Here is a 105,113-nt window from a genome sequence, read left to right as displayed (position 1 = left end):
GCTGTCACGGCGGCCATGGCGAGAGGGAAACGCCCGGACCCATTCCGAACCCGGAAGCTAAGCCTCTCAGCGCCGATGGTACTGCCCCGGCAACGGGGTGGGAGAGTAGGACACCGCCGGACACCCCGTGCGAACGGGGGTCAGAGCCATCCGCTCTGACCCCCGTTCCGCCATTTCCAGCACACCGGTGCAGCGCCCGCGAACACTGCCCGGCAGCGAGGTACGAGACAGTCATGACATCTCCGCGGCGAGGTGCCGCTGGTTCCGGCGGACGCGGTCCCCGGGGGGGTCGAGGCGGCGTAGGCCACGGCCGGCCTCGAGGGGACGGCAACCCCATTGGCGGCACGTCGTCCCACGGATCCTGGGAGGGGCGCCGATCGACCGGCGACCGTCCCGGTGCCTCCCGCAGCGGCTCCTGGCAGGGGCCCCGACCTGACCGTGACCAGCCGCACCGGCGGCAGCCGGGGCAGGAGGGGCCGCCCGGGTCGGGTGCTCCTCGTGGCGACCGGCGGGAGCACCGGCCGCCCAGGGACCGGGCACGGGAGGACCGGTCGCAGGGCGGTGGGCACCCGCGCGGCGACCGCGCCGAACCCCCGACCGCTGACCGCGGCGGGTGGCAGCAGCGCCGTCCCCGCGTTGAGCGGGACCAGTGGCACGACCGTCCGCGCGGCGAGCCTCGAGAGCGCCCGGTCGGCGCGCGCGGGGACTGGCAGGAGGGCCGTCCCCGAGGTGGGCAACCGGGCTCCTCGGGAGGGAACTGGCAGGAGCGCCGCCCCCGCGCTGACCGGGAGGGCGACCGGCCGCCGTGGCAGGACCGGCCCCGCAGCGAGCCTCCACGGCGGTCGGGTGCGCCGCGAGGCGAGTGGCAGGAGCGCCGTCCGCAGCGTGCGGCCACCGAGGGCAGCAGCTGGCGGGACCGGCGGCCGTCCGACGACCGTCGCGGTCGCCCGGACCGCCGCCCGCGCCCTGAGCCGGACACCCGCCGCACCCCTCCCGCCCCCCGAGGACCGCTCGTCCCTGACTGGGCCGACCCGCGCGACCTGGACCCGGGGATCCGCCAGGCGCTGCGCGGCCTCGACCCACGCAACGCCCAGCGCGTCGCCGGTCACCTGGTGGCCGCGGGCACGCTCGTCGATGAGGAGCCCGAGGAGGCGCTGGCGCACGCTCGCGCGGCCCGGGATCGAGCCTCGCGCATCGCCGTCGTCCGGGAGGCGGTCGGGGTCGCTGCCTACCACGCCGGTGACTACGCGGAGGCCGCGCGCGAGCTGCGGGCCTACCGGCGGATGAGCGGTGACCGCGGACACCGGGCGGTGCTCGCCGACTGTGAGCGGGCCCTGGGCAGACCGGAGGTCGCGCTCCGGCTGGTGCGCGAGGCGCTCGCCGAGCACCCCGACCCGGAGGCGACCGCCGAGCTGCGCCTGGTCGAGGCCGGCGCGCGCCAGGACCTCGGTGAGCTCCCGGCGGCCCGGCTGGTCCTGGAGAGCGCCCTCGGCGGCCGTCCGCGTCCGGAGAGCGTCGACCTCACCGATCCCAGGACCCAGCGGCTGGCCACCGCTTACGCCGACCTCCTCGCCGCGATCGGCGAGCACCCCCGCGCCGAGGAGTGGCACGCCGCCGTCGCAGAGCACACCTCAGACGAACTGGACGTCGAGTTCTCCGAGGAGGAGCCACCCGCCGGGACGAGCGGCGTGGACACCGCTCAGTCCGCGCCCTCCCCTGGTCCGGAGGAGCGTGACTCCGCGGCCGCGGAGCCCGACGGCATCGAGGTCGACGACATCGAGGCCGATGACATCGAGGCCGAGGTCGCCGAGCTCCTGGGTGAGACCGACCTCCCGGAGGACGACACACAGCACTGACCGCCGACACCGACCCCGGCCTTCGTCCACACTCCCGCCCGTCATCCACAGACGGGGTCCGGGCCTGGTCCGCCCACCGCGTGGCGGCGAGGCTGCTGTCATGAGCGTGGCTGTCATCGACCGGAACGACGTGGTGCTCCGCGGGCGGGTGTCCGCCCCCGCCGAGCTGCGGGACCTCCCCAGCGGGGACACGCTGGTCACCTTCCGTCTGGTGGTGCGCCGGCCCGAACCGCGAGCCCGCGGGCAGTCCGTCGACGTCCTCACCTGCATCACCTACGACCGCGGCCTGCAGCGACGCATCGCCGCATGGGAGCCCGGTGACGTGGTGGAGGTGGAGGGAGCTCTGCAGCGCCGCTTCTGGCGGACACCGACCGGCACGGCGTCGGTGTGCGAGGTCAACTGCCGTCGCGGCCGCAAGGTGCCCCGCTCGTCCGGCGGGACCACGGTCCGGACGGCGTGACCTGCCGTCAGTCCGCGTGCGGTCGCAGCACCAGGCCGGTGCGCGGCTTCGGGACGAACAGCGTCGACTTGCGGGGCATCCGCGCCCCGTCGCGGGCCACGGCCGCGACGTCGGCCGGCGACGGGGCACGCAGCAGGACGGCCAGCCCGTGACGCGCGACCGCGCCGGCCAGCGCCTCCTCGAGGCTGTGCGCCACCAGGACGCCGCCAGCGTCGTCACTGCGGCCCCAGAGCTGCTGGAACAGGCCGTGGTGAGCCAGCACGACGTCCAGCCCGCGCCACGCCGCCGGCGCCTCGGCGGGCACGGACGCGCGCACCTCCGCCGAGGGCTCGCCGAGCCGGATCAACCGGCGACCGTCGCTGACCAGGATCCCGGTCGCGGCCTCGTCGGCCAGCCACTCCCGGACGGCGGCGGCGAGGCCGCCTGCCGCTCCCGCGTCGACGGGCACGTCGGTCACTCGGAAGCCGGCGGTCGCCGCGGCCAGCGCGTCGTCGAGGAGCAGGTCGGGGACGACCCGGTGGATCGGCAGCACCCGCAGCCCACCCGGCCCCATGGGGGTCAGGAGGGCCAGGACGGCGTGCCCGCCGGGGGTTCCGGAGCGGGTGCGGGCATGGGCCTGCGCCGCGGCGAAGCGGTGGTGACCGTCGGCGATGACCGCTCCGGTCCGGGCCAGGGCAGCGGTGAGCCGCTCGACGAGCCCCGGGTCGGTCACCCGCCACAGTTCGTGCCGGATCCCGTCGGCGTCGGTCACCGCCAGCGTCGGCGCGCCCCGCCGCGCGGCCGCGGTGAGGCCCGGGACCTCCGGCTGCGGATCGTGGGCCAGCACGATCGGCTCCAGGTCGGTGTCGGTCGCGTCCAGCAACGCCCGCCGGCCCTCCACGGCCGCAGGATGGGTGTCCTCGTGGGGGAGCACCGCCCGGGAACCGGCCGGTGGCAGGGCGACGGCGCCCAGCCAGCCGACCGTGGCCGGTGTCCCCTCCGGCGGGCGCATCTCGTAGACCCACAGCGCCGGCTCCGGGTCCCGTTCCAGCACGCCGTCCACCTCCCACCGTCGCAGGGTCTGCGCGGCCAGCCCGACCGACCGGCGCAGCGCGTCGGGAGCCGAGGTGCCCGGCGGGGGGGCGACATGGGGGAGGATGAGGCGGACGACGTTGTGCGGGTCGGCCGCGGCCAGGCGCTCGCGCCCCTCCGGGGTCACCAGGTCGTAGGCTGGCGAGCTCACCCGGGCCAGGTGGCCGGGGTCTCGTCGCCGGTAGGTCAAGGCGCGGAACGGCCGGACCTCGAGCTCTGTCGTTGCAGGGTGTGGGGAGTCCGCCGACGACGAGGGCACGACGTGGATCGTAGGAGTGGTGCGCTCCGGTCCGCCGTCGCGGCCGGTCCCGCAGGCGGACCGGAGGTGCGCGGGCCGAGCGGCGGCACCCGGACGGAGGGGGCGGCTGTGTCCGACGCCGGGATGCCCGACGGCGACGTCTACGACTGGTATCAGCGGGGTCTGCAGCTGCTCGCCAACCGCGACCCCGCGGCCGCGGCGACGCTCCTGGCTCGGGCCGCGCAGGCGGAGCCGGGCTCGCGCAGCCTGCTGGAGGCCCTGGCCCGAGCGCAGTACGACGCAGGCCGCTACCAGGAGGCGATCAGCACCTTCCGCGAGCTGATCACCCGCAATCCGAGTGACGACTACGCCCAGTTCGGCCTCGGACTCGCCGCCAGCCGGGCCGGCGACCTCCAGCTCGCCGCTGAGCACCTGGCCCTCGCCGTCGCGATGCGCCCCGACCTCGGGCACTACTCGCGGGCGTTACGCGGGGTCCGCAACCGGCGTAGCGGGGAGACGGCATGACCGCACCGGAGCCCTCGCTCGCCACCGGCACCGCCCGGCCACCCACCGCGGTGTTCGACGTCGCGCTCCTGGACCTCGACGGGGTGGTGTACGTCGGACCGGACGCGGTGCCCGGCGTGCCCGAGGCGCTGGCCGCCGCCCGGACCGCGGGCATGCGACTGGGTTTCGTCACGAACAACGCGTCCCGGACACCGGAGGAGGTGGCTGGGCACCTGACCGCCCTCGGCGTCCCCGCGGGCCCGACAGATGTGATCACCAGCTCGCAGGCGGCCGCCACGGTGGTCGCCGAACGGCTCGGTGCCGGGGCGCGCGTGCTGCCGGTCGGGGGGCCGGGCGTGGCGGCCGCCCTGCGGGCCGCAGGCCTGACCCCGGTCACCCGGGCCGAGGACGAGCCGGCCGCGGTCGTGCAGGGCTACGGCCGTGAGGTGGGCTGGGTGCAGCTGGCCGAGGCCGTGGTCGCCGTCCGCAACGGTGCCGAGCACGTGGCCACCAACGCCGACGCCACCATCCCCTCACCACGGGGACCGCTGCCCGGCAACGGCGCGATGGTCGGGGTGGTCAGCGCCGTCACCGGTCGGCGGCCCCTGGTGACCGGCAAACCCGACCCGGCCATGCACGCCGAGTGCGTCCGGCGCACCGCGGCACGCCGCCCCCTCGTCGTGGGTGACCGTCTCGACACCGACATCGAGGGCGGCCAGCGGGCCGGGGCCGCCAGCCTGCTCGTCCTCTCCGGCGTCACCCAACCCCCGGCCCTGCTCGCCGCGGGCCCGCACCAGCGTCCCGACCTGCTGTCGGCGGACGCCGCCGGGCTGCTGCGCGCCCATCCGGCCGTCCTGCGGAACGCGGGAGCGTGGCGGTGCGGGCGTTGGTGGGCCCGGCCGGTGGGCGAGGGCGGCCCGCTCCAGCTGGGGTGCGACCCCCCCGGCGCGGACACCGGTGATGGGTTGGACGGTCTGCGCGCGGTGTGCGTCGCCCACTGGGTCCAGCACCCCGGCACCGCGGCCCCGGCGCGGGTGCGCGCGGTCGACCGGGCCGCGGCCGCCGCGGTGCGGTCCTGGGCGCTCCCCGGCTGAGGTGACCGGGGACGAGCCGGAGCGCCGGACCCGGGTCCGGTGGGTGGCCGACCCGCGCCGCGCGCGTCCTGTCCGTCTTCGAGTCCCGCCGCCCGGGCGACGCGCGACCCCGAGCGGCGGTCGCCGCGGGCCTCGCCGCCGGCTCGTCGGGCGCCGCGGCGGCCGGCGAGGCCGAGCGGGGGTGAGCGGGAGTGGCCAGCGGCGGCTGTCCGGCGGCGGGCCTGTCGACCGGGACCGGCGCAGGCCGGTGCCGGGCAGCCATGAGGCGTCAGCTGGTCGAGGAGCAGTTGGTCAGAGCATCATGCGCAGCCGCAGCAGGTCGCGCAGCCCGGCCTCCAGCTTGACCCGGCCGGAGGCCCAGGCCGGGCCGAAGGAGAGCCGGCCCTCGGTCAGGTCGACCAGGTCGTCGCTGCTCATGGTGAGCCGGATGTCGGCCTTCTCCAGCGACTGGCCCTCGGGCTCGGCCCGCAGGTCGTGCACCGAGCCCCGGGCCAGCCGGCCGCGGACGACCTGCCCCAGGTCGGGCAGCCGGCAGGACAGGCTGCGGTCCAGGCCCCGGGCCGCCGGGCTGGCCGCGAGGTCCCCGAGGATGCTCTCCAGGGCATTCATGCACTGCTCCATCGTCGCCACGCGGGCACGCCTCCAACGCGAGAAGGGACCGGCCGGCCCAGCGCCAGCGCCGGTCGTCAGCCCGTGCCCGTCGTCCTCGGCCGGTAACCTCGCGGGCCAGGGGGTGAGCTCCGGACCGCACCGGCGCCACCGGTCCCCGATCCTCCGCCGCCGCGGCGACGCGGCCGACGACCCGAGAGGCGAGCGATGACCGAGCCGAGCCGACCGCGACCGGTCCCGGGCCCGCCCCGGCCCGGTCCGGGCCCGACGGGCGGTCCGGCGCCGGTCCCCGACCCGACGGCACCGCTGCCCGTCGCACCGCGCCCGGCGGACGACGGCGCCCGCTTCGCCGACCTGCAGCAGCGGCCGGTGGCCGAACACGTCGCCGTCTTCGCGGCCGAGCACGCCCGGCTGCAGCGTGAACTCGCCACGATCGACCAGCTCTGATGGCCCGCCGCAGCAGGCTCGACGCGGAGCTCGTGCGGCGGGGCCTGGCCCGGTCCCGGGAGCACGCCGTCACCTTGATCGCCGAGGGCCGGGTCGCCGTCTCCGGGCGGGCCGCCACGAAGCCCGCCACGGGGGTGGGCGCCGACACCCCCGTCGTCGTCCGCGCCGACCCCGACCGGCCGAGCTGGGTCTCTCGGGGCGCGCACAAGCTGCTCGGCGCCCTCGACGCTCTCCCCGTCGCCGTCGACGGCCGCCGCGCCCTGGACGCCGGCGCCTCCACCGGCGGCTTCACCGAGGTGCTGCTGCGCCGGGGGGCGCGGGAGGTCGTCGCCGTCGACGTCGGCTACGGCGAGCTGGCCTGGTCGCTGCGCACCGACGAGCGGGTGCGGGTGCGCGAGCGCACCAACGTCCGGACGCTGACCCCCGAGCAGATCGACGGGCCGGTCGACCTGGTCGTGGCCGACCTGTCGTTCATCTCGCTGCGGCTGGTGCTGCCCGCGCTGAGCGCCTGCGCCACCGAGACGGCCGACCTGCTGCCCATGGTGAAGCCGCAGTTCGAGGTCGGCCGCGAACGGCTCGGTGCCGGGGGTGTGGTGCGGGATCCCGCGCACCGGCAGGACGCGGTGCTGCAGGTCGCCCGCGGGGCCGCCGAGCTGGGCTGGGGAACCGCCGGGGTGGTCGCCAGCCCGCTGCCGGGCCCGGCGGGCAACGTGGAGTTCTTCCTGTGGCTGCGCCGGGACGCCGGCCCGCCGCGGGAGCAGGACGTGCGCCGCGCCGTCGAGGAAGGACCATCGTGACGCAGGGACCGAGCACCGCAGCCGGCGCTCCCGAGGAGGACACGTGACAGAGGTCAATCCCACCTCGTGGCCGCCGAGCGGGACCCGTCACGTCCTGCTGGCCGTGCACACCGGCCGCCAGGACATCGTCGAGCTCGCCCGCAGGTCGGCCGCCCGGTTGGCGAGGGCGGGCATCACCGTGCGGCTGCTGGAGGACGAGGCCGAGGCCCTGGGCATCGAGGGGGCCCAGGTCGTGCCCGCCGACGCCGAGGCGGCCCGTGGCGCCGAGATCGTCATGGTGTTCGGTGGGGACGGCACCTTCCTGCGCGCCGCCGAGCTGGCCCGCTACAGCAACGCCGCGCTCATGGGCGTCAACCTGGGGCGGGTCGGCTTCCTCGCCGAGACCGAGCCCGAGGCGGTCGAGGAGGCGCTCACCGCCATCGAGCGCTGCGAGTACTCGGTGGAGAAGCGGCTGGCCATCGAGGTCGACGTCCTCGACGCCGCCGGCGCGGTCGTCGGCGGCACGTGGGCGCTCAACGAGGCGTCGGTGGAGAAGACCGTGCGCTCGCGGGTGCTCGACGTCGTCCTCGCCATCGACGGTCGCCCGCTGACCAGCTTCGGTTGCGACGGGATCCTGTTCTCCACGCCGACCGGGTCCACGGCCTATGCCTTCTCCGCCGGCGGTCCGGTGGTGTGGCCCGACGTCGAGGCGATGCTGGTGGTGCCCTCCAACGCCCACGCCCTCTTCGGTCGGCCGCTGGTCACCTCACCGGACTCGGTGCTCACCGTCGCGCTCCCCATCGACGGCAACCGGGCCCGGGTCTCCGCCGACGGCCGGCGGGCGCTGGAGGTGCCCGAGGGCGGCCGGGTCGACGTGCACCGCGCCGCACGGCCGGTGCGGATCGCGCGGGTGCACGCGACCACCTTCGGCGACCGGCTGGTCGCCAAGTTCGGGCTGCCCGTGCGCGGGTTCCGCGACGCCCGCACCCACGACCCGGGCCACGAGCTGCGCCCGCCGCGCAACGTGCTGACCCGCGACTTCGTCCGCGGGGACACGGGGAAGGAGGGCCGCGGTGGCGGCACGGACGACGACGCGTGAGGCACAGCGGCGGCCGCGGGCGGCCGGGCGGGGAGAGCCGGCCCGGTCCGGGGAGGACGCGCAGCAGCCGGAGCCGGCGCGGCAGGCCGGGCAGGTCCGGCCGGGTGAGCCGCCGGCGGCACGGGACCCGGACGCCGCCGGGCCGGGCAGCGCGGCGCGGCCGGGCCGGCTGACCGAGCTGCGCATCCGCGGGCTCGGGGCCATCGATGACGTCACCCTCGAGCTCGGCGACGGCCTCACGGTCGTGACCGGCGAGACCGGCGCCGGCAAGACGATGGTGGTCACCGGCCTGACCCTGCTGTTCGGCGGCCGCGCCGACCCCGGCCGGGTGCGCGCGGGCGGGCGGGCCGGCGTCGAGGGCCGGCTCGCCCTGTCACCCGACTCGCCGGTCTGGGAGCGGGCGGCCGACGCCGGCGCCGAACCCGACGACGACGGCACCCTCATCCTCGCCCGCACGGTGAGCGCCGAAGGCCGGTCGCGGGCCCACCTGGGCGGCCGCAGCGTCCCCGTCGGCGTGATCGCCGAGCTGGCCGAGGGGCTGCTGGCCGTGCACGGGCAGAGCGACCAGCTGCGGCTGTCCCGCCCCGCCGAGCAGCGCCGGGCGCTGGACCGCTACGCGGGACCTGCCCACCTCGCGCTGCTGGAGCGCTACCGGCAGGCCCACGTCCGCTGGCGACAGCTGGCCGGCGACCTCGAGCGCCGCCGCGGGCAGGCCCGCGAACTGGCGCAGGCCGCCGACGTGCTGCGGCACGGGCTGCAGGAGATCGAGGCGGTCGCTCCCCAGCCCGGCGAGGACGAGGAGCTCGACACGCAGGCGCGGCGGCTGTCCGACGCCGACGCGCTGCGCGCCGCAGCCGACGAGGCCCGCGTGGCCCTGGTCGGCGACGTCATCGGCGACCTCGGCGAGGACCTGCCGCAGGACGCCACCGCGGCGCTGGCGATCGCCCAGCGAGCGCTGGCCGGTTCCGACGACCCCACGCTCCTCCTGTTGGCGCAGGACCTCGGCGACGCCGTCGCGGTGGTGTCCGACGTCGCCGGCCAGCTGGCCACCTACGTCGCCGACCTCGACGCCGATCCCGCGCGACTGGCCGAGGTGATGGACCGCCGGGCGGCGATCACCGCGCTGGTGCGCAAGTACGCCGACCCGGGGGACGGCGCCGCCGGCGTCCTGGCCTGGGCCGAGGACGCCCGCCGGCGCCTGGACGAGCTCGACGTCTCCGACGAGGCCCTGCAGGCCCTGGAGGCCGCCCGGGACGCCGCCCGCGCCGAGGTCGCCGACCTCGGCGCGCAGGTCTCGGCCGGTCGGCGTGCGGCCGCGGACGGGTTCGCCGCCGAGGTCGGCCGGGAGCTGGCCGGGCTGGCGATGAGGAGCGCCCGCGTCTCCTTCGCGATCGACAGCGACCTCGACCACCCGGGGCCCGAGGGCCTCGACGAGGTGGCCCTGCTCATGGCCGCCCACCCCGGCGCCCCGCCCCGGCCGGTGCACCGGGGGGCCTCCGGCGGCGAGCTGTCCCGGGTCATGCTCGCCATCGAGGTGGTCTTCGCCGGTGCCGATCCGGTGCCGGTCATGGTGTTCGACGAGGTCGACGCGGGCGTCGGCGGCCAGGCGGCCGGCGAGATCGGCCGGCGGCTGGCCCGGCTGGCCCGCGACCACCAGGTCGTCGTCGTCACCCACCTGGCCCAGGTCGCGGCGTTCGCCGACACCCACCTGGTGGTCGACAAGTCCCCGGACACCGGCGCCGGTGTGACGGCCACCGACATCCGCGCCGTCGACGGCGAGGACCGGGTGCGGGAGCTGGCCCGCATGCTCTCCGGGCTCGCCGACAGCGGCACCGGCCAGGCGCACGCCCGCGAACTGCTGGAGGTGGCGGCGACGGCCAGGACGGCCGCCTGACCGCGCCGCGCCCCGTCGGGGGCGCAGGCATGGCCGCGCGCCGAGCGGGGTAGCCGCCGGTCGTGCGCAACCGATCCCCGATCAGCATCGACGGCCGCGAGGCCGCCCATCAGAGCTGGGGTGCTGCCCGGTGAGCTGGTTCTCCTCCGCCGACGAATCGGCCCACTACGGCTCCTCGGTCTGCATCCTGCTCCAGCACTACTGCCGGGAACTGGGATGGGAGCAGGCCGGTGTCCTGGAGCTGGGCAGCGGTGATGCGTCCGCCATCGCCGACGCGGTCCGCGTACTGCCGCGGCTGCGCGTGCACAGCTACGACATCAGCGCCTCCTCCGTCGACCAGGCGAGGGAGAACATCGCCGTCCGCGGCGTGGCCGACCGGTACACCGTCGAGGTCGGTGACTTCTTCGAACGGGCGCACGCCGCCGGCGGCGCCTCGCCGCCCACGGTGATCGCCAACCCCGGCTACCTCCCTGCCCCCGACTGCGACATCCGCATGCCGGAGCTCTGGGGTGGCCCGTCCGGCCACGACCAGGTCCTGGAGCTGCTCAAGGCCGGGTTCGAGCACGTCGTCACCACCGTGCCCAGCTACTCCGACCCCGTCGCGACCCTGGAGACGGCGCGGGACCTGGGGTACCGGGTGGTCAACTTCGTGGCCATGGGCCTGGACTTCGGGCCCTACAGCAGCGAGCCCAAGGTGCACGCGCAGATACGCCGGCTGTGCGCCGAGGGCCGGGGGTGGGCCGGCGAGGACGAGTACATGGTCGCCGTCGCCCTGTTCACCCGGGATCCGGAGTTCCCCGGGGACCGGGCCACCCACCTGCTGCGCGTCCTGCAGCTCCAGGTCTGACCCCGCCTCCTCGCGGGGCGGCTCCCGAGCGGGGTCGCCTTGCGGAGCGGTCCGACGAGTGGGGCCGGAGGGCTCCCCGACGAGCGGCCGGGCCGGCTCCGCGCAGGTCGGGGACGGCACGTGGTCGCGGTGCCGTCCGGTAGGACGGCGGTGTCATCGCGTCATCGCCGCTTGGCGTAGCCCGCCAGACCGAACTGCAGCAGGGCCAGGCCCCGCCCGCCGCGGGCGAGCAGCTCGGCGGAGAGCTCCGGCCCGGTCATCCCCGCCAGCACGCGGTCACGGGCCAGCTCGAGCAGCCCCGCGTACAGGCTGAGCACGGCGTGGGCGGCCAGCCACGGCGCCAGCTCGCCCGGCTCCGCGCGGGTCTCCTCGGCGATGAGCTCGGCGAGCGCGGTGGTCAGCTCACCCAGGATCTCGCGCTCGCGCACCTGCAACGTGCGGCTGCCGCGGATGACCCGCGCCATCTCCGCCACGCCGGCGGCGGCCTCCGGAGCTCCCAGCCCGCCCATCGCCCGGACGACGAAGGTGCCCGCCGCCGCGGTCACCGACTCCCCGGCCGGGCGGGTGCGGACGGCGTCGAGCAGGGCGGCCCGCATCGGAGGATCGGCCTCGAAGACCAGCCCCTCCTTGACCGGGAAGTGGTTGAACACGGTCTTCTCGACCACGCCGGCGCGCTGGGCGATCTCCACCACGCTGACCGCGTCGAACCCGCGCTCGGCGAACAGCTCCGCGGCGGCGTCGACGATCGTGGCACGGGTCTGCTGACGGCGCCGCTCGCGCAGGCCCGGGCCGCGCCGCCGCCGCCCGCGCCGTCCGCGGGCGGCCGGCTCGGCCTGCGGCGCGCCACCCGGCGGGGGAGTCGCCGGCGTGGTGGCACCCGGCAGCGGGGGTGGCGCCTCGTCGGACGGCGGGTCGTCCTGCGCCGGGCCGGGCGGCACAGGAGCGGCCGGCACCGCTCGGACGGCGGCTTCAGGGGCGGCCGGCCGGACGTCGTCCTCGTCCGTGCGGCCGACTGCGTGCGCCCCGCCTGTCACCCGGGCAACGCTAGACAGCTCTGGTGAGGGTCTCACCAGAGTCTGCGCGGCAGGTGTACTCGGCGTGTCGCCTCTCCCGTGGTGTCGGTCACTGTGGGTGAGAGGACCATCGACGCTGCGCGTCGGACGACGGTGGGCCGGAGCCCGCGTGGGAGAGTGCAGGCCATGCGCATCGGCTCCCTCCGCCGTGGCCGGCCCCCCGAAGCGGCACCCGGAGTGACCGGCACCGTGCGTCTGGACCGACGCACCAAGAACCTCACCAAGCGGCTGCGCCCCGGCGACGTCGCGGTCATCGACCACGTCGACATCGACCGGGTCAGCGCCGACTCGCTGGTCGCCTGCCGGGTCGCCGCGGTCGTCAACGCCGCGCCCAGCACCTCCGGCCGCTATCCGAACCTCGGCCCGCAGATCCTCGTCGAGGCCGGCATCCCGCTGGTCGACTCCGTGGGCCGGGAGGTCGTGTCCGCGGTCAAGGAGGGGACGACGGTCCGCGTCGACGGCAACCGGCTGCTGCTCGAGGACGGCACCGTCGTCGCCGAGGGCACCGCGCAGACCGCGGAGACGGTCGCCGAGTCGATGGCCGAGGCCAGGGCCGGGCTGTCGGTCCAGCTCGAGGCGTTCGCCGCCAACACGATGGAGTACATGAAGCGCGAGCGCGCGCTGCTGCTCGACGGCGTCGGCGTCCCCGACGTGACCACGCCGATCGAGGGCCGGCACGTCCTCGTCGTCGTCCGCGGGTACGACTACAAGGAGGACCTGCAGGCGCTGCGGTCCTACATCCGCGACTACCGGCCGGTGCTCATCGGCGTCGACGGCGGCGCCGACGCGCTCACGGAGGCCGGCTACCAGCCGGACATGATCATCGGCGACATGGACTCGGTGAGCGACGAGGTCCTCAGGAGCGGCGCCGAGGTGGTCGTGCACGCCTACGCCGACGGGCGCGCGCCCGGCCTGGCCCGGGTCCAGGACCTCGGCGTCGACGCGATCACCTTCCCGGCCGCGGCCACCAGCGAGGACATCGCGATGCTGCTCGCCGACGAGAAGGGCGCCACGCTCATCGTCGCCGTCGGCACGCACGCCACGCTGGTCGAGTTCCTCGACAAGGGCCGCGGCGGCATGGCCTCGACCTTCCTCACCCGGCTGCGGCTGGGCGGCAAGCTCGTCGACGCCAAGGGGGTCAGCCGGCTCTACCGCAGCCGCATCTCGACCACCGCGCTGGTCGTGCTGGTGCTGGCCGCCTTCGTGGCGATCGGCTCGGCGCTCGCGGTGTCGGCGGCCGGCCGGGTCTACTTCGACCTGCTGGTCGACCAATGGAACAGCTTCGTGTTCTGGCTGGAGAACCTCTTCTCGTGATCGACTTCCGCTACCACCTGGTCTCGCTGATCGCGGTGTTCCTGGCCGTGGCGCTCGGCATCGTCATCGGCACCACCGCGCTCAACCAGCCGATCCTCTCCGACCTCGAGAACCAGGTGAGCGCGCTGACCCAGGACAAGCGCGACCTGGAGGACACCAACCGTCAGCTGCAGGGCCAGGTGGCCACCGGCGAGGCCTTCGAGGAGGCCGTCGCCCCGGCCCTGGTCACCGGCAGCCTCACCGGCCGCGGCGTGCTGCTGCTCGCCGTCGGCGACGAGGTCGCCGCGGAGACGGTGGACGACGTCGCCACCCTGGTCGGCCAGGCCGGTGGCACGGTCACCGGCACCCTCCGGCTGCAGCCGGAGTACAACGACCCGGCGACCGCCGCCGGCCTGCAGAGCTACGTCACCGGCCCGGGCCTGCCCACCGGGCTCACCCTGCCCGAGACCGACGACACCGGGCAGCTGGTCGGGTCGCTGCTCGCGCAGGTGCTCATGCGCCCGGCCGGCTCCGGCGCGGCGCCGGGCACCGCCGCGCTCTCCTCCGTGCTGGCGGGCCTGCGGGCCCTCGGTGTGCTCGAGCAGGAGTCGCCCGCGGTCGCGCCGGCGGACTACGCGGTGGTGCTCACCGCCGGCGGCTTGCCCGACGAGCAGGCCCAGGCGCGCACCGGCACGCTGGTCGATCTGGTGCAGGCCCTGGACGCCGCCGGCTCCGGTGTCGTCGTCGCCGGCGACGCCGCCTCGGCCGGTGACACGGGTCTGATCGGCGTCATCCGGGCCGACCCGGAGCTGTCCGCCGCGGTGTCGACCGTCGACAACGTCGGGTCGGCGTCCGGCCGGATCAGCACGGTGCTCGCCCTCGGGCGGGAGAGCCAGGGCACCTCGGGCGCCTACGGCACGGGTGAGGACACCCAGCCGGTGCCGCCGGTCCCCGGCACCACCCCGTGACCGGCTCCCTTCCGACCGGCAGGGCGGACGGCGCCCGCCGCCGGGTGCTGCTGGCGGCCGGCGGCGCGGTCGCGGCCCGGGTCGGCCTGGCCGGCGCCGCCGGGCTGGCCGCGCACCGGGCCGGTGCGCCGTGGCGGCGGACCAACTACGCCGGCCGGCCGGTGACCCTGCTCGGCGGCCCGGCTCTGGCGGCCGCCGCGACGGCGAGCGCGGTGGCCGGCGCCCCATCCGGCACGCGCGCGGCCGCGGCGGTGGTCGGCACGGTCTCCGGGCTGGTGGGGGCCTACGACGACCTCGCCGGCGCCCGCCCCGAGCAGGCCCGCGACAAGGGGCTGGCCGGGCACCTGCGGGCGCTGCGCGCCGGCCGGGTCTCCGCGGGAGCGGTCAAGGTCGCCGGCATCGGCGCGGCCGCCGCCGCGGCGGCCCTGCTCGTGGAGGACCCCGCCGCCCCCCACCGGCCCCGTCCCGGGCACCGCCCCGAGCCTCGATCGGCTCCCCTGCAAGGTCCCCGGCCCCGTCCCGGGCACCGCCCCGAGCCTGCGAGGGGTGGAACAAGGGCCCCCTTGCCCCCCACCGGAGAAGGACCCCCTGCCCCCCACCGCTCGCAGGCTCGCGGCGGGACCCTGCAGGGGGCCGCAGCGGGACCCTGCAACGGGGCCGGGGTCCTTCCACCTGCAGCGGGGCCGTTGCACCGCCTCACCGTGGTCGACGCGGTGCTGACCACCGGGCTGGTGGCCGGCACGGCGAACCTGGTCAACCTGCTCGACCTGCGCCCCGGCCGCGCGGCCAAGGCGGCCACCCTCCTCGCCGCGGCCGGGTTGCGCGGCCCCGCCGGCACCCTGGTCGCCGGCCCGCTCGGCGCCGGCCTGGCCGTGCTGCCGGCCGACCTGGGGGAGCGGGTCATGCTCGGTGACTGCGGCGCCAACGCGGTCGGGGCGCTGCTGGGCCTGCGGCTGGCCGCGCTGCCCGGTCGCCGGGCCCGCGCCGGGTTGCTCGCCGGCGTCGTCGCGCTCACCCTGGCCAGCGAGCGGGTGAGCTTCACGCGGGTCATCGAGGCCACCCCGGGGCTGCGCGGACTGGACCGGCTCGGCCGCCGCAGGGCATGAGCCGCCGGCAGCTGGCCTCCGGCGTCGCCGGCGCGGCCGCGCTGATCGCCGTCCTCACCGTGCTGGCGCGGCTGGCCGGGTTCGGCCGGACGGTGGTCTTCACCAACACCGTCGGCGCCGACAGCACCGGGGACACCTACCTGGCGGCCAACAACGTCCCGAACATCGTCTTCGAGGTCGTCGCCGGCGGCGCCCTGGCCAGCCTGGTGGTGCCGATGCTCGCCGGCGGCATCGCCACCGGCGACCGCGAGCAGGTGCGCCGCACCGCCTCGGCGCTGCTCGGGTGGAGCCTGCTGGTGCTCACCCCGCTCGCGGTGCTGGTCGCGCTGCTGGCCGAGCCGATCGCCCGGCTGCTGCTCGGTCCCGCCGACCCGGTCCAGGTCGAGCTGGCCGCCCGGTTCCTTCTGGTGTTCGCCCCGCAGGTGGTGCTCTACGGCATCGGCGTCGTGCTCACCGGCGTGCTGCAGGCGCACCGCCGCTTCGCCGGGCCGGCGCTGGCGCCGCTGCTGTCCAGCGTCGTGGTCGCCGCCGCCTACCTGGTCTTCGCCGGGGTGGGTGGCAGCCGGGACGTCGACGACCTGTCCACCCCGGCCGAGCTGGTCCTCTCCGTCGGGACGACGCTCGGCGTGGCCGCGCTGTCCCTCGGCCTGCTGGTGCCGGTGCGGCGGCTGCACCTGGGCCTGCGGCCGTCGCTGCGCTTCCCGACCGGTGTGGCTCCGCGGGCGCGCCAGCTGGCCCTGGCCGGCGTCCTCACCCTGGCCGGGCAGCAGCTGGTCGCCGCCGTGGCGATCCGGCTGGCCAACGCCGGTGCCCCGGACGGCACCCAGGTCGTCTACACCGCCGGCCTGACCCTGTTCCTCGTGCCCTGGGCGGCGCTGGCCGTGCCGCTGGCCACCTCGGCCTACCCCGGGCTGGCCGAGCGCGCCGAGACCGGGGACGAGCCGGGGTTCCGCCGAGCGCTGGCCCCGGTCGCCGTGCTCGTCGGTGTCGCCACGCTGCTCGCCGCGGCGCTGCTGGTCGCGGTGTCCGGGCCGATGGCGCGGGTGTTCCTCGCCGGGGAGCCGCCGGGCACGGTCACCGCGCTGCGGGACACGATCGTCGCCTTCGCCCCCGGCCTGCCCGGGTACGGGCTGGTGGCGCTGCTGACCCGCGCGCTCTACGCCCGCGGGCTGTGGCGGGCGCCGACGGTCTGCGTGCTCGGCGGCTGGCTGCTGGCGGTCGCCGCCGACGTCGTCCTGTCCGCGGTGCTGCCCGCCGCCGACCGCGGGGTGGCCCTGGCGGCCGGGCACACCACCGGCGTCACCGTCGCCGGGGGGACCCTGCTGGTCGTCGTGGCGCGGGTGGTGGGCCCGGCGGGGCTGGCCGGGGTGGCGCGCGCCGGCCTGCCCGGCCTGCTCGCCGCCGCGCTGGGGGCCACCGCCGGGCTGGAGGTGGCCGCCGCCCTGGGCGCGGACCCGGTGCCGCGGGGCGGCCTGCTCGCCGTCGGAGGGGTCGGCGTCCTCGCCGCGGCGGCCGCCCTGGGAGCCGCCGCGGCGGTCATGATGGGGACGGCGCGCGGCCCGCTGCTGGAGGCGGTGCGCCGGCTGCGGCGCAGCGATCGGCTGGAGGTGCACGGTGGCTGAGCGGCTCCCGCTGGCGGGCCGGCGGGTGGTCGAGGTCCTGGCCACCAGCACCGGTGGGGTGGGCACCCACGTGCGCGCGGTGCTGCCGGCGCTGCGCGCGGCCGGCGCGGCGGTCCGGGTGTGCGGTCCGGCGGCGACCGAGGAGCTGTTCGGGTTCACCGGCGCGGGAGCGCGGTTCGCCGCCGTGGAGATCTCCGCGGGCGTGCAGCCGCTGGCCGACGCCCGCGCGGTGGCCGCCCTGCGCCGGGCCACCGCCGACGCCGACCTGGTGCACGCGCACGGGCTGCGCGCCGGCCTGGTCGCCGCGGCCGCCCGCCGGCTGGGTCGCGACCGCACCCGGCCCCTGGTGCTCACGCTGCACAACGCGCTGCCCGAGGGCGGCGGCGCCCGGCGCGGGGTGCTGCGGCTGGCCGAGCGCGCCACCGTCCGGGGCGCCGACGTCGTGCTGGCCGCGTCGGCCGACCTGGCCGCGAACGCCTGGCGCCAAGGCGCCCGCGACGTGCGGGTCGCGCCGGTCTCCGCGCCGCCGCTGCCCGCCCCGAGCCGCCCGCCCGCCGCGGTGCGCGCCGAGCTCGGCCTGGCCGACGGCCGGCCGCTGGTGGTCGCGGTGGGCCGGCTGCACCCGCAGAAGGGCTACGACGTCCTCCTCGACGCCGCCGGCCGGTGGGCCGCCGACCCGCGGCTGCCGCAGCCGCCGCTGGTCGCCGTCGCCGGCGACGGCCCGCTGCACGACGCGCTGGCCCGCCGGATCGCCGCCGAGCGGCTGCCGGTGGTGCTGCTCGGCCGCCGCGCGGACGTCGCCGACCTGCTCGGCGCCGCCGACCTCGCCGTGCTGCCGTCGGTCTGGGAGGCCCGGTCGCTGACCGCCCAGGAGGCGCTGCGCTCGGGCACCCCGCTGGTCGCCACCCGCACCGGTGGCCTGCCCGAGCTGCTCGGCGGCGGCGCCGAGCTGGTCCCGGTGGGGGACGCCGCGGCGCTGGCCGACGCAGTCGCCGAGCTGCTCGCCGACCCTGCCCGCGCCCGCCGCCTGGCCGCGGCCGGCACCCGGCGGGCAGCGACCTGGCCGGACGAGGCCGCCACGGCCCGCCAACTCGTCGCCCTCTACCGCGAGCTGCTCGGCCCGCCCGGCGACGGCGTCCGGTGAGCCGGGTCGCCCGGAGCGCGGCGCTGCTGCTCGCCGTCCTCGCCGTGCTGCTCACCCTCGCCGGCCCGGCCGGCGCGGCCCCGGCCGGGGACGCGACGGCCGACCGGGTGCTCGTCGTCGGCGTACCCGGCCTGGTGTGGGACGATGTCGACCCGCAGGCCACCCCGCACCTGGCGGCGCTGGCCGACCGGTCCCCGATCGGCGCCGTCTCGGTGCGGGCGGCCCGCTCCACCACCTGCCTGCTCGACGGGTGGGCGACCCTGGGCGCGGGCAACCGGGCCCGCTTCCCGGCGCCGGACGAGGCGATCGGCCCGGTGCCGCAGCCGGCCGTGCCGCTGCCCGGACAGGCGCCCGGCGCCGACGGTGCCGCGCCGGACGACGCCGTCCCGGCGGAGCCGGCCGACCCGGCGCCCTCCTGCGACCCGCAGGAGCAGCTGGCCGCCGACGGTCTGGGCGATCCGCAGTCGGCCGTCGCCGCCGTCGCCGCCGACCCGGACTCGGCCCGCTTCGGCGCCGAGCCGGCCGCGCTGGGCCAGGCGGTCGGCTGCGCCACCGTCGTCGGCCGGGCACCGGCGCTGGCCGTCGCCGCACCCGGGGTGGCCCTGACCCGGCTCGACCGGCTCCCGGACGACCCCGCCGGGCTGCTCACCGGGTGCCCGCTGACCCTCGTCTCCCTGGACGACCTGGTCGACGCCGGCGAGCCGACCCCCGAAGGCGGCGACACCGGCACCCCGCCCCGGGCCGCCGCCCTGGCCGCCGTCGACGCCGCCGTCGGCCGGCTGGTCGACGCGGTCGCGGCGGCACCGGGCCGGACCCTGCTGGTGCTGCAGGGGGTCTCCGAGGTGGGCGACGGCCGCCCGCAGCTGCACGTCGGCATCGCCTCGGGCCCCGGCTTCGACCGCCCCGGCTGGCTGACCTCGGCCAGCACCGGGCGGGCCCCCTACACCCAGCTCATCGACGTCGCCCCGACCGCGCTGGCCGCTCTCGGGCTGGCGGTGCCGGCCTCGATGAACGGCCAGCCGGTGCAGGTGGGCGGGTCGCGGCCGCCGCTGGGCGAGGCGGTCGCCGTCCTGGAGCGGGCGAACACCGTCGCCGTCGTGCACTACCAGAGCGCCGGCGCCTTCTTCGGGGCGCTGGTGGGGCTCGACGCCGCCGTCGTCGGCCTGGGCCTGCTGGTGCTGGGCGGCCGCGACCGGCCACCCCGGCCGGGCGCGCGGCGGCTGCGCGGCGCGCTGCGGCCGCTCGCCCTCGGCGCGGCCGCGGTGCCGGTGGCCACCTACCTCGCCGGGCTGCTGCCCTGGGAGCGGGCCGGCGGGGACGGCGGGGGACCGGCGCGGCTGGCGCTGGCCGGTTCGGTGCTCGTCGCCGCCCTGCTGGTGCTGGCCGTCGCCGCCCTCGGCCCGTGGCGCACCCACCGGCTGGGGCCGCCGGCCGCCGTCCTGGCCGTCACGCTGGCCACCCTGGTGGGCGACGTGCTCACCGGCTCGCACCTGGAGCTGGGCGGGCTGCTCGGCTACGACGCGATCGTCGCCGGGCGGTTCACCGGCTTCGGCAACCTGACCTTCGGGCTGCTGTCGGTCAGCGCGCTGCTGCTGACCGCCGCGGTCGCGACCGCGGCCGGGCGGCGGGCACCGGCCGGCCGCTCGCGGCCGGTCGTCGCCGCGGTGGTGCTGGGCGCCGGGGCGCTGACCGTGCTGCTCGTCGGCGCCCCGGGGCTGGGCCGTGACTTCGGCGGCGTGCTGGCCGCGCTGCCGGGGTTCGGACTGCTGGCGATGCTGCTCACCCGCACCCGGGTGACGCTGCCCCGGCTGGCGGCCGTGCTGGGGCTGGCCGTGGCCGCCGTCGGCACCCTGGCGGTCCTCGACTGGCTGCGGCCTCCCGCCCAGCGCAGCCACCTCGGCCGGTTCGTCGAGCAGCTGCTCACCGGGCAGGCCGTGACGGTGGTCAGCCGCAAGGCGCAGGCCAACCTGGACGTCCTCGTCGGCAGCCGGCTGTCCTGGCTGCTGCCGGTCGCCCTGGTGGCCGCCGTGTGGCTGGTGCGGCCTGGGCAGCGGCCGGGCGGGTGGCCGTGGCGCCGGCTGCCCGGGCGCCTGCGCGGGCCCGGGCTGCTGCGCGGCCGGGCCGACCTGCTGCCGGCCGGCGACCTCGCCGCGCTGCGCGCCGGGCTGCTGGCCGGCGCGGCCGGCCTGGCCGTGGGGGCGGCGGTCAACGACTCCGGGGTGGCCCTGCCGGCGACCGCGGCGTCCCTGCTCGTGCCGCTGCTGGTGTGGCTGGCGGCCGGCCCGCGCGGCGCCGGCCGCGGAGCCGACCGGGTGGCCGACGGCACTCCCCGCTCGGCCGCGGGGGAGGGGCCGGACCGTGTTACGGTCGTGTCCCGTGGATCGACCGTCTGGCGCACGTGACCTGACCTTCGGACCGGGGGGTCTCCTCCACAACTCCCAGCCGACGAAGTTCGTCTTCGTCACCGGCGGGGTCGTCTCCTCCCTCGGCAAGGGCCTGACGGCCAGCTCGCTGGGCGCGCTGCTGTCCAGCCGGGGCCTGCGGGTCACCATGCAGAAGCTCGACCCCTACCTCAACGTCGACCCCGGCACGATGAACCCCTTCCAGCACGGGGAGGTCTTCGTCACCGAGGACGGCGCGGAGACCGACCTCGACATCGGCCACTACGAGCGGTTCCTCGACACCGACCTGACCGGGCGGTCCAACGTGACCACCGGGCAGGTGTACTCCGACGTGATCGCCAAGGAGCGGCGCGGGGAGTACCTCGGCGACACCGTGCAGGTCATCCCGCACATCACCAACGAGATCAAGGCCCGCATCCTCGCCGCGGTCGGGGGGCGGGCCGGGCCGGGTGGCGGGTGGGCTGGGCCGGGTGGGGATGACGAGCGGGTGGACGTGGTCATCACCGAGATCGGCGGCACCGTCGGCGACATCGAGTCGCTGCCGTTCCTCGAGGCCGCCCGCCAGCTGCGGCACGAGATCGGCCGCGACCACTGCTTCTTCCTGCACATCTCGCTGGTGCCCTACATCGCGCCGTCGGGGGAGCTGAAGACCAAGCCGACCCAGCACTCGGTGGCCGCGCTGCGCAACATCGGCATCCAGCCCGACGCGCTGGTCTGCCGCGCCGACCGGGAGATCGGCACCGCGCTCAAGCGCAAGATCAGCCTGATGTGCGACGTCGACGCCGAGGGGGTCATCTCCTGCCCCGACGCGCCGTCGATCTACGACATCCCCAAGGTGCTGCACCGGGAGGGCCTGGACGCCTACGTCGTCCGCCGGCTGGGGCTGCCGTTCCGGGACGTGGACTGGACCGTGTGGGGCGACCTGCTCGACCGGGTGCACGCGCCTCGGCAGACGGTGGCCATCGCGCTGGTCGGCAAGTACATCGACCTGCCCGACGCCTATCTGTCGGTGACCGAGGCGCTGCGCGCCGGCGGGTTCGCCCACCGGGCCCGGGTGCAGATCCGCTGGGTGCCCTCCGACGAGTGCCGGACCCCCGAGGGCGCGGCGCACGCGCTGGCCGGCGTGGACGGGGTGTGCGTGCCCGGCGGGTTCGGGGTGCGCGGCATCGAGGGCAAGCTGGGCGCGATCCGCTACGCGCGGGTCAACGGCGTCCCGCTGCTGGGGCTGTGCCTGGGGCTGCAGTGCATGGTCATCGAGGCCGCGCGTGACCTGGCCGGGCTGGTGGAGGCCAACTCCACCGAGTTCGACCCCGACACCCCCGACCCGGTCATCGCCACGATGGCCAGCCAGGTCGAGGTGGTCGCCGGTCAGCGCGACATGGGGGGCACCATGCGCCTGGGCAGCTACCCGGCCACCCTCAGCCGGGGCTCGGTCGTGGCGCGGGCCTACGGCGCCACCGAGATCACCGAGCGGCACCGGCACCGCTACGAGGTGGCCAACGCCTACCGCGACCGGCTCGCCGCGGCCGGGCTGGTCTTCTCCGGCACCTCGCCCGACGGGCTGCTGGTCGAGTTCGCCGAGCTGCCGCGCGAGGTCCACCCGTTCTTCGTCGGCACCCAGGCCCACCCGGAGCTCAAGAGCCGGCCGACCCGCCCGCACCCGCTGTTCGCCGCGTTCGTGCAGGCGGCGATCGACTTCTCCGAGTCCGCGCGGCTGCCGGTGCCGGTCGACGAGGACGAGGACGAGGACGAGAAGGTCGGGATCTGATGACCGGTGGGCACCCCGCGCCCCGGGAGGTCGGCGTCTGATGGCGGAGCCGGCGCGCCCGGGTGAGTACGAGGTCCTGGAGACCGAGACGCTGTACCGGGGGCGGGTGATCACCCTGGACCGCGACGTGGTCGCCATGCCCGGGGGCGGCACCAGCGTGCGCGAGGTGGTGCGGCACGTCGGCGCGGTGTGCGTCGCCGCCGTCGACGACGAGGACCGCATCGTGATGGTGCGCCAGTACCGCCACCCGGTCGGCGGGTACCTGTGGGAGCTGCCGGCCGGGCTGCGCGACGCCGACGGCGAGGCGCCGCTGGCCACCGCGCAGCGCGAGCTGGCCGAGGAGGCCGGCCTGGCCGCGCGGCGCTGGTCGCTGCTGGCCAGCAGCTTCTCGACGCCCGGCTTCTGCGACGAGCAGATCCTCGTCTACCTCGCCGAGGAGCTGTCCGCGGCCGACCGGCCGGAGGGGTTCGTCGTCGAGCACGAGGAGCTGGACATGACGGTGGAGCGGGTGCCGCTGGCCGAGGCCGTCGCCCGCGTCTTCGCCGGCGGCATCCGCAACTCCTCGGCGGTCATCGGCGTGCTCGCCGCGGCGCAGGTGCGGGCCACGTCGCCGCGGCTGCGCCCCGCCGACGCGGAGTGACCGGCGACGAGGGGGCGGCTCGGCCGACCGGGGGAGCGTCGTCCGCGCGGCGGTGACCTGCGCGGCCACCTCGCTCGCCGGGCCGGCGAGGGCGACCAGCCCGACCGCCACCGCCGCGGCGGCCGTCCCGGCGCCGGTTCCGCGCCGTGCCGGTCGCCCCGCGTCCCCCCTGCGACTCCTGTCGTCGCAGGGGGCATCGGCAGCTCAACGCGAACCGGGCGCCGACCTCAGGTCCGTCCCGCCCGGCGCGCTCGCCCCGGACCGGTGCGCCGGGGGCTCGGGTACGGGCAGCCCTAGCCGGGCCAGCTGCACCGCGGCGAGCGCGGCGGTCGCGGTCGGGTCACCGGCCCGCCAGGCGGCCGCGGTGCCGGGCGGGAGGGCGGCCAGCCGGGACAGCGGGGCGGTGGCCAGCGCCCGGGCGGCCAGCACGTCGGGATCGACGGTGGCCAGCGCCCCGGCCGCGCCGGCCGCGCGCGCCCAGCCCAGCCGCCACGACAGCCAGCGCAGCAGCAGCCAGCCCACCGGCAGGACGACGAGGACGACGGCGAGCGCCGTGGCCAGCGTGCCCACGGCGTCCTGCGCGGCCTGGCCGGTGCCCCCCACCGAGCTCCCGGCGTCGCCGAGCGCGCGGAAGGGGGCGGCGAGCTCGTCCCCGACCACCGGCACGTCCCCGGCCACCCCCGCCGCCGAGGACATGCTGTCGGCCACCGACGCGCCCAGGTCCTCCACCGCCCGGCCCGGCTCGGCCAGGACCAGCACCGCGCCGTGCACCGCGCGGGCGATGAGCACCCACAGGACCAGCCAGGCCAGCACGCCCAGGTCGGCGCCGAGCTGGCGCGCCCGCAGGGCGGGGGATCGGGCGTACAGGGGCATCGGGTCCTCCGGGTTCGGGCGGCGGGGCCGGCCCCGCTGGCCGGCGGACCGGCCCTACCCGGGCCCGGCCGGGGCTCACCCACCCGGCCCGCGTTCCGCGCGGGCGCGGTCCCCGCGGCCGCCTAGACTCCCGGCGCGAGGCCGGCCCCGACCGGGCGGCCCACGACACGGGAGGGGCTCCCGCCATCCGCGGGACGCCGCCGACCGGGACCAGGAGAGCGGACGATGCGGGTCGGGGTCCCCCGAGAGGTCATGAACCGGGAGTACCGGGTGGCGCTCACCCCCGCCGGGGTGACCGAGCTGGTCCGGGCCGGGCACACGGTGCTCGTCGAGCAGGGCGCGGGGGAGGGCTCGTCCATCCCGGACGCCGACTTCGCCGCCGTCGGCGCGACCATCGTGGCCTCGGCCGACGACGTGTGGGCCGACGCCGACCTGCTGCTCAAGGTCAAGGAGCCGGTCCCCGAGGAGTACGGGCGGCTGCGCGCCGGGCAGACGCTGTTCACCTACCTGCACCTGGCCGCGTCGAAGGAGTGCACCGACGCCCTCGTCGCCTCCGGCACCACCGCCATCGCCTACGAGACGGTGCAGACCGTGGACGGCGCGCTGCCGCTGCTGGCGCCGATGAGCGAGGTGGCCGGCCGGATGGCGCCGCAGGTCGGCGCGCACAGCCTGGAGCGGGCGCACGGCGGCCGCGGAGTGCTGCTCGGCGGCGTCTCCGGGGTCTACGCGGCCAAGGTCGTCGTCATCGGCGCCGGGGTCTCGGGGATGAACGCCGCGGCGATCGCGCTGGGCATGCAGGCCGAGGTCGTCGTCCTGGACCGGGACGTCGACAAGCTGCGCGCCGCCGACCGCATCTACCAGGGCCACCTGCAGACGGTGGCCTCCAACGCCTACGAGGTCGAGCGCGCCGTCCTCGACGCCGACCTGGTCATCGGCGCCGTGCTGGTGCCCGGCGCCAAGGCCCCGACGCTGGTGAGCAACGCGCTGGTCGCGCAGATGAAGCCCGGCTCGGTGCTGGTCGACATCGCCGTGGACCAGGGCGGCTGCTTCGAGGACTCCCGGCCCACCACGCACGACGAGCCGACCTTCCGCGTGCACGAGTCGGTCTTCTACTGCGTGGCCAACATGCCCGGCGCGGTGCCCAACACCTCGACCCACGCGCTGACCAACGTGACGCTGCCCTACGTCACGGCCCTGGCCGACGAGGGCACCGTCGCCGCGGTGCGCGCCGACCCCGCGCTCGCCCGCGGGGTGAACGTCGTGGCCGGGCACGTGGTGCTGGCCGAGGTCGCCGAGGCCCACGGGATGACCGCGGTCCCGCTCGAGGAGGTGCTCTCCTGACGACCTCCGCCGCCACCACCGACGTCCACCGCGTCGTCACCGGCTACCTCGACCACCTCACCGTCGAACGGGGGCTGGCCGCCAACACCATCGCCTCCTACCGGCGCGACCTGCGCCGCTACACCGGTTTCCTCGAGGCCGCCGGCGTGCGCGGGCTGGCCGAGGTCGCCGAGTCCGACGTCGCCGGCTTCCTCGCCGCGCTGCGCGCCGGCGACGACGAGCACCCGCCGCTGTCGGCGACCTCGGCGGCCCGGGCGGTGGTCGCCGTCCGCGGGCTGCACCGCTTCGCGCTGCTCGACGGCCTGGTGCCCGACGACGTCGCGCACGAGGTGCGCCCGCCGGCGCCGGCGCGGCGGTTGCCCAAGGCGGTCCCGGTGGAGTCGGTGGTCGCGCTCATCGAGGCCGCCGGCGCGTTGGAGGGCCCGCGCGGGCTGCGCGACCGGGCGCTGCTCGAGCTGCTCTACGGCACCGGCGCGCGCATCTCCGAGGCCGTCGGGCTGGCCGTCGACGACCTCGACCGGCAGCAGGCGGTGGTGCGGCTGGCCGGCAAGGGCGGCAAGCAGCGGATCGTGCCGGTCGGCTCCTACGCGTCGAGGGCGGTGGAGGACTACCTGGTGCGCGCCCGCCCGGCGCTGGCCGCGGCCGGCCGGTCCGGCGCCCGCGGCGGTGCGCTGTTCCTCAACGCCCGCGGCGGGTCGCTGTCCCGGCAGAGCGCGTGGGCCATCCTGCGGACGGCGGCCGAGCGGGCCGGCGGGGCGGGCGGGGAGCTGGCGAACACGGTCTCCCCGCACACCCTGCGGCACTCCTTCGCCACCCACCTGCTCGACGGCGGCGCCGACGTCCGCGTCGTGCAGGAGCTCCTCGGCCACGCGTCGGTGACCACCACCCAGGTCTACACGCTGGTGACCGTCGACCGGCTGCGCGAGGTCTACGCCAGCAGCCATCCGCGGGCGCTGGTCTGACAGTCTCCGGGCGGACGACTCGGCGCATCCTGCCGGTCCGGACCGGGGCGGACGCCGCTGTGCTTGTCACTGGTCGCCAAGTCGACACGGGACACGGCGTGCCTCCTCGGTGGGCGCTGTCGATCTCCCTACCGTCGGGTCGTCCCGCACGGGCAGAACGGCTGCCCGCACCCGGCGTCCGCCGGGCGGGGTACGAGGGGGAGGCGACGACAGCGATGGCGATGCGAGGGGACGCGGCCGGCCCGGCCGTCGCGCTCCCGACCGACCCCGGACCCGAGATGGGCGCCGCCGCCTCGCGGCTGGACCCCGCCCGCGCGCGCGTGCGCCGCCTGCCCGACCCCAAGCCGCTCACCCGGCACGGCCCCGCCCGCATCACCGCGATGTGCAACCAGAAGGGCGGCGTCGGCAAGACGACGTCCACCATCAACCTGGGCGCCGCCCTCGTCGAGTACGGCCGCCGGGTGCTGCTCATCGACCTCGACCCGCAGGGTGCGCTGTCGGTCGGTCTCGGCGTGCCCGCGCAGGCGCTCGAGCGCACCGTCTACAACGCGCTGATGGAGCGGCACACCACGCTGGCCGACGTCCGGGTGCCCACCGACGTCCCCGGCCTGGACCTGGTGCCCAGCAACATCGACCTGTCCGCCGCCGAGGTGCAGCTGGTCAGCGAGGTGGCCCGGGAGCAGACGCTGCTGCGGGCGATCGCCGACGTGCGGCACGACTACGACCACGTCCTCATCGACTGCCAGCCCTCGCTGGGCCTGCTGACGGTCAACGCGCTGACCGCCGCCCAGGGCGTGATCATCCCGCTGGAGTGCGAGTTCTTCTCGCTGCGCGGTGTGGCGCTGCTCGTCGACACCATCGAGAAGGTCAAGGAGCGGCTCAACCCCGACCTGGAGATCTCCGGGATCCTCGCCACGATGTACGACGCGCGGACGGTGCACTGCCGCGAGGTGTTCAGCCGGGTGGTCGAGGCCTTCGGCGACACCGTGTTCCAGACCGTCATCGGGCGCACCGTGCGGTTCCCGGAGACCACCGTCGCCGGCCAGCCGATCACCACCTGGGCGCCGACGTCCTCGGGCGCGGCCGCCTACCGCGACCTGGCCAAGGAGGTCCTGGCACTGTGACCGAGCGGGCGAGGGAACACGCGAGCACCGCACACGCGAGCACCGGCGAGGGGGGAGCATGACCCGCCGACCCGTCCTGCCCGGCGCGGCCGAGCTGTTCCGCCGCACCGACACCGAAGCGGCGGCGCCGGAGGTCACCGAGCTGCCCAGCATCAGCGCCACGGTCAGCTCCCCGGCCCTGCGCGGGAGCGCCCGGCGGGGCGAGGCGCCGGCCGGGCAGGGCCCGGGCGAGCCGACGGCGTCGCTCACCCTCGTCCCCGGCGGCGCCGACGACGCCGACCCGCTGGGCGCCTACCGGACCCCGGCCCCCGCACCCGCGCCGGCCCGCCCCGCCCGCGGCCGGGCGCAGCGCACCGAGCGCACCCGGCACGACGAGAAGATCACCGTCTACCTCTCCGCCGAGGAGCTGCTCGCGCTGGAGAGCGCCCGGCTCTCGCTGCGCGCCGAGCACGGCGTGGCCGCCGACCGCGGCCGCATCGTGCGCGAGGCCGTCGCGGTGCTGCTGGCCGACCTGACCGAGCGCGGCGCGGACGCGGTGCTGGTGCAGCGGCTGCGCAAGCGCTGACCCGCTCACCGCTCGTCGACCACCGGCGAGCGGTCGACGTCGCCGGCGGGTCGGACGACCGTTCGCCGATGATCGACCGGCGTCAGCCCCGCGGCTCCCGTCGATGACCGCTCCTAGGCTGGCGACGTGACCGGAGCGCAGGCGGACTCGCGGTTCACCGTCCGGCTGACCAACTTCGAGGGCCCCTTCGACCTGCTGCTGCAGCTGATCGGCAGGCACCAGCTCGACGTCACCGAGATCGCCCTCTCCCGGGTCACCGACGAGTTCATCGCCCACCTGCACGCCCTCGGCGACGAGCTCGACCTCGACCAGGCCAGCGAGTTCCTCGTCGTCGCCGCCACGCTGCTCGACCTCAAGGCCGCCCGCCTGCTGCCGGCCGCCGAGGTCGAGGACGCCGAGGACCTCGAGCTGCTCGAGGCCCGCGACCTGCTCTTCGCCCGGCTGCTGCAGTACCGCGCCTACAAGCAGGCGGCGGCGTTCCTGCGCGAGCGGGAGGCCGACGCCGTCCGCCGCCACCCCCGCGACGTCGCGCTCGAGCCCCGCTTCGCCGACCTGCTGCCCGAGGTGCTGCTCGGGGTGACCCCACAGCAGTTCGCCGCGCTGGCGATCCGGGCGCTCACCCCCGCGGCGCCGCCGGTGGTGAGCGTCGCCCACCTGCACGCGCCGCCGGTCAGCGTCGCCGAACAGCTGCTGGTGGTGCGCAACCGGCTGCTCGGCGCCGGCACGGCCACCTTCCGCGCGCTGACCGCCGACTGCGCGCACACCCTCGAGGTGGTCGCCCGGTTCCTCGCCCTGCTCGAGCTCTACCGTCAGCAGCGGGTGACCTTCGAGCAGCTCACCCCGTTCGGGGAGCTGCACGTGCGGTGGACCGGCGGCGTCGCGCTGCGGCCCGCCGGGGACGACGACGCGGACGGGGAGCACACGTGAGCGAGGAGCGGCCGCCGATCTCCTGGGAGACGCTGGCCGCGGAGCTGGCCGCCACCCGGGAGCAGGCCGAGGAGCGGGCCGGCCCGGACGGCGCGCCCCGGGACCCGGCCACCTGGGACGCCGTCGCCGCCGAGCTGGCCGCCCGGGTCGCCGAGCGCCCTCCGCCGACCGCCGAGCCGGCGCCGGTCGAGGAGCCGGCGCCGCTGCCCCCGCCGGTCGCCGCCGTCCCCGCACCGGACCCGGCACCCGGTCCGGAGCCCGAGACCGACCCGGTCGCGCTGCGCGGCGGGCTCGAGGCGCTGCTGTTCGTCGCGGACGACCCGGTCGACGAGGCCACCCTGGCCGCGGCGCTGCGCTGCCCGGTGCCCCGGGTGCGGGCCCTGCTCGCCGAGCTCGCCGACGACTACGACCGCCGCCGGGCCGGCATCACGCTGCGCCGGGTGGGGGAGGGGTGGCGGCTCTACACCCGGGAGGAGCACGCCGCCGTCGTCGAGCGCCACCTGGTCGACGGGCAGCGCAGCCGGCTGACCCAGGCCGCGCTGGAGACCCTCGCCGTCATCGCCTACCGGCAGCCGGTCACCCGCGCCCGGATCTCGGCGATCCGCGGCGTCGGGGTGGACGGCGTCATGCGCACCCTGCTCGCCCGCGGACTGGTGCGCGAGGTGGGCAGCGACCCCGACACCGGCGGCGGGCTCTACGCGACCACCGCGCTGTTCCTCGAGCGGCTCGGGCTGGCCGGCCTCGAGGAGCTGCCCGAGCTGGGCCCGCTGCTGCCGGAGACGGCGGCGGTCCTCGACGAGCACCCCGACGCCCGGTGACGCCCGCCCTTGACCGGGGATGTTGCTACGCCATACGTTACATCGCATGGCGATACAAGGGCGCGGAGGCGGCGGGCTGGCCCGGTTCGGGGAGCCGGGGCTGCTCGTCCTGCTGTCGCTCAGCGACGGCCCGAAGCACGGGTACGCGATCACCGCGGACGTCGAGGAGCAGACCGGCATCCGGCTCGGGCCGGGTACCCTCTACGGGTCGCTGACCAAGCTGGTCGACCGCGGGTTGATCACGGCCGTCGACAGCGAGGACCGGCGTCGTCCCTACGAGATCACCGAGGCCGGCCGTGCCGCGCTGGCCGAGCACCTGGCGACCTGGTCGCGGATCACCCGCGTCGGGGCGCTGCGGCTGGGGACGGCGTGAGCCCCCGGGCGCGCGCCGTCCTGGTGCGCCTGTACCCACGGCGTTGGCGGGAGCGCTACGGCGCGGAGTTCGCCGAGCTGCTCGCCGTCACGCGGCTGACCCCGGTGGTGGTCCTCGACGTCGTGCGGGCCGCCGCCCGGGAACGGTGGCGCAGCGGATCGGGAGGGCTGCGTGCGCTGGTCGCCGTGCTGCTGTTCGCCCTCTGCGAGGTGCAGGCCGCGCGGCTCGGCGTGACCGAGAACGTCCTGTGGGCGCCGACGACGCCGCTGCGGGGCGCCGCCCTGGCGGTCACCGTCGCCCCGCTCGCCGCGCTGGCCGCGTGGCTGCTGCGCCGGCGGGTCGGCCACCGCGGGGAGGGTTGAGGTGGCCGGGCGGCTGCGCCGCAGGGTGGTGGCCGTCCCGGCCCTGCTGCTGCAGGGGCTCGGCGTGCTCGCGGTCGTCCTCGCCGCCGTCCGGGCGGTGTGGTTCGCGATCTGGGCGGCCGGCGCCGAGTCGGCGGACCTGGCGACCTCCTGGGGTGGTCCGACGGCGATCGGGGCCACGCTCGTGCACGGGGCCGTGGCCGCGCTGCTCGCCGCGGCCGGCGCCGGGCTGGTGCTGCTGGGGCGCCGCCTGCGTCGTCCCTGACGGCCGCCGTCGCGGGGTCCTCCTCGCGGGTCGCCGGCGCGGCCGACCCGGCGACCCGCGCTGGCACCCCGACCCGGACGGCGGCGCCGACGCCGGGTGGGAGACTGCAGCGGATGGACACCGCCCCGCACGACGAGACGACCACCGACGCCGGCGAGGGCTGGTCGGAGGAGATGGAGCTCGCCCCCCTCCACCCCGGCGACCGGGACCACGCCGGCGCCGGCCAGGAGCGGCCGGGCGAGCGGTTGCAGAAGGTGCTCGCCCGGGCCGGGGTCGGCTCCCGCCGGGTGGTCGAGCAGATGGTCGACCAGGGCCGGATCAGCGTGAACGGCCGCACGGTCACCGCGCAGGGCACGCGGGTCGACCCGCAGCGCGACCGCATCGCCGTCGACGGCGTCCGCATCGAGCTGCGCGACGACCGGGTCACCTACGCGCTCAACAAGCCCGCCGGCGTCATCACCGCGATGAGCGACGACCGCAACCGGCCGACCGTCGGCGACCTGGTCGGCGACCTGGTCCCCGGCCTGGTGCACGTCGGCCGCCTCGACCAGGACACCGAGGGCCTGCTGCTGCTCACCACCGACGGCGAGCTGGCCCACCGCCTGGCCCACCCCTCCTACGAGGTGCGCAAGACCTACCTGGCCCAGGTCTCGGGCAGCGTGCCGCGCGACCTGGCCCGCCGGCTGCGCGCCGGCGTGGAGCTGGAGGACGGCCCGGTGGCGGTCGACTCCTTCCGCGTGGTCGACACGCACGCCGGCCAGGCGGTCGTCGAGGTGGTGCTGCACGAGGGCCGCAAGCACGTCGTGCGGCGGCTGCTGGCCCAGGCCGGACTGCCGGTGTCCCGGCTGACCCGCACGGCGGTGGGTCCGGTACGGCTCGAGCGCATGCGGGTCGGCTCGATCCGCCGGCTCACCCGCGCCGAGGTCGGCGCGCTGCAGGAGGCCGTCGGCCTCTGAGCCGGTGCGGTAGGCAGTCGGCATGACACTCGTGGCCGGGATCGACTCCTCGACGCAGGCGTGCAAGGTGGTGGTGCGCGACGCCGGCAGCGGTCGGCTGGTCCGCGAGGGCCGGGCTGCGCACCCCGACGGCACCGAGGTCGACCCGGCCGCCTGGGACGCCGCCCTGCGGCAGGCGCTCGCCGAGGCCGGCGGTCTGGACGACGTCGCCGCGGCCGCCGTCGGCGGGCAGCAGCACGGCATGGTCTGCCTGGACGCCGACGGCGCGGTGGTCCGCCCGGCGCTGCTGTGGAACGACACCCGTTCCGCCGGCGCGGCGCGCGACCTGGTCGCCGAGCTCGGCGGGGGAGAGGCCGGCCGCCGCGCGTGGGCCGAGGCGGTGGGGCTGGTGCCGGTCGCGTCGTTCACCGTCACCAAGCTGCGCTGGCTGGCCGAGCACGAGCCGGGGAACGCCGCCCGCACGCAGGCGGTGTGCCTGCCGCACGACTGGCTCACCTGGCGGCTGGCCGGGGGGCTGGGGAGCGGGTCGGCGGGTAGGGGACTCGGGGGCGGGTCGGCGGGTAGGGGGCTCGGCATCGACGCGCTGGTCACCGACCGCGGCGACGCCAGCGGCACCGGCTACTGGTCGCCGTCGACCGGCGAGTACCGGCCGGACCTGCTGGAGCGGGCGCTGGGCCGCACCGTCGCCGTCCCCCGGGTGCTCGGCCCGGCCGAGCCCGGACCGACCACCCCCGGCGGCGCGGTCCTGGGCCCGGGCACCGGTGACAACGCCGCCGCCGCGCTCGGTCTGGCCGCCGAGCCGGGCGACGTCGTCTGCTCGATCGGCACCTCCGGCGTCGTGTCGATCGTCTCGCGCACCCCGGCGGTCGACCCGACCGGCACCGTCGCCGGGTTCGCCGACGCCACCGGCCGCTTCCTGCCGCTGGTCGCCACCCTCAACGCCGCCCGCGTCCTCGACGCCACCGCCCGGCTGCTGGGCGTGGACCACGCCGGGCTCTCACAGCTGGCGCTGTCGGCGCCGCCCGGGGCCGGCGGCCTGGTGCTGGTGCCCTACCTGGAGGGTGAGCGGACCCCGGACCGGCCCACCTCCACCGGCGCCGTCCACGGGCTCACCCAGGCCACCGCCGACGCCGCGCACCTGGCCCGCGCCGCCGTCGAGGGGCTGCTGTGCGGGCTGGCCGACGGCCTGGACGCGCTCGCCGCGACCGGCACGCCGGTGCGGCGGGTGCTGCTGGTCGGCGGCGGTGCCCGCGCCGAGGCGGTGCGGCGGATCGCCCCCGCGGTCCTGGGCGTCCCGGTCCTGGCCCCGCCGCCCGGCGAGTACGTCGCCGACGGCGCGGCCCGCCAGGCCGCCTGGGTGCTCGCCGGCGGCGAGGACCCGCCGGAGTGGCCCCGGCCCGGCACCGAGCGGCACGAGGCCGACCCGACCCCGCACGTGCGGCAGCGCTACGCCGAGGTCCGCGACCTCACCGCGCAGCGGCCGCGGTGAGCCGGCCGGGCTCTGCCATGGCGGGCGGCGGCCGGGAGGCCGACGGCGCGGCCGGAGGGCGGTGGCGGCGGCTCCCTAGACTCGGACGGTGGAGCACGGCGGCGGCGCGCGTCGCAGCGATCGAGGAGAGTGGTAGTGGCCGTCCGAGCCATCCGGGGCGCGACACAGGTGGACGCCGACAAGCGGGAGCTGGTCCTCGACGCGACCCGCGAGCTGGTCACCGCGGTCATGCAGCGCAACCAGCTGGAGCACGACGACGTCATCAGCATCCTGTTCACCGCCACCCCCGACCTGGTCTCGGAGTTCCCGGCGCTGGCCGCCCGGGAGCTGGGGTTCGGCGACGTTCCGCTGATGTGCGCCACCGAGATCGACGTCCCGCACGCGCTGCCGCGGGTGCTGCGGCTCATGGCGCACGTGGAGACCGACCGGCCGCGCGCGGAGATCGCGCACGTGTACCTGCGGGGTGCGGTGGCGCTGCGACGGGACATCGCCCAGTGAGCGAGGGACGAGCGGACACCACCGTGCGGGGCGATCGCCCGGTGAGCGAGGGACGAGCGGACACCACCGTGCGGGGCGATCGCCCGGTGAGCGGCTTCGTGGGCCAGGTCGCGCTGGACGGGCCGTCGGGGACGGGGAAGTCCAGCGTCGCCCGGGCGGTGGCCACCCGGCTGGGCGCGGCCTACCTCGACACCGGCGCCATGTACCGGGCGGCGACGGTGGCCGTCCTGGACGCCGGGGCCGACCCGGAGGACGTCGAGGCGGTGGCCGCCGTCGTCGCCGGCGCGCGGATCGAGGTCGGGACGGCGGCCGAGACCGAGCTGGTGCGGGTCGACGGCGTGGACGTCGCCATCCGCATCCGGGGCCCGGAGGTGACCCGCGCGGTCTCGGCGGTGTCGGCGGTGCCCGCGGTGCGCCGCCGGCTGGTCGAGCGGCAGCGGGCTCTGGTGGTTGCGGCCGACGCGGTCGTCGTCGAGGGCCGCGACATCGGCACCGTCGTCCTGCCCGACGCCACGCTCAAGGTCTACCTGACCGCCGCGCCGGAGGCCCGCGCCCAGCGGCGGGCCGCGCAGTTGGGCATCACCGACCCGGCCGAGGTCGCCGCGCTCGCCGCCGACCTGCGCCGCCGTGACGAGTACGACAGCAGCCGCGCCGACAGCCCGCTGCGCCCGGCCGAGGACGCCGTGGTCGTCGACAGCACCCACCTCGACCGCGAGGGCGTGGTCGGCCGGGTGGTCGAGCTGGCCCTCGCGACGGTGGGGGCCGGGGCGTGAGCGAGCAGAGCGGGCCGCTGCCGGTCGTGGCGGTCGTGGGCCGGCCCAACGTGGGCAAGTCCACGCTGGTCAACCGGTTCCTGGGCCGGCGCGCCGCCGTCGTCCAGGACACCCCGGGGGTCACCCGCGACCGCATCTCCTACGAGGCGCTGTGGAACGGCCGGCGCTTCACCGTCGTCGACACCGGTGGCTGGGACCCCCGGGCGGAGGGCCTGGGCGCGTCGATCACCCGGCAGGCCGAGTACGCGATGCGGACGGCCGACGTCGTCGTCCTCGTCGTCGACAACACGGTCGGGGCCACCGACACCGACCTGGCCGCCGCGCGCATCCTGCGCCGCAGCGACCGGCCGGTCATCGTGGTGGCCAACAAGGTCGACGACGAGCGCAGCGAGGCCGGTGCCGCCGAGCTGTGGTCGCTGGGGCTGGGGGAGCCGCAGCCGGTCAGCGCGCTGCACGGGCGGGGCAGCGGCGACCTGCTGGACCTGGTCCTGGACGCGCTGCCCGAGGCGCCGCGCGAGCAGGGCGAGCAGGGCGGCCCGCGGCGGGTGGCGCTGGTGGGCCGGCCCAACGTGGGCAAGTCCAGCCTGCTCAACCGGCTGGCCCGCGACGAGCGCTCGGTCGTCGACCCGGTCGCCGGCACCACCGTCGACCCGGTCGACTCGATCGTCGTCCTCGGCGGGGAGGAGTGGCGCTTCGTCGACACCGCCGGCCTGCGCCGCCGGGTCAACACCGCCAGCGGCACGGAGTACTACGCCAGCCTGCGCACCGAGGCCGCCATCCAGGCCGCCGAGGTGGCGATCGTGCTGCTGGCCGCCGACGAGGTGATCAGCGAGCAGGACCAGCGGGTCATCAGCCAGGTGGTCGAGGCCGGCCGCGCGCTGGTGCTGGCGATCAACAAGTGGGACACCCTCGACGAGGACCGGCACGCCCAGCTGGAGCGCGAGGTCGAGCGCGACCTGTCCCGGGTCAGGTGGGCCTCGCGGGTGAACATCTCGGCCGTGACCGGCCGCGGCGTGGCCAAGCTCGCCCAGCACCTGCGCGAGGCGCTGGCCTCGTGGGAGACCCGCGTGCCGACCGCCGAGCTCAACGCCTACGTGCGCCAGCTGGTGCAGGAGACCCCGCCGCCGGCCCGGGGCGGGCGCGCCCCGAAGATCAGGTACGTGACGCAGGCCGACGTCCGGCCGCCGCGGTTCGTCGTCTTCTCGACCGGCTTCCTCGAGGCCGGGTACCGGCGGTTCCTGGAGCGCAAGATCCGCGAGCGGTGGGGGTTCCACGGCACGCCGATCGAGATCTCGGTGAAGGTCCGCGAGGGCCGGGGGAGCGAGCGACAGAAGGGCTGAGTCCGGGCCACCGATGAGTCGGGGGCGCGGGGTGGGTCAACCAGGGCGAGGGTCCACGACCAGCCCCGGGAGGCCGACGATGACCGCACCGCAGACGCGCACCCTGGAGGCCCCGGGCTGCGTGCTGACCTACGACGTCCGGCCCGGGCCCGGCTCCGCACCGGTCCTGCTGCTGATCGGCTCGCCGATGAGCGCGGCGGGCTTCGGCACGCTGGCCGGGCACTTCCCCGACCGCACCGTGGCCACCTACGACCCGCGGGGAGCCGACCGCAGCCGGCGCACCGACGGCGCGACCGTGACCACGCCGGAGGAGCACGCCGACGACCTCGCCCGGCTGATCGCCGAGCTCGACGCCGGACCGGTCGACCTGTTCGCCACCAGCGGCGGCGCGGTCAACGCGCTGGTGCTCGTGGCCCGCCGGCCCGAGCTGGTGCGGACACTGGTCGCGCACGAGCCGCCGGCCGCACAGGCCCTCCCGGACCGGGAGGCCGCCCTGGCCGCGTCCCGGTACATCCACGAGACCTACCTGTACCGCGGTCTCGGACCGGCGATGGCGGAGTTCATCCGGCTGGTGGGTCACCGGGGTCCGGTCCCGGGCGACTTCGCCGAGGGGCCCGCCGCGGACCCCGCCGCCTTCGGGCTGCCGACCGAGGACGACGGCTCACGGGACGACCCGCTGGTCGGGCAGAACATGATCTCCAGCACCCACCACGTGCACGACTTCGCGGCCCTGCGGACGGCCTCCACCCGCATCGTCGTCGCCGTGGGCGCCGGGTCGGAGGGAGAGCTGGCGCACCGGGGCGGTCTCGCCGTCGCCGAGCGGCTCGGGACGGCCCCGGTCGTGTTCCCCGGCGACCACGGGGGTTTCCTGGGCGGTGAGCACGGCCAGACGGGGGAGCCGGAGGCCTTCGCCGCGAAGCTGCGCGAGGTGCTGACCGCCGCGGACCGCAACGGGTCGTCGATCGGGGACTGACCACCGTCCGGGCCCGGGCGGTGGGTGCGGTAACCTGCTCCCTGCAGCGATCGGACGGTGCGAGCCGCCCGGAGCTCGGGCTGTAGCGCAGCTTGGTAGCGCACTTGACTGGGGGTCAAGGGGTCGCAGGTTCAAATCCTGTCAGCCCGACCGGGAAACCGCAGGCCAGGGGCCGGTTCCGCGTCAGCGGGCCGGCCCCTGGGCGCTTCCCAGGCCGGTTTGATCACCATCGGGTCACCCTCGACTGTCCAGGACGTCGCCGAGGACGTCCATCGCCTCGCGGGCAACGTCGGGGGCGACGTGTCCGTAGACGTCGCCGGTGATGGCGATCGACGAGTGACCGAGGATCTCGGAGACGACCTTCAGCGGGACGCCACGGGTGAGCAGGACGCTGGCCGCGGAGTGCCGGAGGGTGTGCAGCCCGGCCTCGGGCAGACCCGCCCGAACGGCGGCGACCTTCAGCGCACGAAAGGCGTTGCGGGAGTCGTAGGGCTCGCCGAGCTCGGTGGTGAAGACGAATCCGGTCTCCGCCATGCGGCGCCAGCGCGCGCTCGCTCCTCGGCCTGGGTGGCCCGGACGTCGCGCAGCAGGCGATCGGCTGGCTGGGAGAGCGGCACGAAGCGCCTCGACTTCGCGGTCTTCGGTTCGGTGACGACCAGGTGGCCGCCGATCCGCGACAGCGTTCCGCGGACGCGCAGGGTCCCCTTGTCGAGGTCGATGTCAGGCCATCGCAGAGCCAGGGCCTCGCCGCGGCGCAGTCCGGTGAGGGCCAGGAGGGCGAAGAGGGGGGCGTACCGCGTCTCGCTGGCCGCGCTGAGCAGGTCGGCGAGCTGCGCGGGTGTCAGGTGCGGGGCCTCCTTGGCCGTGACCCGGGGTCGTCGGACGACCGCGGCGGGGTTGGCCGCCAGTGCGCCGTCGCGAACGGCCGTGTCGAGCACCGCTCGCAGGATCGTGTAGGCCGACCGGATGGTCGACCCAGCGAGCCCCTTGCGGCGGAGCTCGACGACCCAGCCCTCGATGTGCGAGGGCCGGATCCTGTCCAGGGTCAGCTGCCCGATCGAGCTGCCGAGGATGTGGGTCCGTGCGACGCCGGCGTACATGACCTTCGTGTTCTGCTTGCGCTCCGACGCCTGCAGCGACGTGTCGATCCAGTGCAGCGTTAAGGCGGCGACGGTCTCCCTGCGGTCGCGGGCCGGCTGACCGCCTTCCACCCTGCGCCGGATCGCGGACGCCTTCTCGCGGGCGTCCTGGGCGGTCTCGCCGTAGACGGTGTGGCGGCTGCTCCGCCCGAACTCGTCAGTCACGCGGAGGTTGATCTGCCAGCGACCGTCCGGTCGGCGACGCGGAGCAGACCCCTCGCTGATGCCGCGCCTCTTCGCCGAGGACCGCGCCTGCGGCGTTCGAGGACTCACTGCCGCTCCTTCTTCGCCGCGTCCGAGACGCCGAGTGTTCCGGCCAGGACGGAACACGGTGATGCCTTATCCACAGGTCACGGAGCTGTCGGCGGGTTGTGAACGAGCTCGAAGAGGTCGCCCTGGTCCGTGGTAGTGCGTGGCCGCCGACGTCGACCTCGGGCGGGGAAGGAGGGCGCTGGGTTCCTGGAGCCGGTGGACGAAGCGTTCGAGCTCTGCGCGGGCGAGCCGGCAGCTGCGCCCGATGTGGACAGGGCGTAGCTCGCCCGCCTTCATGAGTGCGTAGACGGTGGTGCGGCCGACGCGGAGGAGCCTCGCCGCCTCTTCCGGCGTCAGCAGGAGCGGATCACCGGCCGGTGCGTCGCCCAGTTGCTGCGGATCGGACATCGCTGCCTCCTCCGGGACGCGCGTGTCCGCGGCCGTTCGGCGCGGGACGTCCCGGTTGAGTAGGCGCCACATCCGGGCGATCGATGACAGCCAGCCGGGGGTGACATCGGAACGGTCAGCGATTCTGGCGCTGGTCGTGAGGTGCTCCGGGTGTCACCCCTGGTCTGCGGCTACGTCACCCCCGAGGGCGAGCCCGACGCTGCACAGCGCGCACGACCTCATCCAGTGCGGCGGCGATGGCCACCAGGTGCCGGTCGTAGACCACGCCTTGATCGAGCTGCACAATGAGCTCCCGGAGCAGGGGGACCCAGCCGTACTGGTGGAGCAGGGGAGCGGTGGGTGACCGCTGGGCAAGAACGATCACGGCCCGTTCGACGATCCGCACCGCGCTGCGCCCGGACGCCGCGGCGCGGGTCTGCTCCCACGCTCTCTTGCGGCAGGTCGACGAGCACCACTTCGGGATCGGCCCGCTGGCTCGCGGCGTGATCGGGCCGTCGCACCAACCGCAGGTCGTCGCCGCCGCTCGTCGAGCGGAACCGCTGAGGGTGACTTCCCGATGCTGAGCACCCGACGTCACCGCCGGCTCGGCGGCTGACCGTTCCTGCTGCCGCCGACGCCGTCGCTCGCGTTCGCGCTGGCGCGCCCGGTACTCGCTGCTCCCCTTGCTGCGCATGCCCCCAGCGTCCGGAAAGACGTTCACCGACTCGTCACCACGAATCCGCCGGTCCTGGATGCACAAGGTGTGTCGGCTACTGATCTTGGCAGCGTTCCCATGGGCGAGTCTCGGACGTCGCGGCTCACGAAGGTTGTCGGTATGTGCGATGTCACCCTGCAGTTGCGCACTCGTACGCAGTTCCCAGCCCGGTGGAGGCGACGTGCCCTGGTTGTGTGCTCGGATACCACGCCGTCTTCAAGCCGCCGTCTGACCTGGTCATTTGCAAGGGTTGTCTTCGGCAGCAGGGAACGGCGCCCGCCAAGCCGACCCAGCGGAGCTGATCCAGGTCACTAGACCACCGCTGAGCTGCGGAGCCCGAGCGGACCGGAGACCCCGAAGGCCAGGACCAGCACCAGTGCGAGGTAGCGCTCGGTTCCCCTGTCTTGCCCAGAAGCAGTCGACCTAGCGACCCCTGGGAGCCGAGAGCTCGAGCTGGTGGCCCATGCGTTCGCGCTTGGTGCGGAGGTAGCGCACGTTGTGCGGCGTCGCGACGGCGGGCAACGCGACCCGGCCGACGATCGTCAGGCTGTAGCCCTCCAGGCCGCCGAACTTGGCAGGGTTGTTGGTGATCAGCCGTAGCCGGTTGATGCCCAGGTCGCCGAGGATCTGCGCGCCGATGCCGTAGCCGCGGGAGTCAGCGGGCAGGCCCTGGGCGGTGTTGGCCTCGACGGTGTCGAGGCCCTCCTCCTGTAGCGCGTAGGCGCGGATCTTGTGGACCAGCCCGATTCCGCGTCCCTCGTGACCGCGCAGGTACACCAGGGCGCCGCAGCCTTCGGCGGCGATGGTGCGGAGAGCCTGTTCCAGCTGGCTGCCGCAGTCACACCGCAGCGAGCCGAGGATGTCGCCGGTGAGGCACTCGCTGTGCACCCGCACGAGGACGCCGTGCCTGGATCGCCCGGCAGCAGCCACGTCCCCCATGACCAGAGCGAGGTGTTCGCCGCCGTCGAGGGTGGAGCGATAGGCCACCGCGCGGAAGTCTCCGAACGCGGTGGGCATGGACGAGGTGGCCACCTGTGTGACGAGGCGTTCGGTAGCTCGTCGGTAGCGGACGAGATCGGCGACTGACAGCACCGGCAGGTTGTGCTCCCGGGCGAATGCAGCGACTCCGGCGCTGCCCGGCATGCTGCCGTCGTCGGATGTGATCTCGGTGATCACCCCGATGCCGGACAGCCCGGCCAGCGTGGTCAGGTCCACCGCGGCCTCGGTGTGCCCGGCGCGGACCAGAACGCCTCCCTCCCGCGCGCGCAGCGGGAAGACGTGCCCGGGCCGACGGAGGTCGACCGGCCGGGTGGCGGGGTCGGCCAGCGCCCGGACGGTGGTGACCCGGTCGGCCGCGGAGACGCCGGTGCCCACGCCGACGTGGTCGACGCTGACCGTGAAGGCGGTTCCGTGCGCGTCGGTGTTCTCGATGACCATCGGCGGTAGACGCAGTTCGTCGGCGCGTGCCGCGGGCATCGGCGTGCAGACGATGCCGGTCCCGTGCCGGACCATGAAGGCCATCTGCTCTCGGATGACGAACTCGGCGGCGACGACGAGGTCGCCCTCGTTCTCCCGGTCCGCGTCGTCGACCACGACCACCATGCGGCCCGCGGCGAGCGCGGCGACGGCGCCCTGCACCGCCTCGGCGGGTGAGCGGAGGGTCACGAGTCCTCCTCGAGCGCCGGCATCAGTAACTCCCGCCGGTCCGGGTGATGGCGATGCGCATCCGCTCCTTGCCGGCCTCCGTGTGCTCGAGCACCAGCGCCCGGGCGCCCTCGATGTCCCCCTCTTGCAGCAGCTCGACGACGGCGACGTGGTCGGCCGAGAACCGGTCGAGGGTCTCTTCCACGCCGTGCAGCGCCTTGGACATCACGGTCGGGAGGGCCAGGCGGCGGTAGGCCACCAGGAGGGCGGAGTTGCCGGCCAGGTCCACGAGGGTCTCGTGGAACGCTGCGTTCGCGGTCACGTACCCCTCGACGTCGATGAACCGGCCGCCGCGGATCCAGGGGAGCGTGCCCTCCGCGGCAGCGCGCAACCTCGTCAGCTGCTCGGCGGTGAGCGTCCGGCCCACCTGGTCGATCACCCCGCACTCGATGGAGGCCCGAGCGTCGTAGGCCTCCCAGGCGGACGCCACCGTGATCGGCGTCACGGTGTAGCCGCGGTCGGGATGCGGGGTCAGCAGGCCGTCCGAGCGCAGCTGCTCCAGAGCGCGGAAGACCGGGGCGCGTCCGACGTCGAGCTGGTCCGCCATCCCGTCGACGGTGATCGACTCATCGAGTGGCAGGGAGCGGCTGAGCACGCGTTCCCGCAGCTCTCGGTACACCGAATCGTCCAGCGCCTCGGCGAACCGGCCGAAGTTGCCCCGGTAGTAGGCCAGCGGGCTGCCCGGCGTGGCGTGCGCCCTCCGCACCTCGGCGAAGAAGACGCTGTGCGTCGCCACGTCGACGCACTCCCGGACGCTGCATTCCAGTGAGGCCAGGGCATCGGCGAGGACCGGCACGCCGAGCCGATCCTCCGCCAGCGGCACGTCTCGGAACTTGTCCGGGTGGCGGGTGGCGAACTGGGTCGCGAGTTCCCCCTGGTCCTCCGAGAGGATGTTGACCGCGAACACCCCCGAGGAGCGAACGGCCTCATTGGTGGGCAGCCGGCGGTTGAGGCACACGAGCAGCATCGGCGGGTCCATGGAGAGAGAGGACACCGCGCTGGCGGTCACGCCGAACTGCTCGCCGCCGTGGCGCGTGGTGATCACGGTGACCCCGCTGGTGAAGTGCCCGACGACGTCGCGGAAGACGGCCTGGTCGACGCAGGGCGCGGTGGTGGTGTTCAAGCCGGTCATGTCACTCCTCGCAGGACGTGATCGGGCGCGCGGGCGGCCGGCGGCGAGCAGCCGATGCGGCGTTGCCTGGATGCGAGGAGCGTGCTGCCGCCGTGTTAACGGAACCGAAATCGTCGTATGTTGACGCCGTGTCCGGTTCGGTGGGCCATGCCGCAGCCTGACGAGCGGCCGCCGGGAACGGTCATCCGCAGCAAACTCACCGTGCCGCCGCTGGCCGACCGGCTGGTGCCCCGGTCCCGCGTCGCGGATCTGCTGGCGGACCTCGTCGAGGGGCACTGCCTGGTGTGGGTCACCGCGACGGCCGGTGCCGGGAAGACGACGGCCGTCGTCCAGACGGTGCAGCTGTTGGCGCGGCCCGTGGCCTGGTTGACCGTGGACCGCACGGACACCGCTCCCGGCCGCCTGCTCATCTATCTCGAGGAGGCGATTGCCGAGCACGTGCCCGAGGCCCGCGGGATCGTCGGCGCCGCGCTGGCCGCGCGCATCCCGCACGCCGAGGCCGCCGGCCTGCTCGTCGAGGCGATCGGGCCCACTCCGCTCCTCGTCGTCCTCGACGGTCTCGAGCAGATCGCCGGCGACGACGGCGCCGATGCCCGCGCCGTCGTCGGCAGCCTGGTCCGGTACGCGCCGTCGACTGCGCGCGTCGTCCTGCTCAGCCGGGTCGACGTGCCGTTGGATCTCGGGACCGCCGGCGGCCCGGACCGAGTCGCGGCCGTGGGGGAGGCCACATTGGCGTTCACGCCGCTGGAGGCGGAACAGGCACTCGCCGGTGCGGGACGGACCGGGATCGATCCGGCGCGGGCCGTCGAGGTCACCGGGGGATGGGTGACCGGGGTCCTGTTCGAGGCCTGGCGTTCCCGGGAGCACGTCGCGGGCGCCGGCGGGGAGGCCGATCCGCTGCACGGGTACCTGGCCTCGCAGATCCTGGGCCGGCTTCCGCCGGAGAACCAGGACTTCCTCGTCGCGACCTCCCTGCTCGACGAGGTGACCGCGGCCCGCGCGGCGGCGCTGGGTCAGCACCGGCCCGGCGAGCGGCTGGTCGAGCTGCGCACCCAGCACCTGCCCGTGAGCTGGTCGGCGGCGTCCGAGCGCATGCGCTGCCACCCGCGCTTCCGGGAGTATCTGCTGACCCGGCTGCAGCGGCGGGACGACGCGCAGGTGTGGGCGCTTCGTCGGCGGCACGGGGAGCTCCTCCGGGCCGAGGGGCATCTCGAGGAGGCCGTCGAGGAGTTCCTGTCCGCCGACGAGACGGAGATGGCCACGGCCGCGGCGGAGGACGCCATCGGCACGGTGATCGACCGATTGGACTTCGCGGTGGCGGAACGCTGGCTGGGCGCGCTGGCGCAGCCCGACCGGCCGGGACGCCGGCGGTTGGCCGGCGCCGAGCTGATGCTGGCCATCGCCCGCGAGGACTACCGCCGCGGCGGGCTGATCGCCGACCGGCTGCACGAGCGCGGAGCCCGCGACGAGCTGGCCCGGGACTCGGCCACCGCTGCCGCGGCGATGACCTGGTGCTACTGGCACCTCGGTCGCGTGGAGGACGCTCAGGCGGTCATGGGTCTCGCCGAGCAGTGCCCGGAGATCGACGCCGTGAGCTACCTGATGTCCCTCGTCGGGGGCAGCCCAGGGCGGAGGACGCCGTCGGTGCAGGAGTTCAGCGGCGGGCCGATGGACGCCCTGGTCATGCGGGTGCACTACGCGCACGGACAGCTGCAGGAGGTGGTCCCTCACCCGGCCTCGCCCTGGGCGGCCGCCATCTCGGCGCCCTGGCGGGTGGGCGCGCTGCGCGCGACCGGCCGGCTCACGGAGGCGCTGGAGCTCTACCGTGCGGCCGATGCGGGCGGCTGGTCCCCGGCGTGGATGCACGGGATGGTCGGCGCCGAGCTGATGATCGACCTGCGCCGGACCGACGAGGCCCGAGCCGTGCTGGCGCGGGGCCGGGGTCTCATCCTGGCCAGCGGATCCGTCGTCTTCGGCTGGTTGAACAGCTTGATCGAGGCCAAGCTCGAGCTGCGGCTCGCCGGGGACCCGGCAGCCGCCCTGGCGATCCTCGACGAGGTGGCCGCGGGCGGAGGCGGTCGGTACGCCTTCATCCGCGAGGCGATCGACACCTGGCGCGCGATGGCCCTCCTGCTGCAGCGGCGGCCCCCGCAGGAGGCCGTCGGCCTGCTGCGCCGGGCCGTCCGCAGCATGGACGCGGCCGACCGCATCCTCGACCTCCCCACCGCAGCCGTGTACCTGGCCGAGGCCCTCTGGCGCGCCGAGGACCCCGACGGTGCGGACGAGGCGGCGGACCGCGCATTGGCCGCCGCTGTCCGCCAGGGCTCCAACCACCAACTCCTGCTCGCCGCCGCCGACTTCCCCGGGGTGGTGTCCCGGCGGCTCGACGCCGAGGTGGCGTCGGACTCCGCGTGGCACGACATCGGGCGTGCGCTGCGCAGCCAGCCGGTCCGGGTAGATCTCGAGGCCCGCACCGTCCTCCGGCTGAGCGAGTTCGGGCACGCCGCCCTGGCCGTCGACGGCCGGGAGGTCAAGCCGCGCATCGCCAAGAGCCTGACGCTCCTGGCCTTCCTCGCTGCGACGTCCGGGCACCGGGCGACCCGGGAGCAGCTGCTCGAGGCGTTGTTCGACGGCCGCGACGACCCCTCGACGCGGGCCTACCTGCGGCAGGCGGTGCACCGCCTCCGGGAGCTGCTGCCCGAGGGAGTCGGTCCCGCCTTCACCGACGGCGTGCTGGGGTTCACCGCGCCGGTGCGGGTCGACGCCGACAGCGGCCGGATGGAGGCGCTGCTCGCCGAGGCGGCCCGGCTGCAGGGGGAGGCGCGCCTCAGCGTCCTGCTGAGGGCACTCGAATGCGCGGCTGCCGGCCCCTATCTGCCGGGTGTGGAGTCCGCGTGGGCGCAGGAACGCCGGCAGGCCCTGAACGCGGAGATCGGCGAGGCCCGACTGGCAGCGGCCCAGCTGGCCTTCGCCGCGGAGGGCTTCGGCCAGGCCGAGGAGCTCGTGGAGCGGGTGCTTGCCGACGACCCGTACAAGGAGAGCGCCTGGCGACTCGCGATGCGCATCGCGAGCGCCCTGGGGGACGAGGACCGGGTGATCGCCACCTTCCATCGGTGTCGCGAGTCCTTGCAGGAGCTCGACCTGGTGCCATCCGACGCCACGAGCAGCCTGCTCGTCCAGCTGCGCCGCTGACCGGCGAGCGGTCGTTTCTCGGGCGTTAACGCCCCGACCGCACCGTTCTCGCATGGCAACCGACACCGGGATCCTCGTCACGCTGTACGAGGCCTACAACCGGCACGACGCCGAGGCGGCCGCGGCGCTCTACGCGGCGGACGGCACGCACGAGGACGTCGCGTTCGGGCGTCCCGCTCGGGGCCGCGAGGCCATCGCCGAGGGGCTGCGACGCCTGTTCACCGCGTTCCCGGATGCGTCGTGGACGCCGGCGGCACAGCTCGAGGCTGACGGCCAGGCCTTCAGCCGATACGTGCTCACCGGCACCCTGCAGCGCGACATGGGACCGATCCGTGCCACCGGGCAGCGCCTGGAGCTGCCCGGTGTCCACGTGCTCGAGACCGACTCGCGGCTGATCACACGTTCCCAGGACTTCTGGGACAGCGGCACCTTCCAGCGCCAGGTGCACGGCGCACCCTCACCACAAGGAGAGACAGCAGCATGAGGACCGGCAAGGAGTACCTCGAGTCCCTGCGGGACGGCCGACGCGTGTACGTCGGCGGCGAACTCATCGACGACGTCACCACCCATCCCAAGACCCGCGGCTACGCGCAGGCCATCGCGGACTACTACGACCTGCACCTGGATCCCGAGAACCAGGACGTCGCCACGTTCATCGACGAGGACGGCAACCGCCAGTCCATGCACTGGTTCCTGCCGCGCTCCAAGGAGGATGCGGTCCGCCGGCGGAAGTACGTCGAGTTCCTGGTGCGGCACTTCAAGGGCGGCATCTTCACCCGGCCGCCGGCCGGCATGAACGTCGTCATGTACATGCAGATCGACGACCCGGCGCCGTGGGCGGAGAACTCGCGGTTCCAGGGCCAGCACCGCGACCTGTCGGGCAACATCGAGCGGCAGTGGGCCGAGGTCACCTCCAAGGACCTCGCGATCTCGCCCATGTTCCTCGATGTCCAGTACGACCGCGGTCGCGACGATGCCATGGCCGAGACCCCGATGCTGAAGATCGTCGAAGAGACCGACGAGGGCATCCTGGTTCGCGGCTGGAAGGCGATCGGCACCTCGATCCCGTTCGTCAACCACCTGCTCATCGGCAACCTGTGGCGCCCCGGGCAGACGCCGGAGCAGACCGTCTACGCGCTCGTGCCGGTGGCGACCCCAGGCGTCAGCGTCGTGGCCCGGGAGTCCCGGGCGACGCCGGACGCCGACCCGTACGACCGACCGCTGGCGACGATCGGTGACGAGCTCGACGGGATGGTCTACTTCGACGACGTCCTGATCCCCTGGGATCAGGTCCAGCACGTCGGCAACCCGGACCACGCGAAGTGGTACCCGCAGCGGCAGTTCGACTGGGTGCACCTGGAGACCCAGATCCGGCAGACCGTGCACGCCGAGCTCATGGTCGGCTTGGCTCTGCTGATCACCCATGCGCTGGGCACGAACACCAACCCGGTGGTGCAGGGCCAGCTCGCGCAGCTGATCCGCTTCCGGGAGACCTGCCGGGCCTTCATGATCGCCGCGGAGGACACCGGCTTCCACACCACCGGTGGCCTGTTCAAACCGAACAACATCTTCATCGATTTCGGCCGCGCCCACTACCTCGAGCACCAGCACGAGATGGTGAACCAACTGATCGACTTCTGCGGTCGCGGCGTGGTCATCCAGCCCACCAAGCGAGAGCTGGACGACCCCTACATCGGTCCCAAGCTCGAGCAGGCGCTGCGCGGCTCGGAGATCACCGCCCGGGACCGGATCAAGATCTTCCGGCAGATCAGCGAGCGATTCCTCACCGAGTGGGGTGCCCGGCACGAGATGTTCGAGAAGTTCAACGGGACGCCTTTGTACCTGATCAACCTGCTCACCATGCAGCGCACCGAGTACCAGGTCGACGGCCCGCTGACGGAGCTCGCCCGGGAGGTCCTCGACTTCGGCGACACCGCCGAACTCGGGCGCCGCGCGGAAGAGGCGCAGAAGGCGTCGCACTACGCCAACGTGCGCTACCAGCCGGAGTACGCCCGCGGCCAGGACCTCAAGGAGGGGTACTACTCCTCGCCGGGTGAGCGGCTGGAGGAGCAGCTGCGGGACGAGGTCCGGGCTCTGGCCACGGACGGCTGAACCCCTGGTGTGGCTCGGGCGGGCGACCGCGCCCGCCCGAGCCAAGCCCCTACCGGCCGCGATCGGCCGGGCACGACAATCGAGGAGGACGGGTGGGCGCACGGGAATGGTTCAGCGAGGAACGATCCGCTGACGTCGTCGCGGCCAGCTTTGCCGAGACACCGGACCCCCGACTCAGGCGAGTCATGACGTCACTGGTGCGGCACCTGCACGCGTTCGTCAAGGATGTGGAGCTCACGGAGGAGGAGTGGGCCCGCGCCATCGGCTTCCTCACCGCCACCGGGCGGATGTGCGACGACGTGCGGCAGGAGTTCGTGCTGCTCTCCGACGTCCTCGGCATCTCGATGCTGGTGGAGACGATCAACCACCGCAGCGGGGGCACGTCTACCGAGTCGACCGTGCTGGGCCCGTTCCACATGGTCGACTCACCGCCGCGGGAGCTGGGCGCGGACATCGCGCTGGACGGCAAGGGGAAAGCGTGCCTGGTCACCGGGCGGGTGAGCGGGCCGGGCGGCGAAGCGCTGGCCGGCGCGACGGTGGACGTGTGGCAGGCAACGCGGACGGGTTCTACGACGTCCAGCAGCCCGACGTGCAGCCCGAGCGCAATCTGCGCGGCCTGTTCACCGCCGACGAGGACGGCCGGTTCTGGTTCCGCTCGATCGTCCCGCGGTACTACCCGATCCCCGACGACGGCCCGGTCGGGGCCTTGCTGGCCGCAACTGCCCGGCACCCGTACCGCCCCGCGCACATGCACTTCATCGTGGCCGCGAAGGGCTACCGGCCGGTGACGACGCACCTGTTCGTCGCCGGCGACCCGTACATCGAGTCCGACGCCGTGTTCGGCGTGAAGGACACCCTGGTGCGGGAGTTCCCGCTGGTCGACGATCCGGCGCGGGCGGCCGAGGTGGGCCTGCCGAACCCGTTCCAGGCCGTCCACTTCGACGTGACCCTGAACTCCGACGGGTCCTGACCGTGGGCCACCGCTTCACCTACGAGGCGCTGCCGATGCGGGTGCGCTTCGGCGCCGGCGTGCTGGCCGAGCTGCCCGAGGAGATCGCCGCGCTCGGTCTGGCTCGGGTGCTCGTGCTCTGCTCGCCGGAGCAGCAGGACACCGGTCAGCTCGTCGCCGACGCGCTCGGAAGGGGGGCCGCCGGCGTTCTGGCCGAGGCGCGGATGCACGTCCCGGTGGAGGTGGCCCGGCGCGCCCGGGATCTCGCCGTGGAACTCGCCGCCGACGGCTGCGTCGCCGTCGGCGGCGGGTCGGCGATCGGGCTGGGCAAGGCGATCGCGCTGCAACACCGGCTGCCCGTCGTCGCCGTCCCCACCACCTACGCCGGGTCGGAGATGACCCCGATCTGGGGGCTGACCGAGGACGGGCAGAAACGCACCGGGCGGGACCCACGGGTGCTGCCACGCAGCGTCATCTACGACCCCGAGCTCACCCTCACCCTCCCCGGGGGACTGTCGGCCACGAGCGGCATGAACGCGATCGCGCACGCCGTCGAGGGGCTGTACGCCCCCGACGCCAGCCCGATGGTCTCCTTGATGGTCGAAGAAGGCGCGCGTGCCCTGGTCGCCGCCCTGCCCTCGGTGGTCGCCGACGGCGCCGACCTCGACGCCCGCGCCGAGGCCCAGTACGGCGCGTGGCTGTGCGGCGCGGTGCTGGGGGCGACCACGATGTCGCTGCACCACAAGCTGTGCCACACCCTCGGCGGGACGCTCGACCTGCCGCACGCCCAGACGCACACCGCTGTCCTGCCGCACGCTGTCGCCTACAACCAGCCGGCGGCACCGCAGGCGGTCGCCGCGTTGTCGCGGGCGCTCGGCGGCCATCCCGACCCCGCGCAGGCGCTGTGGGAGCTGGCCGGAGAGCTGGGCGCCGCCCGGTCCCTGCGTGAACTGGGCATGGCCGAGCAGGACATTCCGCGCATCGTCGAGCTCGCTCTCACCAGTCCCTACGCCAACCCACGACCGCTGACCCGTAGCGGCATCGAGGCCTTGCTGCGCACGGCCTGGGCCGGCGCGCCGCCGGCTTCCGGCTGACAGGCCGAAAGGGACGGTCGGGCAGCCCCCACGGGAGCGGTGTTCCTCAAGGCTGAGTTCGGCTCGTGATGAGAGCGAAGAGCCAGGTCCACGGACCCTGCCGTCCTACGGCGGATCGTGGGTCCGGAGGGCGCGACGGCTCACCCGCTCGTGTCGGTAGACGCGGGTTCACGGTGGCCTGCTGCTCGGTGAGCTGGTCAGCCCAGCTGCGGGAGCGAGCGCGGAGCTGGTCGAGCGCGGACCCGGTGACGCCGAGGCTGGCGTAGGTGGTTGGTGCTCGGCCGGCGGCGGTGGTGAGCGCGGCGGGCATCCGGGCCGGGTCGAAGCCGGCGTCCTTGGCGGCTGCCAGGCGCAGCAGCAGGTCACGCCCGAAGCGGGTGGCGAGCGCGTCGACGTCGATGAGGTCGCGGGCCTCGGCACGCCCCCACAGGGCGAGGGTCTTGTCGGCGATGACGTCCTGGAGGGCCAGGACCGGGCCGATGTCGAGGCGGACGGCATCAGCCAGGCGGGCATCCTGCACCAGGTCCACGGTCGTGCTCATCCCCTCGGGGCTGACCAGCTGGAGGCGGGCGAAGGTGTCGGACTGCTGCACGACGGTGACCGACGAGCCGGTTGCGGTCATCGCCTCGGCCAGCGCGCGGGTCAGCTCTGGCGCGCTGCGGCCGTGCGTGGTGAACAGGTCGATGTCCTGGGTGGGCCGCTCGATCAGCTGGTGGGCGAGCATGGCACCGCCGCCGGCGAGGGCGAAGTCGTCAGCCTCGGGCAGGACGAGCGCGGTGCGCACGATCTGTTGCTGGTAGGGGTCCAGCGCCACCGGGTCAGTCGGCGGTAGCCGCAGCCGGCTGCTGCTCGAACAGGCGGGCCCAGGCGCGGCGGACGTGCGGGGACAGCCACAGCGTCGGCCACATCTGCTGCAGCAGGCCGGCGTCGAGCCACGCGGCGAGGTCGGCGGCGGTCGGGGCGTTCTCCATCACCAGCGCGTACATCTCCGCACGGGTGGCCGGGTCGTCCAGGTCGAATGAGGTGTCCGGCCCGGCACCGGAGGAGTGGATGGTCAGCGGCAGCTTCACGACCCCGGTGGTGGGGCCGTGCAGATCCTCCAGCCGAGCGGGAACCGCAACCGGCGTCGACCACCCCGAAGCACGTTGCCGCATGCACAAGATCATACGAGCTGCATGCCTCGACCCGGGTCAGTTCAGGAGAGCGGGGTCCCATCGGGGGCTGTGTCCGGAGAGATCCGGAACGGCCCATGACGGCTTCCTGGGGCCGGTCGCACCGCGGGCCCACTCTCGCCAGCGCCCGACCGCGGGGGTGTCGGGACGTGTCGGGCGTGCCGTGCCCACGGCCGGCGTTGTGCATCCAGCCCGGGGATCGGCCCGTGGCGGCTGCAGGGCGGATGTACGCCCTGCAGCCGAGGCAGAGGCATCACCGCCGGCCTCCGGCTCCGCCCCGCTCGTCCTTCCGGGGCTGACTCCTGATCGCCACGTTCTGGCGCCGTCGACCCGACCGCAGGGCTGACCGATCCGCCGGCGGCCGGGACGGCACACCGGCGCCCTCAGTCGACCAGCGTCGCCTCGAGCGCAGCCGCGTCCTCCTCGCTCAGTGGCACGCCGATGTCGTCCTGGAGTGTGGCGAGCACCGCCCCGGCGTCGAGGTCGCGGACCTCGCTGCTGCCGTCGGAGCGCTCCACGGTCCGGGTGCGACCGCGCAACCGGAGGAACGCGTCGTCGTCCTTGCGGATCGCGACCAGCTGGCCGACGAACGGCGACGACGGGTGCGTCGCGGTGAAGTGGTTGGCCATGACCACGTCGGAGGCGTGCACCGGCTGGTCGACCAGGCTGTACAGCGGCGTGACCGCGTTCCCGGTGCGCTGCTCGACGATCCAGGTGTCCTCCGGGCCGAGGGTCATCCGGTAGGTCCAGCTCCCGTGACGGCGCCAGCCCTCCTCGCCCCACGGCAGTGGCTCGAGCAGGGCGTTGCCGAAGCCGACGTCGGCCAGCCACTCGTCCTCGCCGGCCCGCACGTGCAGGGCCATGTGGGTGCGCGGCCGTGGCCGGACCCGGTCCGCACCGATGCGGGCCAGCAGCCGGTCGACGGTGAAGCCGATCCCCTCGAGGACGGCGGCGAACAGGGTGCCGTGCTCGTAGCAGTAGCCGCCCCGGCGCTGCCGGACGAGCTTGTCCTGCAGGCTGTCGAGGTCGACCGCCACACGGCGGCCCAGCACGACGTCGACGTTCTCGAAGGGGACGGCGGCCACGTGCGCCCGGTGCAGGGCGCGCAGCGTGGGCGCGGTGGGCTCGACCGGCCCCTCGTAGCCGACCCGCTCCAGGTAGCCGGCCAGGTCCAGGGTTCCGGTGGCCCACTCCTCGGGGGTGGCCAGGCAGGTGACGGCTGACATCGGCCTCCTCCGCCGCTGCAGGACGGTGCGCGGTCGCGCCCCGACTCGGACCCTAGGCGACGCCCCGTCGGTTCTAGAGGTGGCGAGCCGGTCGGCCGACGCGAGGAGGGCGTCGGCGCGGCCGGTCGGTCCGGGCGCGCCAGCAGCCGCGTGCAGCGGTTCGGTGGCGACGAGCGAGGTCAGGCCGGCGGGGCTGCTTCGCGGAACGACGTGACCGGCTCGCCGGCGACCAGGCCGGGTGCGACCTCGAGGAACCGCGCGGTGTGGTCGTGGCCCATGTGCTCGTCGAGTGCGGCCCGGTCGGCCCAGATCTCGGCGCTGCGGACACGGTCCGGGTCCTCGACGTCGGTTGCGAACGAGTGGGCGAGGCCGCCGCGAGCGTGCGAGTGGTGGGGGGCAGGCGGGTCCTGCTACTCGATGAGCGCGAGCTGCTGGTTGATCTCGCGCGGGTTGGAGTCGCCGGCGACCTCCTGCAGGAACGGCGTGTAGTCGAAGACGAAGTCGCGGATGGGCTGCAGCGGCGCCGGCGCGTTGGTGGAAGACCTTGCCGAGGATCCAGGCCATCTGCACCTGCTTGGCGGTGTGCGGCCTGCGCGGTCCTCGAAGGACTGCAGCGCCCGGGCGACTGCGGCGGCGTCGGTGAGGTCGACGCCCCGGAAGGCGACGTCGAGGAAGTAGCCGTCCTCGATGGACGTGCCGGCGCCGTAGGCGGCGTACGGGGAGGTGGGGTGGGCGGCGTCGCCGACGAGGGTGGCGCGGCCCTTCGACCACTGCTCCAGGGCCGGGCGGTCGCAGCACCCAGCGCTGGACGTTCGGCGGCTCGGTCGCGGCGATGAGCCCGGGCAGGGGTGGGGGGAACTCGGCGCCCAGCTCGGCGGTCGAGCCGTCGGCGAAGTGCAGGGTGACCACCCGGTCGTCCTGCTCGATGCGCTCGACCTGCTGGTCGAACTGGACGTCGAGACCTGCGAAGGCGCGGCGACCATCGGCCTGGAACTGGTGGACGCCGTGCCGTCGTTCGACGCCGTCCTGGTCGCCCTCGGCGGCGGGGCGCTGGCCACCGGTCTGGGTCACGTGACGAGGGCGTCGGCGCCCGACGTCGAGGTGATCTGCGTCCAGCCGCTGGGCGCCCCGGCGATGAGGTACTCGTGGCGCGAACGGCGCGTCGTCACCACCGACTCGAACCACCATCGCTGACGGCGTGGCCGGCCGGCGTCCCACCCCGGCTGTCCTGGACGACCTCCTCCTGGTCGCTGACGACGCCGTCCTGGTCCAGGAGGCGTCGATCATCGCCGGTGTGCGGACGCTCCTCGACCGCGCTGGCCTCGTCGTCGAACCGTCGGCCGCGTTCGGCATCGCAGCGATCCTCGACGACCCTGACCGCTTCGCCGGCCGACACGTGGTCACCATCGTGTGCGGCAGCAACGTCGACGTCGACGCCTGTCACCGCTGGATCGGTGCGGCTCCTGCCCACAGGTCGTGAGCTTGCCTCGGCTCTTGCCGAACGCTCAGCGGGCAGCGGGAACCGGCGTGACTCGGTGCACGCTACCGACCGCCACGGACACCGATGACCGCAGCGGGCGGAGCTCGAGGGCGGGTGCGTCCCCTACGTCCATTGTCGCGGGTGGCACGACCCGTCCTGCCGTTCGAAAGTGGTCATCTGCGCCATTGGACGCACCCGCACGACTGACTAGGTTCACGACGGACACGTCCCCGGAGCCCCCGTACCAGCAGTCGTCCAGGGGGCGGCCAGAAGGACCCGGCTGCGGCCGGTCGACCGGCCTCGGGGGACCGATCAGGAGGAGGCGTGATGACGCGGCCTGCCGGTGCTCAGCACGGCGTCCTGGTGCTGTCCTGCAAGGACGCGCCGGGCATCGTGCACGCGGTGTCCGGACTGCTCGTGCAGGAGCGGTGCACCATCGTGGAGAGTCACCAGTTCGACAGCGCGACGAGCGGCATGTTCTACATGCGCGTCGAGTTCGCGCACGTCGACGGCGCGCCGCTCGACTTCCCCGCCCTCCGCGAGGCCTTCCAGGAGACGGCTGCCCGCTACCAGATGACCTGGCGGCTGGCGGACGCCGCCGAACGGCAGCGCGTGCTGATCATGGTGAGCCAGTACGCGCACTGCCTCAACGACCTGCTCTTCCGCAACTCGGTCGGCGAGCTCAACCTCGACGTCGTCGCGATCGTGTCCAACCACCCCGACCTCGAGGGCATCGCCACCTTCTACGGCATCCCCTTCCGGCACATCCCGGTGACCCGCGACACCAAGCCCGAGGCCGAAGCGGCGCTCCTCGACATCGTGCGCGAGGAGCGGGTCGACCTGGTGGTCCTGGCCCGCTACATGCAGATCCTCTCCGACGGTCTGTGCAGGGAGCTCGAGGGCCGGGCGATCAACATCCACCACTCGATGCTGCCGAGCTTCAAGGGCGCCCGTCCGTACCACCAGGCGCACGACCGCGGTGTCAAGTTCATCGGCGCGACGGCGCACTACGTCACCGCCGACCTGGACGAGGGCCCGATCATCGAGCAGGAGATGCTCCGCGTCGACCACTCGCTGAGCCCTGAGCAACTCGCTGCTCGGGGTCGGGAGGCGGAGACGCGAGCCCTCGCGCACGCGGTGCGCTGGCACACCGAGAACCGCATCGTCGTCCACGGGCACCGGACCGTCGTCTTCGAGTGAGCGGCGGACCGGTCGCTGCTCCTCCCGGCGACACGGACCCGGGCGAGGTCAGGCTGAGCAGGGTCCCTGTCGAGCGGGCTCCGGGGATCCCGGCCCGGCCGTGGACCGTGGAGGTGTGCTGCGATGGACGACCGGGGGCTGCAGCGTGACCGGTTCCCACGGACCATCGACCGGGAGTCCTCCACCCCGGCCTACCTGACACTGATCGCCAACGCCTGGTCCTCGGGCAACTCGGTCTTCTACATGCACCGCTACGGCATCGGCGTCAACGACTGGCGCGTCCTCTCCACGCTGGCCAACCACCCCGGCGCGACGGCGGTCGAGGTCTGCGGAGTACGCCCGGCACACATCGACCTCGAGCTGTGCACGGGTACGGTCTGCCAGTACTCGCTGTGCGGCGACCCCGGCAACCGGTCGGTCTGGCGGATCGCGGTGCTGCGGGACCCGGCCGGGGCGGCTCCGAACACGTGCACGAGACGCTCGTCGAGGGCGTGACCGTCGCGGTCCGCGGCCCGCGGAACGCCTTCCCGCTAGTCGACTCCTCCCGGTACCTGTACATCGCCGGTGGCATCGGGATCACCCCGATCCTGCCGATGCACATCGCCGCCGAAGCGGCCGGCGCGGAGTGGGAGCTGCACTACGGGGGGCGCAGCCGCCGGTCGATGACGTTCCTCTCGAGGACCTGCCTCGAGGCGCTGGAGGACGCGACCGGCAACCGGGTCACCCTCCACCCACAGGACGAGGTCGGCCTGATCGACCTGCCGGCGATCCTGGGCATGCCGCGGCACCACCGGCCTGACCCTCACCGTGCCGCCGGGCAGGTCCGTCCTCGAGGTGGTGGAGAGGCCGGGGTCCAGGTGCTCTCCTCGTGTCAGGAGGGGACGTGCGGTACGTGCGAGCGCCGGTGCTGGCCGGCGAGGTCGACCACCGCGACTCCCTGCTGACCCCCGCCGAGCAGGCGGCGAACGACACGATGTCCATCTGTGTGTCGAGGGCGGCCTGCCCGAAGCTGGTCCTCGAGCTGTGACTCCGGGACCGACGAGGTCCCGCCGCTCGGTCTGCGCCGGGTGAGCGCCGCACGCTGACCTGCCGCGCCCCGGCCGAGCACCCGTGCGGGCACCACCGGCCGCCCGGCCTGCGCCCGGCCGTCGGTCGCGGGGCGGGCCGCTCGACCCCCTGGACCGCCGCCATGAGCTCGTGGTTCGGTGTCGCCGGCGGGGGGCCCTCCGGGCGACGCCCCATGGCGTCGAGCGGAGGCGGGTGCCCAGGTGGACGTGTCGAGCTCCCTGTGTCGCCCCCGTCGGCCCCTCCCTCATCGCACCGTTCGGCGGCTGCGCGCACGCCGGCCCGGACCGCGGGGACGGCGCGGCAGGCCTCTGCGAGCACCTCCCGAGCAGTCGCTCGTGCTCGGCCGAACCGGACGGCGGCGTCACCACCACCACCAGGTGGCCGCGACACCTCGAACTCCGCAACCCCTCGAACTCCGCGACACCTCGAACTCCAGGGAGGAACAGACGTGAAGACCCGAAGCGCAGTCCTGCACGCACAGCCCGGCCAGTACGAGCTGACCGAGGTCGACCTCGACGGACCCCGGCAGGGCGAACTGCTGGTCGAGATGGTCGCCGCCGGGCTCTGTCACACCGACGACCACGTCGCCGTCGGCGACTCCCCGGCCCGGCTGCCCGTGGCCGGTGGGCACGAGGGAGCCGGTGTCGTCGTCGGCGTCGGCCCCGACACCCCCGGATGGGCCGAGGGCGACCACGTGGTGCTCAGCTTCATCACCGTCTGCGGGCGGTGCCGGATGTGCTCGACCGGACGGCAGAACCTCTGCGACCTCGGCGCGAAGACCTTCACCGGGGCGCGCCCCGACGACCCCACCAGCTTCCGGATGACCTACCAGGGCAGGCCGGTCGTGCAGACCTCCGGCGTCTCGGCGTTCAGCGAGCACACGGTCGTCGACGCCCGGTCGGTGGTGAAGATCGACCGTGACGTGCCGCTGGACAAGGCCGCACTGGTCAGCTGCGGCGTCGCCACGGGATGGGGATCGGTGACCAACATGTCCGACGCCCGAGCCGGTGACGTGGTCATCGTCATGGGCGTCGGTGGGGTCGGGATCAACAGCGTGCAGGCCGCCCACGCCATCGGCGCCCGCGCGGTCATCGCCGTCGACCCGGTCGAGTTCAAACGGGAGACCGCCGTGAAGCTCGGCGCGACGCACGCCACCGACACCATGAAGGAGGCGACCGCCCTCGCCCAGTCGATGACCAACGGGCAGGGGGCCGACGCGACCGTCGTCACCGTCGGTGTCGTGAACGGCGACCACATCGCCGAGGCGGTCAACTCCATCCGCAAGGCTGGCACCGTCGTCCTCACCGGGACCGGGGGGATGCGACAGTCGGTCGGCATCCCGATCCACCACACGATGTTCACGGTGTTCCAGAAGCGGCTGCAGGGAGCGCTCTTCGGCGGGTGCAACCCGCGGTGGGACATCCCCAACCTGCTCGCCCAGTACGCGGCCGGCACGCTCAAGCTCGACGAGCTCGTCACGCGGACCTACACCCTCGAGCAGGTCGCCCAGGGCTTCACCGACATGAAGGCCGGCAAGAACATCCGAGGGGTGGTCCTCTTCGACTGAGGGACCGTCCCCCGTGCGCCCGAGCGCCATCCCCCGCAGGCCTCCGGCCACATGGTCGGGGGGTGAGGACCCGCCGGTCCGGGTTGCGGTCCGCCCGCCGGAGCAGGGGCCGTTCCCGAGGGACCGGGAGCGGCCCCTGCGCTGTCCGGGGCGCCCCGCGGAGCACGTCGTGTGCCACCGCCCGCCGACCGGTGGTCCCAGCGGGGGAGGGCGCGTTCCGGCACGGCCTCGTCCGGCCCGCCAGGACCCGGGGACGCTCCCGGCCGGGCGCGGCGGCTCGAGGGGCGACCGGCGAGCGCACCGTCACCCCCAAGTCGTGCGGGACCGCCAGGGCTTCCGGGGACACGCGGGGGAGCGAGGACGCCCGGGAGCCTCGCGGCGCCGTCCCGATCGTGCGGCATATCCGTTATCCCCAACTAGATGCAACATCTCCGCGAGCACCACCGCACACCTGGGGACGAGGGCGCTCGAAGCGGGACGCGACAACCGCACTCCGGCAGGGAACGGCCGAGCCCAGGCCGAGCCCAGGCCGCGCGGGGGACGGCGCGTGCCCTGCTCCTGGCCAGGCGCGTGTCCGCTGCTGGTCACCGGCCCAGCACGGGCCCCGGGGGCGGGTACCCCGTCGGGGCCCGCCGCCGGGCCTGCCGTGCCGGAGAGGGGCCCCTTGATCCGCCCCAGGCCCGGAGGCAGGCTGTGTCACACCCCACACAGTCCGGGTCCGTCGCCGGGAGGTCACCGTGGAAGCGCGAGTCGGGGACAGGATCGTCGTCCGGTCCACCCACCAGGGAGAGCCGGAACGCACCGGCGAGGTGCTCGAGGTCCGGGGGCAGGGCGGGGGGCCGCCCTACGTCGTCCGGTGGGACCCCGACGGGCACACCGGGGTCTTCTACCCGGCGGGCACCTGCGCCGTCGTCCCGGCAGCGGCAGGCTGAGCCGGCGTGGCCAAGGACACCGGGACCGCACCCGCCCCGCGACCGGCCGAGAAGGTGCGCAACGTGGCCCTGGTGGGCCACGCGGCCGCGGGCAAGACCACCCTCGCCGAGGCGCTGCTGGCCGCCACCGGCGCCCTGCCGCGCGCCGGCCGGGTCGAGGAGGGCACCACCTGCCTGGACAGCGAGGAGGTGGAGGTCCGGCAGCAGCGGTCGGTGTCGCTCGGCGTCGCCACCGTCGAGCACGCCGGGCACCGCCTCACCCTGCTCGACACCCCCGGCTCACCCGACTTCGTCGGCGAGCTGCGCGCCGGCCTGCGCGCCGCCGACGCCGCGCTGTTCGTCGTGTCCGCGGTGGGTGGCGTCGACGCGACCACGGTCGCGCTGTGGGACGAGTGCGCGGCCGTCGGCATGCCGCGCGCCGTGGTGATCACCCAGCTGGACCGTCCCCGCGCCGACGTCGACGACGCGGTGCGCGCCTGCCGCACCGAGCTGGGGGACGGCGTCCTCCCGCTGCACCTGCTCCAGCGCGGGCCGGACGGCGCCGTCTCCGGGCTGGTCTCGCTGCTCGAGCCCCACCCCGACACGAACGGCGCGGACGCCCAGGACGCCGACCGGCTGCGCGCCGAGCTGATCGAGGGGATCATCGGCGAGAGCGAGGACGAGACCCTCATGGACCGCTACCTGGCCGGCGAGGAGCTCGTCGTCGCCGACCTGGTCGCCGACCTGGAGACGGCGGTCGCCCGCGGCCACTTCCACCCGATCCTGTGCGTCGCGCCGCTGACCGGCGTCGGCGTCCCCGAGCTGCTGGACCTGCTGGTCTCGGCCTTCCCGAGCCCGCTGGAGCACGGCTGCCCGCCGGCCACCCGCCCCGACGGCTCCCCGGCGTCCCCGCTGTCGTGCGACCCCGACGGCCCGCTGGTGGCCGAGGTGGTCAAGACGACGACCGACCCCTACCTGGGCCGGGTCTCCCTGGTCCGGGTCTTCTCCGGCACCCTGCGGCCGGACACCCCCGTCCACGTCTCCGGGCACGGCATGGCCGACCGCGGCCACCCCGACCACGACGTCGACGAGCGCGTCGGCGCGGTCTCCTCCCCGCTGGGGGCGGCGCTGCGCCCGGTCGCCGCCTGCCCGGCCGGCGACGTCTGCGCCGTCGCCCGGCTCACCTCCGCCGAGACCGGCGACACGCTGTCCTCGCCCGAGGACCCGCGGCTGGTGCCGCCCTGGGAGCTGCCCGCCCCGCAGCTGCCGGTCGCCGTGGACGCGGCGTCCCGGGCCGACGAGGACCGCCTGGCCACCGCCCTGGCCCGGCTGGCCGCCGAGGACCCGACGGTGCGGCTGGAGCGCCGTCCCGACACCGGCCAGCTGCTGCTGTGGTGCATCGGCGAGGCGCACGCCGAGGTGCTGCTCGAGCGGCTGCGGACCCGGCACGGCGTGGGGGTGAACACCGTCCCGGTGCGGGTTCCCATGGTGGAGACGCTCGCCGGCTCCGCCCGGGTCACCGGCCGGCACGTCAAGCAGTCCGGCGGGCACGGGCAGTACGCCATCGTGGTGGTCGAGGCCGAGCCCGGGTCGCCCGGCTCCGGCGTCGTCTTCGAGCAGCGCATCGTCGGCGGTACGGTGCCCGGCCAGTTCCACGGCAGCGTGGAGAAGGGCATCCGCACCCAGGCCGAGCGCGGGGTCTCCGGCGACCGGCCGATCGTCGACGTCCACCTCACCCTGGTCGACGGCAAGGCCCACTCGGTCGACTCCTCCGACGCGGCCTTCCAGGCGGCCGGGGCGCTGGCGCTGCGCGAGGCGGCCGCGGCCGCCGGCACCCGGGTGCTCGAACCGTGGTGCGACGTGGCGGTCGTCGTCCCCGGCGAGTACGTGGGCGCGGTGATGAGCGACCTGTCCGGCCGGCGGGCCCGGGTCACCGGCAGCGACGCCGACCCCGACCGCGACCGGACGACGGTGCGCGCCGAGGTGCCCGAGATCGAGCTGCTCACCTACGCGGGGGCGCTGCGCTCGGTCTCCCACGGCACCGGCAGCTTCACCCGCCGCCCGCTGGGCTACGAGCCGGCGCCGGCGTCGCTGACCGCCGTGCCCGCCTGAGCGAGGACCCCCCTGCCCGCCGCGGCCCCGTCCCGAGGCTCGCCCCGAGCTTGCGAGGGGTGAGGAGGACGGGGTCCTGCTACCTGCAGGGGCCGCCCGGTACCCTCCGCAGGCTCGGAGTGGGCCCAGGGGTGGGCCTCGCGGTGCGCCGCCCCGGAGACCGTCGGCGCGGGCCACTAGCCTCGGTGGAGGTGCGCAGCGGGCTGGAGGTTCTGTGACGTCGTCCCACGGGGGGCCGGCTGCTGCCCCGGCCTCGTCGGGCACGCCGCTCGGAGCCGACCGCAACCGGCTGCCCGACCGGGTCTGGACCGTCCCCAACGCGCTGTCGCTGCTGCGCCTGCTCGGCGTGCCGCTGTTCCTGTGGCTGCTGCTGGGCCCGCGCGCCGACGGCTGGGCCGTGGTGGTGCTGGCCGTCTCCGGGGTCACCGACTGGGCCGACGGCAGGCTCGCCCGCGCGCTCGGCCAGTCCAGCCGCCTGGGCGCGCTGCTCGACCCGGCCGCCGACCGGCTCTACGTCGTCGCCACGCTGGTCGCCTTCGTGCTGCGCGACGTCGTGCCGCTGTGGGTGGTCGCCGTGCTCGTCGGCCGCGAGGTGGTGCTCGGGGCGGCGCTGCTGGTGCTGCGCCGTTACGGCTACCCGCCGCTGCAGGTGCACTACCTGGGCAAGGCGGCGACGTTCACCCTGCTCTACGCCTTCCCGTTGCTGCTGCTGGCCGACGGCGAGGGGCCGGTGGTGGCCGTCGCCCGTCCGGTGGCCTACGCGTTCACCATCTGGGGAGGGGCGCTCTACGTCCTGGCCGGCGTCCTCTACGTCGTCCAGGTGGTGGGCCTGGTGCGCGCCGAGCGGGCCGCCGCCGGAGCACCGCGGTGACCTCGACGCCGCGCCGCGGCGGGGGGCCGCGTTCGCTGGGCGCCTCGCTGCTCGACCAGGTGCTGGCCGAGACCCTCGACCCGGCCTACGAGCGGCGCGCCCGCGCGCGGGCCGCGGCCGGGGCGGCCCCCGCACCGTTCCGGCGCCGCGGCGGGCAGGTCGCGGTCGCGCTGGTCACGGCCGTCGCCGGGGTGCTGGCCGCCGTCACCTACGGCGGGGCCGCGGCTGGGGCGCAGGGCCGCGAGCAGGTGCGAGCGGCGCTGGTCGGCGACGTCGAGACCGAGTCGGCGACCACCGACGCGCTCGCCGCGGACCTCGAGCGACTGCGCGCCGACGTCGCCGCCACCCGGGACGACGCGCTGGCCAGCAGCGCCGTCGGCCAGCGGGCCCTCGACGAGCTGGCCGACGCCGAGCTGGCCGCCGCGGTCGCGCCGGTGAGCGGCCCCGGCCTGCTGGTCACCCTGGCCGATGCCGAGCCCGACGCCGACGCCGACCCGGTCGGCGGGGCGGGGGAGGCCGACCCCCGCGGGCTGGTGCGCGACGGCGACCTGCAGCTGGTGGTCAACGCGCTGTGGGCCGCCGGCGCCGAGGCCGTGGGCGTCAACGGCCAGCAGCTCGGGCCCACCTCGGCCATCCGCTTCGCCGGTGAGGCCGTGCTGGTCGACTTCCGGCCGGTGACCAACCCGTACCTGGTCAGCGCCGTCGGCGACCCCGAGACCCTGCGGTCGCGGTTCCTGGCCAGCCCCGAGGTCGGCGCCCTCGCCGTCATCTCGAAGACCTACCGACTGCGGTTCGAGTTCGCCCAGGAGGACGAGCTGTCCCTGCCCGCCGGGAGCTCCCGCGAGCTCCGCTCCGCCGCCCCGGTGTCCGAGGAGCCCGCCGCCCTGCCTTCCGCCGCCCTGCCTTCCGCCAGCGCCGCCCCCGACCCCACGCCGGGAGGCTGACCGTGATCCCGATCCTCGGCCTGGCCCTCGGCGTCGTCCTCGGCCTGGTGTTCGACCCGACCGTCCCCCTGTGGCTGCAGCCCTACCTGCCGATCGCCGTGGTCGCCGCGCTGGACGCCGTCTTCGGCGGCGCCCGCGCCCGGCTCGACGGCATCTTCGACGCGAAGGTGTTCGTCATCTCCTTCGTGTCCAACGTGGTGGTCGCCGCGCTGGTGGTCTTCCTCGGCGACCAGCTCGGCGTGGGCGCACAGCTCTCGACGGCCGTCGTCGTCGTCCTCGGCATCCGCATCTTCGGCAACGCCGCCGCCATCCGACGACACGTGTTCCGGGCATGAGCGACGACCGGCGACCGGGCCACGGCGTGGACGGCGTCGCGCCGTCCGCGGCCGAGCGGCGCCGGGGGACGGCGGAGGAGCCGTCCACCGCGGGCTCCGACGACACCACGGCGGACACCACGGCGCACGACCCCGCGGCGGACGACCCCGCGGCGGACGACCCCGCGGCGGACGACCCCGCGGCGGACGTGGGCCCGGCGCCCGGCCGGCGCCGCCGGCGCGACCCGCTGGCCGCGCTGCTCATCGGCGTGCTCACCCTGCTGCTCGGCTTCGCCATCGCCGTCCAGGTGCGCAACACCGGCACCGACGAGGACCTCGCCGGCCTGCGCGAGGAGGACCTGGTGAGCATCCTCGACACCCTCGACGCCCGCGAGGACCTGCTGCGCGCCCAGATCGCCGACCAGCGCTCCGCGCTGCGCGAGCTCACCGGCTCCGACAGCCGGTCCGCGGCCGCGCTGGAGGAGGCCCGGCGGCGGGCCGAGGCGCTGGGCGTCCTCAACGGCACCGTCGCCGCCCAGGGGCCGGGGCTGGTCGTGACCATCCGCGACCCGGAGCGGCAGGTGCGGGTCGCCGACCTGCTCGACGCGGTGCAGGAGCTGCGGGGCGCCGGCGCGGAGACGATGCAGATCGACGGCGTCCGGGTCGGGGCGTCCACCGCGGTCACCGGCGAGCCGGGCGACCTGCTGGTCGACGGCACCCCGGTGAGCAGCCCCTACGAGGTCCTCGTCATCGGCTCCCCGCAGGACCTGCAGACGGCGATGAACATCCCCGGCGGCGTGGTCGACCGGGTCGGCCGCCAGGGCGGCAGCGTGGACATCGCGCAGTCCCAGCGGGTCGTGGTCGACGCGTTGCGGCCGCTGGAGGAGCCTCAATACGCTTCCCCCGACGCCGACGACGGGAACTGACACCCGACCGGCCCACCCCTTCCCCCGCACAGGAGACGCCGCCGCATGACCACCCCCGACGACCGCCGCTACACCGAGCAGCACGAGTGGGCCCTGGTCCTGGAGGGTGAGGGGAGCGCGGCGACCGTCGTCCGGGTGGGCATCACCGACCACGCGCAGGACGCCCTGGGCGACATCGTCTTCGTGCAGCTGCCGGAGGTCGGCGCCGAGGTGACACCGGGCAACCCCATCGGCGAGGTGGAGTCGACCAAGTCGGTCTCCGACGTCTACTCGCCGGTCGCCGGGGTCGTGACCGCGGTCAACGAGGCGCTCACCGACGCCCCCGAGACGGTCAACGCCGACCCCTACGGCGCCGGCTGGCTGGTGGAGGTCCGGATCCCCGCGGACGCCGGCGACCCCACCGCCGGCCTCCTCGACGCCCCCGCCTACCAGGCCCTGGTCGACGCTCCCTGACGGTTCCTGCAGGGCCCCGCCGCCGGCCCCAGTGAGGACCTCCCTGCCCCCCGCCACTCGCAGGCTCGCGGCGGGACCCTGCAGGGAGGCCGGGGAGGACGGGGTCCTTCCGTGGTGGGGGCGGGGAGTCCTTCTCCTATGCTTCCCCAGGGCGGGGCACCGCGCAGCCCGCTGCGGGCACCGCGAGGCTCACCCTGTACGTGTGGTTGACCCCCGGGTCGGCCACTGGTTCCATGATCCACAGCCCGCCGCGACCGACACGGCGGCCGACCCGCGGCGGACCGTCCGGCCCGCCGTCCCCCGGCCGAGCACCCAGGTCCGCGGCGCTGCCGACCCGCACCGGAGGAGACAGACGTGCACTGCACTCGTTGTGGCCACAACAACCCCGAGGGCAGTCGCTTCTGCGCGCAGTGCGGCGCGGCGCTGTCCCAGGAGCGGATCGGCGAGTCCACCAGCGTCATCCCCAAGGTGGGCGGCGAGGACTCCGCCGAGACCCCCGAGGTCAGCGAGAGCGAGGCCCACGCCGGCGCGGTCGAGTCGCTGCCGGCCGGGTCGGCGCTGCTGGTCGTCAAGCGGGGCCCCAACGCCGGCAGCCGCTTCCTGCTCGACCAGGACGTCACCACCGCCGGCCGGCACCCCGACAGCGACATCTTCCTCGACGACGTCACCGTCAGCCGCCGGCACGTGGAGTTCCACCGCGAGGGCGGCGGGTTCTCCGTCCACGACGTGGGCAGCCTCAACGGCACCTACGTCAACCGCGAGCCGGTCGACGTGGCGACGCTGGCCGGCGGCGACGAGGTGCAGATCGGCAAGTTCCGGCTCGTCTACCTGACCGGCCCGCGCACGAGCGAGCCCGCCGCTCGCGCGTGACCGGGTCCGGCACGCGCAGGAGCACGGCGCCGGTGCCGGCGGCGGCGTGACCGTGGTGCCCTCCCGCGCCTCCGCGGTCGGGGACGCCGACGACCGGCACACCCCCCGCCTGACGATCGGCGAGGTGCTCACCGTCCTGCGCGAGGACTTCCCGGACGTCACGATCAGCAAGATCCGCTACCTGGAGTCCGAGGACCTCGTCCACCCGCAGCGCACGCCGTCGGGCTACCGGAAGTTCTCCGCGGCCGACGTCGACCGGCTGCGGTACGTGCTGGTCGCCCAGCGCGACCACTACCTGCCGCTGCGGGTGATCAAGGAGCACCTCGACGCCCTCGACCGGGGAGAGCCGCTGCCCGGTGCGCCGCCGCAGGCGGCGGCCGGGCCGGCGCAGGAGCCGGAGGCCGGCAGCCTGGCGCCCGAGCAGTTCGCCCGCGCGGCCGGGCTGGAGCCGGGGCAGTTGGCCGACTGCGTGCAGTTCGGGCTGCTGGCCCCCGACGTCGACGGCTGGCACCCGGTCGCCGACCTGCCGATCGCCCGCGCGGCGGCGGGGCTGGCCCGCCACGGCATCGAGCCCCGGCACCTGCGCGTGTACCAGAACGGTGCCGAGCGGGCGGCCGGGCTGGTCGAGCAGCTGGTGGCCCCGGTCCTGCGGGCCCGCTCGGAGGAGGCGCGCACCCGGGCCACCGAGAAGCTCCGGGAGCTGGCCGCGCTGTCGGCGCAGCTGCACGGCGCGTTGCTGGAGGCGCGCCTGCGGGACCTCCTGCGTCCCTGACTCGGGCGTACCGTGGTCGGCGTCGGGCCCGAGAACCGGAAGCCCCGCAGCCGACCCCGCAGCCGACGTCGTCCACCAGCCGCCAGAACCGATCCACCGCCCGTCCCCGGGCCGCAGCTGAGGGAGCCCCACCGTGCAGGAACTCCGAGTCGTCGGCGTCCGGGTCGAACTGCCCGGCAACCAGCCCATCCTGCTGCTCAAGGAGACGCAGGGGGAGCGGTACCTGCCCATCTGGATCGGCGCGGTCGAGGCCGCCGCGATCGCCTTCGAGCAGCAGGGCGTGCGCCCGGCGCGGCCGATGACCCACGACCTGCTGCGCGAGGTGATCCGCGCGCTGGGTGCCACCCTCGAGGCGGTCAACATCACCGAGATGCGCGACGGCATCTACATCGCCGAGCTGGTCTTCGGCGACGAGCGGGTGGTCAGCGCCCGCCCGTCGGACGCCGTGGCCCTCGCCGTCCGCACCGGCGCGCCCATCTTCGGCGCGGAGGACCTGCTCGACGAGGTGGGCATCGAGATCCCCGACGAGCAGGAGGACGAGGTCGAGAAGTTCCGCGAGTTCCTCGACCAGATCTCACCGGAGGACTTCGGCGCCGGCTCCGGCTCCGGCGGACCGGCCTGAGGGCGACCGCGGGAGCACCGCGAGCGGGACGATCCGCGGGCCCGCGGGCTCAACTGCGGTGCCGCACCTGCCGATACCCCTCGGTTGGATGAGTGCCGCGACACGCCGCCGGGCTCAGTTGACCCGCTCCTGGCCCCGGCTTACCGTCGGCGAACAACACCGGTGTGACGCCTGGGACATGCAGTGACACGACCCAGCGTCACACCGGGCCACCGCGGCGACCGCTGCGGAACGCAGAGGAGGACGCTGACGTGAGCGACCAGAGCAACGGCTCCCAGGGTCAGCTCTTCAGCGACGCCGCCGTGGGGGCACCGTCCTACGACGAGGTCGACACCGACCTCGTCGGGTACCGCGGCCCGACGGCGTGCGCCGCTGCCGGCATCACCTACCGCCAGCTGGACTACTGGGCCCGTACCGGGCTGGTCGCCCCGTCGGTCCGCAGCGCGACCGGCTCGGGCACTCAGCGGCTGTACTCCTTCCGCGACATCCTCGTGCTGAAGGTGGTCAAGCGGCTGCTGGACACCGGGGTGTCCCTGCAGAACATCCGCAAGGCGGTCGACCACCTGCGCAACCGCGGGATCAAGGACCTCGCCAACGTCACGCTCTTCTCCGACGGCGCCACGGTGTACGAGTGCACCTCCGCCGAGGAGGTCGTCGACCTGCTCGCCGGCGGCCAGGGTGTCTTCGGCATCGCCGTCTCCGGCGCGCTGCGCGAGCTGTCCGGCGACATCGCCGAGCTGCCCGCCGAGCGCATCGACGGCGGCACCGTGCACCCGACCGACGACGAGCTCTCGCTGCGCCGCCGCCGCCGCGCCGCGGTGTGACCCACCCCGGGGCAGCGGGGAACCCACCACCGCCGTCCTGCGGATGACCAGCTGAGCTCACCGTCGTGCGTCCGGGCTCACCGTCGACGGTGAGCCCGGACGCACGACGACCAGGTGAGCTGATCATCCGCAGGACCACGCCGGGCAGGACGACGCCGCCGGGCCGGCTCATGTCCGCTGGTAGCCTGCCAGTGGTGGTGGACCGCGGTCGTGATGCCCTCCCTGCACTGAGCTCGCTGGACCCCGCGGGGTCCTTCGCCGGCCGGCACATCGGCCCGCGACCCGAGCAGACCGCGGCGATGCTCGCCGCCGTCGGTCACCCGACACTGCAGTCGCTGGTCGACGCGTGCGTGCCCGAGGGCGTCCGCGACCGCGCCCCGTTGGACCTGCCGCCCGCGGCCGACGAGGCGACCGTGCTGCGGCTGCTGCGCGAGCGCGCCGCGGCCAACGACGTCTACACCTCGATGATCGGGCTGGGCTACTCCGCGACGGTCACGCCGGCGGTCATCCAGCGCGCCGTCCTGGAGAACCCGGCCTGGTACACCGCCTACACCCCCTACCAGCCGGAGATCAGCCAGGGCCGGCTCGAGGCGCTGCTCACCTTCCAGACGGTGGTCGCCGACCTCACCGGCCTGCCGGTCGCCGGCGCCTCGATGCTCGACGAGGCCACCGCCGCCGCCGAGGCGATGACCCTGGTCCGTCGGGCAGGCAGGCGGGGCGGCGACGACCCGGCCGTCTTCGTCGTCGACGCCGACACGCTGCCGCAGACCCTCGCCGTCCTGCACACCCGCGCCGAGCCGCAGGGCATCCGGCTGCACGTCGCCGACCTGTCCGCCGGCTGGCCGGCCGACCTGCCCGAGGCCGGCGCGTTCGGCGTCCTGCTGTCCTACCCGGGCGCGTCCGGCGCGGTCCGCGACCACCGCGCGCTGGCCGCCGCCGCGCACCGGGCGGGCGCCGCGGTCGTCGTCGCCGCCGACCTGCTCGCACTCACCCTGCTCGAGGCGCCGGGGGAGTGGGGTGCCGACGTCGCCTGCGGCAGCTCGCAGCGCTTCGGCGTCCCCATGGGGTACGGCGGTCCGCACGCCGGCTACCTGTCGGTGCGCGAGGGGCTGGCCCGCCAGCTGCCCGGCCGGCTGGTCGGCGTCTCGGTGGACGCCGACGGCGACGTCGCCTACCGGCTGGCCCTGCAGACCCGCGAGCAGCACATCCGCCGGGAGAAGGCGACCAGCAACATCTGCACCGCCCAGGTGCTCCTGGCCGTCATGGCCGGCGCCTACGCGGTCTACCACGGCGCCGAGGGGCTCACCGCGATCGCCGCCCGGGTGCACCGCGGCGCGCAGGCGCTGGCGGCCTGGCTGCGGGCCGGGGGAGTGCAGGTGGTCCACGACCGGTTCTTCGACACCGTGCAGGCCCGGGTGCCCGGCCGCGCAGCCGAGGTGGTCGCCGCCGCCGCGGCGCGGCGGATCAACCTGCGCCGGGTGGACGACGACACCGTCGGCGTCGCCTGCGACGAGACGACGACGGTCGACACGCTCCGCGCGGTGGCCGAGGCCTTCGGCGTCCCGGTCGATGTCGCGGTGCTGGACGACGACGGCGCCGACGCCCTCGCACCGGAGCTGCGCCGGCGCACCCCCTTCCTCACCCACCCGGTGTTCGCGGCGCACCGCTCGGAGACGGCGCTGCTGCGTCACCTGCGGTCGCTGGCGGACAAGGACCTGGCACTCGACCGCACCATGATCCCGCTGGGCTCGTGCACGATGAAGCTGAACTCCGCGGTGGAGATGGCGGCGATCACCTGGCCGGAGTTCGCCCAGCTGCACCCGTTCGCCCCGGCCGAGCAGGCCCGCGGGTACCGGCAGCTGATCGACGAGCTGTGCACCGCGCTGGCCGAGGTCACCGGGTACGCCGCGGTGAGCGTCCAGCCCAACGCCGGGTCGCAGGGGGAGTTCGCCGGCCTGCTGGCCATCCGCGGCTACCACCGTTCCCGCGGCGAGGAGCAGCGCGACGTGTGCCTGATCCCGTCGTCGGCGCACGGCACCAACGCGGCCAGCGCGGTCATGGCCGGCATGCGGGTCGTGGTGGTGGCCTGCGACGAGGCGGGCAACGTCGACGTCGACGACCTGCAGCGGAAGGTGGACCAGCACGCCGAGCGGCTGGCCGCGGTCATGATCACCTACCCGTCGACGCACGGTGTCTTCGAGACCGGGATCGGGGAGGTCTGCGCGGCGGTGCACGACGCCGGCGGCCAGGTCTACGTCGACGGCGCCAACCTCAACGCGATGGTCGGCCTGGCCCGGCCGGGGCGGTTCGGCTCCGACGTCAGCCACCTCAACCTGCACAAGACCTTCTGCATCCCGCACGGCGGCGGCGGGCCCGGCGTCGGGCCGATCGGCGTCGCGGCGCACCTGGTGCCGTTCCTGCCCGGCCACCCGGTCGTGGACACCGGCGCCTCCGGGCCGACCGTGTCCGCGGCGCCGTGGGGGTCGGCCGGCATCCTGCCGATCTCCTGGGCCTACCTGCGGTTGATGGGCCCCGACGGGCTGACCCTCGCCACCGAGCACGCGATCCTCGCCGCCAACTACCTCGCCACCCGGCTGCGCGAGCACTACCCGGTGCTCTACACCGGCGCGGACGGGCTGGTCGCGCACGAGTGCATCCTCGACGTCCGGCCGCTGACCAAGGCCACCGGGATCACCAACGACGACATCGCCAAGCGGCTGATCGACTACGGCTTCCACGCGCCGACGATGAGCTTCCCGGTCGCCGGCACGCTGATGGTCGAGCCCACCGAGAGCGAGGACGTGGGCGAGCTCGACCGGTTCGTCGATGCGATGGTGGCCATCCGGGGCGAGATCGAGAAGGTGGCCACCGGCGAGTACGACCGGACGGACAACCCGCTGCGCAACGCGCCGCACACGCTGGCGATGGTGGTCGGGGAGTGGGACCGGCCCTATCCGCGGGAGGTCGCGGTGTACCCGCTGCCCGCGCTGCGCGGTCGCGGCTACCTGCCGCCGGTGCGCCGGATCGACCAGGCTCACGGCGACCGCAACCTGGTCTGCTCGTGCCCGCCGCCCGAGGCGTTCGCCGAGCCCGAGCCCGCGCCGGGTCCTGTGGCGCGGCTCCCGAGCCGGGTCGAGGGCGCACCGGACGACCTGGGGACGGCGGCCGACGCCGTGCCGGCCGGCGCGCAGGCGTAGCTGCTCTGCGGGCGCCGGCGCCGCGCCGGACTCCTCCCGCGGTGCGGTGGCGCCGCCTCGCGGCGGAGTACTCCGCTGCCATTCCCGTTATCCCCAACTGACAGCTGAAAAAGTCAAGAAGTCACCAACAACGACGCGGGCCCGGCCCCGCTCGGGGACCAGGCGTCAGATCTTGCGCAGCAGGATCCGGCGCACCTCGTGGTCGGCGGCCTTCTGCAGCACCAGCCGGGCCCGCGACCGGGTCGGGGCGATGTTGTCGCGGAGGTTGGGGCCGTTGACCGCGGCCCAGATGTCGAGAGCGGTCCGGCGCGCCTGCTCGTCGGTCAGGTCGGCGAAGCGGTGGAAGTAGGCGCCGGTGTCGGCGAACGCCGTCCGGCGCAGCGTGAGGAAGCGGTGGACGTACCACCGCTGGATGTCGGACTCGGCGGCGTCGACGTAGACGGAGAAGTCGAAGAAGTCGGAGAGGAAGACCTCGGGGGTGCTGGCGTCGGGCAGCCGGCCGGCCTGCAGCACGTTGAGCCCCTCGAGCACCAGGATGTCGGGGCGGTCGACGACCTGGCGGGCGCCCGGGACGACGTCGTAGGACTGGTGGTCGTACAGCGGGGCGCTGACCTCTCCGCGTCCGGATTTCACGTCGGCCAGGAAGCGCAGTAGGGCCCGCCGGTCGTAGCTCTCCGGAAAGCCCTTGCGGCCGAGCAGCCCACGGTCCGCCAGCTCGGCGTTGGGCAGCAGGAAGCCGTCGGTGGTCACCAGGTCGACCCGCGGGGAACCCGGCCCGGCCGCGAGCAGGGTCTGCAGCAGCCGCGAGGTGGTGCTCTTGCCGACGGCGACGCTGCCGGCCACCGCGATGACGTAGGGCACCTTGGCGGTGGAGTCGCCGAGGAACTCGCTCTGCGCCGCCCACAGCCGCCGGCTGGCCTCGACGTGCAGCCGCAGCAGTCCGGCCAGCGGCAGGTAGACCGTGGCCACCTCGTCGAGGTCGATCCGGTCGCCGAGGCTGGCCAGCGAGGTCAGCTGCGCCTCGTCGAGCGGCGGCCGGCTGCCGGCCGCGAGGGCCCGCCACGAGGCGCGGTCGAACACCGCGTAGGGCGAGACGTGCTGTCGTGTCTCTGCCGTCACGGCGCCCATCGTGCCGTCCGGCCGGTCGGCCTCACCCGCGCGGGTTGCCCGGCAGGCCCAGCAGCCGGTCGGGCCCCCGACGTCGTCCCGCCGGCCGTCTAGGGTGCCGGTGTGCCCCCCTCGCCCGGGCTGCTCGAGTGCATCGAGCGGTACTTCGCCGCCGCGCCGCTGCCGGACGCGCGCACCGAGACAGCCGGCGCCGTCGACGTCCCGGTCGGCACTCCCGCCTGGCCCCACCCGGCGCGTCCGCGGCCGGGGGAGGCGGTCACCGCCGACGACGTGCGCGCCGCCGTGGCGCTGCAGCGGCGGGCAGGGCTGCCGGTGGCGCTGGAGTGGGTGGACGAGTGCTCGCCCACGGCCGCCGCCGCCGTCCGGGCGGCCGGGCTGGCCGTCCGGGAGTCCCCGCTGCTGGTCGCCGCGGACCCGGTGGACCTGCTGCTGCCGCACGGCGTGCGGCTCTACCTGGTCGGCGCCGACGACCCCCGGCTGCCCCGCTACGAGCGGCTGGCCTCCATCGCCTTCGCCCACCCGGGCCCGCGCTCGAAGGTCGGTGGGACGACGGTCGGTACGGCCGTGGACTCCGCGCGCACCGCCGTGCTGCGCGAGCGGATCGCCAGCGGGCGCACCGTGCTGATGGTCGCGGTCGAGGACGGGGAACCGGTGGCGGTCGGCTCGCACAACCCGGTGGACGTCGGGGGTGGCGAGGTCAGCGAGATCGTCGGCGTCGCGACCCTGCCGCGGCTGCGCGGCCGGGGGCTGGGCGCGGGGCTGGCGTCCGCGCTGACCGCGCACGCCCGGGAGAGCGCCGACCTGGTGTTCCTGGTCGCCGGGGACGACGACGTCGCGCGCGTGTACGAGCGGGTCGGCTTCGCCCGGTTGGCCACCGTCGGCGACGCCGAGCTGCCGGACGACGCTATCGGGCTGCCGGACGACGCTGCCGGCGAGCTCCCCGTCGGGGGCCGCGGCCCGTCCTGAGCGGGCTCAGCAGGGCTCGTGCGGTGGCGGGACCGCGGCCGCCGCCGCGCTCAGCGCCGTGCGCGCCGCGTCCCAGCTCACCGACTGCGGCACCTCGCTGAGCAGCACCACGACCCGGGAGCCGACCAGGCCCGTCGAGTGCAGGTGCTTGGCGCCGGCGACGCAGCACATCCACGCCTGTTTCACCGCAGGTCGTCCGGGTGCGGTGCCGAGGATGCCGAAGCGCTGGTCGAAGCCGTCGGCGGCGGTCGGCGTGGCCGAGCGCATCCACTCCAGCAGGGTGGCGGCGTCGGCGGGGTGGGCGACCAGCGGGAGCCGGGTGAGGAACCGGGCGAGGTCGCGGGCGGTGGTCGTCGTCTCCCCCCACTGCCCCGAGATCCGGGGCGGTGCGGTGCCGGTGAGGCCGTAGCGGGCGGCGACGTCGCGGACCATGCGGTCGCCGTCGAAGCGCTCCCACAGGAGCGAGGCGGCCAGGTCGCCGGAGCTGCGGATCATCTCCTGCAGCCACGCCAGGTCGGCCGGCTCCAGGGCGACCGCGCCGGTCCGGGCGCGGTGCAGGACGTCCTCGGCGACGAACAGCTTCGCCAGCGAGGCCGTCGCGAACGGCCGGTCGGCCAGCCCGTTGTCCGCGCTCGCCGCCTCGACGCGGGCGCTGCGCGCCTCGGCAGCGCGCAGCGATCGCCCCTCGGCGCGGGTCTGCTGGCGGGCGACGACCACCGCGAAGGTTCCGGTGGGCCCGTAGGCGGCCGTGACCGCCGGGACGATCTCGGCGGCCGGGCGCCCGTCCGCTCCCGCCCGCCCGGGGACGACCAGCACCCCGAGGAGCACCAGCAGCGCCGGGAGCAGCCCGACACGGCGGGCACGCCGGGGCTGCGCGCGGCGCGACGGGCCCCTCGGCATCCCGTCATGGTGCGCCTACTGGAGGACAGGAGCTCAGGGCTTCGAGCAACGACCTGGCGTCCTCCACCGCGCGCGGTCACCCGGGCGTGCCGGCCGCTCACTCCCCGCTGGTCACTCCTGCTCGTAGGTGGCCAGCAGGGTCGCCCGGCCGAGGGTGTGGCCGAACAGGTTGAACCCCAGGACCGCCGGCGTGGTGTCGGGGGTGAGGTCCAGCCGTTCGGTGTCGACGGCGTGCACGGTGACGAAGTAGCGGTGCGGGCCGTGTCCGGCCGGCGGAGCGGCGCCGACGTAGCCGGGGAAGCCCGCGTCGTTGCGCAGCTGGACCGCCCCCTCGGGCAGGCCGGACCCCTCCCGGTCGCCCGCGCCGCTGGGCAGCTCGGTCACCGAGGCGGGGATGTCGGCCACGGCCCAGTGCCAGAAGCCGCTGTGGGTGGGCGCGTCGGGGTCGTACACGGTGACCGCGAAGCTGCGGGTGCCCTCGGGGAAGCCCGACCAGGACAGCTGCGGGGAGCGGTCCTCCCCGCCGGCGCCCATGACGCCGCTGACCTGCGGCATGGGCAGCGGCGTGCCGTCGGCGCAGTCGGTGCTGGTGACCTCGAAGCTGGGCACCTGCGGGAGGAACTCGTAGGGGCTCGGGGGCGTCGGGCGGTCGGCCATGGGTGCTCTCCTCGGCTCGGGCGGACGGGCGGTCTCGTGGGTCCCGCCCAGCCGACCCTAGGCAGGACGCGCCCGCTGCGCGCGTCGGTGAACAGCGCGTTTCCCGCCCACGGGCGGTGCGCCGCGCCGCGGGGACCTGAGCGGGCTTGCGCGCGGTGCGGGAGTGCCGCACCGTCGTTGCCGACACGATCCAGCACGGCGAGGAGTGGTCATGACCGAGGGCCGGCCGAGCTTCCCGGTGGAGCCGTGGGCGCTGACCGAGATCGGGCTGGACCACGCCTCGCTCGCCGTCCACGAGTCGGTCTTCGCGCTGGCCAACGGGCACATCGGCATGCGCGGCTCGTTCGAGGAGGGCGAGCCGGTCGTCGTCCCGGGGACCTATCTGAACGGCTTCTTCGAGGAGCGGCCGCTGCCCTACGCCGAGGCCGGGTACGGCTTCCCCGAGCAGGGGCAGACCGTGGTGAACGTGACCGACGGCAAGCTGGTGCGGCTGCTGGTCGGCGACACCCCGCTCGACCTGGACTACGGCGAGATCGTCGAGCACCGGCGCACCCTGGACCTGCGCCGCGGCGTGCTGCGCCGCACCACCGAGTGGCGCTCGCCGAACGGGCGCACGGTCGCGGTCACCAGCACCCGGCTGGTCTCGCTCGCCCGCCGCTCCATCGCCGCCATCGAGTACACCGTCGAGTGCACCGACGGGCAGGGTGACCTCTACATCGCCCTGCAGTCGGACCTCCTGGCCAACGAGCCGGTCGACAGCGGCACGGAGGGCGACGACCCCCGCGCCGCCGCCGCCCTGGCCCGGCCGCTGGTGCAGGAGATGGCCGTGGCCCGCGGGCACCGGGCGGTGCTGGTGCACCGCACCCGGCGCAGCCGGCTGCGCATGGCCGCCGGCATGGACCACGTCGTCGACGTCCCCGACAGCTCCACCGAGGACATCGAGGCCGGGGAGGACCTCGCCCGCTTCACCCTCGCCGCCCGCCTGCCGCAGGGCTCGTCGGTGCGGCTGGTCAAGTACCTCGCCTACGGGTGGTCGTCGCGGCGGTCGGCGGCCGCGCTGCGCGACCAGGTCGAGGGCGCCCTGTCCACGGCGAAGCTGGCCGGGTTCGAGCGGCTGCTGCGCGAGCAGCGCGACGTGCTCGACGCGCACTGGCAGCACGCCGACGTGGAGATCGAGGGCGACGACGAGCTGCAGCAGGCGGTGCGGGTCGGCGTCTTCCACCTGTTGCAGGCCGGCCTGCGGGCCGAGCGCCAGCCCATCCCGGCCAAGGGCCTCACCGGCCCCGGCTACGACGGGCACACCTTCTGGGACACCGAGACCTACGTGCTGCCGGTGCTCACCTACATCGCCCCGGCCGCCGCCCGCGACGCGTTGCGCTGGCGACACGCGACCCTGGACCTGGCCCGCGAGCGCGCCCGGGTGCTGGGCCTGCGCGGCGCGGCCTTCCCGTGGCGCACCATCCGCGGCGAGGAGACCTCCGGGTACTGGCCGGCCGGGACGGCGGCCTTCCACGTCAACGCCGACATCGCCGACGCCGTCGTCCGGTACCACAACGCCACCCTCGACGAGGAGTTCGACCGCGACCACGGCACCGAGTTGCTCATCGAGACCGCCCGGCTGTGGGCTTCGCTCGGGCACTTCGACGCCGAGCACGGCTTCCGCATCGACGGGGTGACCGGCCCGGACGAGTACACCGCGGTGGTGGACAACAACGTCTACACCAACCTCATGGCGCAGCGGAACCTGCGGGAGGCGGCCGCGGCGGTCAAGCGGCAGCCGGACGTGGCCGGCCGCCTGGACGTCACCGACGACGAGGTGGAGGAGTGGGAGCGCGCCGCGGACCTCGTGGCGGTGCCCTACGACACGCGGCTGGGCGTGCACATGCAGTCCGACGCGTTCACCCACCACCAGGAGTGGGACTTCGCGCACACCCCGCCCGACTGCTACCCGCTGCTGCTGCACTACCCCTACTACGACATCTACCGCAAGCAGGTGGTCAAGCAGGCCGACCTGGTGATGGCGCTGCACCTGCGCGGCGACGCCTTCACCCACGAGGAGAAGGTCGCCGACTTCGCCTACTACGAGGCGCGGACGGTGCGGGACTCCTCGCTGTCGGCCGCCCAGCAGGCGGTCGTGGCGGCCGAGACCGGGCACCTGGCGCTGGCCTACGACTACTGGGGGGAGGCGACGCTCACCGACCTGCAGAACCTGCACGGCAACTCCGGTCACGGCCTGCACATCGCCTCGCTGGCCGGCGGCTGGACGGTCGCCGTCGCGGGGTTCGGCGGGATGCGCGACCACGACGGGCGGCTGCAGTTCGCCCCCCGGCTGCCGGAGCGGATCACCCGGCTGCGGTTCCGGCTCAACTACCAGGGCCGCTACCTGATCGTCACGGTGACGCCGACCCAGGCCACCTACCGGCTCACCGAGGGCGACCCGCTCGACGTCCACCACCACGGCCGGCGGATCACCGTGGCCGAGAAGGAGGTCGTGGCCGAGATCCCGCCCGCGCCGCAGGTCGACCCGGTGTGCCAGCCGCACGGCGTGGCACCGCGGCGACGCGGCCGGCGCTGAGAAAGGACCCCGTCCTCCTCATCCCTCGCAAGCTCGGGACGAGCCTCTGGACGGGGCCAAGGGCCGTTCCAGCACGTCACCTGGCGAGCAGCCACCAGCCGCCGAGCAGCAGCGCGCCGACGTCGACGAGGAGGAACACCCCAACCCACAGCAGCGCCGGAACGCGGGTGAGCCGGGCGAGCTGGTCGGCGTCGGAGTGCGGCGCGCTCCGCCGGCGGCGGGCGCGCTGCAGCTCGACCACGGTCTTCGGGGCGGCCAGCAGCAGGAACCAGGTGGCGACGGCGGCGAAGGCGGCCTGACCCGCCGCTGAGAGCCACGCGGTCACGGCGAGCAGCACCGCGCCGCAGACCAGCACCGACCACAAGCCGTACCAGTTGCGGATCTGCACCAGCAGCAGCGCCAGCAGACCCACCAGCGCCCACAGCAGGCCGACGCCGTGGCCGGCGGTCAGCAGCGCGGCCGCGCCCAGCCCGAACAGGGCGGGGCCGAGATGGCCGGCCGCGCAGGTGAGCACCATCCCGGCCCCGGTGGGCGGGCCGGCGGACACGGTCAGACCGGAGGTGTCCGAGTGCAGCCGGATGCCCGCCAGCCGCCGTCCGGCCGCGAGCGCCACCAGGCCGTGCGCGCCCTCGTGGGCGACGGTCACCACGGTGCGGGCCGGCCGCCACAGCCTCGGGGTGGCGACGACGACGGCGGCGGCGAGGAGCGCGCCGAGCAGGACCGTCGTCGGCAGCTCGGGGACGGGCGTGGTCACGCGGGTCCAGATGCGCTCGGCGACGTCCACGGCGGCGAGTCAACCCCATCCACCTGGGAGCCCGCCGTCGTCCAGCCGGGACGCGCCGGGGGACAACCCTCTACCCATTCCGTTATCCCTAACAACTGATACAACACACCCATCACCACACCAGACGATGAAGAACAGGGGGGAGCTCGGCACACGCCGATCCAGGCGCCGGCCGAGCGCGGCGGCGGCCGCGTCCACCGCCGTCCGTGCTCCCAACCGGCAGCGCCGGGAGCGCCGGCCGGCCCCTGCACCGCCAAACGCAGGAGGTCGACGCACCCGCTGGGCGCACCATGCGGCGGCTCGCCGGCACGGTGACGGGGTCACGGGATCCATCCGCCCTGCCGATGTCCGAGCCATCGTAGCCGCACGCCGACCTCCGATCGGGTTCATGATCAAGTAGCCGTTATCCCTAACAAAGCTCATATACACGTGACACTACCAAACAGCCCAACCCAACGAAGCCAAGACGATCGACGATGGGGAAGGACCAGCGTCAGCATCCCTGCCGTGGAGGTGTCGACGCTGCCGGTCTTCCTCACCGCGGTGTTGCTCATCGCAGCCTCGCCGGGGCCGGCGATGGCACTCGTCATCCATGGCACTCGTCATCCGCCGAGCAGCGCTGCGCGGTCTGGCAGGGGCGGTGCCCACCGCGCTCGGGGTGGAACTGGGTCTCTACGCGTGGGCGTTGTTCGCGGGTACAGGTCTCGCCGCTCTCGTGGCCGCATCGAAGATCGGTTACCTGGTGCTGCGGGTGGTCGGTGCCGCGGTGCTGCTGGGGCTCGGCGTTCGTGCCTGGCGGGCGGCGCGTCACGTGGGCCGGGCGCCGGAGATGCCGGGGGAGTGGACACCAACACTGGGTCTCCGGTGCCGGTGGACGGTGTTCGCCGAGGGCCTGGTCGTGCAGCTGGCCAACCCGAAGGCCGCCGTCCTGATGATCGCCTCCTATCCGCAGTTCGTCCCGGCCGAGGGCTCGGTGTTGGGCAGAACGGCGCTGCTCGGGCTGCTGCAGGTCACCGTGGAGACCGGCCTGTACCTGGCGCTGGCCGCCGGCGTCGCCCGGGCCGGGACCTGGTTCCGCCGGCCGCGGATCCGCCGGCGGCTGGAGGCGGTCAGCGGGACCGTCCTCGTCGCGCTCGGCCTGCGCGTCGCGGCGTCCGGTCGCTGAGACGCGGGCCGGCTCCCGCGGAGTGGCGAGGTGGGCGAGCAGGGGTCGCCGTGCCTCAGGCCGTCGTCGTCGTCAGGTTGACGGCGTTGCCGTCGGGATCGGTCACGTGCGCGACGCGCTGGCCCCACGGCATGTCGTTCGCAGGTGCCGGCGCTCGGCCGCCCAGGAGCTCGACCTGTGCCAGGGCGGCGTCGACATCGGCGACCTCAAGGCTGATCAACACCCGGCCGGGGCTGCCGAGCTCGACCGACTCGTCACTGACGATGCCCAGCTCGGAGTTCCCGACCTGAAGCCCCAGGTAGAACGCCGGCCCGTCCTCGGGTATGCGAGTGTTCTGCGTGCCACCGGTCAGGCCGGTGTAGAAGCGGGCCAGCCGCTCGAGATCGCGGGTGACGATGATCGGGGTGACGTTGCTGGGCACAGATCCTCCTCGGGGTCCACGCTGGGTCGCCGTGCTGACGGTCGCAGACCCGGGAAGTCATCGGGCCGCTAGTTGACTTAGTCCGGCTTAGTCAGCACCCTGGGGTCATGGAACGGAGCGTCAACGTCCACGAGGCCAAAACACACCTGTCCCGCCTGCTCGAGGCCGTCGAGCGAGGGGAGGACGTGGTGATCGCCCGGGCGGGAAAGCCGGTCGCCCGGCTGGTCCCCGTTTCGGCGCCCCGGCAACGGCGGGAGCCGGGTTCCTGGCGCGGGCGCGTGGTCATCGCCGAGGACTTCGACGAGACGCCGGAGAGCGTGCTGGCCGCCTTCCGCGGTGCCTCGTCCTCGTGACGCTCCTGCTCGACACGCACGTCCTGCTGTGGTGGCTGGTCGACGACCGCCGGCTGACCTCGGCGATGCGCGAGGCGATCGCGGATCCGAGCACCGCGGTTGCGGTGTCGGCCGTCTCTGCCTGGGAGGTGGTGATCAAGGGGGCGCTCGGCAAGCTCTCCGTCCCCACCGACCTCGCCGATCAGATCGAGCACCACGGGTTCGACGCGCTGCCGATCACGGTGGAGGACGGCCTCGCCGTCGGCGCGCTCCCACGTCACCACGACGACCCGTTCGACCGGATGCTCATCGCCCAGGCGCTCCGGCGGAGGTTCGTCCTCGTCACGGCTGACCGGCGCTTCGCCGACTACGACGTCCTCACGCTCACCTGACCGGCAACCGGATGTCGAGCCCGTGTCGTCCGCAGGCGCCTACGGCCGGGGACCGAGCGCCCAGGAAGACCGGTGAGCGAGGGCGCGGAGCTCACGCAGGGGACTGGTCGTCCCCTCGCAGCACGTACAGCGCGCGGGTGTGCCACCCAATTGCCGGATCATCCGGCAGGAAACTCGTGGAGGAGGACCGCGGCTCTCTTAGTTGACATAATGTGCATTATCGGCGTAGGGGATGCATGGGCGGAAGGGCCGGTCGGACCAGGATCGGGCTGCCGGGCCGAGACGCCCGACGGGCTGGGCCGATCACCGCCCACGGCGCAAACCCGGGCGTCGAGTGCGGTGCGGACCAGGACGTCGCTGCGGCCGCTGTGCGGTGACCTGGTGTCCGCCCCGAGCTCCTCGGCGGTCCTCCGCCTCGGCCGCGTCGGCTCGGTCCGCCGGAATCCGGACTCCGCGACGCCGACCCGTCGGACCACACCTGTGCCGGCTGGCCGGCCGGCTGGCCGGCTGGCGTCCGCGATGGCCGGCAACCCGACGGTCCCCCCAATCGCGCTCGGTGGCCCCTCTCCCCGCATTCACTCCCCCGGACCTCCATTCCGTCACTGTGACGAATTACGGGTGGTGTCCCTCGGCAGCCCGGCGTCTCGACGGGCAGGCCGACCGGGTGCTGCTTAGGGTCGAACCATGCAACTCCGACGCCTGATCGCCGCTCTGATGACCGCCCTGGCGCTGTTCGGAGGCGGTGCGACGATGACCGCCTGCGCAGCCGCCGGGAGCGGGGACCAAGGCGACGGGACCACCGACACCGGCAACGAGCAGCAGGTCGACACCGGGGACGCCGACCGCGAGAACCTGCCGAACAACTCCGACCCCTCGGGCGGTGCCGAGCAGGGCAACGTCAACGACGACGCGGACAACTGACCGGGCGCCGGCGGGGACGGACGGTCAGCCGGCGCGCTCGGAGACCCAGAGCTTGTCCAGCCGGCCGGTCGAGCGGACCAGGTCGGCCAGGGACCGTTCCAGCTCGGCCTTGGTGGGCCGCTCGCTGAGCAGGGTCTGCACGTCCTCCAGGGCGCAGCGCAACTGGTACAGCCGGTCCTGCAGGCCGTCGAGCTCAGCGCGTCTGACCATGACGACGTCGCCGGACAGGCCGGCCCGCGCCGTCGCGGAGCGCTGCTCGTAGGCGCGCTGCCGGCAGGCCTGGCCGCAGTACTGGCGCGGCCTGCCGACCGAACCCTGCTGCGCCAGCACCCGGCGGCACCAGCCGCAGCGGCGCTCGGTGCCGCTCCCCCGCCGGGGGCTGGGCAGCCCGGCCCCGGTCGATGCCTCCTCGTCCGTCGTCCGCTTCACGTGTCGCTCGGCCACGGAGCGCACGGTAGACCGCGGTACCGACAGGACCGGAGGACACGCCTGGCACTCCCCCACCATCCGGTCGGGGTGGACGTCACCGGCAAGGTCGTTCGGTTGCGCGTCGTTGTGAGTTCGGCTTGTCGCTCCTCTGGTGTGAGGGTCCCTGTGAGTGTTGTGGTTTCACAGTTGGGGATAACGGATACACCAGGCTGATCGAGGCCCGGGGTGCTCAGCGCCGTGTGTGGGCGACACCGTCATCGGCAGGTCCGCGGGCGCTGCGGACGACGAGGGCCCCGCCCCGATCCGAGCCGAGTGGAGAGGACCGCTGCGAAGGCGCCGGACGGTTGTGGGCCCAGGTCACCACGCCGGTGCCGCAGCGGCCGACAGCCGTGCTGCCGGCCGCCCTGGACAGCGGCACCGAGGCCTCGACCGGGGAGGGGACGACCGGCGTTAGCGTGTCGCCCGTGGTCGGCGTCCGGTATGCGTTCCTCGACGGGCCGACCCCGATCGCGATGGCCCACCGCGGTGGGGCCATCGAGCACCTGGAGAACTCGATGCCGGCGTTCGAGGCCTGCGTCGCCATGGGCTACCGGTACCTGGAGACCGACGTCCGGGTGACCGCCGACGGGGTGCCGGTGGTCTTCCACGACGCCACGCTCGACCGGGTCACCGACCGCTGCGGCCGGATCGACCAACTGCCGTGGGCGGAGGTGGCCGCCGCGCGCGTCGGCGGGCGGGAGCCGATCCTGCGGTTGGAGGAGCTGCTCGGCGCCTGGCCCGATGTGCGGTTCAACCTCGACATCAAGGCCGCCGGTGTGCTGGCTCCGCTGGCCGGGGTGGTGCGGCGGCTGGGCGTGACCGACCGGATCTGCCTGGGCTCGTTCTCCGACGCACGCATCGCCGCCGCCCGGCGGGTGTTCGGCCCGTCGGTGTGCACCTCGCTGGGCCCACGGGGGGTGGCGGCGCTGCGGCTGTCCTCCTACTCCCCCCGCGCGGCCGGGCTGGTGCGCATCCCGGCCGGGTGCGCCCAGGTGCCGCTGCAGCTGGGTGGGCGGGCGCTGGTCGACGAGCGGTTCATCGCCGCGGCGCACGCCCGCGGCCTGCAGGTGCACGTGTGGACGGTGGACACCGAGGCCGAGACGACGGCGATGCTCGACCTCGGCGTGGACGGGGTGATGACCGACCGTCCGGCGATGCTGCGCGGGATCCTGGAGAGGCGCGGGCAGTGGGTGCCCCGATGAGCGGGTCGGCGCTGGCCAGCTGCCTCGGTGACCGCATCCGCGCCTGGCGCCCGACCCCATCGGCGACGTCGACTCACTCGGTGGCGGTGGCGACGACATCGCCTGAGCGGCGCGGACCGGGCCGGTGGTGGACCGCTCCCCCACCGGCTGTCACGCTGCGCCGGTGACCACCGCCTCGGCCACCGGGCCGACCGCGCCCGGCGTCGACCGGGCCCTGCGCCGCGAGCGTCTGGGCTGGTACTCCTACGACTGGGCGATGTCGGTGTTCAACACCAGCGTCACCACGGTCTTCCTCGGCCCCTACCTGACCTCGGTGGCCGAGGACGGCGCCGGGCCCGACGGCCGGCTGGCGGTGTTGGGCTTGTCCATCCCCCCGGGCAGCTGGTTCTCCTACGTGCTGTCGCTGTCGGTCGTGCTGCAGGTGCTGGTCCTGCCGCTGACCGGCGCGGTCGCCGACCGGACCGGCCGCAAACGGGCTCTGCTCGGCGGGGCGGCCGTGCTGGGCGCGCTGGCGACCACCGGGCTGTTCTTCGTCGCCGACGGCCGCTACCTGCTGGGCGCGGCGTTGTTCGTGCTGGCCAACATCTGCTTCGGCGCGGCCACGGTCGTGTACTACTCGTGGCTGCCCGACCTGGCCGGCCCCGACGAGCGGGACGCCGTGTCCAGCCGGGGCTGGGCGTTCGGCTACGTCGGCGGAGCGCTGCTGCTCGCCGTCCACCTGGGCCTGGTGCTCGCCGCGCCGTCCCTCGGGCTCACCACGGGCGAGGCCGTGCGCATCTGCCTGGCGACGGCGGGGCTGTGGTGGGGGGCCTTCACCGGGTTCACGCTGTCCCGGCTGCGCGACCGTCCGGTGCGCGACGCCGGGGCGCGGCCGCGCAGCGGCTTCCGGCAGCTGGCCGCGACGCTGCGCCAGATGCGGGCGTTCCCGCTGACGCTGTGGTTCCTCGGCGCCTACCTGCTGTTCAACGACGGCGTGCAGACGGTCATCTCGCTGTCGGCGACCTACGCCACCGAGGAGCTGGGCCTGGAGCAGTCGGTGCTGACCGGCGCCATCCTCATGGTGCAGGTGGTGGCCGTCGCCGGCGCCCTGGGCCTGGGGCGGCTGGCCGGGCGGTACGGCGCCAAGCGCGTGGTGCTGGGGGCTCTGGTGGCCTGGATCGCCGTGCTGGTCGCCGCGTTCTTCCTCGAGGCGGGCGCGGTGGGGCAGTTCTACGCGCTGGCCGCCGTCATCGGCCTGGTGCAGGGCGGCACGCAGGCGCTGTCACGGTCGCTGTTCAGCCAGCTGATCCCGGCCGGCAAGGAGGCGGAGTACTTCGGCTTCTACGAGATCAGCGACCGCGGGACCAGCTGGCTCGGACCGCTGGCGTTCGGGCTGACCTACCAGCTGACCGGCTCCTACCGGCTGGCCATCGTCAGCCTGGTCGTCTTCTTCGTGGCCGGCTTCGTCGCACTCGCCGCCCTGCCCATCCGCCGCGCCGTGGTCGCGGCGGGCAACACCCCACCGGAGCGCCTGTGACCGCGCCGGCGCGGCTCCCGCGCAACGGCGCTCCGCAGGGCCCGCCCGGCCCCGACCCACCCTCCCGGGGGTGCCGGCGGGTGGGTATACCACTCCATGCGATGATGGAGAACCGATTCCGCGGAATTCCTCCGCGGAATCCGTCGTTGGTCTTTTCGACTCCCTCCCCGGGTGGGTACCCCCGCCCAGCGACGTCGACGACCGACCGACACCACCAGCACGAGAGGACGGTGTGCCATGGCCGAGCGGTCCCTGCGGGGCAGCCGACTGGGCAGCGTGAGCTACGAGACCGAGCGGAACACCGCGCCGATCGAGCGGCAGTACGCCGACTACCGGTGCCCGTCGGGCCACCTGTTCACCGTGCCCTTCGCCGACGACGCCGAGCTGCCCGACACCTGGGAGTGCAAGTTCGACGGGTCGGCCGCCAAGCTCGTCGGGGGCGTCGAGCCGGCCCCCAAGAAGGTCAAGCCGCCGCGGACGCACTGGGACATGCTCCTGGAGCGCCGGTCGGTGGAGGACCTCGAGGAGGTGCTGGCCGAGCGCCTGGAGGTGCTGCGCGGCCGGCGCACCCGCGCCAGCTGAGCGACCTGCACGTACCGAACGGCCCCGGTGGGACTGCCCACCGGGGCCGTTGCGCGTCTCCGACCGGACGTCGGCGATGATGGGGCGATCACGGGGGTGGTGCAGGAGACACGCGCCGACACGCCGGGTGTACCTGCACCACCCCCGTGATCACCTCGGGGTGTGCGGAAAGGGCTCCTCGCGGGCGACCTCTCCCTCGACGACCTCTCCCTCGACGACCTCTCCCTCGATGACCTCTCCCTCGATGACCTCTCCCTCGATGACCGGGCCCCGCCCGGCGCGTCGGGACGCCGTCGCCCCGAACGGCCCGGCCCGGTACGGGCGGGCGGCGGAGGGCACGCCCTCGACGCGGGAACTGCGCACCGGCACCGGGCCGCGCAGCGCGACCGGCAGGCGGGAGGCCAGCGACCGGCCCAGCAGCGCGCGCACCAGCGGGCGGGTCGGCGGCAGCAGGCACAGCAGGCCGACCAGGTCGCCGAGGAAGCCGGGCAGCACCATCAGCAGGCCGCCGGCGGCGACCAGCCCGGCGTCGCCGAGAGCCCGTCCCGGCGGCCGACCCGGGACGGGGCCACTGCGGGGGGCAGCGGGGTCCTTCATCCGTTCGCGCAGCTCGGCCAGCGCCCGGGTGCCCTGCCGGGCCAGAAGCACCGCGCCCAGCACGGTGGTCGCGGCGGCGGCCAGCAGGGTCCAGCCCAGCCCGATCCAGCCGGCGACCAGCACGAAGACGACGACCTCGGCCAGGGCGCCCAACCCGGCCAGCACGCGCACGCGGCGTCCCACGGCTCTCCTCGGCCCGTCCCGTCCGGCGGCCCCGGTCCGCCTACCGGACCGCGCTCGACCGCCCGCCGTCGCGGACCCGTCCCGGTACGGGGTGGCGGACCCGGTCCGGCAGCCGGTCGGCCAGCCGGTCCTGCAGGCCCCACCAAGTGACCCGTACCAACGCCTCTGCAACGATCGAACCGCTCATCTTGCTCCGGCCGAACTCCCGCTCGGTGAAGGTGATCGGCACCTCCACCACGCGGGCCCCGGCGCGCACGGCCCGCCAGGCCCAGTCGACCTGGAAGCAGTAGCCCTGGCTGGCCACCTCGTCGAAGGGCAGCCGGTCGACCAGCCGCGCCCGCACCGCCCGAAAACCGCCGGTGGCGTCGGCCAGCGGCAGCCGCAGCGACCAGCGGGTCCACAGGTTGCCGGCGCGGGAGAGCAGCAGCCGGTGCACCGGCCAGGCCTCCACCCGGCCGCCGGGCACGTAGCGGGAGCCGAGGGCCAGGTCGGCGTCGTCCAGGGCGGCCAGCAGGTCGGGCAGCTGCTCGGGGTGGTGCGAGCCGTCGGCGTCCATCTCGACCAGGACGTCGTAGCCGAGCTCGCGCCCCCACCGGAAACCGGCCACGTACGCCGGGCCCAGCCCGGCCTTGGCCGCCCGGCGCAGCACGTGCACCCGCGGGTCGAGCGCGGCCAGCTTCTCGGCGAGCTCCCCCGTGCCGTCCGGTGATCCGTCGTCGACCACCAGGGCGTGCGCGCCGGGAACGGCCGCGTGCAGCCGCTCCAGGATGGGTTCGAGGTTCTCCACCTCGTTGTACGTCGGGACGACGACCAGCACCCCGCTCATCGGCCCCTCCGCCGGCGCGCGGTGCCCCGGCGCGCGGTGCCCGGGACGGCGACGGCCAGCAGCGCGCCGGCGCCGAGCGCGCCCAGCGTCCACTCGGGGACGGCGCCGAGCCGCTCGGCGAGCGTGGTCGAGTCGCGCTGGGCCACCTCGGCGACGAACACCGCGGGCTGGTAGAGGCCCGAGCGGGCGACCAGGGAGCCGTCGGGCGCGATGAGGGCGGAGATGCCGCTGGTGGAGGCCACCGCCACGGTCCGCCCGAACTCCACCGCCCGCACCCGGCCGGCGGCCAGCTGCTGGGCGCTCTCGTCGGTGTAGCCGAAGGTGGCGTTGTTGGTCTGGACGACGACCATCCCGGCCCCGGCGCGCACCACGTCCCGCACCAACCCGTCGTACACCACCTCGAAGCAGATGACGTCGCCGACCCGCGCGCCGCCCACGTCCAGCAGCCCCACCTCGGTGCCGGCGGTGAAGTCGCGGCGCACCAGGTCGACCTGGTCGCTGAAGACGCGGAAGAAGCCGCGGGCCGGCACGTACTCGGCCAGCGGCACCGGGTGGCGCTTGACGTAGGTCTCGCCGGGCCCGGTGGCGGGGTCCCAGACGATGCCGGTGTTGCTGACGAAACGGCCCGGGCCGTCGACGACGGCGCCGACGAGGATCGGCGCGCCGACCGCGCGGGCGGCCCGGCTGATCTGCGCGGCGGCGTCGGCGTTGCGGTAGGGGTCGATGTCGGAGCTGTTCTCCGGCCAGACGACCAGGTCCGGCTGCGGCTGCTCGCCGGCGGCCACGGCGTCGGCCAGCTCCAGGGTGCGGGTGACGTGGTTGTCCAGCACCGCCCGCCGCCGCTCGTTGAACTCCAACCCGGGCTGGGGCACGTCGCCCTGGACGACTGCGACGGTGCGGGTCGGGCCGCCCGCGGTGAGCGCGGCCCCGGGCAGCGGCAGCCAGGCCAGCCCGCCGAGCAGCGGCACGGCGACCGCCCCGGCCAGGCAGGCCAGCGCGCCGCGCACCCGCGGGCCCCGGCGGGCGCCGCGCCGGGTGAGGCGCAGCACGGCCGCGGCCAGCAGCGTGCCGGTGAGGGCGACGGCGAAGCCGACCAGCGGCACCCCGCCGTAGGCGGCCAGAGCCAGGAACGGGCCCTCGGTCTGGCTGAAGCCCAGCCGGCCCCACGGGAAGCCGCCCAGGGGCAGCCGGCCGCGCAGCGCCTCGGCGGCGACCCACAGCGCCGCGGTCCACAGCGGCCAGCCCGGCAGCCGGCCGACCGCGGCGGTGGCGGCGCCCAGGGCGGCGAGGAACACCGCCTGGGAGGTGGCCAGGGCCAGCCAGGGGAAGGCGCCGACGAAGACCCCGCTCCAGGACAGCAGCGGCACGAAGAAGCACAGGCCGAAGACCAGGCCCAGCCACGCTCCGGCGCGGGCCCGCTGCCGGTGCACGGCCAAGGCCAGGGCGGCCGGGCCGAGGGGCGCGAGCTCCCACAGCGACCAGGCGGGGAAGGCGAACAGCAGCAGCAGCCCGCCGGCCGCGGCCAGCAGCGTGCGCCAGGGGCCGCGCCGGCGCCGCCGCGCCGGAAGGGCCGCCTCGGCCGCGGCCGGCGGGCGGTCGAGGGTGCCGGACCCTGCAGCTGGCGGCACCCGTGCCCTCCCGTGCCCCGGGCGACCGGGGCGCCGGTCGCTGGCCTGCCCCACACCCTGCGGCGGGGTCGAACGGCCACCGGCGCCGTCGCCGGTGGCCTGCACCCCAGCATCCCATCCCGGGGCGCCGCGGCGGCCGCGCGGGCGGCGGTGTCCCCCGCCGCGTGCCGGGCGGTCCCGGGGCGCCGAGGTCAGGAGGGGAGCACGGGCCCGGGAACGGCGGATCCGGGGAGCACGGATCCGGGGACGACGAGCGTGGCGGTGGCCTCGACGACGGTCTGCGGCGGATCGAGCACCCCCGCCGCCGACGGCCCGCGCTCGGGCTCGGCGCGGGCCACCACCCGGGCGGTGCAGCGCAGCTCACGGCTGCGCCGCCCGATCCGCACCACCTCGCAGGAGGCCTCCAGCACGTCCCCGGCGCGCACCGCGGCGAGGAAGCGGACCTCGGTGTAGCCGGCGAGCAGGCCCTCGTCGCCGTCCAGCACGATCGCCACCTCGGTGGCCACGTCGCCGAACAGGCCGAGGGTGTAGGCCCCGTCGACCAGCGCACCGCCGTAGTGGGCGCAGCCGTGGGGCACGTAGCGGCGGTGGGAGATCGTCAGGCCCACGCGCGGGTCGGGTGCTGTCACGGGGCACCGTCGGGGATGAGCGCGTGCACCAGGTAGCTGGCGACCTCGCCGGGCGTCGTCCCCCGGCCGAAGACCTTGTCGACGCCGAGCTCGGCGGCCATGGCGGGGTCGAAGCGGGGCCCGCCGACGACCAGCAGCGGCCGATCCTCCCCCATCGCCTGGCGGAAGGCGGCGGCCAGCTCGCGGGTGTTGCGCAGGTGCGCGTCGCGCTGGGTGACCACCTGGGAGACCAGGACGGCGTCGGCCCGCTCGGCCCGGGCCCGGGCGACCAGCGCGGGCACGGCGACCTGCGCGCCCAGGTTGGTGACGGCCATCTCCCGGTGGTGCTCCAGGCCCTTCTCCCCGGCGAAGCCCTTGACGTTGAGGATGGCGTCGATGCCGACGGTGTGCGCGTCGGTGCCGATGCAGGCCCCGAGGACGACCAGCTTGCGGCGCAGCCCAGCGCGGACGGCGGCGTCCACCTGGGACGGCGAGAGCAGCGGGTAGGCCCGCTCCGCCACCTGCACCGCGTCGAGGTCGACCAGGTGGCGCACCGAGCCGTAGACGACGAAGAAGGTGAACCCCGCCCCGATGCCGGAGCTGTGCACGACCAGCGCCGGGGCCAGGCCCATCTTCGCCGCCAGCTGCGCCGCGGCGCCCTCCGCCCGCGGGCCCGGCGGCACCGGCAGGGTGAACGAGACCTGCACCATCCCGTCGCCGGTCGTGTCGCCGTACGGGCGGACCGTGCTGCGGACGTCGCGGCCTTCGTGGCCACTGTGGCCGTTCTCAGGCACGGGCCACCACCTCCTCCTCCAGGAGCTCCAGCGCCGGGTTGCACGCGTCGGGGTCGAGCGCGACGACGCCGTCGAGCCCCCGGCCGCCGTCGGGCGGGCGCCGGGTGGTGCCGAAGGTGCCGTCGGCGATGGCCTGGATCAGCCCCTGGGGGTGCTCGGCGATCCGCTGCAGCAGCGCGACGGCCTCGGTGAGCACGGTGTGCGCCCGGCGGTCGATGAACCCGCCCGCCGGCGGGGCGAAGTCCTCGACCAGACCGCCGGCGGCGTCGAGCACGTAGCGCACGTTGCGCAGCGCCAGGTCCCGGTCGGACAGCCACGGGGTGACCACCGCCTCGGTCATCATCCCGACCAGCAGGATGCCCTGGCCGGTGAGCGCCCCGGCCAGGTTGAAGAACCCGTCGAGCAGGTAGCCGCGGAACACGTCGCCGGTCATGTGCTTGGTCGGCGGCATCCACTTCAGCGGCGCGTCGGGGAACAGCGAGCGGGCCAGCATCGCGTGCGCGAGTTCCAGGCGGAAGGAGTCGGGCAGGTCGGGGTCGATCTCGAAGGCGTGGCCCAGGCCCAGCTGCCAGTCGGCCAGGCCCGCCTCCCGGGCGAGGGCCTCGTTGAGCAGCTGGCTGACGGTGACGGTGTGCGCCGCGTCGACGGCGTCGGCGGTGGTGAGGTAGTTGTCCTCGCCGGTGTTGATCACGATTCCGGCGCGGGCGTGCACCATCCGGGAAAACCGCTGGTCGACGAAGGTGCGCCGCGGGTTGATGTCGCGGAAGAGGATCCCGTACATCGCGTCGTTGAGCATCATGTCCAGCCGCTCCAGCCCGGCCAGCACGGCGATCTCCGGCATGCACAGGCCCGAGGCGTAGTTGGTCAGCCGCACGTAGCGGCCCAGCTCACCGCTCACCTGGTCCAGGGCGGCCCGCATCAGCCGGAAGTTCTCCCCGGTGGCGTAGGTGCCGGCGTAGCCGGTGCGGGTGGCCCCCTCGGGGACGAAGTCCAGCAGCGACTGCCCGGTGGAGCGGATGACGGCGATGACGTCGGCGCCGGCGCGGGCGGCGGCCTGCGCCTGCGGGATGTCCTCGTGGATGTCGCCGGTGGCCACGATCAGGTAGATCCACGGACGGCGCGGCGGGTCGCCGAGGGCGGCCACCAGCTGCTCGCGCCGCCGTCGGTTGGCGTCGATGCGGGCCATGCCGGCGGCCACCGCGTCCCGCGCCGCCGCGCGGGCCCGCTCGGCGTCGGCGCCGGTGGGCAGGGTGAACCGCGCCGTCCCGGCGCCGACGGACGCGGCCAGCGCCGGCAGGTCCGGCGCGGCGCCGGAGCAGATCGCGTGCCACACCGGCAGCGCCACGCCCCGGTCCAGGCCGACCTGCTCGCCGACGACGTCCACCACCCGGTTCACCCAGGGCACCCGGTCGGTGGCGCCGCCCTCCCCGTCGGTGCCCTCACCGTCGCCGGAGCCGGTGACCGGGTCGGCGCCGGTGAGCCCGGCCAGCCGCAGCACCGCGCGCTCGACGGAGACGGTGGTGTGCCGCCGGGCCAGGTCGACCACCGGCTGCGCCGCGCGGACGGCCAGCTCCCGCGCCCGGCCCACCAGGACCGGGTCCAGCGCCAGGGCGTTCACGCTGCCTCCTCGGGGGCCGACGGAGCCACGCGGGCCGTCACGGGGGGTCACAGGGGGTTCTCGACCGGGGCGCCGTCGACCAGCAGCAGCCGGCAGGCGGGACGGGCCCGCTCGGCGAGGACGCCCGGGAGGGTCTGCTCCGTCGCCCACAGCGCCAGGTGCGCGGGCGCGCCGACGGCCAGGGGGCCGACCGGGTGCTCGGCGCGCACCGCGTGCCAGCCGCCGTGAGTGGCGGCGGCGAAGGCGTCGACCGGCCGCAGCCCCGACCCGGGGGTGCGGTGGTCGACGGCGGCGTGCACCCCGCCCCAGGGGTCCAGCGGGGTGACCGGGGCGTCGCTGCCCAGGGCGAGGGCGACCCCGGCGGCGGAGAGGTCGGCCAGCGGGTTGCAGGCCAGCGCCCGCGCCGGCCCCAGCCGCTCGGCGTACATGCCGGCCGGGCCGCCCCAGGCCGCGTCGAACGCCGGCTGGACGCTGGCCACCATCCCCCACTCGCGCAGCCGGGCCACCGCCGGCGGGCCGGCCATCTCCACGTGCTCCAGCCGGTGCCGGCAGGCGCGCACCGCGGCACGGCCCAGCTCCTCGACCACGACGCCGACGGCGGTGAGCACCTGCTCGACGGCGGCGTCCCCGATACAGTGGAAGCCGGCCTGCACGCCGGCGCGGGTGCAGGCCCGCACGTGCTCGACCAAGGACGCCGTGGCGAAGCGCAGCGCGCCGGCGGTGTCGGCCGGTCGGCGTAGGGCGCGCACAGCGCGGCGGTGCGCGAACCGAGGGCGCCGTCGCAGAACAGGTCCCCCCCGGCGCCGGCCAGGCCCAGCTCGCGCACCACGCCCAACCCGCCGCGCTCGGCCAGCTCCCCCCAGTAGCCGAGCACCCGCGGGCCGGGCCGCTCGGCGGCCAGGGCCAGCAGCCCGGCGAGGTCCGCGGACCCGGAGACCTCCGGCCCGGCCATCTCGTGCAGGCAGCCGATGCCCAGGGCGGCGGCCGCGGCGAGCGCGGCCCGCTGGGCGCTGCGGCGCTGGGCGGCGTCCACCGCCCCGAAGGCAGCCTGCCGGGCCGCGTGGTGGGCGTCCAGCCGCAGCCACCCCTGGGGGGAGAACCCGGGCAGGTCGCCGATGCCCGACACCCGCTCCAGCAGCGCGGTGGAGACCGTGGCCGAGTGGACGTCGACCCGCGCCAGGTAGGCCGGGCGGTCGCCGACGGCGGCGTCCAGGTCGTGCCGGGTCAGCCCGCGGCCCTCCGGCCAACCGGTGTCGTCCCAGCCGGTGCCCAGCAGGACGCCGTCCGGTGTCCCGGCCGCGCGAGCGGCCAACGACGCCACCGCCTCCCTCAGGCTCACGCTCGAGTGCAGGTCGAGCCCGGTCAGCGCCAGGCCGGTCGCGGTGGCGTGCACGTGGGCGTCGACGAACGCCGGGGTGAGCAGCGCCCCCTCGCCGGCGACCACCCGGCCGGCGGCCGGCGCCTCGGCGGCGGCGCCGAGCCAGGCGATCCGCCCGCCGTCGACCAGCAGCGCCCGGCCGGACCGCTCGCCGACCGTCACGTCGCGGACCAGCAGGCTCATGCCGGCACCCGAGGGTCGACGAGCGCCCGCACGCCGGGGGTGGACCGGTACAGGTCGAGGGCCAGGGCCGCGTGCCCCGGCGTGTAGCCGTTGCCGATCAACATCGTCACGTCCGCTACCATCCCCTCCGCGCCCAGCGCCGCCCGGGAGAAGGACGTCGCCATCGAGAAGAAGACCACGGTGCCCCCGTCGGCCGTCGCCAGCACCGCCCCGTGCTCGGCGCCGGGCACGTCCACGCAGACCACGGTCACCTCCGCCGGCGTCGGCACGGCCGCGGCCACCGCCAGCGGGTCGGTGGCGTCGGCGACCACCACCCGGTCGGCCAGCCCGGCCGCGCGCAGCGCCGCGGCCTCGCCCTCGTCGCGCACCAGGCCGGTGAGCTCGCCCGCTCCCGCCGCCCGGGCGGCGGCCAGGCTCAGGCAGCCGGACCTGCCCGCCGCGCCCAGGACGACGACCGACCGCGCGCCGGTCCGCCGCACCACCCGGGCCGTGCTCGCCGGGGCGCCGCAGACGTCCAGCAGCGCCAGGGACACCGCGTCGGGCAGGTCGTCGGGCAGCACCGCGGCGAGCGAACGGGCGAACAGGACCGCCGTCCCCGCGGCGGGCACCTGCTCGCCGCGGCCGTCCCAGCGGGCCAGACCGTCGGTGAGCGCCAGCGGGGTCAGGGTGAGCGAGACCAGCGTGGCCACCCGCTGGCCGACGGCCAGGCCCAGCGGCGAGCACGGTCCGACCGCGTCGACCACCCCGATCAGCATGCCGCCGGAGCCGGTGACCGGGTTGTGCACCTTGCCCCGGGTGCGGACGACGTCCAGCACGGCCGCCCGGACCGCGTCCCCGTCCCCGCCGCACGCCGCGGTGAACTGGCGGAAGGAGGCGGCGTCGAGGTTCAGTCGCTGTACCGTGATGCGCACCTCGTCCGGGCCGATCGCCGGATCCGCGTCCAGCCGCTCCGCCGCCTGCGGCAGCACACCGGGCGGGGCGAGCACCCGGTGCACCCCGAGCGCCCGCCGCCGTGCATCTGTCGTGGAAACGCCGTCCATCGCGGAGAACCTAGCGCGTTTCGCGGTCTTAGCCGAAGATCTTCTCGTCTGGTCGTCCGTGCCGCGGACCCCGAGGAGGCGCCGACCGTGCTGGAGCAGCCGTACGAGTACACCGCCCGGGCGCTCGTCGAGCCCGACTGGCGCCGGCTGCCCGGGTTCGCCGACGTGACCGCGCAGCAGTGGCGCAGCGCCCAGTGGCAGCGCGCCCACTGCGTCAAGGACGTCCGCCAGCTGCAGCGGGTGTACGGCGACCTGCTCGACGGGTCCTTCTACGCCGACGTCGCCGCCGACCAGGCCGGGCGGGCCACCATGTCGCTGCTGCTGCCCCCGCAGATGCTCAACACCATGGTGCCCGCCGCCGTCCCGGACACCGCCGCGATGCGGGCCGACCCGGTGCGCCGGTACATGCTGCCGGTGGCCTCCGACCGGCTGCCCGGAGCCGCGGCCAGCCACCCCTGCGCGGTCCGCGACTCGCTGCACGAGCACGAGATGTGGGCGGTCGAGGGGCTCACCCACCGCTACCCCACCAAGGTGCTCGCCGAGTTGCTGGCCACCTGCCCGCAGTACTGCGGGCACTGCACCCGCATGGACCTGGTGGGCAACTCCACGCCCGCCGTCGCCAAGCTGCGCTTCGCGGCGAAGCCGGCCGAGCGGCACGCCGCGATGCTGGACTACCTGCGGGCCACCCCGAGCGTGCGCGACGTCGTCGTCTCCGGCGGCGACGTCGCCAACCTGCCCTTCGGCACCCTCGAGGCGTTCGTCTCCGCCCTGCTGCAGATCGAGTCGGTCCGCGACGTCCGGCTGGCGTCCAAGGCGCTCATGGGCCTGCCGCAGCACTGGCTGCAGGACGACGTCGTCGCCGGCATGACCCGGCTGGCGGCCACCGCCCGCCAGCGCGGCGTCTCCCTGGCCGTGCACACCCACGTCAACGCCGCGCAGCAGGTGACCCCGCTGGTCGCCGAGGCGGTGCGGGCGATGCTGGCCGCCGGCGTGCGCGACGTGCGCAACCAGGGCGTGCTGCTGCGCGGAGTCAACACCACCGCACCGGCGCTGCTGGACCTGTGCTTCGCGCTGCTCGACGGCGCCGGGGTCACGCCCTACTACCTCTACCTGTGCGACGTGGTGCCGGGCGCCGAGCACTGGCGGGTGTCGCTGGCCGAGGGGCAGACCCTGCAGGCCGACCTCATGGGCTACCTGCCCGGTTTCGCCACCCCCCGGGTCGTCTGCGACGTGCCCTACGTCGGCAAGCGCTGGGTGCACCAGGTCGCCGAGTACGACCGCGAGCGCGGCATCAGCTACTGGACCCCCACCCACCCCACCGGCATCGCACCCGCCGACGACGGCGCCCGCGCGCGCCGCTGCACCTACTACGACCCCGTGCACACCCTGCCCGAGAGCGGCCGGGCGTGGTGGCGGGCCCGGCAGGGCGACCCGGTCGCCGCCGGACGGGCCGCGGCCGCCTCCCGGGTCGCCTCGCTCGCCGACTGAGAAAGGACCCCCTCCTCCCCACCCCTCGCACGCTCGGGGCGGGTGCCCTCGACGGGGCCACCTCCCCGCCGCCCGGGTGGCCGGGGAGGGCCCCCGGCGGTAGGCAGGACGGCGTGACGGCCGGCCGCGGGGACCTGCGCACCGCCCGGCTGCGGCTGCGGTCGTGGACCACCTGCCGGGACGACCTCGCCCGGTTGACCGACCTCTACGGCCGGACCGAGGTGACCCGCTGGCTGGGCGGCACGCCGTCGGTCACCCCGGTCGAGCTGATCGCCCGATGGGCGGCGGTGTCGGTCGCCGACGCGCGCTTCGGCGTGTGGGCGCTCGAGGTCACCGCCGCCGGCACCGTCGCCGGCACGGTGCTGCTCAAGCCGCTGCCGGGCGGCGTCGGCGAGGTGGAGATCGGCTGGCACCTGCACCCGGACTGCTGGGGCCGCGGCTACGCCACCGAGGCGGCCCGCGCGGTCCTCGACCGGGCCTTCGCTGCCGGGCTGCCGGAGGTCTACGCCGTCGTCCGGCCCGGCAACCACGCCTCGGCCGCCGTCTGCACCCGGCTGGGCATGCACCGGCTGGGCCGCATGCGCCGCTGGTACGACGTCGAGCTGGACGCCTACCGGCTCACGGCGCCGGCGGCGGTGGAGTAGCCCAGCGCCGAGCAACCCAGCGCCGAGCAGCCCAGCGGTGTGCACGGGGCGGGACCGGGACCGGCCGCCCGGATCAGCCCTGGGTCGCCTCGACGGCGGCACGGACCACCGCGGCCAGGTCGCCGGTCTCCCGGTGCACCCGGCGCTGCCGGTCCGCCCCCGTCCCCCGGGACAGGACGGCGGCGACCCCGTCGGCGACCCGCCGCTCGTCGCCCGCGGCGGCCAGCGCGGGCCGCACGAGCTCGAGCAGCGCGGTGACCACCTCGGCGGCGGGCGCCGGGCGGCCGGTCGCGGGGTGCACCAGGTCCCCGCCCAGGCCGGAACGGCCGGCCCGCCAGGAGGCCGTGCGGAGCACCTCGCTGCGGACGGCGGGCGCCGGGGCTCCGGCCCGCCACTCCCGCGCCGCGGTCTCCACCAGGCCCCGCACCAGCCCGGCCAGGGTCACGGTGTCCTGGGCGTGCAGGGCGACGTCGGCGATGCGCACCTCGACGGTGGGCCAGCGCTCGGACAGGCGGGCGTCGAAGTACACCATCCCGGTGTCGACGATCGTCTGCGTGGCCATCAGCGCCGCGATGAGCCGGCGGTAGTCCGCGGCGTCGGCGAACAGCTCGTTCGGGCCGGAGGAGGGCCAGCGGTTCCAGGCCTGCGAGCGGAAGCTGGCGTACCCGGTGTCGCGGCCCAGCCAGAACGGCGAGTTCGCGGTCAGCGCGGTGAGCACCGGCAGCCACACCCGGATCCGGTTGAGGACGGCCACGCCCTCCTCCTCGTCGGCCACCGACACGTGCACGTGGCAGCCGCAGGTCAGCTGCTCGACGGCGGTCAGCCCGAAGGTCTCGGTCATCTCCGCGTAGCGCTCCCCCGGCGTGGCGACCGGCTCCACGCGGACCGGTGAGCTGGCCAGGGCGGCGACACGGGCGCCCACCGCCCGCGCGGCCGCGTCGGCCCGCCCCCGCCAGTGCCGCAGGTCGGCCCCGACGTCGTCGAGGGCCTCGCACACCCGGGTGCCGAACTCCAGCTGCTGCGCCTTGAGCTCGGGCACCAGCTGCCCCCGCGGATCCGCCCCGCCCGCCTCATCCTCGTCCTCGTCGGCGGAGTCGTCGGCGGAGTCGTCGGCGGAGTGGTCGGTGTCCGCCCGATCGGCACGGTCGTGCTCGGCGACCGTCTCGCCCTCCCCCCGCCGCGCCGCGACCTCGAGGGCGGCCGGCCCCAGCGGCACGGGTCGACCGCCGGGGTCGACGACCAGCAGTTCTTCCTCCACGCCCACCGTGCGCACGACGCCCATGGTCGCGAGCGTCGCACCGCCGCGCGCGGCGGGATCCCGCGGATGTCGGCCGGGTCGTCCGTCCCGGCCCCGGCGCCAGTTCGCCGGACGCCGGCTGGTGGGTGCCGAGGGGTCGGGGTGTCGGTGTGTCGTGGGTGGTCTGGTGCTGGGTCTTGTGTCCCTAAGTTGTGGATAACGGTAGGATGGCCGTGTGACCCGTGACTGGCAGGCCCCGCTGCCGCAGATGCCGGCTCCGCCGCCGGCCGAGGCCTGGCGCCGACTGCAGGCGCCGGAGGGCTACGAGGTCCAGTGGCGCCGGCTGGCCGAGGCGGCGCTCGAGCTCGGCCTCGGGCCCGACGCCCTGGTCGAGGACGGGATGGACACCGTCGCGGCAGCCCGGGACTGGAAGCCGGCCACCGTCGCCCTGTACAGCAAGGTGGCCCGCTACGGCGGGATCGCGCTGCCGCTGGTGCGCACGCCCGAGCCGACGCCGTCCACCCTGGAGTTGCGGCCACTGACCGAGATCCGCAGCGAGGACCCCGAGCACCTGCGCACCGTCGCCTGGTGCGCCCTGGCGCTCACCTGGCCGGCCACCGTGGGCCAGTTCCGCACGCTGCGGCGCGACCAGGTCCACGCGACCGCGCGCCGGCTGCTCGTGCGGACCGAGGAGGGCGAGTGGTCCGTGCCCGGCGCCGTGCGGGCGTGGCAGGCCTGGGAGACCACCCGGTCCCGCTTCCCCGCGCTGGCCGACAGCCCGTGGGTGCTGCCCGCCCTGCGGCGCGGCCCCGGGGTCCACTCGGCCGTCGGGGCCCAGCTGTCCACCCAGGCGCTGCAGGTCACCTTCGTCAAGCACGCCGTGCGCACCGCGCGCCACCTGCAGCGCACCGCGCCGCCGTCGCGGCGCGAGTGGGCCGACGCCCTCGCGGCGGCCTACCTGACCCTCTCCTACGACTCCTACCGTCGGCTGGCGTTGGCGGCCGGCGCCAGGCCGGTGGCCCCGCGCGGCGCGGTCCGGGCCGAGCGCAGCGCCGCGAAGGCCGCCCACGCCGTAGCCGAGCAGCCGACGAGCCCGTGACCTCGGCGGCGGGCGCCGGGCAGGTGCGGCTCCGCTGTCGCCGGGGCGGTCCGGCAACTGTCTTTTGGGGCGCTAGTTGGGGATAACGGACGTCGTTCGCCAGGGGTCCCAGCGCAGCGGGCGCTCGTCGTCGGGACGGTGCAGTGCCGGAGCGGGCCGGCGCGGCTCCCGGCCGGGTCAGTCGGCCGGTCCACGTCCGGGGTCATCGCGGCGAGCAGCCGGTCGAGGTTCCGCGAGGTGGACGCGTCGTACAGCTGCTCGATGCCGTCCGTCCCGGCCTCTGGTCCCGGCGTCCGGTCACAGCGGCGGGCGGTCCTCGTAGAAGGTGGAGAGCACCACCGTCGTCCGGGTGGTGACGTTGGCCGCCAGCCGGATCTTCTGCAGCAGCACCTCCAGCCCGTCGGGCGAGGCCACCCGCACCTTGAGGATGTAGCTCTCCGCCCCGGCCACCGAGTGGCAGGCCTCGATCTCGGTCAAGTGGGCCAGCCGGGCCGGGGCGTCGTCGGGCTGGGCGACGTCGATCGGGGTGATCGAGACGAAGGCGGTCAGCCCGAGCCCGAGCGAGCGCGCGTCCAGCCTGGCGTGGTAGCCGGTGATCAGCCCGCGCTGCTCGAGCCGGCGCACCCGCTGGTGCACCGCCGACACCGACAGGCCCACCCGCTCGGCCAGCTCGGTGTAGCTGGCCCGCCCGTCGCGGGCCAGCGTCGCCATCAGCGCGCGGTCGACGTCGGCCGACGTCCCGGGCCCGGCCGGGTCAGCCGGGGAGGGTGAGGAGCTCACGCGGACCCTCGTTGAGCGCGCTGACGCCGTCCGCGGTGCAGACGACGATGTCCTCGATCCGGGCGCCGCAGCGGCCCGGCAGGTAGATGCCCGGCTCCACGGAGAAGGCCATCCCCGGCGCCAGCGGCAGGTCGTTGCCCGCGACGATGTAGGGCGCCTCGTGGGTGTCCAGGCCGATGCCGTGCCCGGTGCGGTGGATGAAGTGCTCGCCCCACCCGGCCGCGGCGATCACCTCGCGCGCGGCCGCGTCCACGGCCTCGGCGCTCACCCCGGGGCGGACGGCAGCGGTGGCGGCCGCCTGCGCCTGCTGCAGCACGGCGTACCACTCGGCGACCTCGGGCCCGGGTGCCCGCCCCACCGCGTAGGTGCGGGTGCAGTCCGAGCGGTAGCCGGTGGCCGTCTCCCCGCCGATGTCGACGACCACGAGGTCGCCGTCGGCCACCACCCGATCGGAGAGCTCGTGGTGCGGGCTGGCGCCGTTGGGCCCGGACCCGACGATGGTGAAGTCCACCGCCACGTGCCCCTCGGCCAGGATCGCCGCCGCGACGTCCGCCCCCACCTCCGCCTCGGTGCGCCCGACCCGCAGCCACTCCCCCATCCGCGCGTGCACCCGGTCGATGGCGGCGCCCGCGGCGGCGAGCTCGGCCACCTCGGCCGGCGTCTTCACCATCCGCAGCCGGTCGACGACCGGACCGGCCAGCTCCAGCGCCGCCCTGGGCAGCGCCCGCTGCACCCCCAGGGCGTGCAGCGCCCAGGCGCGGTCGCCCACCGCCACGCGGGCCGGAGCCGCGCCGAGCCGGGCGGTGGCCGCGCGCGCCAGCAGGGCGAACGGGTCGTCGGTCTCGTCCCAGGCCAGCACCTCCAGCCCCAGGCCGGCGGCGGGGCTGGCGTCGACCATCGGCGCCTCCAGCCGGGGGACGACGAGGAACGGCGCGCCGCGGCGCGGCACCGCCAGGGCGGTGAGCCGCTCCATCGCGTGCGCGGCGTAGCCGCACAGGTAGCGCAGGTCCGACCCCGGTGTCACGACGAGCAGGTCGACGCCGGACTCCGCGGCGACGTCGCGGGCGGTGTGCAGGCGGTCGGGCGTCACCAGCGGCCCGGCGGGGGAAGCGGTCGGCACGGTCCGCAGCGTAACGACGGGGCACGACCGCGACCGCGTCGCCACGACTCCCGCCGACCGCGACGACTCCCGCCGACCACGGACGCCGACAGCGGCCCGGCCGTTACCGTCGCGGGCTGTGACCACGATGCTGCTCGATGCGGCCAGCTTGTACTTCCGCGCCTTCTACGGGGTGCCCACCAGCGTCACCTCGCCCGACGGGCGCCCGGTCAACGCCGTCCGCGGGTTCCTGGACATGATCGCGCGGCTGGTCACCGCCCACCGCCCCGAGCGGCTGGTGGCCTGCTGGGACGACGACTGGCGGCCGGCCTTCCGTGTCGCGGCGCTGCCCTCCTACAAGGCGCACCGGCTGGGCCCCGACGGCGGCGAGCAGACCCCCGACGAGCTGGGCCCGCAGGTACCGGTGCTCGTCGAGGTGCTCGCCGCGGCGGGGATCGCCCGCGTCGGCGCGCCCGGCTACGAGGCCGACGACGTCATCGCCACCCTGGCCGCCCGCGCGCGCGGCCCGGTCGACGTGGTCACCGGCGACCGCGACCTGTTCCAGCTGGTGGACGACGAGCGCGGCGTGCGCGTCCTCTACACCGCCCGCGGGATCACCGACATCGAGGCCGTCGACGAGGCGGCGGTGACGGCGAGGTACGGCATCCCGGGCCGGGCCTACGCCGACTTCGCCGTCCTGCGCGGCGACCCCAGCGACGGGCTGCCCGGCGTGGCCGGCGTCGGCGCGAAGACCGCCGCGGCGCTGGTCACCGCGTTCGGCGACCTGGCCGGCATCCGGGCGGCCGCCGCCCGCACCGTCGTCCCCGAGGCGCCGTTGACCGCCGCCGTGCTCCGCAGGCTGTCCGCCGGCGCCGACTACCTCGACGCGGCCCCGGTCGTCGTGGCCGTGGCCCGCGACATCGACCTGCCGCCGGTCGACGACGTGCTGCCGCGCCGCCCGGACGACCCCGAGGCGCTGGCCGCCCTCGCCGCCGCGCACGGCCTGCAGTCCTCGATCCGGCGGCTGGGCGCCGCGCTGGGCTGGCCAGCCGCCGCGACCGGCTGAAGCCGCCCGCGGGTCAGACCGGTCGCCACTGGTAGGCGGCGTCCTCGGGGTCGGTGATCCGGATCTCCAGGGTGACGTCCTCGCCGTCGGCGGTGGTCCCGGCGCACCGGTAGACGGCGCCGTCCTCGACCTGCATCCGCCGCGGGCAGGTGAGGTCGACGGCCACCCCCCACCGCTGCTCGAACTGGGCGGCGACGTCGCGTTCGACGGCCGTCCGGTCCAGCAGGGTGTCGCCGAGGAGACGGGCGAGCACCACGGCGAGGACCAGCAGGCCGGCGAGGGCGACCAGGCCGAGGTAGAGGCGGGTGTGCGACCTCCGGGCGACCGTCGCGCCGCCGTCGGGCACCGGGCCGGGCCCGTACGGCGGCTGCCCGTACCCGGGCTGGCCGTACGGCGGGGCGCCGTGCTGCTGGCCGTACGGTGGCTGGCCGTACGGTGGCGGGCTCCACGGACCGGGCGAACCGGGGACGCCCGGCTGCCCCGGGGGCGGCGCGTAGGGCTGTCCGTACGGCTGTGGCGGCGGCCCGTACGGCGGCCCCGGCGGGCCGGAGGAGGGCGTCTGCTGACCGCCGTACCCGCCCGGGGCGCCCTGGCCGTATCGCTCCGGCCGGTCGCCACCCTGCGGTGCATCGGTCATGGTCGCTCCCGTCGAGGGTCCAGGGGCCGGGCGTGCCGGCGAGGGGATCGTATGGGCGAGGGGATCGTGCACCACCGGGGACGGCCCCGACGGCGGGCCGAGGGCAGGTCAGCCGCCCACGGCGACCGCGACGACGCCGCGCCGGACCCGGTCCACGGCCCGGCGCGCGGTCGCCCCGACCGGGTCGCCGGCGACCTTGCCCAGCTGGTCGAGCAGGTCGATGAGCTGGCGCGCCCAGCGCACGAAGTCCCCGCCGGACAGCTCGGTGCCGGCCTGCTCGGCCCCGGCCAGGACCCGGTCGAGGCCCTGCCCGTCGGCCCAGCGGTAGGCCGCCCAGGCGAAGCCGAGGTCGAGGTCGCGGGTGGCGGGCACGCCGTGGGCGAGCTCGACGTCGGCCAGCCGCGACCGGATCCGACGCATCTCGCCGATCGCCGCGGCCACCTTCCCCGCCGGCACCGCCGCCTGGACCGGCGTGTCCCGGCGCGCCTCGAACACCAGCGGAGAAACGACGGCGGCCAGCTCCGCGGGGGTCAGGCCCCGCCACGCGCCCGCCCGCAGGCACTCGGCGACCAGCAGGTCGGCCTCCGACCAGATCCGGGCCAGCCGCCGGCCGTCGTCGGTGACCACCGGGACGTCGTCGGCCGCGCCGACCTCCCCGGTGTCGGCGGGCACCAGCGGCGCCACCTCGGGCACCAGGTAGCCCAGCTCCTCGAGGACGTCGCAGGTGGCGTCGAACTGGCGGGTCAGCGAGCCGGTGCGCTCGGCCATCCTCCGGTGGGTGGCCTCGGCCTCGCGCACCCCCCGCAGCCAGCGCTCGGCGGCGCGCACCCGCTCCTCCCGGTCGGGCAGCCGGTGCACCGGGTGCGCGCGCAGCGCCCGGCGCAGGTCGTGCAGCACCGGGTCGTCGGCGGCGGCCGAACGGTGCTTGACCCGCCGGGCGCCCAGCTCGTGCTCCACGCGGGCGTTGCGCAGCGTGGCGGCCAGGTCGCGGCGGGCGTGCGGGCTGCGGTGGTTGAAGTTCCTCGGCACCCGCACCCGGGCCAGCGCAGTCACCGGCGTCGGGAAGTCCACGGCGCCCAGCCGCCCGGCCCACCGGTCCTCGGTGAGCACCAGCGGGCGCGGCTCGGTCAGGTCGGTGACCCCGGGGTCGAGGACGACGGCCAACCCCTGCCGGCGTCCGGACGGCACCCGGATCACGTCGCCCGGGCGCAGCGCGGCCAGCGCGTCGGCCGCCTCCATCCGGCGCTTGGCCTGCGAGTCGCGGGAGAGCTCCTTCTCCCGGTCGGCGATCCGCTGCCGCAGCGCCGCGTACTCGCCGACGTCACCGGCGTCCGAGTGCATCTCGGCCGCCCAGCGCTCGGCGTCCCGCTCGTGCCGGGCCGCCGCCCGGGCCAGCCCGACGACCGAGCGGTCGGCCTGGAACTGCGCGAAGGACGACGCCAGCAGCTCCCGGGCCCGCGCCCGGCCGTACGAGCCGACCAGGTTGACCGCCATGTTGTAGCTGGGCCGGAAGGAGGAGCGCAGCGGATAGGTGCGGGTGCTGGCCAGCCCGGCCACGACGGAGGGGTCCATGCCCGGCGCCCAGACGACGACCGCGTGCCCCTCCACGTCGATGCCGCGCCGCCCGGCCCGCCCGGTCAGCTGCGTGTACTCCCCCGGCGTCACGTCGACGTGCGCCTCGCCGTTCCACTTGACCAGCCGCTCGAGGACGACGGTGCGCGCCGGCATGTTGATCCCCAGCGCCAGGGTCTCGGTGGCGAACACCGCCTTGACCAGGCCGCGGACGAAGCACTCCTCGACGGTCTCCTTGAACGCCGGCACCAGCCCCGCGTGGTGGGCGGCCAGCCCGGCCAGCAGCCCCTCGCGCCACTCCCAGAAGCCGAGGACGTGCAGGTCCTCCTCCGGCAGCGAACCGGTGCGCTCGTCGATGATCGCGGCGATCTGCGAGCGCTCCTCCTCGTCGGTGAGCCGCAGCCCGGCGCGCAGGCACGCCTCGACGGCGGCGTCGCAGCCGTTGCGGCTGAACACGAAGGTGATCGCGGGCAGCAGACCGGCGCGGTCGAGCCGCTCGACGACCTCCGGCCGCGCCGGCGGGCGGTACCGCGGGCGCCAGTCGCGGTCGCGCCGCGAGCCCCCGGGCCCGCCCCCGCCCCAGCTGTCCAGCCGCCGCTCGTACTCGCGCACGTACCGCACCAGCTCGGGGTCGACCACGCTGGCCCCCCGCTCGCGGGTGGACTGCCCGCGCGGGGTCTCCCCCTGCTCGCCGGCGTGCGCGGCCGGGCGCAGGCTGAACAGGTCGAACACCCGGTGGCCGACGAGCATGTGCTGCCACAGCGGGATCGGGCGGACCTCGCTGACCACGACCTTCGTGGAGCCGCGGACGGTGACCAGCCAGTCGGCGAACTCCTCGGCGTTGCTCACCGTCGCCGACAGCGACACCAGGGTCACTGACTGCGGGAGGTGGATGATCACCTCCTCCCACACCGCGCCGCGGAACCGGTCGGCCAGGTAGTGCACCTCGTCCATGACGACGTAGCCGAGGCCGTCGATCGCCGGGGACTCCGCGTAGAGCATGTTGCGCAGCACCTCGGTGGTCATCACGACCACCGGCGCGTCGCCGTTGACCGCGTTGTCCCCGGTGAGCAGGCCCACCCTCGCCTCGCCGTAGCGCTCGACCAGGTCGTTGTACTTCTGGTTGGACAGCGCCTTGATCGGCGTCGTGTAGAACGCCTTGCGCCCCTCGGCCAGCGCCTTGTGGACGGCGAACTCGCCGACGACCGTCTTGCCCGCGCCGGTGGGCGCGCACACCAGCACACCGGCACCCTCGTCGAGGGCCTCGCAGGCCTCCACCTGGAAGGGGTCGAGCGAGAAGCCGAGCTCCGCGGTGAAGTCGGCCAGCGCGGGGTGGGCCCCCCGCCGCCGGGCAGCCGCGTACCGCTGCGCAGGGCTGGACACGCCTCCACGGTAGGCGCGCGGCCGCGCGTCAGCCCCGCCACCTCCCGGCGCGCCTCCCACCTGATCACCACAGCCGCGGGACGTCCGCCGGAGCCGCGCTGCAGGGCGGCTCCGGCGGACGTGGAGCGGCTCCGGTCGGCTCGGCGGTGATCGGGCTTGACGCCTCGGTCGGTAGTTCAGTTGGGGATAACGGCCATTCGGCGGATGCGACGCCCCGGAGCGTCGGCCGGGCGGTCAGCGGATGGTGCCGACCACGCGCAGCGCGCCGGGGACGCACCGGGCGACCACGGGCAGCGGTGCGACCGGCTCGCCGTCGGCGTAGGCGACCAGTCCCTCCCCCGCGACCAGTCCCTCCCCGGCGACCAGTCCCTCCCCGGCGACCAGTCCCTCCCCGGCGACCAGTCCCTCCCCGGCGACCAGTCCCTCCCCGGCGACGAGGCCCTCCTCCACCAGCTCCACCCGGCCGGCCCGGTGCACGGTGACCGCCGGGTGCCCGAGGTGGCCGCCGGCGGTCAGCCGCGGCCGGGTGCGCACCAGCTCGCGGCGGCTGACCGGCCCGACCACGGTGACGTCGAAGCGCCCGTCGGCGGGGTCGGCGGCCGGGCAGACCCGCATCCCGCCGCCGTACCAGGCGGTGTTGCCGACGGCGACCAGCGTCACCGCCAGGGTGCGCGCCTCGCCGTCGAGGACCAGGGTCAGCCGCCGCGGGCGCAGCCGGGCCAGCTCGGCGAGGATCGCCACGTCGTAGCGGCGCCGGCCGCGCGGCCAGCGCAGCCGGTCGGCCCGCTCGCTCACCGCCGAGTCGAACCCGCAGCAGAGCACGGTGGCCCACCAGCGGTCCCCGGCGCGGCCGGCGTCGATGGCGCGGACCCGACCGGCGTGCAGGTCGACGGCGGCCGCCCGCGCCGCGGCGAGCGGGTCGCGGGGCGTGCCGAGGGCCAGCGCCAGGTCGTTGCCGGTGCCGGTGGGGACGACGGCCAGCGGGGTCGGGGTGCCGGCGACCGCCTGCAGGCCGGCGTGGGCGGCGCCGTCCCCACCGATCGCGACGACCGCGGCGGCGCCGGCGGCGACCGCGTCGGCGGCCTGCCGCTCGGCCGCGGTCCGGGTGCTGGCCGGCAGCACCCGGGGGCGCAGCCCGGCGGCCCGCAGCACGTCCAGCACGGGAGCCGTCGCGACCCGGGACCGTCCGCGGCCGGCTGCCGGGCTGACCAGGACGGCGACCTCGATGTCGCGACCGGCCCCCGTGCAGGGCCCCGCCGCGAGCCTGCGAGTGGTGGGGGGCAGGGGGGTCCTCTCTCAGCCGCGGGAGCTGTCGACCGGCGCGGCCCGGTCGTCCTGGCCGGGGCCCTCCCGGCGCAGGTCGTCGAAGGGGGTGGGCGCTGCGTCCAGCCCCGACGGGGTCGCGTCGAGCCGGGACGGGCGGGCGTCGAGCGGGGACGCCTCGTCGTCGGGCAGGTCGTGGAAGTGCGCCACGGCCGCCTGGCGGGCC

The 105,113-nt window shown here is 75.5% G+C and carries 101 protein-coding genes, 1 tRNA gene, 1 rRNA gene and 4 pseudogenes (1 of these 107 cut by a window edge); 70 read left to right on the top strand and 37 right to left on the bottom strand.

Annotated features, from left to right (window positions below):
- The first annotated feature begins 5 nt into the window (after positions 1 to 5).
- The 3 genes from rrf (at position 6) to DQ238_RS12195 (ending at position 2,316) form a co-directional block, all read left to right on the top strand.
- Positions 6 to 122, top strand: a 5S ribosomal RNA gene (gene rrf / locus DQ238_RS12205).
- Positions 123 to 1,112: 990 nt separating this feature from the next.
- Positions 1,113 to 1,856 (top strand): tol-pal system YbgF family protein, encoded by a 744-nt coding sequence (locus DQ238_RS12200; RefSeq protein ID WP_113781534.1) that lies wholly within the window; start codon positions 1,113 to 1,115, stop codon positions 1,854 to 1,856.
- A gap of 100 nt (positions 1,857 to 1,956) precedes the next feature.
- The gene (locus DQ238_RS12195; protein ID WP_113781533.1) at positions 1,957 to 2,316 is read left to right on the top strand and encodes a single-stranded DNA-binding protein; all 360 of its coding nucleotides are present in this window, start codon (positions 1,957 to 1,959) and stop codon (positions 2,314 to 2,316) included.
- A 7-nt stretch (positions 2,317 to 2,323) separates the two neighbouring features.
- Here the strand turns inward: DQ238_RS12195 and DQ238_RS12190 are convergent, their stop codons facing one another.
- Complete coding sequence (locus DQ238_RS12190) at positions 2,324 to 3,646, bottom strand: DUF1015 family protein (protein ID WP_255418049.1); 1,323 nt, start codon at positions 3,644 to 3,646, stop codon at positions 2,324 to 2,326.
- Between the two features lie 108 nt (positions 3,647 to 3,754).
- Here DQ238_RS12190 and DQ238_RS12185 point away from each other — a divergent pair, with 108 nt between their 5' ends.
- Both DQ238_RS12185 and DQ238_RS12180 read left to right on the top strand, forming a co-directional pair.
- Entirely contained in the window at positions 3,755 to 4,150 is a 396-nt protein-coding gene (locus DQ238_RS12185) for a M48 family metallopeptidase (RefSeq protein WP_199506312.1), read from the top strand.
- Entirely contained in the window at positions 4,147 to 5,223 is a 1,077-nt protein-coding gene (locus DQ238_RS12180; RefSeq protein ID WP_113781532.1) for an HAD-IIA family hydrolase, read from the top strand. Before DQ238_RS12185 ends, DQ238_RS12180 begins: the two co-directional genes overlap by 4 nt.
- Positions 5,224 to 5,514: 291 nt before the next feature.
- Here the strand turns inward: DQ238_RS12180 and DQ238_RS12175 are convergent, their stop codons facing one another.
- Positions 5,515 to 5,832 carry an alkyl sulfatase C-terminal domain-containing protein gene (locus tag DQ238_RS12175; RefSeq protein WP_233495907.1) on the bottom strand — a complete coding sequence of 106 codons (318 nt, stop codon included), beginning with the start codon at positions 5,830 to 5,832 and terminating at the stop codon, positions 5,515 to 5,517.
- A 207-nt stretch (positions 5,833 to 6,039) separates the two neighbouring features.
- Between DQ238_RS12175 and DQ238_RS12170 the strand changes: the two genes are divergently transcribed.
- The 5 genes from DQ238_RS12170 to DQ238_RS12150 all read left to right on the top strand — a co-directional run bounded on the left by DQ238_RS12170 (position 6,040) and on the right by DQ238_RS12150 (position 10,895).
- The gene (locus tag DQ238_RS12170) at positions 6,040 to 6,279 is read left to right on the top strand and encodes a hypothetical protein (RefSeq protein WP_113781530.1); all 240 of its coding nucleotides are present in this window, start codon (positions 6,040 to 6,042) and stop codon (positions 6,277 to 6,279) included.
- Positions 6,279 to 7,076, top strand: a complete 798-nt coding sequence (locus tag DQ238_RS12165; protein WP_113781529.1) for a TlyA family RNA methyltransferase — start codon at positions 6,279 to 6,281, stop codon at positions 7,074 to 7,076. Before DQ238_RS12170 ends, DQ238_RS12165 begins: the two co-directional genes overlap by 1 nt.
- 43 nt (positions 7,077 to 7,119) lie before the next feature.
- Positions 7,120 to 8,154: an NAD kinase gene (locus tag DQ238_RS12160; protein ID WP_113781528.1), complete on the top strand. Its 1,035-nt coding sequence runs from the start codon at positions 7,120 to 7,122 to the stop codon at positions 8,152 to 8,154.
- Positions 8,129 to 10,048 (top strand): DNA repair protein RecN, encoded by a 1,920-nt coding sequence (recN, locus tag DQ238_RS12155; RefSeq protein WP_233495906.1) that lies wholly within the window; start codon positions 8,129 to 8,131, stop codon positions 10,046 to 10,048. Before DQ238_RS12160 ends, recN begins: the two co-directional genes overlap by 26 nt.
- Before the next feature lie 130 nt (positions 10,049 to 10,178).
- Positions 10,179 to 10,895 carry a methylase gene (locus tag DQ238_RS12150; RefSeq protein WP_113781527.1) on the top strand — a complete coding sequence of 239 codons (717 nt, stop codon included), beginning with the start codon at positions 10,179 to 10,181 and terminating at the stop codon, positions 10,893 to 10,895.
- 161 nt (positions 10,896 to 11,056) lie between these two features.
- Here the strand turns inward: DQ238_RS12150 and DQ238_RS12145 are convergent, their stop codons facing one another.
- A complete protein-coding gene (locus DQ238_RS12145; RefSeq protein WP_113781526.1) occupies positions 11,057 to 11,929 on the bottom strand; it encodes a TetR/AcrR family transcriptional regulator in 873 nt (290 codons plus the stop codon).
- A 165-nt stretch (positions 11,930 to 12,094) separates the two neighbouring features.
- On the opposite strand from DQ238_RS12145, the gene steA reads away from it, so the two are divergent.
- Genes steA through DQ238_RS12105 form a run of 8 tightly spaced genes read left to right on the top strand, consistent with a single transcriptional unit; the run spans position 12,095 to position 22,911 of the window.
- A complete protein-coding gene (gene steA, locus DQ238_RS12140; protein ID WP_113781553.1) occupies positions 12,095 to 13,282 on the top strand; it encodes a putative cytokinetic ring protein SteA in 1,188 nt (395 codons plus the stop codon).
- Positions 13,279 to 14,229 (top strand): copper transporter, encoded by a 951-nt coding sequence (locus tag DQ238_RS12135; RefSeq protein ID WP_113781525.1) that lies wholly within the window; start codon positions 13,279 to 13,281, stop codon positions 14,227 to 14,229. The genes steA and DQ238_RS12135 overlap by 4 nt, the downstream gene beginning before the upstream one ends.
- A complete protein-coding gene (locus tag DQ238_RS12130; protein WP_233495904.1) occupies positions 14,226 to 15,335 on the top strand; it encodes a hypothetical protein in 1,110 nt (369 codons plus the stop codon). Before DQ238_RS12135 ends, DQ238_RS12130 begins: the two co-directional genes overlap by 4 nt.
- On the top strand, positions 15,332 to 16,957 hold the full coding sequence (gene murJ, locus DQ238_RS12125; protein WP_113781524.1) for a murein biosynthesis integral membrane protein MurJ: 1,626 nt from the start codon (positions 15,332 to 15,334) through the stop codon (positions 16,955 to 16,957). Before DQ238_RS12130 ends, murJ begins: the two co-directional genes overlap by 4 nt.
- Positions 16,950 to 18,101, top strand: coding sequence for a glycosyltransferase family 4 protein (locus DQ238_RS12120; protein WP_113781523.1), 1,152 nt, complete (start codon positions 16,950 to 16,952; stop codon positions 18,099 to 18,101). The genes murJ and DQ238_RS12120 overlap by 8 nt, the downstream gene beginning before the upstream one ends.
- Entirely contained in the window at positions 18,098 to 20,503 is a 2,406-nt protein-coding gene (locus DQ238_RS12115; protein WP_113781522.1) for a hypothetical protein, read from the top strand. The genes DQ238_RS12120 and DQ238_RS12115 overlap by 4 nt, the downstream gene beginning before the upstream one ends.
- Before the next feature lies 1 nt (position 20,504).
- Positions 20,505 to 22,271 carry a CTP synthase gene (locus DQ238_RS12110; RefSeq protein ID WP_113781551.1) on the top strand — a complete coding sequence of 589 codons (1,767 nt, stop codon included), beginning with the start codon at positions 20,505 to 20,507 and terminating at the stop codon, positions 22,269 to 22,271.
- A 40-nt stretch (positions 22,272 to 22,311) separates the two neighbouring features.
- Positions 22,312 to 22,911 carry an NUDIX hydrolase gene (locus DQ238_RS12105; protein WP_113781521.1) on the top strand — a complete coding sequence of 200 codons (600 nt, stop codon included), beginning with the start codon at positions 22,312 to 22,314 and terminating at the stop codon, positions 22,909 to 22,911.
- A gap of 204 nt (positions 22,912 to 23,115) precedes the next feature.
- Here the strand turns inward: DQ238_RS12105 and DQ238_RS23265 are convergent, their stop codons facing one another.
- On the bottom strand, positions 23,116 to 23,784 hold the full coding sequence (locus DQ238_RS23265) for a hypothetical protein (protein WP_233495903.1): 669 nt from the start codon (positions 23,782 to 23,784) through the stop codon (positions 23,116 to 23,118).
- 225 nt (positions 23,785 to 24,009) lie between these two features.
- On the opposite strand from DQ238_RS23265, the gene ald reads away from it, so the two are divergent.
- From ald to DQ238_RS12020, 16 genes are all read left to right on the top strand, one after another.
- Positions 24,010 to 25,125, top strand: coding sequence for an alanine dehydrogenase (ald, locus tag DQ238_RS12095; protein ID WP_113781520.1), 1,116 nt, complete (start codon positions 24,010 to 24,012; stop codon positions 25,123 to 25,125).
- Complete coding sequence (locus DQ238_RS12090; RefSeq protein WP_113781550.1) at positions 25,122 to 26,087, top strand: site-specific tyrosine recombinase XerD; 966 nt, start codon at positions 25,122 to 25,124, stop codon at positions 26,085 to 26,087. The genes ald and DQ238_RS12090 overlap by 4 nt, the downstream gene beginning before the upstream one ends.
- 215 nt (positions 26,088 to 26,302) lie before the next feature.
- The gene (locus tag DQ238_RS12085; protein WP_113781519.1) at positions 26,303 to 27,211 is read left to right on the top strand and encodes a ParA family protein; all 909 of its coding nucleotides are present in this window, start codon (positions 26,303 to 26,305) and stop codon (positions 27,209 to 27,211) included.
- A gap of 58 nt (positions 27,212 to 27,269) precedes the next feature.
- Positions 27,270 to 27,776 carry a hypothetical protein gene (locus DQ238_RS12080; protein ID WP_113781518.1) on the top strand — a complete coding sequence of 169 codons (507 nt, stop codon included), beginning with the start codon at positions 27,270 to 27,272 and terminating at the stop codon, positions 27,774 to 27,776.
- A 126-nt stretch (positions 27,777 to 27,902) separates the two neighbouring features.
- The gene (locus DQ238_RS12075) at positions 27,903 to 28,703 is read left to right on the top strand and encodes a ScpA family protein (RefSeq protein WP_113781517.1); all 801 of its coding nucleotides are present in this window, start codon (positions 27,903 to 27,905) and stop codon (positions 28,701 to 28,703) included.
- Entirely contained in the window at positions 28,700 to 29,521 is an 822-nt protein-coding gene (scpB, locus tag DQ238_RS12070; protein ID WP_113781516.1) for an SMC-Scp complex subunit ScpB, read from the top strand. The genes DQ238_RS12075 and scpB overlap by 4 nt, the downstream gene beginning before the upstream one ends.
- Positions 29,522 to 29,567: 46 nt before the next feature.
- Entirely contained in the window at positions 29,568 to 29,894 is a 327-nt protein-coding gene (locus DQ238_RS12065) for a PadR family transcriptional regulator (RefSeq protein WP_113781515.1), read from the top strand.
- Entirely contained in the window at positions 29,891 to 30,256 is a 366-nt protein-coding gene (locus DQ238_RS12060) for a hypothetical protein (protein WP_199506307.1), read from the top strand. The genes DQ238_RS12065 and DQ238_RS12060 overlap by 4 nt, the downstream gene beginning before the upstream one ends.
- Position 30,257: 1 nt before the next feature.
- Positions 30,258 to 30,521, top strand: coding sequence for a hypothetical protein (locus tag DQ238_RS12055; protein WP_113781514.1), 264 nt, complete (start codon positions 30,258 to 30,260; stop codon positions 30,519 to 30,521).
- Positions 30,522 to 30,634: 113 nt separating this feature from the next.
- The gene (locus DQ238_RS12050; RefSeq protein WP_113781513.1) at positions 30,635 to 31,477 is read left to right on the top strand and encodes a pseudouridine synthase; all 843 of its coding nucleotides are present in this window, start codon (positions 30,635 to 30,637) and stop codon (positions 31,475 to 31,477) included.
- A gap of 22 nt (positions 31,478 to 31,499) precedes the next feature.
- Positions 31,500 to 32,966, top strand: a complete 1,467-nt coding sequence (locus DQ238_RS12045; protein ID WP_113781512.1) for an FGGY-family carbohydrate kinase — start codon at positions 31,500 to 31,502, stop codon at positions 32,964 to 32,966.
- Between the two features lie 135 nt (positions 32,967 to 33,101).
- Positions 33,102 to 33,464, top strand: a complete 363-nt coding sequence (aroH, locus tag DQ238_RS12040) for a chorismate mutase (RefSeq protein ID WP_113781511.1) — start codon at positions 33,102 to 33,104, stop codon at positions 33,462 to 33,464.
- 86 nt (positions 33,465 to 33,550) lie between these two features.
- Positions 33,551 to 34,237 carry a (d)CMP kinase gene (gene cmk, locus DQ238_RS12035; protein WP_113781510.1) on the top strand — a complete coding sequence of 229 codons (687 nt, stop codon included), beginning with the start codon at positions 33,551 to 33,553 and terminating at the stop codon, positions 34,235 to 34,237.
- Entirely contained in the window at positions 34,234 to 35,577 is a 1,344-nt protein-coding gene (gene der / locus DQ238_RS12030) for a ribosome biogenesis GTPase Der (protein ID WP_113781509.1), read from the top strand. Before cmk ends, der begins: the two co-directional genes overlap by 4 nt.
- Positions 35,578 to 35,656: 79 nt before the next feature.
- Positions 35,657 to 36,550, top strand: a complete 894-nt coding sequence (locus DQ238_RS12025) for an alpha/beta fold hydrolase (RefSeq protein WP_113781508.1) — start codon at positions 35,657 to 35,659, stop codon at positions 36,548 to 36,550.
- 76 nt (positions 36,551 to 36,626) lie between these two features.
- Positions 36,627 to 36,700, top strand: a tRNA-Pro gene (locus DQ238_RS12020).
- An 84-nt stretch (positions 36,701 to 36,784) separates the two neighbouring features.
- On the opposite strand, the gene DQ238_RS24110 is transcribed toward DQ238_RS12020, so the two are convergent.
- The 6 genes from DQ238_RS24110 to DQ238_RS11990 all read right to left on the bottom strand — a co-directional run bounded on the left by DQ238_RS24110 (position 36,785) and on the right by DQ238_RS11990 (position 41,879).
- Entirely contained in the window at positions 36,785 to 37,084 is a 300-nt protein-coding gene (locus DQ238_RS24110; RefSeq protein WP_113781507.1) for a tyrosine-type recombinase/integrase, read from the bottom strand.
- Positions 37,009 to 38,019 carry a tyrosine-type recombinase/integrase gene (locus DQ238_RS24105; protein WP_147263061.1) on the bottom strand — a complete coding sequence of 337 codons (1,011 nt, stop codon included), beginning with the start codon at positions 38,017 to 38,019 and terminating at the stop codon, positions 37,009 to 37,011. The genes DQ238_RS24110 and DQ238_RS24105 overlap by 76 nt, the downstream gene beginning before the upstream one ends.
- Positions 38,020 to 38,028: 9 nt before the next feature.
- Positions 38,029 to 38,349, bottom strand: coding sequence for a helix-turn-helix domain-containing protein (locus DQ238_RS24245; RefSeq protein WP_113781505.1), 321 nt, complete (start codon positions 38,347 to 38,349; stop codon positions 38,029 to 38,031).
- Between the two features lie 175 nt (positions 38,350 to 38,524).
- Positions 38,525 to 39,022 (bottom strand): hypothetical protein, encoded by a 498-nt coding sequence (locus DQ238_RS22550; protein WP_147263060.1) that lies wholly within the window; start codon positions 39,020 to 39,022, stop codon positions 38,525 to 38,527.
- 444 nt (positions 39,023 to 39,466) lie between these two features.
- Complete coding sequence (locus DQ238_RS11995; RefSeq protein ID WP_113781503.1) at positions 39,467 to 40,708, bottom strand: bifunctional 3,4-dihydroxy-2-butanone-4-phosphate synthase/GTP cyclohydrolase II; 1,242 nt, start codon at positions 40,706 to 40,708, stop codon at positions 39,467 to 39,469.
- Between the two features lie 22 nt (positions 40,709 to 40,730).
- Positions 40,731 to 41,879, bottom strand: a complete 1,149-nt coding sequence (locus DQ238_RS11990) for a flavin reductase (protein WP_113781502.1) — start codon at positions 41,877 to 41,879, stop codon at positions 40,731 to 40,733.
- Positions 41,880 to 42,026: 147 nt separating this feature from the next.
- Between DQ238_RS11990 and DQ238_RS11985 the strand changes: the two genes are divergently transcribed.
- The 6 genes and pseudogenes from DQ238_RS11985 (at position 42,027) to DQ238_RS11965 (ending at position 49,226) form a co-directional block, all read left to right on the top strand.
- Positions 42,027 to 45,071, top strand: coding sequence for a BTAD domain-containing putative transcriptional regulator (locus tag DQ238_RS11985; protein ID WP_113781501.1), 3,045 nt, complete (start codon positions 42,027 to 42,029; stop codon positions 45,069 to 45,071).
- A 52-nt stretch (positions 45,072 to 45,123) separates the two neighbouring features.
- Positions 45,124 to 45,555 (top strand): nuclear transport factor 2 family protein, encoded by a 432-nt coding sequence (locus DQ238_RS11980; protein WP_113781500.1) that lies wholly within the window; start codon positions 45,124 to 45,126, stop codon positions 45,553 to 45,555.
- Entirely contained in the window at positions 45,552 to 47,183 is a 1,632-nt protein-coding gene (locus DQ238_RS11975; RefSeq protein WP_113781499.1) for a 4-hydroxyphenylacetate 3-hydroxylase family protein, read from the top strand. The genes DQ238_RS11980 and DQ238_RS11975 overlap by 4 nt, the downstream gene beginning before the upstream one ends.
- A 185-nt stretch (positions 47,184 to 47,368) precedes the next feature.
- A pseudogene (locus DQ238_RS24425) lies at positions 47,369 to 47,497 on the top strand (dioxygenase); the annotation flags it as partial.
- Positions 47,498 to 47,727: 230 nt separating this feature from the next.
- Positions 47,728 to 48,153: a hypothetical protein gene (locus DQ238_RS23755; protein ID WP_233495902.1), complete on the top strand. Its 426-nt coding sequence runs from the start codon at positions 47,728 to 47,730 to the stop codon at positions 48,151 to 48,153.
- 2 nt (positions 48,154 to 48,155) lie between these two features.
- A complete protein-coding gene (locus DQ238_RS11965; protein WP_113781498.1) occupies positions 48,156 to 49,226 on the top strand; it encodes a maleylacetate reductase in 1,071 nt (356 codons plus the stop codon).
- Between the two features lie 46 nt (positions 49,227 to 49,272).
- Here the strand turns inward: DQ238_RS11965 and DQ238_RS11960 are convergent, their stop codons facing one another.
- The 5 genes and pseudogenes from DQ238_RS11960 to DQ238_RS24420 form a co-directional block, all read right to left on the bottom strand.
- The gene (locus tag DQ238_RS11960; protein WP_113781497.1) at positions 49,273 to 50,040 is read right to left on the bottom strand and encodes a nucleotidyl transferase AbiEii/AbiGii toxin family protein; all 768 of its coding nucleotides are present in this window, start codon (positions 50,038 to 50,040) and stop codon (positions 49,273 to 49,275) included.
- A gap of 4 nt (positions 50,041 to 50,044) precedes the next feature.
- Entirely contained in the window at positions 50,045 to 50,296 is a 252-nt protein-coding gene (locus DQ238_RS11955; protein WP_113781496.1) for a hypothetical protein, read from the bottom strand.
- A 485-nt stretch (positions 50,297 to 50,781) separates the two neighbouring features.
- On the bottom strand, positions 50,782 to 51,624 hold the full coding sequence (locus DQ238_RS11950; protein ID WP_113781495.1) for an arylamine N-acetyltransferase: 843 nt from the start codon (positions 51,622 to 51,624) through the stop codon (positions 50,782 to 50,784).
- Between the two features lie 179 nt (positions 51,625 to 51,803).
- Positions 51,804 to 51,995, bottom strand: a pseudogene (locus DQ238_RS24100) (putative quinol monooxygenase); the annotation flags it as partial.
- A gap of 39 nt (positions 51,996 to 52,034) precedes the next feature.
- Complete coding sequence (locus tag DQ238_RS24420; protein WP_370447517.1) at positions 52,035 to 52,607, bottom strand: FAD-dependent monooxygenase; 573 nt, start codon at positions 52,605 to 52,607, stop codon at positions 52,035 to 52,037.
- On the opposite strand from DQ238_RS24420, the pseudogene DQ238_RS24415 reads away from it, so the two are divergent.
- The 17 genes and pseudogenes from DQ238_RS24415 to gcvP all read left to right on the top strand — a co-directional run bounded on the left by DQ238_RS24415 (position 52,519) and on the right by gcvP (position 69,755).
- Positions 52,519 to 53,104 (top strand): annotated as a pseudogene (locus DQ238_RS24415) (pyridoxal-phosphate dependent enzyme). The gene DQ238_RS24420 and the pseudogene DQ238_RS24415 sit on opposite strands and share 89 nt — an antisense overlap.
- 327 nt (positions 53,105 to 53,431) lie before the next feature.
- Entirely contained in the window at positions 53,432 to 54,304 is an 873-nt protein-coding gene (gene purU, locus DQ238_RS11930; RefSeq protein ID WP_113781493.1) for a formyltetrahydrofolate deformylase, read from the top strand.
- 123 nt (positions 54,305 to 54,427) lie between these two features.
- On the top strand, positions 54,428 to 54,799 hold the full coding sequence (locus DQ238_RS23250) for a hypothetical protein (protein WP_199506304.1): 372 nt from the start codon (positions 54,428 to 54,430) through the stop codon (positions 54,797 to 54,799).
- A 388-nt stretch (positions 54,800 to 55,187) separates the two neighbouring features.
- Positions 55,188 to 55,331: a hypothetical protein gene (locus DQ238_RS23245; protein ID WP_199506303.1), complete on the top strand. Its 144-nt coding sequence runs from the start codon at positions 55,188 to 55,190 to the stop codon at positions 55,329 to 55,331.
- Positions 55,332 to 55,820: 489 nt separating this feature from the next.
- Positions 55,821 to 56,939: an NDMA-dependent alcohol dehydrogenase gene (locus DQ238_RS11920; protein ID WP_113781492.1), complete on the top strand. Its 1,119-nt coding sequence runs from the start codon at positions 55,821 to 55,823 to the stop codon at positions 56,937 to 56,939.
- A gap of 737 nt (positions 56,940 to 57,676) precedes the next feature.
- Positions 57,677 to 57,871, top strand: coding sequence for a DUF1918 domain-containing protein (locus tag DQ238_RS11915; RefSeq protein WP_113781491.1), 195 nt, complete (start codon positions 57,677 to 57,679; stop codon positions 57,869 to 57,871).
- Between the two features lie 6 nt (positions 57,872 to 57,877).
- Complete coding sequence (locus tag DQ238_RS11910) at positions 57,878 to 59,962, top strand: elongation factor G-like protein EF-G2 (RefSeq protein WP_113781490.1); 2,085 nt, start codon at positions 57,878 to 57,880, stop codon at positions 59,960 to 59,962.
- 214 nt (positions 59,963 to 60,176) lie between these two features.
- On the top strand, positions 60,177 to 60,833 hold the full coding sequence (locus tag DQ238_RS11905) for a CDP-alcohol phosphatidyltransferase family protein (RefSeq protein WP_199506302.1): 657 nt from the start codon (positions 60,177 to 60,179) through the stop codon (positions 60,831 to 60,833).
- Positions 60,830 to 61,777: a DUF881 domain-containing protein gene (locus tag DQ238_RS11900; RefSeq protein ID WP_113781489.1), complete on the top strand. Its 948-nt coding sequence runs from the start codon at positions 60,830 to 60,832 to the stop codon at positions 61,775 to 61,777. Before DQ238_RS11905 ends, DQ238_RS11900 begins: the two co-directional genes overlap by 4 nt.
- 2 nt (positions 61,778 to 61,779) lie before the next feature.
- Positions 61,780 to 62,112 (top strand): small basic family protein, encoded by a 333-nt coding sequence (locus DQ238_RS11895; RefSeq protein WP_113781488.1) that lies wholly within the window; start codon positions 61,780 to 61,782, stop codon positions 62,110 to 62,112.
- Positions 62,109 to 63,017, top strand: coding sequence for a DUF881 domain-containing protein (locus tag DQ238_RS11890; protein ID WP_113781487.1), 909 nt, complete (start codon positions 62,109 to 62,111; stop codon positions 63,015 to 63,017). Before DQ238_RS11895 ends, DQ238_RS11890 begins: the two co-directional genes overlap by 4 nt.
- 45 nt (positions 63,018 to 63,062) lie before the next feature.
- On the top strand, positions 63,063 to 63,470 hold the full coding sequence (gene gcvH, locus DQ238_RS11885; protein ID WP_113781486.1) for a glycine cleavage system protein GcvH: 408 nt from the start codon (positions 63,063 to 63,065) through the stop codon (positions 63,468 to 63,470).
- A gap of 354 nt (positions 63,471 to 63,824) precedes the next feature.
- Positions 63,825 to 64,340 carry an FHA domain-containing protein gene (locus DQ238_RS11880; protein ID WP_113781485.1) on the top strand — a complete coding sequence of 172 codons (516 nt, stop codon included), beginning with the start codon at positions 63,825 to 63,827 and terminating at the stop codon, positions 64,338 to 64,340.
- Between the two features lie 46 nt (positions 64,341 to 64,386).
- Positions 64,387 to 65,112 (top strand): MerR family transcriptional regulator, encoded by a 726-nt coding sequence (locus tag DQ238_RS11875; RefSeq protein ID WP_233495901.1) that lies wholly within the window; start codon positions 64,387 to 64,389, stop codon positions 65,110 to 65,112.
- Between the two features lie 133 nt (positions 65,113 to 65,245).
- Complete coding sequence (locus tag DQ238_RS11870; protein ID WP_113781484.1) at positions 65,246 to 65,734, top strand: bifunctional nuclease family protein; 489 nt, start codon at positions 65,246 to 65,248, stop codon at positions 65,732 to 65,734.
- 302 nt (positions 65,735 to 66,036) lie between these two features.
- Positions 66,037 to 66,558, top strand: a complete 522-nt coding sequence (locus tag DQ238_RS11865; protein WP_233495913.1) for a MerR family transcriptional regulator — start codon at positions 66,037 to 66,039, stop codon at positions 66,556 to 66,558.
- A gap of 194 nt (positions 66,559 to 66,752) precedes the next feature.
- Positions 66,753 to 69,755, top strand: coding sequence for an aminomethyl-transferring glycine dehydrogenase (gene gcvP / locus DQ238_RS11860; protein WP_199506300.1), 3,003 nt, complete (start codon positions 66,753 to 66,755; stop codon positions 69,753 to 69,755).
- Between the two features lie 165 nt (positions 69,756 to 69,920).
- Here gcvP and coaA read toward each other — a convergent pair whose 3' ends face one another.
- The gene (gene coaA / locus DQ238_RS11855; protein ID WP_113781482.1) at positions 69,921 to 70,883 is read right to left on the bottom strand and encodes a type I pantothenate kinase; all 963 of its coding nucleotides are present in this window, start codon (positions 70,881 to 70,883) and stop codon (positions 69,921 to 69,923) included.
- Between the two features lie 102 nt (positions 70,884 to 70,985).
- Between coaA and DQ238_RS11850 the strand changes: the two genes are divergently transcribed.
- Positions 70,986 to 71,849, top strand: coding sequence for a GNAT family N-acetyltransferase (locus DQ238_RS11850; protein ID WP_113781481.1), 864 nt, complete (start codon positions 70,986 to 70,988; stop codon positions 71,847 to 71,849).
- A gap of 6 nt (positions 71,850 to 71,855) precedes the next feature.
- Here DQ238_RS11850 and DQ238_RS11845 read toward each other — a convergent pair whose 3' ends face one another.
- Together DQ238_RS11845 and DQ238_RS11840 are read right to left on the bottom strand one after the other, a co-directional pair.
- Positions 71,856 to 72,749, bottom strand: coding sequence for a serine hydrolase (locus DQ238_RS11845; protein ID WP_113781480.1), 894 nt, complete (start codon positions 72,747 to 72,749; stop codon positions 71,856 to 71,858).
- A gap of 111 nt (positions 72,750 to 72,860) precedes the next feature.
- Positions 72,861 to 73,406, bottom strand: a complete 546-nt coding sequence (locus tag DQ238_RS11840; protein ID WP_113781479.1) for a YbhB/YbcL family Raf kinase inhibitor-like protein — start codon at positions 73,404 to 73,406, stop codon at positions 72,861 to 72,863.
- Between the two features lie 211 nt (positions 73,407 to 73,617).
- Between DQ238_RS11840 and DQ238_RS11835 the strand changes: the two genes are divergently transcribed.
- Positions 73,618 to 75,981 carry a glycoside hydrolase family 65 protein gene (locus DQ238_RS11835; protein ID WP_113781478.1) on the top strand — a complete coding sequence of 788 codons (2,364 nt, stop codon included), beginning with the start codon at positions 73,618 to 73,620 and terminating at the stop codon, positions 75,979 to 75,981.
- A gap of 76 nt (positions 75,982 to 76,057) precedes the next feature.
- Here DQ238_RS11835 and DQ238_RS11830 read toward each other — a convergent pair whose 3' ends face one another.
- Positions 76,058 to 76,765 carry a M50 family metallopeptidase gene (locus DQ238_RS11830; RefSeq protein ID WP_113781477.1) on the bottom strand — a complete coding sequence of 236 codons (708 nt, stop codon included), beginning with the start codon at positions 76,763 to 76,765 and terminating at the stop codon, positions 76,058 to 76,060.
- A 592-nt stretch (positions 76,766 to 77,357) separates the two neighbouring features.
- Between DQ238_RS11830 and DQ238_RS11825 the strand changes: the two genes are divergently transcribed.
- Complete coding sequence (locus DQ238_RS11825) at positions 77,358 to 77,930, top strand: LysE family translocator (protein ID WP_199506299.1); 573 nt, start codon at positions 77,358 to 77,360, stop codon at positions 77,928 to 77,930.
- 55 nt (positions 77,931 to 77,985) lie between these two features.
- Here DQ238_RS11825 and DQ238_RS11820 read toward each other — a convergent pair whose 3' ends face one another.
- Positions 77,986 to 78,351: a VOC family protein gene (locus DQ238_RS11820; protein ID WP_199506298.1), complete on the bottom strand. Its 366-nt coding sequence runs from the start codon at positions 78,349 to 78,351 to the stop codon at positions 77,986 to 77,988.
- A gap of 107 nt (positions 78,352 to 78,458) precedes the next feature.
- Between DQ238_RS11820 and DQ238_RS11815 the strand changes: the two genes are divergently transcribed.
- From DQ238_RS11815 to DQ238_RS11805, 3 genes are all read left to right on the top strand, one after another.
- Complete coding sequence (locus tag DQ238_RS11815; RefSeq protein ID WP_113781476.1) at positions 78,459 to 78,704, top strand: type II toxin-antitoxin system Phd/YefM family antitoxin; 246 nt, start codon at positions 78,459 to 78,461, stop codon at positions 78,702 to 78,704.
- The gene (locus DQ238_RS11810) at positions 78,701 to 79,075 is read left to right on the top strand and encodes a type II toxin-antitoxin system VapC family toxin (RefSeq protein WP_113781475.1); all 375 of its coding nucleotides are present in this window, start codon (positions 78,701 to 78,703) and stop codon (positions 79,073 to 79,075) included. The genes DQ238_RS11815 and DQ238_RS11810 overlap by 4 nt, the downstream gene beginning before the upstream one ends.
- Positions 79,076 to 79,759: 684 nt before the next feature.
- A complete protein-coding gene (locus tag DQ238_RS11805; protein WP_113781474.1) occupies positions 79,760 to 79,996 on the top strand; it encodes a hypothetical protein in 237 nt (78 codons plus the stop codon).
- Positions 79,997 to 80,020: 24 nt separating this feature from the next.
- On the opposite strand, the gene DQ238_RS11800 is transcribed toward DQ238_RS11805, so the two are convergent.
- A complete protein-coding gene (locus DQ238_RS11800; protein ID WP_233495900.1) occupies positions 80,021 to 80,440 on the bottom strand; it encodes a hypothetical protein in 420 nt (139 codons plus the stop codon).
- Positions 80,441 to 80,889: 449 nt separating this feature from the next.
- Here DQ238_RS11800 and DQ238_RS11795 point away from each other — a divergent pair, with 449 nt between their 5' ends.
- From DQ238_RS11795 to DQ238_RS11785, 3 genes are all read left to right on the top strand, one after another.
- Positions 80,890 to 81,666, top strand: coding sequence for a glycerophosphodiester phosphodiesterase (locus tag DQ238_RS11795; RefSeq protein WP_199506297.1), 777 nt, complete (start codon positions 80,890 to 80,892; stop codon positions 81,664 to 81,666).
- A 163-nt stretch (positions 81,667 to 81,829) separates the two neighbouring features.
- On the top strand, positions 81,830 to 83,182 hold the full coding sequence (locus tag DQ238_RS11790) for an MFS transporter (RefSeq protein WP_113781473.1): 1,353 nt from the start codon (positions 81,830 to 81,832) through the stop codon (positions 83,180 to 83,182).
- 237 nt (positions 83,183 to 83,419) lie between these two features.
- Positions 83,420 to 83,764, top strand: coding sequence for an RNA polymerase-binding protein RbpA (locus tag DQ238_RS11785; RefSeq protein ID WP_113781472.1), 345 nt, complete (start codon positions 83,420 to 83,422; stop codon positions 83,762 to 83,764).
- Between the two features lie 150 nt (positions 83,765 to 83,914).
- On the opposite strand, the gene DQ238_RS11780 is transcribed toward DQ238_RS11785, so the two are convergent.
- The 9 genes and pseudogenes from DQ238_RS11780 to DQ238_RS11745 form a co-directional block, all read right to left on the bottom strand.
- A complete protein-coding gene (locus DQ238_RS11780) occupies positions 83,915 to 84,544 on the bottom strand; it encodes an FxsA family protein (RefSeq protein ID WP_113781471.1) in 630 nt (209 codons plus the stop codon).
- 40 nt (positions 84,545 to 84,584) lie between these two features.
- Positions 84,585 to 85,370, bottom strand: a complete 786-nt coding sequence (locus DQ238_RS11775; protein WP_113781470.1) for a polyprenol monophosphomannose synthase — start codon at positions 85,368 to 85,370, stop codon at positions 84,585 to 84,587.
- Positions 85,367 to 86,998 (bottom strand): apolipoprotein N-acyltransferase, encoded by a 1,632-nt coding sequence (gene lnt / locus DQ238_RS11770; protein ID WP_113781469.1) that lies wholly within the window; start codon positions 86,996 to 86,998, stop codon positions 85,367 to 85,369. The genes DQ238_RS11775 and lnt overlap by 4 nt, the downstream gene beginning before the upstream one ends.
- Before the next feature lie 191 nt (positions 86,999 to 87,189).
- Positions 87,190 to 87,627: a MaoC family dehydratase gene (locus DQ238_RS11765; protein WP_113781468.1), complete on the bottom strand. Its 438-nt coding sequence runs from the start codon at positions 87,625 to 87,627 to the stop codon at positions 87,190 to 87,192.
- Positions 87,624 to 88,400: an OAM dimerization domain-containing protein gene (locus DQ238_RS11760; RefSeq protein ID WP_113781467.1), complete on the bottom strand. Its 777-nt coding sequence runs from the start codon at positions 88,398 to 88,400 to the stop codon at positions 87,624 to 87,626. Before DQ238_RS11760 ends, DQ238_RS11765 begins: the two co-directional genes overlap by 4 nt.
- The gene (locus DQ238_RS11755; RefSeq protein WP_113781466.1) at positions 88,393 to 90,018 is read right to left on the bottom strand and encodes a lysine 5,6-aminomutase subunit alpha; all 1,626 of its coding nucleotides are present in this window, start codon (positions 90,016 to 90,018) and stop codon (positions 88,393 to 88,395) included. The genes DQ238_RS11760 and DQ238_RS11755 overlap by 8 nt, the downstream gene beginning before the upstream one ends.
- 47 nt (positions 90,019 to 90,065) lie before the next feature.
- Positions 90,066 to 90,767: an amidohydrolase family protein gene (locus tag DQ238_RS24095; protein ID WP_255418046.1), complete on the bottom strand. Its 702-nt coding sequence runs from the start codon at positions 90,765 to 90,767 to the stop codon at positions 90,066 to 90,068.
- Between the two features lie 32 nt (positions 90,768 to 90,799).
- Positions 90,800 to 91,579, bottom strand: a pseudogene (locus DQ238_RS24090) (amidohydrolase family protein); the annotation flags it as partial.
- On the bottom strand, positions 91,576 to 92,619 hold the full coding sequence (locus DQ238_RS11745) for an L-erythro-3,5-diaminohexanoate dehydrogenase (RefSeq protein WP_113781465.1): 1,044 nt from the start codon (positions 92,617 to 92,619) through the stop codon (positions 91,576 to 91,578). The pseudogene DQ238_RS24090 and the gene DQ238_RS11745, both read right to left, overlap by 4 nt.
- Before the next feature lie 87 nt (positions 92,620 to 92,706).
- Here DQ238_RS11745 and DQ238_RS11740 point away from each other — a divergent pair, with 87 nt between their 5' ends.
- Positions 92,707 to 94,107, top strand: a complete 1,401-nt coding sequence (locus tag DQ238_RS11740; RefSeq protein ID WP_113781464.1) for a KamA family radical SAM protein — start codon at positions 92,707 to 92,709, stop codon at positions 94,105 to 94,107.
- Between the two features lie 113 nt (positions 94,108 to 94,220).
- Positions 94,221 to 94,751 (top strand): GNAT family N-acetyltransferase, encoded by a 531-nt coding sequence (locus DQ238_RS11735; RefSeq protein ID WP_113781463.1) that lies wholly within the window; start codon positions 94,221 to 94,223, stop codon positions 94,749 to 94,751.
- Between the two features lie 73 nt (positions 94,752 to 94,824).
- Here the strand turns inward: DQ238_RS11735 and DQ238_RS11730 are convergent, their stop codons facing one another.
- On the bottom strand, positions 94,825 to 96,033 hold the full coding sequence (locus tag DQ238_RS11730; protein ID WP_113781462.1) for a glutamate--cysteine ligase: 1,209 nt from the start codon (positions 96,031 to 96,033) through the stop codon (positions 94,825 to 94,827).
- A gap of 190 nt (positions 96,034 to 96,223) precedes the next feature.
- On the opposite strand from DQ238_RS11730, the gene DQ238_RS11725 reads away from it, so the two are divergent.
- The gene (locus DQ238_RS11725; RefSeq protein WP_113781461.1) at positions 96,224 to 97,087 is read left to right on the top strand and encodes a hypothetical protein; all 864 of its coding nucleotides are present in this window, start codon (positions 96,224 to 96,226) and stop codon (positions 97,085 to 97,087) included.
- A 297-nt stretch (positions 97,088 to 97,384) separates the two neighbouring features.
- Here DQ238_RS11725 and DQ238_RS11720 read toward each other — a convergent pair whose 3' ends face one another.
- On the bottom strand, positions 97,385 to 97,867 hold the full coding sequence (locus tag DQ238_RS11720) for an Lrp/AsnC family transcriptional regulator (RefSeq protein WP_113781460.1): 483 nt from the start codon (positions 97,865 to 97,867) through the stop codon (positions 97,385 to 97,387).
- On the bottom strand, positions 97,842 to 98,987 hold the full coding sequence (locus DQ238_RS11715; RefSeq protein WP_233495899.1) for a Xaa-Pro peptidase family protein: 1,146 nt from the start codon (positions 98,985 to 98,987) through the stop codon (positions 97,842 to 97,844). Before DQ238_RS11715 ends, DQ238_RS11720 begins: the two co-directional genes overlap by 26 nt.
- A 127-nt stretch (positions 98,988 to 99,114) precedes the next feature.
- On the opposite strand from DQ238_RS11715, the gene DQ238_RS11710 reads away from it, so the two are divergent.
- Positions 99,115 to 100,032, top strand: a complete 918-nt coding sequence (locus tag DQ238_RS11710; RefSeq protein ID WP_113781542.1) for a 5'-3' exonuclease — start codon at positions 99,115 to 99,117, stop codon at positions 100,030 to 100,032.
- Between the two features lie 13 nt (positions 100,033 to 100,045).
- Here DQ238_RS11710 and DQ238_RS11705 read toward each other — a convergent pair whose 3' ends face one another.
- The 4 genes from DQ238_RS11705 to tatC form a co-directional block, all read right to left on the bottom strand.
- On the bottom strand, positions 100,046 to 100,669 hold the full coding sequence (locus tag DQ238_RS11705) for a DUF4333 domain-containing protein (protein WP_113781458.1): 624 nt from the start codon (positions 100,667 to 100,669) through the stop codon (positions 100,046 to 100,048).
- A gap of 108 nt (positions 100,670 to 100,777) precedes the next feature.
- A complete protein-coding gene (locus DQ238_RS11700) occupies positions 100,778 to 103,624 on the bottom strand; it encodes an RNA helicase (RefSeq protein ID WP_113781457.1) in 2,847 nt (948 codons plus the stop codon).
- Between the two features lie 234 nt (positions 103,625 to 103,858).
- Complete coding sequence (locus tag DQ238_RS11695; RefSeq protein WP_305037567.1) at positions 103,859 to 104,836, bottom strand: diacylglycerol kinase family protein; 978 nt, start codon at positions 104,834 to 104,836, stop codon at positions 103,859 to 103,861.
- A gap of 84 nt (positions 104,837 to 104,920) precedes the next feature.
- Positions 104,921 to 105,113, bottom strand: the 3' portion of a protein-coding gene (tatC, locus tag DQ238_RS11690; protein WP_233495897.1) for a twin-arginine translocase subunit TatC. The gene runs 806 nt beyond the window's last position; the window shows 193 of its 999 coding nt (coding positions 807-999); its start codon lies off the right edge, out of view; the stop codon is at positions 104,921 to 104,923.

Source organism: Geodermatophilus sp. TF02-6 (genome assembly GCF_003319115.1).
Taxonomy (GTDB): Bacteria; Actinomycetota; Actinomycetes; order Mycobacteriales; family Geodermatophilaceae; genus Geodermatophilus.
Note: the sequence above shows the minus strand (reverse complement) of the source record. Positions and strands in the feature narration are given on the sequence as shown.

Coding starts and splice junctions, on each gene's coding strand:
- DQ238_RS12195 (WP_113781533.1), top strand. CDS start 1,957: ATGAGCGTGGCTGTCATCGACCGGAACGACGTGGTGCTCCGCGGGCGG.
- DQ238_RS12180 (WP_113781532.1), top strand. CDS start 4,147: ATGACCGCACCGGAGCCCTCGCTCGCCACCGGCACCGCCCGGCCACCC.
- DQ238_RS12175 (WP_233495907.1), bottom strand. CDS start 5,832: ATGAATGCCCTGGAGAGCATCCTCGGGGACCTCGCGGCCAGCCCGGCG.
- DQ238_RS12170 (WP_113781530.1), top strand. CDS start 6,040: ATGACCGAGCCGAGCCGACCGCGACCGGTCCCGGGCCCGCCCCGGCCC.
- DQ238_RS12165 (WP_113781529.1), top strand. CDS start 6,279: ATGGCCCGCCGCAGCAGGCTCGACGCGGAGCTCGTGCGGCGGGGCCTG.
- steA (WP_113781553.1), top strand. CDS start 12,095: ATGCGCATCGGCTCCCTCCGCCGTGGCCGGCCCCCCGAAGCGGCACCC.
- murJ (WP_113781524.1), top strand. CDS start 15,332: ATGAGCCGCCGGCAGCTGGCCTCCGGCGTCGCCGGCGCGGCCGCGCTG.
- DQ238_RS12105 (WP_113781521.1), top strand. CDS start 22,312: ATGGCGGAGCCGGCGCGCCCGGGTGAGTACGAGGTCCTGGAGACCGAG.
- DQ238_RS23265 (WP_233495903.1), bottom strand. CDS start 23,784: ATGCCCCTGTACGCCCGATCCCCCGCCCTGCGGGCGCGCCAGCTCGGC.
- ald (WP_113781520.1), top strand. CDS start 24,010: ATGCGGGTCGGGGTCCCCCGAGAGGTCATGAACCGGGAGTACCGGGTG.
- DQ238_RS12085 (WP_113781519.1), top strand. CDS start 26,303: ATGGCGATGCGAGGGGACGCGGCCGGCCCGGCCGTCGCGCTCCCGACC.
- DQ238_RS12080 (WP_113781518.1), top strand. CDS start 27,270: ATGACCCGCCGACCCGTCCTGCCCGGCGCGGCCGAGCTGTTCCGCCGC.
- DQ238_RS12065 (WP_113781515.1), top strand. CDS start 29,568: ATGGCGATACAAGGGCGCGGAGGCGGCGGGCTGGCCCGGTTCGGGGAG.
- DQ238_RS12050 (WP_113781513.1), top strand. CDS start 30,635: ATGGACACCGCCCCGCACGACGAGACGACCACCGACGCCGGCGAGGGC.
- DQ238_RS12045 (WP_113781512.1), top strand. CDS start 31,500: ATGACACTCGTGGCCGGGATCGACTCCTCGACGCAGGCGTGCAAGGTG.
- DQ238_RS12025 (WP_113781508.1), top strand. CDS start 35,657: ATGACCGCACCGCAGACGCGCACCCTGGAGGCCCCGGGCTGCGTGCTG.
- DQ238_RS24110 (WP_113781507.1), bottom strand. CDS start 37,084: ATGGCGGAGACCGGATTCGTCTTCACCACCGAGCTCGGCGAGCCCTAC.
- DQ238_RS24245 (WP_113781505.1), bottom strand. CDS start 38,349: ATGTCCGATCCGCAGCAACTGGGCGACGCACCGGCCGGTGATCCGCTC.
- DQ238_RS22550 (WP_147263060.1), bottom strand. CDS start 39,022: ATGCGCAGCAAGGGGAGCAGCGAGTACCGGGCGCGCCAGCGCGAACGC.
- DQ238_RS11990 (WP_113781502.1), bottom strand. CDS start 41,879: ATGACCGGCTTGAACACCACCACCGCGCCCTGCGTCGACCAGGCCGTC.
- DQ238_RS11985 (WP_113781501.1), top strand. CDS start 42,027: ATGCCGCAGCCTGACGAGCGGCCGCCGGGAACGGTCATCCGCAGCAAA.
- DQ238_RS11980 (WP_113781500.1), top strand. CDS start 45,124: ATGGCAACCGACACCGGGATCCTCGTCACGCTGTACGAGGCCTACAAC.
- DQ238_RS11975 (WP_113781499.1), top strand. CDS start 45,552: ATGAGGACCGGCAAGGAGTACCTCGAGTCCCTGCGGGACGGCCGACGC.
- DQ238_RS11950 (WP_113781495.1), bottom strand. CDS start 51,624: ATGTCAGCCGTCACCTGCCTGGCCACCCCCGAGGAGTGGGCCACCGGA.
- DQ238_RS24420 (WP_370447517.1), bottom strand. CDS start 52,607: ATGGTCGCCGCGCCTTCGCAGGTCTCGACGTCCAGTTCGACCAGCAGG.
- purU (WP_113781493.1), top strand. CDS start 53,432: ATGACGCGGCCTGCCGGTGCTCAGCACGGCGTCCTGGTGCTGTCCTGC.
- DQ238_RS23250 (WP_199506304.1), top strand. CDS start 54,428: ATGGACGACCGGGGGCTGCAGCGTGACCGGTTCCCACGGACCATCGAC.
- DQ238_RS11890 (WP_113781487.1), top strand. CDS start 62,109: ATGAGCGACGACCGGCGACCGGGCCACGGCGTGGACGGCGTCGCGCCG.
- gcvH (WP_113781486.1), top strand. CDS start 63,063: ATGACCACCCCCGACGACCGCCGCTACACCGAGCAGCACGAGTGGGCC.
- coaA (WP_113781482.1), bottom strand. CDS start 70,883: ATGGGCGCCGTGACGGCAGAGACACGACAGCACGTCTCGCCCTACGCG.
- DQ238_RS11845 (WP_113781480.1), bottom strand. CDS start 72,749: ATGCCGAGGGGCCCGTCGCGCCGCGCGCAGCCCCGGCGTGCCCGCCGT.
- DQ238_RS11840 (WP_113781479.1), bottom strand. CDS start 73,406: ATGGCCGACCGCCCGACGCCCCCGAGCCCCTACGAGTTCCTCCCGCAG.
- DQ238_RS11835 (WP_113781478.1), top strand. CDS start 73,618: ATGACCGAGGGCCGGCCGAGCTTCCCGGTGGAGCCGTGGGCGCTGACC.
- DQ238_RS11825 (WP_199506299.1), top strand. CDS start 77,358: ATGGCACTCGTCATCCGCCGAGCAGCGCTGCGCGGTCTGGCAGGGGCG.
- DQ238_RS11815 (WP_113781476.1), top strand. CDS start 78,459: ATGGAACGGAGCGTCAACGTCCACGAGGCCAAAACACACCTGTCCCGC.
- DQ238_RS11805 (WP_113781474.1), top strand. CDS start 79,760: ATGCAACTCCGACGCCTGATCGCCGCTCTGATGACCGCCCTGGCGCTG.
- DQ238_RS11785 (WP_113781472.1), top strand. CDS start 83,420: ATGGCCGAGCGGTCCCTGCGGGGCAGCCGACTGGGCAGCGTGAGCTAC.
- DQ238_RS11775 (WP_113781470.1), bottom strand. CDS start 85,370: ATGAGCGGGGTGCTGGTCGTCGTCCCGACGTACAACGAGGTGGAGAAC.
- DQ238_RS11745 (WP_113781465.1), bottom strand. CDS start 92,619: ATGGACGGCGTTTCCACGACAGATGCACGGCGGCGGGCGCTCGGGGTG.
- DQ238_RS11730 (WP_113781462.1), bottom strand. CDS start 96,033: ATGGGCGTCGTGCGCACGGTGGGCGTGGAGGAAGAACTGCTGGTCGTC.
- DQ238_RS11710 (WP_113781542.1), top strand. CDS start 99,115: ATGCTGCTCGATGCGGCCAGCTTGTACTTCCGCGCCTTCTACGGGGTG.
- DQ238_RS11705 (WP_113781458.1), bottom strand. CDS start 100,669: ATGACCGATGCACCGCAGGGTGGCGACCGGCCGGAGCGATACGGCCAG.